Annotated in this window: 101 protein-coding genes (1 of these 101 running past the window's edge); 55 read left to right on the forward strand and 46 right to left on the reverse strand. The window is 52.1% G+C overall.

The window, feature by feature from the left end:
• Positions 1-114: 114 nt before the first annotated feature.
• Positions 115-573, forward strand: a complete 459-nt coding sequence (gene tnpA, locus OGY08_RS02635; RefSeq protein WP_057069660.1) for an IS200/IS605 family transposase — start codon at positions 115-117, stop codon at positions 571-573.
• A 153-nt stretch (positions 574-726) separates the two neighbouring features.
• Here the strand turns inward: tnpA and OGY08_RS02640 are convergent, their stop codons facing one another.
• A complete protein-coding gene (locus OGY08_RS02640) occupies positions 727-1,176 on the reverse strand; it encodes a GNAT family N-acetyltransferase (protein ID WP_079935094.1) in 450 nt (149 codons plus the stop codon).
• Between the two features lie 124 nt (positions 1,177-1,300).
• Between OGY08_RS02640 and pdxR the strand changes: the two genes are divergently transcribed.
• The gene (gene pdxR, locus OGY08_RS02645; RefSeq protein ID WP_079935095.1) at positions 1,301-2,770 is read left to right on the forward strand and encodes a MocR-like pyridoxine biosynthesis transcription factor PdxR; all 1,470 of its coding nucleotides are present in this window, start codon (positions 1,301-1,303) and stop codon (positions 2,768-2,770) included.
• A 192-nt stretch (positions 2,771-2,962) separates the two neighbouring features.
• A complete protein-coding gene (locus OGY08_RS02650) occupies positions 2,963-3,676 on the forward strand; it encodes a GNAT family N-acetyltransferase (protein WP_241176655.1) in 714 nt (237 codons plus the stop codon).
• A gap of 52 nt (positions 3,677-3,728) precedes the next feature.
• Here the strand turns inward: OGY08_RS02650 and cbdX are convergent, their stop codons facing one another.
• From cbdX to puuD, 13 genes are all read right to left on the reverse strand, one after another.
• Complete coding sequence (gene cbdX / locus OGY08_RS02655; protein ID WP_003830863.1) at positions 3,729-3,818, reverse strand: cytochrome bd-II oxidase subunit CbdX; 90 nt, start codon at positions 3,816-3,818, stop codon at positions 3,729-3,731.
• A 13-nt stretch (positions 3,819-3,831) separates the two neighbouring features.
• Positions 3,832-4,968, reverse strand: a complete 1,137-nt coding sequence (gene appB / locus OGY08_RS02660) for a cytochrome d ubiquinol oxidase subunit II (protein WP_057068765.1) — start codon at positions 4,966-4,968, stop codon at positions 3,832-3,834.
• 11 nt (positions 4,969-4,979) lie between these two features.
• A complete protein-coding gene (gene appC / locus OGY08_RS02665; protein ID WP_079935098.1) occupies positions 4,980-6,524 on the reverse strand; it encodes a cytochrome bd-II oxidase subunit 1 in 1,545 nt (514 codons plus the stop codon).
• 88 nt (positions 6,525-6,612) lie between these two features.
• Positions 6,613-7,470 carry a hydrogenase expression/formation protein gene (locus OGY08_RS02670; RefSeq protein WP_241176707.1) on the reverse strand — a complete coding sequence of 286 codons (858 nt, stop codon included), beginning with the start codon at positions 7,468-7,470 and terminating at the stop codon, positions 6,613-6,615.
• Entirely contained in the window at positions 7,470-7,871 is a 402-nt protein-coding gene (gene hyaE, locus OGY08_RS02675; RefSeq protein WP_128612362.1) for a hydrogenase-1 operon protein HyaE, read from the reverse strand. The genes OGY08_RS02670 and hyaE overlap by 1 nt, the downstream gene beginning before the upstream one ends.
• 5 nt (positions 7,872-7,876) lie before the next feature.
• Positions 7,877-8,458, reverse strand: a complete 582-nt coding sequence (gene hyaD, locus OGY08_RS02680; RefSeq protein ID WP_128612361.1) for a hydrogenase 1 maturation protease — start codon at positions 8,456-8,458, stop codon at positions 7,877-7,879.
• Complete coding sequence (hyaC, locus tag OGY08_RS02685) at positions 8,455-9,189, reverse strand: Ni/Fe-hydrogenase b-type cytochrome subunit (protein ID WP_241176656.1); 735 nt, start codon at positions 9,187-9,189, stop codon at positions 8,455-8,457. Before hyaC ends, hyaD begins: the two co-directional genes overlap by 4 nt.
• 18 nt (positions 9,190-9,207) lie before the next feature.
• Positions 9,208-11,001, reverse strand: coding sequence for a Ni/Fe-hydrogenase large subunit (gene hyaB / locus OGY08_RS02690; protein ID WP_032942453.1), 1,794 nt, complete (start codon positions 10,999-11,001; stop codon positions 9,208-9,210).
• Positions 10,998-12,125 carry a hydrogenase 1 small subunit gene (gene hyaA / locus OGY08_RS02695; protein WP_286565563.1) on the reverse strand — a complete coding sequence of 376 codons (1,128 nt, stop codon included), beginning with the start codon at positions 12,123-12,125 and terminating at the stop codon, positions 10,998-11,000. Before hyaA ends, hyaB begins: the two co-directional genes overlap by 4 nt.
• A gap of 207 nt (positions 12,126-12,332) precedes the next feature.
• Positions 12,333-13,613, reverse strand: a complete 1,281-nt coding sequence (locus OGY08_RS02700) for an NAD(P)/FAD-dependent oxidoreductase (RefSeq protein ID WP_103015317.1) — start codon at positions 13,611-13,613, stop codon at positions 12,333-12,335.
• A 2-nt stretch (positions 13,614-13,615) separates the two neighbouring features.
• A complete protein-coding gene (puuC, locus tag OGY08_RS02705; protein ID WP_267455807.1) occupies positions 13,616-15,103 on the reverse strand; it encodes an aldehyde dehydrogenase PuuC in 1,488 nt (495 codons plus the stop codon).
• 138 nt (positions 15,104-15,241) lie between these two features.
• Positions 15,242-15,799, reverse strand: coding sequence for an HTH-type transcriptional regulator PuuR (puuR, locus tag OGY08_RS02710; RefSeq protein WP_003830877.1), 558 nt, complete (start codon positions 15,797-15,799; stop codon positions 15,242-15,244).
• 25 nt (positions 15,800-15,824) lie between these two features.
• Complete coding sequence (puuD, locus tag OGY08_RS02715) at positions 15,825-16,589, reverse strand: gamma-glutamyl-gamma-aminobutyrate hydrolase (RefSeq protein WP_043015313.1); 765 nt, start codon at positions 16,587-16,589, stop codon at positions 15,825-15,827.
• Between the two features lie 212 nt (positions 16,590-16,801).
• On the opposite strand from puuD, the gene OGY08_RS02720 reads away from it, so the two are divergent.
• On the forward strand, positions 16,802-18,220 hold the full coding sequence (locus OGY08_RS02720) for a glutamine synthetase family protein (RefSeq protein WP_003830879.1): 1,419 nt from the start codon (positions 16,802-16,804) through the stop codon (positions 18,218-18,220).
• Between the two features lie 343 nt (positions 18,221-18,563).
• Positions 18,564-19,952 carry an APC family permease gene (locus OGY08_RS02725; RefSeq protein ID WP_103285712.1) on the forward strand — a complete coding sequence of 463 codons (1,389 nt, stop codon included), beginning with the start codon at positions 18,564-18,566 and terminating at the stop codon, positions 19,950-19,952.
• A 186-nt stretch (positions 19,953-20,138) separates the two neighbouring features.
• On the opposite strand, the gene OGY08_RS02730 is transcribed toward OGY08_RS02725, so the two are convergent.
• On the reverse strand, positions 20,139-22,361 hold the full coding sequence (locus OGY08_RS02730) for an EAL domain-containing protein (protein ID WP_241176658.1): 2,223 nt from the start codon (positions 22,359-22,361) through the stop codon (positions 20,139-20,141).
• 504 nt (positions 22,362-22,865) lie between these two features.
• Positions 22,866-23,978 carry an agmatine deiminase family protein gene (locus tag OGY08_RS02735; RefSeq protein WP_198801629.1) on the reverse strand — a complete coding sequence of 371 codons (1,113 nt, stop codon included), beginning with the start codon at positions 23,976-23,978 and terminating at the stop codon, positions 22,866-22,868.
• Positions 23,979-24,416: 438 nt separating this feature from the next.
• On the opposite strand from OGY08_RS02735, the gene OGY08_RS02740 reads away from it, so the two are divergent.
• Entirely contained in the window at positions 24,417-24,980 is a 564-nt protein-coding gene (locus OGY08_RS02740; protein WP_079935105.1) for a DJ-1/PfpI family protein, read from the forward strand.
• A 56-nt stretch (positions 24,981-25,036) separates the two neighbouring features.
• Here OGY08_RS02740 and OGY08_RS02745 read toward each other — a convergent pair whose 3' ends face one another.
• Positions 25,037-25,783: an SAM-dependent methyltransferase gene (locus OGY08_RS02745; RefSeq protein ID WP_241176660.1), complete on the reverse strand. Its 747-nt coding sequence runs from the start codon at positions 25,781-25,783 to the stop codon at positions 25,037-25,039.
• 10 nt (positions 25,784-25,793) lie between these two features.
• A complete protein-coding gene (locus tag OGY08_RS02750) occupies positions 25,794-26,051 on the reverse strand; it encodes a YjhX family toxin (protein ID WP_008783846.1) in 258 nt (85 codons plus the stop codon).
• Between the two features lie 1,320 nt (positions 26,052-27,371).
• Between OGY08_RS02750 and pepT the strand changes: the two genes are divergently transcribed.
• The 4 genes from pepT to OGY08_RS02770 all read left to right on the forward strand — a co-directional run bounded on the left by pepT (position 27,372) and on the right by OGY08_RS02770 (position 31,273).
• Positions 27,372-28,622, forward strand: coding sequence for a peptidase T (gene pepT, locus OGY08_RS02755; RefSeq protein WP_218659526.1), 1,251 nt, complete (start codon positions 27,372-27,374; stop codon positions 28,620-28,622).
• A 2-nt stretch (positions 28,623-28,624) separates the two neighbouring features.
• Complete coding sequence (gene dcuC, locus OGY08_RS02760) at positions 28,625-29,986, forward strand: C4-dicarboxylate transporter DcuC (protein WP_218659525.1); 1,362 nt, start codon at positions 28,625-28,627, stop codon at positions 29,984-29,986.
• Between the two features lie 322 nt (positions 29,987-30,308).
• The gene (locus tag OGY08_RS02765) at positions 30,309-30,938 is read left to right on the forward strand and encodes a DUF2913 family protein (protein WP_286565579.1); all 630 of its coding nucleotides are present in this window, start codon (positions 30,309-30,311) and stop codon (positions 30,936-30,938) included.
• A gap of 98 nt (positions 30,939-31,036) precedes the next feature.
• A complete protein-coding gene (locus tag OGY08_RS02770) occupies positions 31,037-31,273 on the forward strand; it encodes a hypothetical protein (protein WP_125363727.1) in 237 nt (78 codons plus the stop codon).
• A 101-nt stretch (positions 31,274-31,374) separates the two neighbouring features.
• Here the strand turns inward: OGY08_RS02770 and OGY08_RS02775 are convergent, their stop codons facing one another.
• Entirely contained in the window at positions 31,375-32,004 is a 630-nt protein-coding gene (locus tag OGY08_RS02775) for a LysE family translocator (protein ID WP_125363726.1), read from the reverse strand.
• Between the two features lie 109 nt (positions 32,005-32,113).
• Between OGY08_RS02775 and OGY08_RS02780 the strand changes: the two genes are divergently transcribed.
• The 3 genes from OGY08_RS02780 to foxA all read left to right on the forward strand — a co-directional run bounded on the left by OGY08_RS02780 (position 32,114) and on the right by foxA (position 36,356).
• A complete protein-coding gene (locus OGY08_RS02780; protein WP_125363725.1) occupies positions 32,114-33,019 on the forward strand; it encodes a LysR substrate-binding domain-containing protein in 906 nt (301 codons plus the stop codon).
• Positions 33,020-33,142: 123 nt separating this feature from the next.
• A complete protein-coding gene (locus OGY08_RS02785) occupies positions 33,143-34,126 on the forward strand; it encodes a helix-turn-helix transcriptional regulator (RefSeq protein WP_125363724.1) in 984 nt (327 codons plus the stop codon).
• Between the two features lie 121 nt (positions 34,127-34,247).
• The gene (gene foxA, locus OGY08_RS02790) at positions 34,248-36,356 is read left to right on the forward strand and encodes a ferrioxamine B receptor FoxA (protein WP_125363723.1); all 2,109 of its coding nucleotides are present in this window, start codon (positions 34,248-34,250) and stop codon (positions 36,354-36,356) included.
• Between the two features lie 443 nt (positions 36,357-36,799).
• Here the strand turns inward: foxA and OGY08_RS02795 are convergent, their stop codons facing one another.
• The 4 genes from OGY08_RS02795 to OGY08_RS02810 form a co-directional block, all read right to left on the reverse strand.
• Positions 36,800-37,309 carry a hypothetical protein gene (locus OGY08_RS02795; protein WP_286565585.1) on the reverse strand — a complete coding sequence of 170 codons (510 nt, stop codon included), beginning with the start codon at positions 37,307-37,309 and terminating at the stop codon, positions 36,800-36,802.
• A 182-nt stretch (positions 37,310-37,491) separates the two neighbouring features.
• A complete protein-coding gene (locus tag OGY08_RS02800) occupies positions 37,492-38,586 on the reverse strand; it encodes a 4Fe-4S binding protein (RefSeq protein WP_125363721.1) in 1,095 nt (364 codons plus the stop codon).
• Positions 38,587-38,805: 219 nt separating this feature from the next.
• A complete protein-coding gene (locus tag OGY08_RS02805; protein WP_125363720.1) occupies positions 38,806-40,194 on the reverse strand; it encodes a diguanylate cyclase in 1,389 nt (462 codons plus the stop codon).
• A 79-nt stretch (positions 40,195-40,273) separates the two neighbouring features.
• Positions 40,274-40,906 (reverse strand): LysE family transporter, encoded by a 633-nt coding sequence (locus tag OGY08_RS02810; RefSeq protein ID WP_032942473.1) that lies wholly within the window; start codon positions 40,904-40,906, stop codon positions 40,274-40,276.
• 325 nt (positions 40,907-41,231) lie between these two features.
• Here OGY08_RS02810 and yahO point away from each other — a divergent pair, with 325 nt between their 5' ends.
• The gene (gene yahO, locus OGY08_RS02815; protein WP_032942474.1) at positions 41,232-41,507 is read left to right on the forward strand and encodes a DUF1471 family periplasmic protein YahO; all 276 of its coding nucleotides are present in this window, start codon (positions 41,232-41,234) and stop codon (positions 41,505-41,507) included.
• A gap of 32 nt (positions 41,508-41,539) precedes the next feature.
• Here the strand turns inward: yahO and prpR are convergent, their stop codons facing one another.
• Complete coding sequence (gene prpR, locus OGY08_RS02820) at positions 41,540-43,150, reverse strand: propionate catabolism operon regulatory protein PrpR (protein ID WP_125363719.1); 1,611 nt, start codon at positions 43,148-43,150, stop codon at positions 41,540-41,542.
• Positions 43,151-43,403: 253 nt separating this feature from the next.
• On the opposite strand from prpR, the gene prpB reads away from it, so the two are divergent.
• The 4 genes from prpB (at position 43,404) to prpE (ending at position 48,954) form a co-directional block, all read left to right on the forward strand.
• Entirely contained in the window at positions 43,404-44,285 is an 882-nt protein-coding gene (gene prpB / locus OGY08_RS02825) for a methylisocitrate lyase (protein ID WP_003830903.1), read from the forward strand.
• An 80-nt stretch (positions 44,286-44,365) separates the two neighbouring features.
• Positions 44,366-45,535 carry a bifunctional 2-methylcitrate synthase/citrate synthase gene (gene prpC, locus OGY08_RS02830; RefSeq protein ID WP_008783864.1) on the forward strand — a complete coding sequence of 390 codons (1,170 nt, stop codon included), beginning with the start codon at positions 44,366-44,368 and terminating at the stop codon, positions 45,533-45,535.
• 40 nt (positions 45,536-45,575) lie between these two features.
• Positions 45,576-47,027, forward strand: a complete 1,452-nt coding sequence (locus tag OGY08_RS02835; protein ID WP_048214832.1) for a bifunctional 2-methylcitrate dehydratase/aconitate hydratase — start codon at positions 45,576-45,578, stop codon at positions 47,025-47,027.
• A gap of 40 nt (positions 47,028-47,067) precedes the next feature.
• Positions 47,068-48,954, forward strand: coding sequence for a propionate--CoA ligase (prpE, locus tag OGY08_RS02840; RefSeq protein ID WP_057067078.1), 1,887 nt, complete (start codon positions 47,068-47,070; stop codon positions 48,952-48,954).
• A gap of 94 nt (positions 48,955-49,048) precedes the next feature.
• Here the strand turns inward: prpE and OGY08_RS02845 are convergent, their stop codons facing one another.
• The 3 genes from OGY08_RS02845 to OGY08_RS02855 all read right to left on the reverse strand — a co-directional run bounded on the left by OGY08_RS02845 (position 49,049) and on the right by OGY08_RS02855 (position 54,641).
• On the reverse strand, positions 49,049-50,302 hold the full coding sequence (locus OGY08_RS02845; protein ID WP_125363718.1) for an MFS transporter: 1,254 nt from the start codon (positions 50,300-50,302) through the stop codon (positions 49,049-49,051).
• A 51-nt stretch (positions 50,303-50,353) separates the two neighbouring features.
• Positions 50,354-53,437, reverse strand: a complete 3,084-nt coding sequence (locus OGY08_RS02850; protein WP_125363717.1) for a beta-galactosidase — start codon at positions 53,435-53,437, stop codon at positions 50,354-50,356.
• Between the two features lie 121 nt (positions 53,438-53,558).
• Complete coding sequence (locus OGY08_RS02855; protein ID WP_020996590.1) at positions 53,559-54,641, reverse strand: LacI family DNA-binding transcriptional regulator; 1,083 nt, start codon at positions 54,639-54,641, stop codon at positions 53,559-53,561.
• Positions 54,642-54,806: 165 nt separating this feature from the next.
• Here OGY08_RS02855 and OGY08_RS02860 point away from each other — a divergent pair, with 165 nt between their 5' ends.
• On the forward strand, positions 54,807-55,415 hold the full coding sequence (locus OGY08_RS02860) for a class I SAM-dependent DNA methyltransferase (protein WP_434219351.1): 609 nt from the start codon (positions 54,807-54,809) through the stop codon (positions 55,413-55,415).
• Here the strand turns inward: OGY08_RS02860 and OGY08_RS02865 are convergent.
• Together OGY08_RS02865 and OGY08_RS02870 are read right to left on the reverse strand one after the other, a co-directional pair.
• Positions 55,412-56,362, reverse strand: coding sequence for a GlxA family transcriptional regulator (locus OGY08_RS02865; protein WP_191226354.1), 951 nt, complete (start codon positions 56,360-56,362; stop codon positions 55,412-55,414). The genes OGY08_RS02860 and OGY08_RS02865 overlap by 4 nt on opposite strands.
• Before the next feature lie 18 nt (positions 56,363-56,380).
• Entirely contained in the window at positions 56,381-57,157 is a 777-nt protein-coding gene (locus tag OGY08_RS02870) for an MBL fold metallo-hydrolase (RefSeq protein ID WP_125363715.1), read from the reverse strand.
• A 382-nt stretch (positions 57,158-57,539) separates the two neighbouring features.
• On the opposite strand from OGY08_RS02870, the gene OGY08_RS02875 reads away from it, so the two are divergent.
• From OGY08_RS02875 to OGY08_RS02885, 3 genes are all read left to right on the forward strand, one after another.
• Positions 57,540-57,785: a YmjA family protein gene (locus OGY08_RS02875; RefSeq protein WP_003021350.1), complete on the forward strand. Its 246-nt coding sequence runs from the start codon at positions 57,540-57,542 to the stop codon at positions 57,783-57,785.
• Positions 57,786-57,871: 86 nt separating this feature from the next.
• Entirely contained in the window at positions 57,872-58,348 is a 477-nt protein-coding gene (locus OGY08_RS02880; protein ID WP_003830914.1) for a cold-shock protein, read from the forward strand.
• A gap of 239 nt (positions 58,349-58,587) precedes the next feature.
• Entirely contained in the window at positions 58,588-59,145 is a 558-nt protein-coding gene (locus tag OGY08_RS02885) for a hypothetical protein (protein WP_286565600.1), read from the forward strand.
• 191 nt (positions 59,146-59,336) lie between these two features.
• Here OGY08_RS02885 and OGY08_RS02890 read toward each other — a convergent pair whose 3' ends face one another.
• Together OGY08_RS02890 and OGY08_RS02895 are read right to left on the reverse strand one after the other, a co-directional pair.
• Positions 59,337-59,639 (reverse strand): putative quinol monooxygenase, encoded by a 303-nt coding sequence (locus OGY08_RS02890; RefSeq protein WP_125362826.1) that lies wholly within the window; start codon positions 59,637-59,639, stop codon positions 59,337-59,339.
• A 135-nt stretch (positions 59,640-59,774) separates the two neighbouring features.
• On the reverse strand, positions 59,775-60,587 hold the full coding sequence (locus OGY08_RS02895) for a DNA-binding transcriptional regulator (RefSeq protein ID WP_048226474.1): 813 nt from the start codon (positions 60,585-60,587) through the stop codon (positions 59,775-59,777).
• A 191-nt stretch (positions 60,588-60,778) separates the two neighbouring features.
• Here OGY08_RS02895 and OGY08_RS02900 point away from each other — a divergent pair, with 191 nt between their 5' ends.
• The 9 genes from OGY08_RS02900 (at position 60,779) to mmuM (ending at position 70,937) form a co-directional block, all read left to right on the forward strand.
• Positions 60,779-62,443 (forward strand): bifunctional 3-(3-hydroxy-phenyl)propionate/3-hydroxycinnamic acid hydroxylase, encoded by a 1,665-nt coding sequence (locus OGY08_RS02900; RefSeq protein WP_048236001.1) that lies wholly within the window; start codon positions 60,779-60,781, stop codon positions 62,441-62,443.
• 1 nt (position 62,444) lies between these two features.
• Positions 62,445-63,389, forward strand: a complete 945-nt coding sequence (gene mhpB / locus OGY08_RS02905; RefSeq protein WP_048236000.1) for a 2,3-dihydroxyphenylpropionate/2,3-dihydroxicinnamic acid 1,2-dioxygenase — start codon at positions 62,445-62,447, stop codon at positions 63,387-63,389.
• 28 nt (positions 63,390-63,417) lie between these two features.
• Positions 63,418-64,284, forward strand: coding sequence for a 2-hydroxy-6-oxonona-2,4-dienedioate hydrolase (gene mhpC / locus OGY08_RS02910; protein WP_016149676.1), 867 nt, complete (start codon positions 63,418-63,420; stop codon positions 64,282-64,284).
• Positions 64,285-64,293: 9 nt separating this feature from the next.
• A complete protein-coding gene (gene mhpD, locus OGY08_RS02915) occupies positions 64,294-65,103 on the forward strand; it encodes a 2-keto-4-pentenoate hydratase (RefSeq protein WP_008783878.1) in 810 nt (269 codons plus the stop codon).
• Entirely contained in the window at positions 65,100-66,050 is a 951-nt protein-coding gene (gene mhpF, locus OGY08_RS02920) for an acetaldehyde dehydrogenase (RefSeq protein WP_008783879.1), read from the forward strand. Before mhpD ends, mhpF begins: the two co-directional genes overlap by 4 nt.
• Positions 66,047-67,060 carry a 4-hydroxy-2-oxovalerate aldolase gene (gene mhpE, locus OGY08_RS02925; RefSeq protein ID WP_125362827.1) on the forward strand — a complete coding sequence of 338 codons (1,014 nt, stop codon included), beginning with the start codon at positions 66,047-66,049 and terminating at the stop codon, positions 67,058-67,060. Before mhpF ends, mhpE begins: the two co-directional genes overlap by 4 nt.
• 68 nt (positions 67,061-67,128) lie before the next feature.
• Positions 67,129-68,340 (forward strand): 3-(3-hydroxy-phenyl)propionate transporter MhpT, encoded by a 1,212-nt coding sequence (gene mhpT / locus OGY08_RS02930; RefSeq protein WP_020996588.1) that lies wholly within the window; start codon positions 67,129-67,131, stop codon positions 68,338-68,340.
• Positions 68,341-68,614: 274 nt separating this feature from the next.
• On the forward strand, positions 68,615-70,018 hold the full coding sequence (gene mmuP / locus OGY08_RS02935) for an S-methylmethionine permease (protein ID WP_001373486.1): 1,404 nt from the start codon (positions 68,615-68,617) through the stop codon (positions 70,016-70,018).
• A complete protein-coding gene (gene mmuM, locus OGY08_RS02940; RefSeq protein WP_125362828.1) occupies positions 70,005-70,937 on the forward strand; it encodes a homocysteine S-methyltransferase in 933 nt (310 codons plus the stop codon). The genes mmuP and mmuM overlap by 14 nt, the downstream gene beginning before the upstream one ends.
• A gap of 263 nt (positions 70,938-71,200) precedes the next feature.
• On the opposite strand, the gene fbpC is transcribed toward mmuM, so the two are convergent.
• From fbpC to OGY08_RS02970, 6 genes are all read right to left on the reverse strand, one after another.
• On the reverse strand, positions 71,201-72,247 hold the full coding sequence (gene fbpC / locus OGY08_RS02945) for a ferric ABC transporter ATP-binding protein (protein ID WP_000192349.1): 1,047 nt from the start codon (positions 72,245-72,247) through the stop codon (positions 71,201-71,203).
• 11 nt (positions 72,248-72,258) lie between these two features.
• Positions 72,259-74,337 carry an ABC transporter permease gene (locus OGY08_RS02950; protein WP_286565608.1) on the reverse strand — a complete coding sequence of 693 codons (2,079 nt, stop codon included), beginning with the start codon at positions 74,335-74,337 and terminating at the stop codon, positions 72,259-72,261.
• Between the two features lie 68 nt (positions 74,338-74,405).
• The gene (locus OGY08_RS02955) at positions 74,406-75,437 is read right to left on the reverse strand and encodes an ABC transporter substrate-binding protein (RefSeq protein WP_125362830.1); all 1,032 of its coding nucleotides are present in this window, start codon (positions 75,435-75,437) and stop codon (positions 74,406-74,408) included.
• Positions 75,434-76,738, reverse strand: coding sequence for an MFS transporter family glucose-6-phosphate receptor UhpC (gene uhpC / locus OGY08_RS02960; RefSeq protein ID WP_125362831.1), 1,305 nt, complete (start codon positions 76,736-76,738; stop codon positions 75,434-75,436). Before uhpC ends, OGY08_RS02955 begins: the two co-directional genes overlap by 4 nt.
• A gap of 85 nt (positions 76,739-76,823) precedes the next feature.
• Positions 76,824-78,365 (reverse strand): MASE1 domain-containing sensor histidine kinase, encoded by a 1,542-nt coding sequence (locus OGY08_RS02965; RefSeq protein ID WP_125362832.1) that lies wholly within the window; start codon positions 78,363-78,365, stop codon positions 76,824-76,826.
• A complete protein-coding gene (locus OGY08_RS02970) occupies positions 78,365-78,994 on the reverse strand; it encodes a response regulator transcription factor (protein ID WP_125362833.1) in 630 nt (209 codons plus the stop codon). The genes OGY08_RS02965 and OGY08_RS02970 overlap by 1 nt, the downstream gene beginning before the upstream one ends.
• 326 nt (positions 78,995-79,320) lie before the next feature.
• Between OGY08_RS02970 and tauA the strand changes: the two genes are divergently transcribed.
• The 4 genes from tauA to tauD are packed head-to-tail and all read left to right on the forward strand — an operon-like array spanning position 79,321 to position 82,740.
• Positions 79,321-80,283, forward strand: coding sequence for a taurine ABC transporter substrate-binding protein (tauA, locus tag OGY08_RS02975; protein WP_003830936.1), 963 nt, complete (start codon positions 79,321-79,323; stop codon positions 80,281-80,283).
• A 14-nt stretch (positions 80,284-80,297) separates the two neighbouring features.
• On the forward strand, positions 80,298-81,065 hold the full coding sequence (gene tauB, locus OGY08_RS02980; protein ID WP_125362871.1) for a taurine ABC transporter ATP-binding subunit: 768 nt from the start codon (positions 80,298-80,300) through the stop codon (positions 81,063-81,065).
• Positions 81,062-81,892, forward strand: coding sequence for a taurine ABC transporter permease TauC (gene tauC, locus OGY08_RS02985; RefSeq protein WP_125362834.1), 831 nt, complete (start codon positions 81,062-81,064; stop codon positions 81,890-81,892). The genes tauB and tauC overlap by 4 nt, the downstream gene beginning before the upstream one ends.
• A complete protein-coding gene (gene tauD / locus OGY08_RS02990; RefSeq protein ID WP_125362835.1) occupies positions 81,889-82,740 on the forward strand; it encodes a taurine dioxygenase in 852 nt (283 codons plus the stop codon). Before tauC ends, tauD begins: the two co-directional genes overlap by 4 nt.
• 79 nt (positions 82,741-82,819) lie before the next feature.
• On the opposite strand, the gene hemB is transcribed toward tauD, so the two are convergent.
• Positions 82,820-83,794: a porphobilinogen synthase gene (gene hemB / locus OGY08_RS02995; protein ID WP_003830941.1), complete on the reverse strand. Its 975-nt coding sequence runs from the start codon at positions 83,792-83,794 to the stop codon at positions 82,820-82,822.
• Between the two features lie 500 nt (positions 83,795-84,294).
• Here hemB and ehaB point away from each other — a divergent pair, with 500 nt between their 5' ends.
• Both ehaB and iprA read left to right on the forward strand, forming a co-directional pair.
• A complete protein-coding gene (gene ehaB / locus OGY08_RS03000; RefSeq protein WP_125362836.1) occupies positions 84,295-87,216 on the forward strand; it encodes an autotransporter adhesin EhaB in 2,922 nt (973 codons plus the stop codon).
• A gap of 89 nt (positions 87,217-87,305) precedes the next feature.
• The gene (iprA, locus tag OGY08_RS03005) at positions 87,306-87,929 is read left to right on the forward strand and encodes a hydrogen peroxide resistance inhibitor IprA (RefSeq protein ID WP_125362837.1); all 624 of its coding nucleotides are present in this window, start codon (positions 87,306-87,308) and stop codon (positions 87,927-87,929) included.
• A gap of 1 nt (position 87,930) precedes the next feature.
• Here the strand turns inward: iprA and ampH are convergent, their stop codons facing one another.
• A complete protein-coding gene (ampH, locus tag OGY08_RS03010; protein ID WP_003830945.1) occupies positions 87,931-89,088 on the reverse strand; it encodes a D-alanyl-D-alanine-carboxypeptidase/endopeptidase AmpH in 1,158 nt (385 codons plus the stop codon).
• A 384-nt stretch (positions 89,089-89,472) separates the two neighbouring features.
• Here ampH and sbmA point away from each other — a divergent pair, with 384 nt between their 5' ends.
• Together sbmA and OGY08_RS03020 are read left to right on the forward strand one after the other, a co-directional pair.
• Positions 89,473-90,693, forward strand: a complete 1,221-nt coding sequence (gene sbmA, locus OGY08_RS03015; RefSeq protein ID WP_003021430.1) for a peptide antibiotic transporter SbmA — start codon at positions 89,473-89,475, stop codon at positions 90,691-90,693.
• Positions 90,694-90,708: 15 nt separating this feature from the next.
• A complete protein-coding gene (locus OGY08_RS03020) occupies positions 90,709-91,812 on the forward strand; it encodes a DUF1615 domain-containing protein (protein WP_048214809.1) in 1,104 nt (367 codons plus the stop codon).
• Here OGY08_RS03020 and OGY08_RS03025 read toward each other — a convergent pair.
• A complete protein-coding gene (locus tag OGY08_RS03025; RefSeq protein WP_032942507.1) occupies positions 91,797-92,120 on the reverse strand; it encodes a DUF2755 family protein in 324 nt (107 codons plus the stop codon). The genes OGY08_RS03020 and OGY08_RS03025 overlap by 16 nt on opposite strands.
• Positions 92,121-92,384: 264 nt before the next feature.
• On the opposite strand from OGY08_RS03025, the gene OGY08_RS03030 reads away from it, so the two are divergent.
• Positions 92,385-92,603, forward strand: a complete 219-nt coding sequence (locus OGY08_RS03030; protein WP_003830949.1) for a DUF2754 domain-containing protein — start codon at positions 92,385-92,387, stop codon at positions 92,601-92,603.
• A gap of 23 nt (positions 92,604-92,626) precedes the next feature.
• Here OGY08_RS03030 and ddlA read toward each other — a convergent pair whose 3' ends face one another.
• Entirely contained in the window at positions 92,627-93,721 is a 1,095-nt protein-coding gene (gene ddlA / locus OGY08_RS03035; protein WP_048216351.1) for a D-alanine--D-alanine ligase, read from the reverse strand.
• Positions 93,722-94,022: 301 nt separating this feature from the next.
• On the opposite strand from ddlA, the gene OGY08_RS03040 reads away from it, so the two are divergent.
• The 5 genes from OGY08_RS03040 to adrA all read left to right on the forward strand — a co-directional run bounded on the left by OGY08_RS03040 (position 94,023) and on the right by adrA (position 98,855).
• Positions 94,023-95,219, forward strand: coding sequence for a multidrug efflux MFS transporter (locus tag OGY08_RS03040; RefSeq protein ID WP_008783902.1), 1,197 nt, complete (start codon positions 94,023-94,025; stop codon positions 95,217-95,219).
• 248 nt (positions 95,220-95,467) lie between these two features.
• Entirely contained in the window at positions 95,468-95,710 is a 243-nt protein-coding gene (locus tag OGY08_RS03045; protein WP_079935136.1) for a sigma-S stabilization anti-adapter protein IraP, read from the forward strand.
• 104 nt (positions 95,711-95,814) lie between these two features.
• Positions 95,815-97,230 carry an alkaline phosphatase gene (gene phoA / locus OGY08_RS03050; protein WP_008783904.1) on the forward strand — a complete coding sequence of 472 codons (1,416 nt, stop codon included), beginning with the start codon at positions 95,815-95,817 and terminating at the stop codon, positions 97,228-97,230.
• Positions 97,231-97,327: 97 nt separating this feature from the next.
• Positions 97,328-97,648, forward strand: a complete 321-nt coding sequence (gene psiF, locus OGY08_RS03055; protein WP_003830956.1) for a phosphate starvation-inducible protein PsiF — start codon at positions 97,328-97,330, stop codon at positions 97,646-97,648.
• 91 nt (positions 97,649-97,739) lie between these two features.
• Entirely contained in the window at positions 97,740-98,855 is a 1,116-nt protein-coding gene (gene adrA / locus OGY08_RS03060) for a diguanylate cyclase AdrA (RefSeq protein ID WP_125362838.1), read from the forward strand.
• A 17-nt stretch (positions 98,856-98,872) separates the two neighbouring features.
• Here the strand turns inward: adrA and proC are convergent, their stop codons facing one another.
• A complete protein-coding gene (proC, locus tag OGY08_RS03065) occupies positions 98,873-99,682 on the reverse strand; it encodes a pyrroline-5-carboxylate reductase (RefSeq protein WP_008783907.1) in 810 nt (269 codons plus the stop codon).
• 273 nt (positions 99,683-99,955) lie between these two features.
• Here proC and OGY08_RS03070 point away from each other — a divergent pair, with 273 nt between their 5' ends.
• From OGY08_RS03070 to ppnP, 5 genes are all read left to right on the forward strand, one after another.
• The gene (locus OGY08_RS03070; RefSeq protein WP_008783909.1) at positions 99,956-100,411 is read left to right on the forward strand and encodes a YaiI/YqxD family protein; all 456 of its coding nucleotides are present in this window, start codon (positions 99,956-99,958) and stop codon (positions 100,409-100,411) included.
• 186 nt (positions 100,412-100,597) lie between these two features.
• The gene (aroL, locus tag OGY08_RS03075) at positions 100,598-101,143 is read left to right on the forward strand and encodes a shikimate kinase AroL (RefSeq protein WP_008783910.1); all 546 of its coding nucleotides are present in this window, start codon (positions 100,598-100,600) and stop codon (positions 101,141-101,143) included.
• A gap of 26 nt (positions 101,144-101,169) precedes the next feature.
• On the forward strand, positions 101,170-101,361 hold the full coding sequence (gene yaiA, locus OGY08_RS03080) for a protein YaiA (protein ID WP_003021472.1): 192 nt from the start codon (positions 101,170-101,172) through the stop codon (positions 101,359-101,361).
• A gap of 246 nt (positions 101,362-101,607) precedes the next feature.
• Positions 101,608-102,285, forward strand: a complete 678-nt coding sequence (locus OGY08_RS03085; RefSeq protein ID WP_003830963.1) for an AroM family protein — start codon at positions 101,608-101,610, stop codon at positions 102,283-102,285.
• A 71-nt stretch (positions 102,286-102,356) separates the two neighbouring features.
• Complete coding sequence (ppnP, locus tag OGY08_RS03090) at positions 102,357-102,641, forward strand: pyrimidine/purine nucleoside phosphorylase (protein ID WP_003021477.1); 285 nt, start codon at positions 102,357-102,359, stop codon at positions 102,639-102,641.
• A 49-nt stretch (positions 102,642-102,690) separates the two neighbouring features.
• On the opposite strand, the gene rdgC is transcribed toward ppnP, so the two are convergent.
• Positions 102,691-103,602 (reverse strand): recombination-associated protein RdgC, encoded by a 912-nt coding sequence (gene rdgC / locus OGY08_RS03095; protein WP_003021479.1) that lies wholly within the window; start codon positions 103,600-103,602, stop codon positions 102,691-102,693.
• A gap of 91 nt (positions 103,603-103,693) precedes the next feature.
• Here rdgC and mak point away from each other — a divergent pair, with 91 nt between their 5' ends.
• A complete protein-coding gene (mak, locus tag OGY08_RS03100) occupies positions 103,694-104,602 on the forward strand; it encodes a fructokinase (protein WP_286565621.1) in 909 nt (302 codons plus the stop codon).
• Positions 104,603-104,629: 27 nt separating this feature from the next.
• Here mak and araJ read toward each other — a convergent pair whose 3' ends face one another.
• A complete protein-coding gene (gene araJ, locus OGY08_RS03105; protein ID WP_286565623.1) occupies positions 104,630-105,802 on the reverse strand; it encodes an MFS transporter AraJ in 1,173 nt (390 codons plus the stop codon).
• A 549-nt stretch (positions 105,803-106,351) separates the two neighbouring features.
• Between araJ and OGY08_RS03110 the strand changes: the two genes are divergently transcribed.
• The 4 genes from OGY08_RS03110 (at position 106,352) to OGY08_RS03125 (ending at position 111,297) form a co-directional block, all read left to right on the forward strand.
• Positions 106,352-106,909, forward strand: coding sequence for a fimbrial protein (locus OGY08_RS03110; RefSeq protein WP_079934862.1), 558 nt, complete (start codon positions 106,352-106,354; stop codon positions 106,907-106,909).
• A 100-nt stretch (positions 106,910-107,009) separates the two neighbouring features.
• The gene (locus OGY08_RS03115; protein ID WP_249418831.1) at positions 107,010-107,732 is read left to right on the forward strand and encodes a fimbrial biogenesis chaperone; all 723 of its coding nucleotides are present in this window, start codon (positions 107,010-107,012) and stop codon (positions 107,730-107,732) included.
• A 26-nt stretch (positions 107,733-107,758) separates the two neighbouring features.
• Positions 107,759-110,284 (forward strand): fimbria/pilus outer membrane usher protein, encoded by a 2,526-nt coding sequence (locus tag OGY08_RS03120; RefSeq protein WP_125362839.1) that lies wholly within the window; start codon positions 107,759-107,761, stop codon positions 110,282-110,284.
• Positions 110,285-110,298: 14 nt separating this feature from the next.
• Positions 110,299-111,297 carry a fimbrial protein gene (locus OGY08_RS03125; protein ID WP_060682669.1) on the forward strand — a complete coding sequence of 333 codons (999 nt, stop codon included), beginning with the start codon at positions 110,299-110,301 and terminating at the stop codon, positions 111,295-111,297.
• An 85-nt stretch (positions 111,298-111,382) separates the two neighbouring features.
• Here OGY08_RS03125 and sbcC read toward each other — a convergent pair whose 3' ends face one another.
• Positions 111,383-114,526: an exonuclease subunit SbcC gene (gene sbcC / locus OGY08_RS03130; protein ID WP_286565628.1), complete on the reverse strand. Its 3,144-nt coding sequence runs from the start codon at positions 114,524-114,526 to the stop codon at positions 111,383-111,385.
• Positions 114,523-115,343, reverse strand: partial view of an exonuclease subunit SbcD gene (gene sbcD, locus OGY08_RS03135; RefSeq protein ID WP_032942519.1) — the 3' portion only. Its footprint extends 382 nt past the window's final position; 821 of the gene's 1,203 nt are visible here — the last part of the coding sequence; the start codon falls outside the window, past its right edge — the gene reads right to left on this strand; the stop codon is at positions 114,523-114,525. The genes sbcC and sbcD overlap by 4 nt, the downstream gene beginning before the upstream one ends.

Consider the following 115,343-nt stretch of genomic DNA (forward strand, 5'->3'; position numbering starts at 1 on the left):
GGTTCCGGAAAGCTTTCAGCTTTGGGCCAGTTATTAAAACCCCTTTTGATTTGTTAAAACACCTTGCGGTCTGGCAACTGCAAGGGTTAAACAAGAAATCAAAAGGGGGTCCCAATGGGGGACGAAAAGAGCTTAGCGCACACCCGATGGAACTGTAAATATCACATAGTTTTTGCGCCCAAATACCGAAGACAAGCATTCTACGGGGAGAAACGTAGGGCGATAGGCAGCATCTTAAGAAAGCTGTGTGAGTGGAAAAACGTGCGGATCCTGGAAGCGGAATGCTGTGCAGATCATATCCATATGCTTGTGGAAATCCCGCCCAAAATGAGCGTATCCGGTTTTATGGGTTATCTGAAAGGTAAAAGCAGTCTGATGTTGTATGAGCAGTTTGGTGATATGAAGTTTAAATACAGGAACAGGGAGTTCTGGTGTCGTGGGTATTACGTAGATACGGTGGGTAAGAACACAGCAAGGATACAGGAATACATAAAGCACCAGCTTGCAGAGGATAAAATGGGCGAGCAGTTATCGATCCCTTATCCGGGTAGCCCGTTTACGGGCCGTAAGTAACGAAGTCTGATGCAAATGTCAGATCGTATGCGCCTGTTAGGGCGCGGCTGGTAACAGAGCCTTATAGGCGCATCAGAAAAACCTCCGGCTATGCCGGAGGATATTTATTTTTTAGTACTGAATAATTAAATACTATCCTGAGTATTATTATCCTTACATACGATATTCGATCATCCCGCTCTTTTGGGCCACCCAGTCATACAGACGTTGTCCACGGAGATTGGTTTCATGCGTATGCCAGTATAATCTTGACGCGTGGTGTTTTTTGGCTTGTTGTTGGACATACTCGATAAGCTGTTTACCGATATGTTGACCACGTACCTCTTCGCTAACAAATAAATCTTCGAGATAGCAATAGTTGGATTCTGCCCATGTTGAACGGTGAAAGAGATAATGCACCAGTCCCACTATTTTCCCATCATATTTGGCAACAGCACAATAAACAGGTTCGCTCGGGGTAAGGAAACGCTCCCAAGTTAATTTTGTTACTTTATCTGAAATTTTAGTGCGATAAAATGTTTGATAGTTTATCCATAAAGGAAGCCAGCTGGCGTAGTCTTTTTGTTCTGCACATTCAATAGTAACGGTATTCATGTTAGTCATATATATCCTGATATTTTATACGAGTAATGTGTTAGTATGATGATACTAAGAACTTTATAAATTCTCGTAAAGAGACACTTTCGATATATTGATAGGATCCACTTTTAGTATAAAGGTTAATACAATGAAGAAAAACAATGCGCCTTTATTTCAAGGATTTGTTTTAGGAAAAGGCGCGGTTAAGGAGCAGGTTTACCACATCCTCCGCGATCACATCCTCGAAGGGCGATTGCCGCCAGGAACAAAAATGCCGTCAACCAGGGCATTGTCCGAGATGATGTCAATTTCACGAAACTCAGCGATCGCCGGTTATGACAGGCTATTAGATGAAGGGTATATCCAGACCCGTAAAGGGTCTGGAACATATGTCTCACATAATATTCCGGATCGGAGTATCAGCAATAGCTATCCAAAGATAGCGTCGGGGGACGTTGTCTCGCCTGATGAACAGGTTCACAGCCGAAATAATCCTGTTCGCGATTTGTGGTCAAATGAGTATGAAGGGCGCGGCATGAACCGCCTATTTGCGGTTGGTGTCGGGTGTACGGATCTCTTCCCGCATGCGTTATGGGGAAAGCTACTGCAACGTGTCTGGAGACAATCCCGGCATCAACTGGGCGCTCACACTCATCCTTGCGGGTACCTTCCTTTGAGAAAAGCGGTTTGCCGCTACATTAAAACAACGCGTGGAGTGAACTGTAACGAAGATCAGATAATCATCGTAAATGGTATTCAACAGGCATTGAACATTACCGCACGAGCGTTGCTGTCGGCAGGAAGTGACGTTTGGCTGGACGACCCGGGTTACAAAGGCGCCCGCGGAGCCTTCATGTCAGTTGGCGCGATGGTGAGGCCCGTACCGGTAGATAGCGAGGGAATGAACGTCCGCTATGGTATTGATCATTTTCCTGACGCTAAGTTGGCCTATGTCGTCCCGTCGGATCAATATCCATTAAGTGGAACGTTAAGTTTATCCCGGCGTTTTGAGTTGCTGGAATGGGCGAAGTTGAATCAGGCATGGATATTTGAAGATGACTATAATAGCGAGTTCCGTTATGCCGACCGTTCTTTACAAGCTCTGCAAGGATTAGATCAGAATCAACGCGTAATCTACGCCGGAACATTTTCTAAAATGATGTACCCGGAATTCCGTTTAGGTTTTTTAGTTGTCCCGCCGGGTTTACAAGAACAAATTATGGTGACGAAATATTTTTCCGATCTTGGCACCAGTTATCTTGAACAGGCTGTGATGGCGAATTTTATTGAGGATGGTCACTATGCCAGTCATGTGCGCCGAATTCGTAAGGCATGCTATGAAAGAAGAACTGCGCTGGTCAATGCTATTCAAGAATACCTGGCTGATAAAATGATTGTGCAGCCTTCTGACTCTGGCGTCCATATTGTGTGCTGGCTACAAAACGGATTAACCGGAAATGAAGTTGAGGAGCAAGCCAGATTACTAGGGATGGGAATACTATCACTAAGTCGTTATTACCAGAGCGATGTCTCACGACAGGGGATTTTGATTGGTTTTGCAAATCATCCGGTAGAGGCAATTGTTGATGGGATTCGCCGTTTGGCTCAGGTTATTTAAATTATAATTTATTCCGCTCTTAGCATTAATGCAGTAAATACGTTTCTTTCGCTACGGGTAAAAATATAGCGCCTGTTTTTTGTACACTAAAATAGTGTGGATCCGTTAAAAACACGCATTGTGGTTCTTTTGGGCCGCTCAGTTTGATCATACCCTGCGCTGGTTTAGTTCTGTTTTGTAAGAGGTACAGATATGCCGGGCGTCTTTAATCAATTCCAACAACCCGTAGGTATGACTTTGTCTGACTGGAAAGGCGCACCCTTTCCACAGGCTCAGCAAATTACAGGTCGCTATTGTAAGCTTGAACGCATTAACACCGAACGCCATGCAAAAGAGTTGTATGAAGCGTACTGCGAAGCAAGCGATTGTCGTGACTGGACATATCTGGCGGTCGGACCTTTTGAAACTTTTGATGCCTTCCTGGTTTATTTAAAAAACATGGAAGAACAGACAGATCCGATGCATTTTGCCGTGATCGATTTAACCAGTATGAAACCTGTTGGTACGTTTGCTCTTATGCGGATTGATCCCGCAAATGGCGTGATCGAGGTTGGCCATGTTTCCTACTCCGTACACATGAAACGCACGCGAATTTCAACGGAAGTCATATCATTGCTTTTAAAGTACGTTTTTGAGGATCTGGGCTATCGCCGTTTTGAATGGAAATGTGATGCCTTCAATGAGCCTTCCCGTAGGGCGGCAGAGCGCTTTGGCTTCAGTTTTGAAGGTATATTTCGGCAGGCTATCGTTACCCGTGGACGAAATCGTGATACCGCATGGTACTCAATCATCGACGGCGAGTACCCGATACTCCGTCCTGCCTACGATCTGTGGCTCGATGAGGGTAATTTCGATCACCAGGGACGGCAGATTCGGCGCCTTGGCGAGCTGATGGAAAGGGGATAAAAAAGCTCCCCGAATAAACCGGAGAGCCAGAAAGCGTAGCGCACGCGCAGTATTATTTCTGCCGCGACTCCAGCCAGACCAGTGCCAGCGTGGAGAGTGCGCACATCAGCAGAATGCCGACAAACCAAAACAGATACCACATCGTACGGTCCTCCCTAGTAAAGTTCGTGATTGTGGCGGCGGATCGTTTCTACATTGATTCGTCCCAGCATTTTGTAATAACTCCACACGGTATAAAGCAGAACGATCGGTAGAAAAATCAGCACAATAACCAGCATGATACTGAGCGTCATCTGGCTGGAGGTACTGTCCCACACCGTCAGGCTAGAGAGCGGATACGCGCTTGAAGGCATCACAAACGGAAACAGGGTGATTCCGGCGGTGAAGATCACGCAGGCCTGGGTCAGTGAAGCGCACAAAAATCCCCATACGGCCCGACGTTGCCCGCAGGCATAGATCGCGAGCATCGGGAACATCATGCCAAGCAGCGGAATAATTAACAGCAGTGGTGACTGATAAAAGTGCGCCATCCACGCGCCCGGTGAGGTCGTTACCATTTTTAACAGCGGGTTGGAAGGACCATTCGGATCCTGGCTAAGCAACACATAGCCGTCGATCCCCGTCCATAGCCAGTAACCGGCTAACAGAAAGCAGAGCACGACCAGCATTGCGCTACGACGGGTAGCAGAGAGCGCGCGTTGGTGAAGAATGCCGTCGGTCTTCAACTGGAGCCACACGCCCCCTTGCAGAATAACCAGCATCAGGCTTAATGCGCCGCACAGCAGCGCAAAGGGGGAGAGTAACTGCCAGAAAGTGCCAAGGTATTGCACATGAAGCTGTGGTGTGAAGATAAAAGGTACGCCCAAGAACAGGTTGCCGAACGCGACGCCGAAGATAACAGGAGGGACCAGGCTCCCGATAACCAACCCGGTGTCCCACATAGCACGCCAGCGTGCATTGGCTATTTTGCCGCGATAATCAAAGGCCAACGGGCGAAAGAAAAGGGCACACAGCACCAGGATCATTGCCACATAAAACCCCGAAAATGCGGCGGCATAGACCCGCGGCCAGGCCGCGAATAATGCACCACCCGCCAGAATGAGCCACACCTGGTTACCTTCCCAGTGCGCCCCGACGCTATTGATTAACACCCGTCGCTCATCATCGTTTCGCGCGATCAGCGGTAACAGGCAGCCGACCCCCATATCAAACCCGTCAGTGACCATAAAGGCCACCAGAATGATGCCAATCAGCAGCCACCAAATGAGCCGCAACGTTTCATAATCCAACATGATTGTCTCCTTTATCCCTGTTGTTGCGCTGGTTGCTGGTTATGCATTGCATCTGGACCAAGGCGCGCGTATTTCTGCATCAGGTAGACCTCAGCAATTAAAAACAGGGTGTAAAGCGTGAGAATTAGCCCCATCGAGAAGGCCAGTTGGCCTGCGCTCAGCGCGGAGTGGGCGTACCATGTCGGCAAAATATCCTGAATCGCCCACGGCTGGCGGCCAAACTCCGTCATAAACCAGCCAGCTTCGATGGCAATCCACGGGAGCGGCAGGCTCCATAGTGTCATGCGCAGTACCCAGCGATGCTGGTCGATACGCCAGCGTAAGGTCTGTATCAACGCAATCGCCATCACCAATAGCAGCAGCGAACCGCATGCAATCATGATGCGAAAGCTCCAGAACACGGGGGCCACTTGCGGAATGGTGCCGCGTTGCGCGGCCTGATATTGCGCTGGCGTAACGTGGTTCATGTCAGGCGCGTAGTTCGCCAGCAGGATGCCGTAACCCAGATCTTTCTCCACAGCGTGAAAAGCGTTCAGTACCTGAGGCGTGCGGTTACCTTTGGCAATTTCCTGCATCAGTAACCACGCCTCACGGCCCCGCTGCAGGCGTGGGAGCGCGTCCGCCATCAGGTTTTTCAGCCCCGGAACCGGCGTATCTAAAGAGTGGGTCGCCAGAATACCCAGCAGGGCCGGTATTTTCACGGCAAAGGCGTTACGCTCTTGCTCCTGCTGCGGCCAGGCGATGACATGAAAGGGCGCGGGGGCCGGTTCGGTTTGCCATTCGCCCTCCATTGCCGCCAGTTTTACTGGCTGGAGCTGGGCGACCTCAAAGGCTGAGCTATCACCCAGTTGTAGCGTGCCGAGGATAGCCAGCGTGCCAAAGACGGAACCCACCGCGAAGGAGCGCCGGGCGAACTCGCGATTGCGACCACGCAGCAAATACCAGGCGCTGATGGACATCACAAACATGGCGCCGGTGACATAACCAGACATCACGGTATGCACAAATTTCACCTGGCTGACGGGGTTAAAGACCAGCTCGCTAAAGCTGGTCATCTCCATGCGCAGGGTATCAATATTAAAGTGAGCGCCAGTTGGATATTGCATCCAGCCGTTGGCGTTGAGGATCCACAGGGCCGAAATGTTAGAGCCAAACGCAACCAGCCAGGTCACCAGTAAATGCTGATACTTGTTTAAGCGCTGCCAGCCAAAGAAGAACAGCCCCACGAAGGTGGATTCAAGAAAGAAGGCCATCAAGGCTTCCATCGCCAGCGGGGCACCGAAAATATCACCCACATAGTTGGAATAGAGCGACCAGTTAGTACCGAACTGAAACTCCATGGTCAGGCCGGTTGCCACGCCGAGCGCAAAGTTAATACCGAATAGCTTTCCCCAGAAACGCGTCATGTCGCGGTAGACTGTTTTGCCGGTCACCACGAACAGGGTTTCCATGATGGCTAGCAAAAAAATCAGCCCCAGCGTCAGGGGAACAAACAGAAAATGGTACAGCGCGGTCAGCGCAAACTGCCAGCGCGATAGGTCAATGACGTCCCACATGCGAACTCCATCAGGCATTAGAGAGTGAATAGGTAAGGAAGAAAACGTCAGACCCGCAGTAGAAAAGTACGCGGGTCTAAAGAGGGGATCAGGCAGGCGGGCCGGATGCCAGCCAGCCGCAGACTTCATCCAGCCGCTCGAGCGAGTCGAGCAGATCTTCCGGTGCGGCCAACACCAGTTCCGGCAACGGACAGATCTCATAACTCTCAAGCAGAAGCCCTTTCAGGGTATCCAGACAGCGAACATGCCAGACATGGCGCAGCGCCGTGGCGTCGATTTGGCTCTCGCCGTAGCCGATGGTGCGGATTTGAATGTGCCCTTCGCCGCACAGGCGGGCGAGGAACAGGCGATCCGCGTCGCTAATCGGCAGTTGGGTGAGGTTAATGCTATGGGGTTGCGCTGCCGGATCGCGCACGTGCGCCAGCAGTTCCTGGGCCAGCGTCAGGCCATTCATCAACCCATCTATAGGCGGAGGCAGCAGGCTATCGTCCGGCAGCGTATTGATTGTTGCCGCCTGCCACAGTGCCCGTGGTGCGCTGCCTACTTCCAGATGTTCCTGCCATTGCCCCTTGTCATCCTGACAACGCACCCGCCAGATACCGCAGAAAATCGACTCCTGAATCTCGCTCGCCCTGCCGTCAGCATGCTGAATGCGTACGGAAACTTCGCCTTCGCCGAGTAGCGTATTCAGAAAGGTGAGATCGTCTGCATTGAGCGAGGATAAATCCCATCCCAGCACATCCTGTTTGGCGGGAATTCTCTGGGTGAGCTGGTGGCGCACATCGGCTAACAATGCCATCACCGCCGGGCTGTGCGGACAGTTTTCCAGTGTTGCCATGCTGGGGTCGCTGTTGACCTGGCAGGTGAGGGGCAAGGGATTCATGCTGAAGCTGTCATCACCCGGCTGCGTTCCTGGCCCCAGCAGATGAAAAAAGGAATCGCTCATCATGCAGACTCCGGCGGTATGCGTTGTTCAACGAGGGGACGCATCAGGTTGAGCAGGTCGGCCCACGGGTGGATACCGCTGAGAATGCCGCGCAGCTCACCCTGGGTAAACACCAGGGTAGCCGGAAAACGGAACACGCCAAAGCGATCGCCGATCGCCTCGCTGTGTTCAAGATCCGCCATGGCGATGTGCCAGTCAAACTGGGGAAACTCGCGGAGCAACTCGGCAATCATGACCGGGTTATCGCTGACTTCCGGTGTACGGCGAGGATCGCTACTGAGCAGGACCACGCCATTACGCACGCGGGTTATCCAGTCATCCAGTTCAGATGCGCTCAGCGGTTGCCAGCCCTTAGCCAGCATTCGCTGCCATAGCGCAGAAAACGGTTGGTCATTCAACATGTTAATTATCTCTCCAGCGTTACGCGATACTGGCGAATACGCACGCCTTCATAGTTTTCCATCGACAGGCAGTCATAGTTCAGGCAACGCGTTTCATCGCTTGTCTGTGGCGCAATGCCCCACGCGGCCAGTTGCGTAAGCGCGGCCTGTTCTGCCGCCGGGAGCTGAGCGCGCGCGATGTCGGTCAGGCTGCCGCCATAGTCGTCCAGCTGTACCGGCTGTAGTCCCACCAGAGCGATGTGCGCGGGGAGATGGCCGCGAATATCCGCCAGAGCCAGCACTTCAGAGAAGCTGTTCTGATGCAGACTCATTTTTTTAGCGCTGAGGTAACTCGGGACTTTGTCTCCGGCGTAAGTTTGCAGGGTTCCCGGCTCAAGCCCGTAGTCGATGGCGTCAAGCAGCAGCAAATGGCTGGCCTGCTCAACGTAGCCCAGCAGATTCAGTCCCTGCGTGCCGCCGTCAACAATCTCTACCGATTCAGGCCAGTGATAATGAGCGTACAGGCGCTCAGCGAGGCGAATACCAAACCCTTCATCTGCCCACAGCAGGTTGCCTAAGCCCATCACGATGACGTTAGGTTCGCTCATGACGCCTCCTTATCGTGCTGACCCTTGGGAAACTTATGGCTACGAAAGCCGTTAATCATGGTTGAGATGACGGTCTCGTCAGACATGATGTCCTCACGAATCGCCATATACACATGGCCTACGATGAAGGCGGCGATGAACCACATCCCTAACCGATGCCAGCTGTGGATATCGAGAGAGTTCCCGCCGGTCCAGTAGAAAAACTCTGTCACATAGCGGAAAGGGGTAAAAATGGCGTACTGGCTATGTTCGCTGTATAAGGCAAAACCGGTGAGGATCATAAAAACGGAAAGCAGGAAATAACCGCACATCGCCGCCTGCGCGATGGGGTTATGACCGATATCATCTCCCGGTTTTTTTTCCAGAAACAGATACCAACGCACCACAGAATACGCACCCTGCCACCAGCTGCGCCGCCAGACCGGCACGATAAACAGTTCGCGTGAATAACAGTTACCGACGAAGGCCCAGTAAATGCGCATCAGCAGTATCACCGTGAACACCATGGCGGCGGCGAAATGCACCAGCCGAATGTCGCCCATATAGAACAGATAAGTGGCCTCACCGCTGACCGACGGCAGCGGTCGGCCAATGAAGTATCCGGTCACCATCAACACCAACATGCAGCCCACCGTCAGCCAGTGCCACAAGCGTACTGGCGCTTCAAACACATAGTGGCTGGTGGTGGTATCACGCGCCTCCCCGACGCGTGGGGATGTTTTTCCAGTCATCGTTCCGTTCCTTAACGCTTAGCGAACCTGGACGGCGATAAGTTCGCTGCCGTCGTCGCCGAGTACGTGGGTTGAACATGCCAGGCAGGGGTCGAAGCTGTGCAAGGTGCGCAGGATCTCCAACGGTTGATCCGGTATCGCCATTTGGGTGCCCATCAGCGCCGCCTCGTAAGCGCCAATTTGTCCCTTTGGATCGCGCGGGCTGGCATTCCAGGTGGTCGGCACCACGCATTGATACAGGTCGATCTTCTGGTCGCGAATCGATGCCCAGTGGCCTAATGCTCCGCGCGGCGCTTCGGTAAAACCGATCCCGCGACAGTGCTGCGGCCAACTTTCAGGCTCCCACTTTTCGGTATTTGCGGTAGCCAGATTGCCGTTTTTCAGGTTGGTCATCAGCTTGTCGAAGAAATATTGCAGCTTGCTCACGGCCCACTGCGCTTCGTGCGCGCGACACAGAATACGTCCCAGCGTTGATTGCATACCCGACAGCGGCAGCTTGAGGGCGGACATCATGCGATCCACGGATTCAATCGTGGCGGCATCCCCTTTGTGATAGGCAATCAGCGTACGCGCCAACGGCCCAACTTCCATAGCGTGTCCCCGCCAGCGCGGGGCTTTAATCCACGAATAGCGTTCCTGTTCGTTGAGCTGCTTGATATCGGTATCGCTGCCTTTGACATCGCCCGGGTTGTACCAGGGTTCAGTAATCCCTTCGAACGGGTGGCGACCTAATTGATCGTCCGGATAACGATACCAGGCATGATCGACAAACTCCTGAATTTGCTGCTGATCGTCCAGGTCCACCGGCATGACGTTGTTAAAATCACCATTAATCACCGCGCCGCCAGGCATCAACAGGCTCTTCGCACTGAAGTCATTGGCGATATCCGGGAACGCGCCGTAGCTTAAGACGCACTTATCAGAAAGCCCGGTGCCAATCTGGCTCCAGGGTTTATTGAACTGGCCGATAGCCAGTGCGTCAGGCACCATGACGTTGTTGATGAAATCAGCGGTACGGGTGATGATTGACTGCACCAGGTTCAGGCGTTCCATATCGACTGCGCCTACCGCGCCGCTCTGATCGATATTGATAGCGCACGGCATCCCGCCGACAATCCAGTTCGGATGCGGATTTTTACCGCCAAACACCGTATGGATTTTGATGATCTCGCGCTGAAAATCGAGCGCTTCCAGATAGTGGGCAAAGCCCATCAGGTTGGCCTCTGGCGACAGTTTGTACTGCGGATGTCCCCAATAACCGTTGCGAAAAATCCCCAACTGACCGCCTTCGACAAATTTCTTCAGGCGATTTTGAACGTCAAAGAAGTAGCCAGGAGAAGACATCGGCCAGGCTGAAAGGCTTTGTGCCAACTGCGATGTGGCGCGCGGATCTGCTTTCAGGGCGTTCAGCACGTCAATCCAGTCCATTCCGGCTAACTGGTAAAAGTGCACCAGATGGTCGTGGCACCACAGCGTCGCCAGCATAATATTGCGAATGATGTTGGCGTTGTCGGGCACCTTTATGCCAATAGCGTCCTCAATGGCATAGACCGAGGCGAGCGCATGTACGCCGGTGCACACTCCGCAAATTCGTTCGACAAATGCCCAGGCATCGCGCGGGTCGCGCCCCTGTAGAATGATCTCCAGCCCGCGGAACATGGTGCCGCAGGAAACCGCGTTGGTGATGATGTTTTGCTCATTAATGTTCACTTCACAACGCATATGGCCTTCAATGCGCGTGATGGGGTCGACAACCAGGCGGCGACCGGCATTATTGACCGTATATCCCTGGGTTTGATACGAATTGCTCATGCCTGTTTATCCTTATTGTCTGGCGACTGTTGTCCGGCGTCGGCTAGTTGCTGTTTGTGGCGGTTGTGTTGATTGACGGCGCTGGCGACTGCGTGAACACCGACACCGGCCGCCACGACGCCTAGCGCGGTGAGGCCCACGGTATCGGCGGTTGAATGCGTCCCCATTTGTGGAATATCAACCACGCGGCTGTAGAACGAACCGCGATCCCAGAAGCCGTTTTCCGAACATCCCAGACAACCGTGGCCGGACTGGATGGGGAAAGAAACGCCACCATTCCAGCGGGTGGTGGAACAGGCGTTATAGGTGGTTGGCCCTTTGCAGCCCATTTTGTACAGGCAATAGCCTTTGCGGGCGGCGTCATCGTCCCAACTCTCAACGAACTCCCCGGCGTCAAAGTGGGCGCGGCGGTAGCATTTATCGTGAATACGCTGACCATAGAACATCAGCGGACGCCCCAAACGATCGAGTTCAGGCAAACGATCAAATGTCCCCATGTAGGTAATGATGGCGCTCATGACATCCGGAATCGGCGGGCAGCCGGGCACTTTCACGATCGGCTTATCGGTGATCACCTTATCGATTGGTGTCGCCTGGGTGGGGTTAGGCCGGGCAGCCTGTACGCAGCCCCAGGAGGCGCAGGTTCCCCAGGCGATAATCGCGCTGGCACCTGCGGCGGCTCGTTTTAGTTTTTCAATAAACGGTCGCCCGCTACTGATGCAAAACATCCCTTGCTCGCCCAGCGGAGGGTTGCCCTCGACTGCCAGAATATATCGGCCGTGGTAGCGGCTCAGAATGTCTTCAAATACCTCTTCGGCCTGGGTTCCGGCGGCGGCCATCAGTGTGTCGTCGTAATCGAGGGAAATCAGAGAGAGGATGACGTCTTTGGCGAGTGGGTGCGAGGAGCGAATAAACGATTCGGTACAGCAGGTGCATTCCAGCCCGTGGATCCAGACGACCGGGATCCGGGGTTTGTTCTCCAACGCCCAGGCTATTCGGGGCGTCATTCCAGCCCCTAATCCCAGCGATGTTGCGGCGAGGCTACAGTATTTAAGAAAACTGCGTCGGCTCACTCCCTTCCGGCGCATCGCCTGATAAAAGGTCTCCTCATTATTCGTATTCATAACACGCGTTTCTTCCCCCGTTGAGTCTGGCGCATGCCGCCAGCGATATCTAAAAAAGCGTATCCGATCGGAAGGGAGAAACAATGCAAAGAGTGTGGTTATGTCCTATTGCGATATTTTCGTACCTGTTACCTGTTTTTCGCTTTCCAGGAATAAAAAAACGCACAGGGGGAATCGCCCTGTGCGTCGGGTTTATCGCGGAAGAACTTAAACCCCAAGGCGATCGCGTAAGCTGTAATATGCCGCCCCCATGGCGGTAAACGGAATGCGCAGGCTGCGGCCTCCCGGGAACGGGTAGTGCGGCAGGTTGGCGAACGCGTCAAAGCGCTCGGCATCCCCGCGCAGCAGTTCGGAAATCAGGCGTCCTGCCAGGTGAGTACAGGTCACGCCGTGGCCGCTGTAGCCCTGCATATAGTAAATGTTGGTATCAAGACGGCCGAACTGCGGCATACGAGACAGCGTTAACAGGAAATTACCGGTCCAGCGGTAATCAATTTTTACCCCCTGCAATTGCGGGAAGGTCTTCAGCAGTTTCGGCATCACCAGACGCTCAATATCGTCCGGATCGCGAGCGCCGTAGACCACACCACCGCCGTACAGCAGGCGGTTATCCCCGGTCAGACGGTAGTAATCGAGCAGGTAGTTACAATCTTCCACACAGTAGTTTTTCGGGATCAGCGAGCGCGCCATCTCCGCCGACAGCGGTTCGGTGGTTAATACCTGCGTGCCACACGGCATGCTGCTTTTTGCCAGCGCAGGTTCCAGTTTGTCACCAAGATAGGCGTTGCCCGCGACGATCACAAAGCGGGCCGTCACCTGGCCTTTTTCAGTGCTGACCACCGCCGGGCTGGTGTGCTGAATACGGGTGACTGGCGACTGCTCAAAGACGCGTCCGCCGTTCAGACGAATGGCGTTAGCTTCGCCAATCGCCAGGTTCAGCGGGTGAATATGACCACCGCTGTGGTCGAGCAGCGCGCCGACATAACGATCGCTGCTGACTTCGCGACGAATTTCACTGCTGTCTAACAGTTCAAGCTGCGTGTTGCCGTAGCGTTCCCAGTTCGACTTCTGCTCTTCCAGCGTTTCCATCTGTTTGTGGTTCAGCGCGACAAACAGCCCGCCGGGACGATAGTCGCATTCGATCTGATAACGCTTGATGCGTTCGCGGATGATATTGCCGCCTTCAAACATCATTCCACCGAGCATTTTAGCGGCGTCCGGGCCATAGGTACGTTCGATGACGTCGATATCGCGACTGTAGGAGTTCACCAACTGACCACCGTTACGTCCGCTGGCCCCGAAACCAATACGCGCGGATTCCAGTAGCACCACGTCGTAACCCATTTCCGCTAAATGCAGGGCGGAGGATAGTCCGGTATAACCACCGCCCACGACGCAAACATCACAGCTAACCGATTCGCTAAGGGTCGGAAACGGTTCGTACTGATTGGCGCTTGCGGCGTAATAACTGCTGGTATGTTCAGTCATGATTAAGACTCCAGGGAGATCCAGATGGTTTTCAGTTCGCTAAATTTTTCCAGCGCATGCAGGGATTTATCGCGTCCGTTACCGCTTTGCTTATAACCGCCGAACGGCACGGTCATATCACCGTCGTTGTAGTTATTCACGAAGACCGAACCGGCCTTCAGGCGACGACTCATGCGATGGGCGCGCGACAAATCGCGGGTCCAGACCGCGGCACCCAGGCCGTAGTCGCTGTCGTTGGCCAGCGCCAGGGCTTCGGCTTCGCTGCTAAAACGGGTGATGACCAGTACCGGGCCGAAGATTTCATCACGGCTAACGTGGGCCTGCGGTGCGGTATCGACAAAAATAGTCGGGCCGATAGCGGCCGGATGTACGTGGCTGCGGCCATCCAGCGCCAGCGTGCCTTGCGCTTCACCGTCGCGAATAAAACCGTGCACGGTGTCGGCATGCGCATTGTCGATAAGCGTGCCCATCGTGGTGTCAGGATCCAGCGGGTTGCCGGGCTGCCAGTTTTTCGCCTGCTCTTTCAGCAGGGCGATGAACTCGTCGGCAATGCTCTCTTCCAGTAGCAGACGCGTCCCGGCGATACAAACCTGGCCCTGGTTATAGAAGATACCTGCCGCTGCATTAGCGGCGGCTTTCGGCAGATCCGGGCAGTCGGCAAACACGATATTGGCGCTTTTACCTCCGGCCTCCAGCCAGACGCGTTTCATGTTGCTGTCGCCAGCATCTTTGAGCAGTTGCTTGCCGGTACGGGTCGAGCCGGTAAAGGTGATCACGTCAACATCCGGATGTTGTGACAACGCCTGACCCGCTTCGTGACCATACCCGCTAACAACGCTGAGAACGCCATCGGGCAAACCTGCTTTTTTAGCCAGCGCAGCCAGGCGAATGGCGGTCAGCGGTGATTTTTCGGAAGGCTTGAGGATCACGCTGTTACCCGCAGCCAGTGCCGGGCCGAGTTTCCAGCAGGCCAGAAGCAGAGGAAAGTTCCACGGTACAATGGCCGCAATCACGCCTACCGGTTCGCGCACAATCAGTGCCAGATCGTTCACCGAGGTGGTGGCAACTTCGCCATAGACTTTATCTATAGCTTCGGCATACCAGCGGATGGCGCGTGCCGCGCCGGGAATATCATCACGCAGGCTATGGCGAATCGGTTTACCGGTATCGAGCGTTTCCAGTAGCGCCAGCTCCTCGTGATGCTGCTCCATTAAATCGGCGAGTTTGTGCAGTACCGCTTTGCGCTCTGCGGGTGATGCTTGCGACCAGTCTCCGCGTTCAAAGACGGTACGGGCTGCGGTGACCGCGCGATCCACATCCGCTTTTTTACCGCGGGCGACTTTAGCCAGAGGACGTTGTCCTGCCGGATCCAGCGTAATAAAGGTTTCGTTATCAGCGGCGGCACAATATTCGCCGTTAATAAATAAACGGGTCTCTGGTGAATAATGGCTAGCTTTCTCACGCCAATATTTAAGATTCTGAAAGTTCATAGCTACTCCTTTTATATCAATAAGATAAAGTTCGTTGCTGATCTTTTTCAGGCAAAATCAGGCTGCACGATGCCCCAGGGATGTACCCTGTTAATGCGCGTTATTTAAGAAGGCCTGAGAAACTCAGGCCGCTACTTATTAGAAAGTGGTGGGAGTGTGGGCACTGATGATGCGGCAGATCCCTGCCGAGGTGTTGCTGAAGCTGTGTGGTATGCCGGTGTTAATGGCATAGCTTTGCCCTGCAACAAGAGGATACGTTTGACCGTTGATGGTCAGTATCACTTCACCTTCCAGTATTGTGCCAATCTCTTCACCCTGATGTTTAATTCTCTCCCCGGTTGTCGTGCCTGGCTGATAGGTTTCAAACATCATTGCCAGCGTACGATTCGGATTTCCGTTGTGTACCAGCTTCATGGATACTCCCTGACTCCCGATCTCAATCAAATCATCCTGATTGATAACCACCTGCGGTTCGTCAGGCTTTTCCGGTTCCGCGAAGAACTCGGAGAGCGACAGCCCATATACTTTCAATAGCTTTTGCAGCGTACTGATGGCAGGACTGACTTTATCCTGCTCTATGGTGCTGATGGCGCTATGCGTTAACCCAGACAGTTCGGCGGCACGACGCTGCGAAAGACCCAATTGCTGGCGGATCTCTGACAAACGTTTACCCGGCGCCAGGCCGTCATCGCTCATAATTGCATTTCCTTAACTGTAGTGGTCAGAGTCGCTGTTTTTCAGCGAGGTGGTTCTGACAAGCGGTGATAAAACCTTCAAGTAACAAACGCGACAGGGCGTATTCGCTACTGTTCCATTCCGGGTGCCACTGCACGCCGAGCGCGAAAGGATGGTCATGGACGCTGGCAGCTTCCACTAATCCATCCTGCGAGCGTGCTTCCACGCGCAGCTGCGGGCCAAGGGTTTTTGCGCCCTGACCATGCAAGGAGTTAACCCAAAACGTGCTGCAACCTGGTATTAACTGAGATAGCAATCCTCCCTGTTGAACCTGGACTTCATGAGATGGTGCATATTGCTGCTCCACCGGGAGTTCCGCATCTTCACGATGTTCCAGGAACTGTGAGTGATCGCACAGGCGACGATACAGAGTCCCGCCAGTGGCGACAACTAATTCCTGCAAGCCCCGGCAGATGGCGAAAATGGGAATGCGCCTTTCGAGCCCGGCGGTAATTAGCGCCATGCTCAGAAGATCACGCCCGGGATCGGCGTCAGACTCATCGCCATTTTCACCATAGAGGTGCGGCTGCACATTGCTTGGGCTTCCTGGCAGGAAGATACCGTCCAGTTTCGGTAACAGCGCGTTCAACAATTCGGGTTCCGCAAGCGCATGGGGAAGCGCTATCGGTAATCCACCGGCATTTAATACCGCATTCAGGTACTTTTCTTGCAGAGTCTGGGTCTGGTGACCCTTAAGCCTGTTCCTACACATCACTACACCAATAACTGGCTTGTCAAATATATTGCCCATGATCGACCTCACGTTTTGGAATAAATTATTGCCAAACGGTTCCTTGTTGTGCCATTCCGTTCATTATTTTCTCAATCTAGCAGCGGAATAACCTTCTAGCAAACTTAATTTAACATTTGACAAACAATTTGTTTGCATCCAGAGTCGAAGGGTGGACATTATATTTAACAGTCAAGTCACAGAACAGCTTACCAGGCCAACGGCGGTGAATCATGGAAACCAATATCGTAGAAGTTGAGAATTTTGTTCAGCATTCTGAAGAGAGACGAAGTAGCGCGTTTGCGCGCGAAGTTAAGCAATATCTGGAACGCTATCCTAATACGCAGTATGTGGATGTGTTGTTAACCGACCTTAATGGCTGTTTTCGCGGTAAACGCCTTCCCGTTGCGGGATTGCATAAGTTAGAGAAAGGCTGCTATTTCCCGGCATCCGTTTTCGCGATGGATATTCTGGGCAATGTGGTCGAAGAGGCGGGATTAGGCCAGGAGCTTGGCGAACCGGATCGGACCTGTGTACCCGTGGCAGGTACGTTAACCCCTTCGGCTGCCGATCCGGAATTTATTGCGCAGATGATGCTGACGATGCTGGATGAAGATGGCGCTCCCTTTGACGTTGAGCCGCGGAACGTACTAAACCGACTCTGGCAGAAACTTCGCCAGCGCGGTCTGTTCCCCGTCGTAGCGGTAGAGCTGGAGTTCTATTTACTCGATCGTAAGCGCGATCCCGAAGGTTATCTGCAGCCGCCATGCGCGCCGGGAACGGACGATCGAAATACCCAAAGTCAGGTTTATTCGGTTGATAACCTGAACCACTTTGCTGATGTGCTGAACGATATCGATGAACTGGCCCGTTTGCAGCTGATCCCGGCCGACGGCGCGGTGGCTGAAGCCTCCCCAGGGCAGTTTGAAATCAACCTCTACCATACCGACAACGTGCTCGACGCCTGCGATGACGCGCTGGCGCTGAAACGTCTGGTACGGCTGGTGGCGGAGAAACATAAGATGCATGCCACGTTTATGGCAAAGCCTTATGAGGAGCATGCCGGTAGCGGGATGCATATCCACATCAGCGTCATGAATAACAAAGGTGAGAACGTGCTGGCTGATGCGAATGGCGATGATTCCGCGTTATTAAAGCGTGCGCTTGCCGGGATGATTGATCTGATGCCCGCATCAATGGCGCTGCTGGCGCCGAATGTGAACTCCTATCGCCGCTTCCAGCCGGGGATGTATGTTCCGACCCAGGCATCCTGGGGGCACAACAATCGTACAGTGGCGCTGCGTATTCCCTGCGGCGACCGTGATAACCATCGGGTTGAATATCGCGTAGCGGGGGCTGATGCCAACCCGTATCTGGTGATGTCGACCATTCTGGCGGGGATCCTTCACGGTCTGGATAACGAACTGCCGTTACAAGAAGAAGTTGAGGGTAACGGTCTGGAGCAGGAAGGGCTGCCGTTCCCGATTCGCCAGAGCGATGCGCTGTGGGAGTTTATGCAAAATGACAGTCTGCGTGAACTATTGGGTGAGCGGTTTAGCCATGTGTATCACGCCTGCAAAAACGATGAGCTTATCCAGTTTGAACGTCTGATTACCGACACTGAAATTGAGTGGATGCTGAAAAACGCCTGACCGTTGTACAGGTCATTGAAAAAGAAGTCGCATCATGCGGGCTGAGCGGAGCCAGCCCGTAAAAATTGCAGGAATACCTGCCATTTCCCGGATGTCGCGTAATGGAGCGCGGGCGACAACGGGTCTTCAGATAACCGACAGAGTTTGTGACGAGGAAATGTGATGATGCCAATGTTTAAAAACCCGCCCCGCGTGAGTATTCATGGCTCCCGCAGTAAATACGGACCGCATCTGTGCCGTACCCCATTGACGCCTTTTTTATGCCATTCCTCCCCGACACGACCCAGGTCTGCTGTACCCACGTTTCGAACGCAGATCTGGACTCGTAGCGGGGAGGAAAACTATGTCGACTAACTCTTCTGTTGATCATTCTGCCCAGCCGAGCAAAGCACAGCTGCGTAAATCCCTGAAACTGTGGCAGGTGGTGGTGATGGGGCTTGCCTATCTCACGCCGATGACGGTGTTTGACACCTTTGGCATTGTTTCGGGTATCAGCAATGGCCATGTTCCGGCCTCCTACCTGCTGGCCCTGGCGGGAGTACTGTTTACCGCCATCAGTTATGGAAAGCTGGTGCGCCAGTTTCCACAGGCCGGTTCGGCCTATACCTATGCGCAAAAAGCGATCAACCCGCATGTCGGGTTTATGGTCGGCTGGTCGTCACTGCTTGACTACCTTTTCCTGCCGATGATTAACGTACTATTGGCGAAAATTTACCTTTCCGCGCTGTTCCCGGGGGTTGCGCCATGGATTTGGGTGGTGATGTTCGTCGCGATCCTCACCGCGGCCAATCTGAAAAGCGTTAATCTGGTAGCCAACTTCAATGCGCTGTTTGTACTGGTGCAGGTGGCGATCATCGTGGTGTTCATTTTCCTCGTGGTGCAGGGGCTGCACAAAGGGGAAGGGGTTGGGACCGTCTGGTCGCTGCAACCGTTTATCAGCCAGAATGCGCATTTGATCCCGATTATCACCGGGGCGACCATTGTCTGCTTCTCGTTTCTCGGCTTTGACGCGGTGACGACCCTATCTGAAGAGACACCGGATGCTGCGCGCACCATTCCAAAAGCTATTTTTCTTACCGCGCTGTACGGTGGGCTGATCTTCATTGCTGCCTCGTTCTTTATGCAACTGTTCTTCCCGGACATTAGCCGATTCAAAGACCCGGATGCGGCGCTACCGGAGATTGCGCTGTACGTCGGCGGCAAGCTGTTCCAGTCTATTTTCCTGTGTACCACCTTTGTGAATACGCTGGCTTCAGGTCTGGCGTCGCATGCCAGCGTTTCGCGTCTGCTGTACGTGATGGGCCGCGATAACGTCTTCCCGGAGAAGTACTTTGGTTATGTCCATCCCAAATGGCGTACTCCCGCGTTGAACGTCATCATGGTCGGGATTGTGGCGCTGTCGGCCCTGTTTTTTGACCTGGTGACTGCCACGGCGTTGATTAACTTTGGTGCGCTGGTGGCCTTTACGTTCGTTAATCTCTCCGTGTTTAACCACTTCTGGCGTCGTGAAGGACGCAAGCATACCTGGCAGGAGAAGCTGCACTATCTGGTATTGCCAATGGTCGGTGCCGCCACGGTGGCCGTACTGTGGGTGAATCTTGAGGTGACATCGCTGACGCTAGGTCTGGTATGGGCCGGCGTTGGGCTGGTGTATCTTGCCTGGCTGACCGGACGTTTTCGCAAACCGCCGCCGCAGTTTGACGCCGCGAAATCTGAGCGCGCCTGGGAGTGATGGAAGCTGAATAGGCCGTAGCATTCGGCTGAGTTGAGGTAAAAATGAAACACGGTATGTCGCGGCAAACGGTCGCGGCATACCTGCTTTAATTAAAGTCCCGCTTGTTTTAGGGAATAAAAAAACCGGCACGGGAGCCGGTAAGTAAATCAATGTAGGAATATAATTATTATTATAATTACTGAATTATAATTCAGCCAACTCAATAGGAACGGGTTTCCCTATATGGTATCCCTGTAACCAACCAATACCCATCGTAATTAGCATCTTTTCAATTTCCTCATTTTCAACAAACTCAGCGACTACTTCCATGTTTTTGAGTTTTGCTACTTCGCAGAAGGATCTGACGGCGCATCGACTAAATTCATCGGTCAATATATTACGGATGAAGGAACCATCAATTTTCAGAATGTCTGCATCTAATGTTCGTAGTCGTGAATAGCTTGATGCTCCTGTGCCAAAATCATCAATAGCAATTTTAGAACCAGCTTTACGTAGTGCTCTCAGAACATCAGTGACATTAGCGTTGTCAATAATATCTGATTCAATGACTTCAAATATTATACGTTCAGGTGCTATTGAGTATTTTCTAAACAATGTAAAAACATTATCAAGAAAATCAATTTTATTAAGCGAGTCAGGCGTCAGATTAATGGAGAAGTGACTGTTAGGGTCAGATTTCTGCCGTGACTGTATAAAACGAAATGTTTGCTCTATAACAGTGATATCCAGCGCAGGAAGTAATCCTGCCTCGCGAGCAACCGGTAGAATGGTGTCTGGAAAGATTAACTTACCATCAACCATTTTTATCCGAATAAGTATCTCGTGATAACGTGTCAGTCCCGTGGTTGAAACGATCGGCTGAACAACCAGCATCGTTGATACGATGGGTTGAGCCATAAGCTCAAACGACTTTCTGTCAATTGCCTTTTGCAACATATGACGAATGACAGCCTGGCTGACAATTTTATCACCTGGCACTTGCGGGCTGAGTAACAACGGTTGCCCCTGCATTAACGAGATGTAGCTTTGGGTATTAAGATGCTTAATTGCTTGTGATAAATTTTTAATCAGGTTTTTCTCGGTGGTATATGCCACACCACAAGATAGCCCTAATTGGTAGTCCTTCCAGATAAAACGAAAAGAGTTTAGGTCCTTGTAGAGATCAGGAATGTCAGGGACAGCATTAAGGCGAAGAATTATTCCATGACCTGGTGCGTAATAAATGTCACCTGTACCCTTAATCAATTTACGTACATATGCGCTTAGCGCTTTTACAAATTCAAAACGGAATTCTATTCCGTGAGTTTGCTCCAGCGTATTCAACTCTGTACAACGGATGTAACACAAGCACTCTGTTGCGTGTTTACGGATGTCCATTTGCAGGGCCTGAAAGTTAGGCAGTCCGGTGTTAGGCTCTGATCTAAAAAGTTGTTTGAGGCGGCGGAGATATTTTCGGTTATGAACCACAAGTACACCGGTAACAACAATCGTAATAGAAAAGACAAACACTATCGTGGAGGAAATCACGAGACTATGTAAATAATTATTATAGTTAGCAGGTGGAATATAACTGTTTATATAATATCCCAACAGGATAAGCATTGTTACCCATACAGGGGATATCAAAGCATGGCCAATACAGATCACTCCCCATAGCATTACTGGAAGTAACCACAGTAATGAATAGTCTGTAAATATAAGAATATCCTCTCTGATGACGATCAAAGCGGACATAATGCAGAGTAACAGCACCAGCCATAATATTTGATACAGAATAGGAGGGCCGGATTTTATCAGCGCCTTTACTTGTCTAATGTATAGAATGCACCATGCAGGATTTTGAACGCTTCTAAGCAACAGATAACAAAAAGGGATGCCAGTCAGGCAAGAGTTCATCAGCCACTGTAAGTTAATTAATGTTTGTAGTGTAAAAAGGTTTGCGATCGGTGCAGAGGCTGTGTTCGACTGGAACCAGTGATCAATCGAGATGAATAGTAAGGCGTTGCAACACACGAGCCAGACAATACGCTGGGTTGTAAGCTGGCTACGACCAAAGCTAACCGCGCCTCGTTTGCCTGTCGAGAAAAAGTAGAGTGTCTGGCTAATGAGAGCAGCCAGTAGCTGAGCCGTTAGTGTGAATACCGAAGATAAAGAGTAAGAGTAAAGCGCATACAAGAAAAAGGTAGCCAAAATTGGCAGTGCCTTTTGCCGGTATAAAACCAGCAGTGCAGAAATGAGAGGTAAAGTGAGATCGTAAAAATGCAGTGTTATACCCGCAACATCCTCTTGCTTACTGAGATGACCAGCGACCAGCTGTAATGCAAAAAACGCGATGCCGACACAAAAATAGTCTCTAAATGTATTAATGAAATTTATATTTTCCGCTTTTCTTAGCAATATCATCATTCGCAATTCTCAGTGAGTTATCACCGTTCTCGATTTAAGTCATCTACTTAAAACAGGTTAGACTAGAGGTTCGAAATGTGTATTTTTGGATGTTTTCGCTAATTGAAAACCATTCTAAAATATGTTATGTGAATTTTTTAAAAGTAACCCTCGATAATTTCACTGTGTTTCACAACGCAGGGGAGAACAATCTTTGTGGCTGTACTGATAATAAAAGTTCTGTCATTAGTCATTATTTAAGACAGAATATACGATCGATAATAACGATCAATATAAATCTTTTGATAGATTTTATCGATAGGTTTAGCAGATCATAAATACCATGAAAGATCGATGAAAGCTATTAAAGTGTTATCTTTTAATGGTATTTATTTCATAAATGTTAATTAAGTGCTTTGTTTATTAAAATTTAACCTACGGAGGCATCTTTCTAAGGGAATCATTCTGTTATTGTCAGGAAAGTGAGTTTCCCCACCTTCCCACAACACACTCAATTGTTAATCATTAACGAGGCTGCTGCTGTGTCGCGCAGTGAATACCGCCGCCACCGGCAGCGATACCGTCGATATTCAACTGAATAATTTCACGATCGGCAAACAGCTCCTGCAAAATAGCATGGGTATTACGATCGGTGCGCTTATCGCCAAATTGCGGTGCAATGACGGCATCATTACACAGATAAAAATTGATATACCCCGCGGCGAAATCATCGCTCGCATAAGTCTGGCGGATGGTAGAAGGTCCTTCCAGCGTGACTACCTCCAACCGTCGGCCTTTGGCATCCGTGGCGGCCCGTAATATGTCCAGATGACGTCGGGTGATCGCGTAATCAAAGGATGACGGATCCTGCTCAAGACCCGCCACCACCGTACCCGGATGCGTGAATCGGGCGTAAAAATCTGTATGGCCGTCGGTAATATCCTTGCCGGCAATACCTGGCAACCAGATGATTTTCTCCAGACCTAGCAGTCGCTTTAGTTCTTCTTCGCATTCGGCTTTGCTGACGCCAGGATTACGGTTGGAGTTAAGCACGCAGCTCTCGGTGATGATTGCTGTTCCTTCACCATCTACCTCAATACCGCCACCTTCCAGAGTCAGCACTGAGCGGATAAACTCAGCATGAACGTAATCAGTAACAAATTCAGCCACATCGGCATCTCGTTCGTGCTCTTGCTTATTGCCCCAGCCGTTGAAATTAAATCCCACTCCGCCGAGCGCGCCGCTGGCGCTTTTCACAAACACCGGCCCGGTGTCGCGGATCCACAGATCGTCTATTGGGTGAACCAGAAGATTGACTGACGGCCCGCACAGACGCGCGGCGAGCTCGCTGTCTTCTTCGCGTACTAACATATTCACGGGTTCAAATGCGGCGATGGTTTTGGCAACTAACGCCAGGTTTTCCTGCACCACCGGTAGCAGATGAGGCTCCCAGATCTCCGCACTGGCACCAAACGCCATCCAGGTTGCCGCATGCGGTGCGCCTTCATCAGGCATTTGCCAGCGGCGGTTCTCTGTCGCGCGGGCAAATTGGCTAAAGCTGAAGCCCGTCATACCGGCGAGTAGCATACTCGTTGAAGTCACCAGGCCTTGTCTGACGAATGAACGTCTTGTCATCATAGGATTAACCTTTGCGTATTTTTACCTGATATCAGGTGAATGAAATAATAATAGATAATAAATATTATGCGTATATTAAATAATAAATAATAAATAATAAATAATAAATAATAAATAATAAATAATAAATAAAGCAATCGCGGGTAAATTTCACGCGAAATATAGCACAGGAGATATGCGTTGCAATCTCTTAGTTTTATATAATGAGTGAAACTGGCTACTATTAAAATTTCTCAACTATATATTTATATATAATTTATATTTATCAGCATGAAAATATGTCACGCCGTTGGCTCTGAGCCCTCGTCTGGCGGGCCTTGCCGTGGATTGTGATCTGGCCGATTGTTCTGTTGTATTTATTAATGCCATGAACCGTGTGGACTATAGTAAAGATGGCCGTTATTTCTCATCATTAATAACCGTGAGTGGGGGATGTGAATGAAGAAGATACTGATGCTGGTCGGAGATTATGTCGAAGATTATGAAACGATGGTGCCTTTTCAGGCTTTGCAAATGCTTGGGCATCGTGTGGAGGCCGTCTGTCCGGATAAAAGTCAGGGTGACTACGTTCAAACCGCCATTCACGATTTTGATGGGGCACAGACATACAGTGAAAAGCCGGGGCATCGTTTTACGTTAAATGCGAATTTTGCCGAGGCGCGGGCCGCCGATTACGACGCACTGTTGATCCCCGGCGGGCGTGCTCCGGAATATCTTCGACTGAATCCAGATGTCATTAAGCTGGTGCAAGATTTCAACACTGCCGGTAAGCCTATCGCCGCAGTTTGTCATGGGCCCCAACTGTTAGCGGCGGCGGGGGTGTTAGAAAACCGGACCTGTAGCGCTTATCCGGCCTGTGCGCCCGAGGTTCGTCTGAGCGGTGGGCATTATGCCGATATTGGTATCGATCAGGCCCACGTTGATGGCAATCTGGTGACGGCACCAGCATGGCCCGCGCATCCGCAATGGTTAGCTAAATTTGTTGAAGTATTAATGAAGTAAGCGATGATGCGATGAAAAAGTCGGTATAACCTGCCAGGCTATACCGACTGCATTTATTACCTCTGCATGAGTGCGAACACGCCCCACCCGATATATTCCCGGGTGAATGCAACGTGGCGGACTGGTGAACTTCTCAGGTGCTCTCTGACTTCGGCGGCAAACTCATCGTCCGGATTTGCCTCCAGCCACCGGCGCATCGTCAACCATTTTGCCGCCTCGTATCTGTCCCAACCTTCCTGGTCAGCCAGTACCATTTCCACCACGTCATAACCGAGCAGGTCGAAAGACGAAACGAGTTCTGGCAGAGAAAGAAAATCGGCTACTGAAGCCGCGCCGCAAGCCATAGCGATCTCCTCCGTTGCGGGCATCTGACGCCAGTACGGTTCGCCGATGAGCAGGATCCCGCCTGGTTTGAGACTTTGTTCCAGCTGTTTGATCGTTCCGGCAACGCCGCCGGCAATCCAGGTTGCACCAACGCAGGCGGCAATATCGAATTTTTCTTCGGCGATATAACCTGTTGCATCGGCATGAATAAAACGCACGTGCTCAGTGACGCCCAATTCACTTGCCCGCAGGGTGGCTTGCTCACTGAATAACTGGCTCATATCGATACCAACGCCGGAAATTCCATGATCGCATGCCCAGGTGCACAACATCTCGCCCGAGCCGCTGCCGAGATCCAGGATGCGGGTTCCTGGGGGCATCCGTAAAACCTGACCTAACGTCGCATATTTTTGCGCGGTGAACGGATTATGAATGCGATGTGCGCTTTCGCTGATCGTAAAAATCTTCGGGATATCCATCTCTCTCTCCTTAGCGATTATCCAGTTGGGCGCGAACGTTGTTCAGCCCGGTGGTATTGATGCGGTAGGGCTGACCATTAACGGATTTGATCAGCTTTTTCGTTCTGAGTTTTTTGAATACGTCGAGCGTGCAGTCGCAGAGCAGTAACCCTTCGCGGCTATAGCATTCGACGGAAATGACGCGACCAGATGCATCGCGGACGTGAGCAATACGGCCACCTTTGGCGAGAACGTGTAAGGTACGTTGTTCCTGACGGGATAAATTCATACTGGAAAACCTGTTTAATCATCATGTGCAAAACGTGCAAACACACAGCGGTGTCCGCATTCGATTTCGGCGCATTGATAACCAGTCCGGCCTGAAAAGGTCGGTAAGCTGATTATCTGATGATTACATTCTCCAGCATCAAAGCCTCGGGTTGAGTTGATAGGTATTTACCTGCTGAATCATACCAGCCTGGGCGAGTAGGGGAATCGTTCTGTCGGGAAAATGTGATCTATGACGAAAAATTGCGTTTAGCTTATTTTATAATTTTTTAACTCTCGTTAGCTGAGCAGTGTATGGATATATTAAATTTATTGAATATTCAGACATCGTCAGTAGCGGTATTGGCCGTAATGATGCGTTGTTAGCCCCACTTGCGTCATACTATAGATTAGTGATATTTAATTTTTCCCTATCCTAATTTTGTTTTATTTGATAAACATGTCTTTATTATAAAAAGGATTTTTAATGGTGTTTTCTTTTAATTCTTTTTAGGAATTTTCTTAACGTCGTGAAGTGTGTATACTCAATCCAGCAAGAAGCTCTTCTGTTATCATCAAAACTATAAAAATGTCCTTAACACCCGTATTACCTCTGCCCTGAATCTCTTCTCAGGGGAGAGGTTTTTTTTGTCTGTGTATAATTTTTATAATCGTCATAAATAGATAATTTAATATTATTGTTCTTGTTGTCTTGCATTAGTGATGACGACAGGTTTTGTGCTGTGAACCATATGGTAATGTTGAAATAGTATCGCTATGAATCTATTTCATGATGAATAGTGTAATTTCATCTTTATTTATAGGGGTATTATATAGTTTTTCTTATAACTGTCTGTTTTTAAGCGTTATGTTAATTCTCGCTTTTGAAGTAATTGTGATTTTGTTCACGGATTTTAGTGCGTTAAGTGGCTATTTGTAGAGAGGTGCAAACGGTTGCATGTTGCTGTTACAGCATTTGTTCATTAAAAAAATATAGCGATGGTATGTCTTGTGTCGGTATCGGGGGCAAGAATCTAAATGATTTTTATTATCCCTTAGACATACGAATGCCGTTTATGACTTCTGTTAGCTTAACACCATGGAAAATGTAGTAAAAACAGACAGGGAATATGATTTTATCAATCAAAAGGAGTTTTTAATCACTGGTATAATTACTGGCCATTTTTATCTTCCTTTATATAAATCGTTGTCGTAACACCCATAAAATCAGCGTTCTGGGATGAGCGCTGATTTTATTTTGTTCTCAGATTATTCAACCCACGCTGTATGCAGGTCTTCTCTTGCAGTACCTCGTAAATGATACATTAAAGGATCTCCTGGAATGGATATTGTTGAACGCTTTATTAACTACACGAAAATCAATACCACGACCTCAAGGGAAAATGGTGCTAATGGGATAATGCCTTCTTCACCTGGTCAAATGGAACTGGCAAAACTACTTGCAGTAGAACTTGAAGCATTAGGAATGGAAAACATTGAGGTCAGGGATACTGCTATTGTGACCGCGACCTTACCTGGAAATACCGATGACACGATCCCTGTCGTTTCCTTTTTTGGTCATCTGGATACCAGCGCAGAACAGACCGCGGACACAAATGCGCAACGTCTTCACTACAGCGGTGGGGATTTGTGTCTGAACCAGGAGCTGAATATTTATCTGCGTGAAAGTGAATTTCCGGAACTGAAAAATTATGTCGGCGATGACCTGCTGGTGACGGATGGTACCAGTCTGCTAGGGGCTGATGATAAAGCGGCCATCGCCGCGATTATGAATGCCCTGGAGTACCTGGTCGCGCATCCGGAGATTAAGCATGGGCCGGTGAAAGTCGGTTTTGTTCCTGATGAAGAGCAGGGATTACGGGGAGCAAAAGCGTTTGATGTTGCGGCGTTTGGCGCTGATTTTGGCTATACCCTGGACTGCTGCGGCATTGGAGAGTTTGTCTATGAGAACTGGAACGCGGGTGATGCGGAAATCATCTTTACCGGCCAGTCCGCGCACCCTATGTCGGCCAAAGGTAAGCTGAAGAACTCTCTGCTGATGGCGCATAAGTTTATTGCGATGCTGCCCGGTGGAGAGGCGCCTGAGTATACGGAAGGACGCGAAGGGTATTACTGGGTAAAACAGCTTCAGGGTAACAGCGCCCGTACGGTACTTAAGCTGGATATCCGGGATTTTACCGAAGAAGGGTATAAGGCGCGTATGGCATATATCCGCCAGCTTGCCGTCAGCACCTGCGCGCTGTGGGGAGAAAACAGCGTGGTCTGTCATTTAACCGATCGCTATGCCAATGTGTTCAATAGCTTGCAGGGCGATGCACACTACCCGATTGATATTGCGTTTCGCGCGTATCAGAAGTGTGGCATTACCCCGCAACCTGTCGCCATGCGTGGTGGGTATGATGGCGCAGTGCTATCGCAGAAAGGACTGCCTTGCCCGAATATTTTTACCGGTGCTCATAACTTTCATTCAATTTATGAATATCTACCGGTGCGTTCACTGCGAGCCGCCAGCGATGTGGTGGTAGCGGTCATTGAAGAAACCTTTGCTGAGTTCGCGCAGAGGAGAGCTTAGTCATGATTCAGGTGTTAATTGCCCTACTGGTTATCGTGGTGGTCGCGCGTCTGATACTGAAAGGTTATCGCGCTGAACCGGTGCTGTTCATTGCGGGCCTGGTGTTGATGATTTGTACGGCGTTAACCGGATGGGGTTCTGTATTACCGAAGGGCGTTGCCAGTACGGGGATTTCATTTCTCGATCCTTTCGAGGTGATGCGCGATCTCTTTAGTACGCGTGCTGCCGATCTCGGCCTGATGATTATGGCGCTCATGGGATTTGCGCATTACATGGATCATATCGGGGCAAATGAAGCTGTTGTGCGGGTCGTGACGAAACCTTTGCGCGCGCTGCGTTCGCCCTATGTGCTTCTATTTTTCTCCTATCTGCTCGCCAGCCTCCTGCAGTTGGCCATCCCATCCGCTACCGGGCTTGCCGTGTTGCTGATGGGGACGATGTTCCCCATTATGCTGGGGTTAGGACTTTCTGCGGCTTCGGCTGCTGGGGTTATTGCCACCTCGCTTGGTGTGGCGTATACCCCGACGGCCATCGATGCTATCAGGGGATCTAAAGCGGTCAATATGGATGTGGTGGAATACGTTGTTTACCACCAGGGACCCGCAGCGCTGGCAACCGTGCTGGTCGTGGGCGTCTGCCATTTCTTCTGGCAGCAGCATTGCGACCGTAAAGCGGGAACGCTACCACGAGAAATCGGTAGCGCTGAGGTGACTGACTCAGGAAAAGCCCCGGCTTTTTATGCGCTGCTCCCGATGCTTCCGATATTGATGGCGGTGGGATCATCGGAAATGTTCGTCAGTGGTATTAACCTGAATATTATCACCATTGTGCTCATTTCGATGGCTGTCTGCATGTTGATTGAGTGGCTGCGGGTGCGTGATTTAAAGTCAGTATGCGAAGGATTCAGCCATTTCCTTAAAGGCATGGGCACCGCCTTTACCGGGGTGGTTGGGCTACTGGTTGCGGCAGGTGTTTTTGCTCACGGAATTAAAGTCATTGGTGCCATTGATCAATTAATCCTGATGGCGGAGCACGTGGGATTACCTCCATTTGCTATGGCGGTGGTGTTTGCGCTGGTGACGCTGGCGGCAGCAATTATTATGGGATCGGGTAATGCGCCATTCCTTGCTTTCGTTGAGCTGATCCCGCAAATCGCGGCAAGTATGGGCGCTAACGCTGTTGCCATGATCCTGCCGATGCAGCAGGCATCACATATGGGGCGGGCAATTTCACCGGTTTCCGGCGTGGTGATTGCCGTTTCCAGTGGGGCGAAAATATCGCCATTTGATGTGGTTAAACGTACCGCCGTACCGTTGATTGTGGGCTTTGTAACGCATACCCTGATCATCGGTATTTTCTATTAACTTCGTCTGTAATAAGCAAACTTCCGGGTTGCTGAATGCCCGGTAGTTTGCTTTTTCTGTTTACAGGTCTCATCACAAAAGGTGATATTGATTACTGGTGATTATTATTAACCTTTATCTTTATCGCATTATTCTTATTAGTCATTGTTGAGCCACCCCAGATTAATGATTAATAAGTATGATGTATTATATTTGCACGTTTATTACATAGGGATAAGTTAATCTGGATCATATTTTGGCGATTTTAGTTGTAGTAATTTTTTAATAGAGTAATACAAGAATGACGTGGAATAACAATGATGATTTATTTGGGCAGGTTTAAGTGGTAAGGGATTCTGGAAGAGTTAGTACGTTACGACATCATTATCAGGATGATCTGGAAGCCTTTACCTGGAGTGCGTTAGTCGCAATTGGTATCGCAATAAAGGATCATAAAATCTACTCTAAAATGTCAGAGCATCTATTCATTATGCATTGGCTGGCTATTGCCAAAAAAAGAAAAATCTTTTCGAAGAGCATTGTCAGTGAGCTTCAGTGGTTAATTGATGAGGGGAAGAAAAAAAGCCTCAATGCACAACTTAAATTTAAAATAGAATATTTGTACGCCACATCGAGTGGTGATGTGACAATGCAAAACGACTATTTTAAATTTACTCACACGATTGAAGTGTTGAGAAATAATGGATGGGAGAACTTTCTGCTCACTCCGGAGAAGTGGCAAGGCCTTCATGAGAGTATTAAGGTCAGAAAAGGTGACTTTATTTTTATGGATGACACCCGGCTTCAGGAGTGCTTTGGCGTGCAGGGGGAGATAGTCAAACCTTTCTGTATTCGAGTCTACGGCGATATTGAGTTTGCAAAGTTAACGCTCATCAAACATAACCTGCCGGTTGAATTTGTGAAACATATTTCGAATGAGTTTTATTACTTCAATTTTCTTTCTGTTAAGTAATGCTTAACTGATATGGGGGACAAATTTCTGTTTGTTCAAAGAGTGTATTGATCTACCTGTGAAGTTATCGGATATATACCACGCGCAAAGGACAGCGAATGTTTACTCGAAAGTTAGTGATTACAACCGAATGGATAAGGTTGTCGGATACGCCAGACAATGTATCCATTTCTTTTCGGGGCGTTCTTGAGATCGGTGAAAGCACGGTTGTGCCAGATGGCAACACGCCTCTACTTCGCTTAGAAAATGAAATGGCACCTGTCGCCGTTGATGCATTGTCATGGGTGAGGGTGCCAGTTGAACGCCAGGAAAATATTATCGTCTATATTTTCTGAATCCTGGTTTATAAATCCATTAATAATATTAATGTCGATTTGTTCTTATTTTATTCCTCCCGGTGCAAGATGAGATGTCTGGCTGAACAATTCGTCGGGGATCACATCGCGGGTGAGAGCATTTGTAGCGCGTGTACATTATAAATAATGCCAAACACCGCCACCGCGAGCAGAAACAGGGAGGAGATAAAAACGCTGCGTCTGGCAAACCGCTCTGGCATCCAGCGTTTGAAAACCATGATGTAAAAAGACAACACCGTAACATCAAAAATAACCCACACCAGCGTTAGCGTCAGAATGCTGGTGGTGAAATCTTGCGTAATGGCAATGAACTGGGGAAAAAATGCTACGAAAAACAAAATGTCCTTTGGGTTAGCGACCCCTGTCAGAAATCCATGGATAAGCCCGCTGTTATCGCGTTTTGGCGCACACAGTCTGGGTTTTGAGTCCCTGGCCCGCAGGCCGTTAATCGCCATCACACCGATATACAACGATCCCACAAGACCCAGTACGCCAAGCCATATCGCAGAGATTGAAACCACGCCAGCTAGCATCAGTGCAGCCAGAGCAATCAATACTAAAGAAGCGCCGTTAGTGCCAATCAGCGTGATAAAGGCCCGGCGATAGCCGTGCTGCGACGCGGTGGTGGTAATCAACGCCACGACAGGACCCGGAGTTAACAGCAGGGTTACTACGCTGAGGCTATAGGTAGCCAGTAAAGTGAAATTCATACCTGATTATCCTGATGATATTTTCCATCAGTATTCCGCCTGCGTGGCGCATTGAAAAACGAATAAAACTGCGCTCTACTGTGAGTAAAACTCAACATAGAAGCTGAGAATGACGCTACCTCCGTTGTATGCCCTGAGGGCTTTTGAAGCCGCAGCCCGTCTGGGATCGTTCAGTAAAGCCGCTATTCAACTTAACGTGACGCCGGGCGCGGTAAGCCGTCATATTCGCACGCTGGAGGCATGGTTTGGTTGTGAGCTATTTGTCCGCAGCGGCCCGCGTATCGAGATAACGCCTTCTGGCCAAGGGCTGGCGCAGCAGTTGACGGCTGGGTTTCAGAGTCTGGAACACGCGTGTCATGCCTTTCGCAGCAGCAGTCATGAGCTACGGCTGAAAGCGCCGTCTACGTTGACGATGCGCTGGCTTCTGGACGTGCTGCGTCATTTCCGTGAAGCGCATCCGACCCCGGTTGTCGAAATTTCCAGCGTCTGGATGGATACCGATTCGGTATCCTTCGGTCGTGAACCGTATGACTGTGCGATCCTGTTAGGGAATGGCCATTTTGGTGACGATACCGACAGCCGGTTGCTGTTTCAGGAGTGGCTTATCCCGGTGTGCTCAACCGCACTGCTGGTGCAGGCGCAGCGCGATCTTTCTGCCTGTGAACTGATTCATCCCTCAGCGGATCGCCGTGACTGGCGTCGGTGGCTGCAACGCACCGGAAAGTTTCCGGCGTTGAATCTTGCGCGAGGCAAAGTGTTCGACACCCTGGAGCAGGGCAGTCTTGCCGCGATGAGCGGTCATGGCGTGTCCGTTGCCGACCTGCTGTTAAGCCTGGCGGCCATTCAGGCAGGGATGTTGGCGTTACCGTTTAAAGATGCGGTAGCGACTGGCGAGGGCTATTACCTTGTCTGGCCAAAGACTTCAACACGGCTCAGAAATATTGAGCTGCTGTATCGCTGGTTAAAAAAGGCTGCGCCGTGTGTCTCCTCGGCAGATCTAAACTGGCTGGATTAAGCTGTTTATTCTGCTAATCATCATATTGATAATGGTTCTCATTATTATTGTCGTATTGCGCAGGTAATGGTAATGTTGCTTCAGTTATAAACCGTTAATCCCATTTCCTGTGCAGAAGACAGCATGAACAATACCACCGCCCTGAATGCCTCCGGACGCGTCGCTCGCACTTTCTCCGTCAGCGAGTTTATGGATTTTGGTGAGCGCTACGGGATCGATTACCGCTTTCCCCAGTTGGCACAAAGGCCGGATTTACCGTCTGGCAGCCCTGTTCTGCAAGGTGAAATTGAGGAGATGACTCTCCCATGTGGGATGTGCGTGACGCACTCCGACGTACAGGTATTGCAACCCTACGAAACCACCTCTCGTCACGACAGCCCTCTGTATATGCTGGTGGTACTGGAAGGCTGCGTGATCCTGACGCTTAACGGACAGGAGCATGTGGTGCGCTCCGGCATGGCGTTTAGCTCACGCCTGAGTGAGCACCAGACGATGCGTGCCCGTCATCATGCTGATTGTAAACTGCGGACATTATCGCTCGGTTTGTATCCCGACGGCGCGTGTCGCACGGGGTTGCTCGAATCGTTGATGCGTGAGTGGGAAAGATGCCAGACGCCGACGCTTATCTGGCAGGTGCCGGGGTTTTTACTCAGCGGACTACTGTACGCGCAGCAGAGTACGATTAGCCATATTTCTCGTCAGCTGATGCTGGAAGGGCTGATATTACAACTGTTTGGTCATGGCCTCAGCGTGTGTCAGGTCGAGAGCGGTAAACGTCTTGCGGCGAGCGGTGAGCAGCAGCGGCTGGAGGTCGTTCGCCGACTGCTGGAGCAGAGTCCCGAAAATGACTACACCCTTAATGAACTGGCCCAACGCGCAGCGATGAGTCCCAGCGGCCTGCGCAGTAAGTTTCGCGCAGCCTATGGCTGTTCGGTATTCGACTACCTGCGCGATTGCCGTCTGGAACGTGCGCGCGGCTATCTACTGGAAGGATATAGCGTACAGCAGGCGGCCTGGATGTCGGGTTATCAGCACGCCACTAACTTTTCTACTGCTTTTCGTCGCCGTTACGGCTTTTCGCCCGGCGATTTGCTCAAACTTTGCTAATCCATATTTGCGTTTTACGCACGTGATTTCCTGACAATTTGGCACTGCGCATAGGCAACCTGGCATCCGGCATAGCTATCTCCGTCAGCAAAAAGGTAATAATTCTCACTTACAATTAGACATGCCTTTGGAGATATTCATGTTCGCGAAGACTCGCTTGGCGCTGCTGGTGGGATGGGTTACCGGCAGCGTGGCTTTTCCTCTGCTGGCGCAGGAAACAACAAAAAACGATACGGTGGTTGTCACCTCGCAGATGCAGAGCGGGGCCACGAAGCTTGCCACGCCGGATATTGAAACACCGCAGTCGGTATCGATCGTAACCCGTGAACAGTTTGAAGAGCAGGGCGCAACCAGCGTGCGCCAGGCCGTCAGCTATACGCCGGGGGTGTACAGCAATCAGATTGGCGCTTCCAACCGCTTTGACTACATCGTGCTGCGTGGCTTTTCTGACGGTAGCCTGGATAACGTCTATCTCGATGGTCTGAAGATGATGGGCGACACCAACTCACACAGCTCGCTGGTGGTCGATCCGTGGTTCCTCGAAGATATCGAAGTCGTACGTGGCCCGGCTTCCGTACTGTATGGCCGTTCCTCCCCGGGTGGCATTGTGGCGCTGACCTCACGTAAGCCGTCGTTTGATGCGGGCGGTGAGGTGAAGCTGTTTGCCGGCAACAATAACCAGCGCGGCGCGGCGTTTGACGTCACCGGGGCACTGGATGATAACGATCGCGTGGCGGCGCGACTGAGCGGGATGACGCGTTACGCGGACTCGCAGTTTGGTCCATTGAAGGAAGAGCGTTACGCGCTGATGCCCAGCCTGACCTGGCGTATCACCGACCAGACGCGTCTGGATCTGATGGCCTATCTGCACCGTGACCCGGAAGGCGGTAGCCACTCCGGTCTGCCGTATGACGGCACCGTGGTTCCGCATTACGGGCAAAAGATCTCCAACACCTTTTACGAAGGCGAGGATGATTACGACAAATACGATCGCCGTGAAAACATGGTGGGCTACAGCATTGAGCATATGTTTGATAGCGGTTGGTCGGTGCGGCAAAAGCTGCGCTATCTGCATACCGACGTTGAGCTGAATCAGGTGTATGCGGCGGGCTGGCTGAATGAAACCGAGCTTAATCGCGGTTACTCCGGCTCCGATGAAAAAATGTCGGCGATTACGCTGGATAACCAGCTCGACGGCAGCTTTGATACCTGGCAGGTAAACCACCGTCTGCTGGTGGGGATCGACTATCAGGATCGCAGCAACAATACTACCGGTTACTACGGCGCTTTCCCGCCGATTGACGCTTTTAACCCGGTGTACGGCGCGAAGCCTGATTACATCGACATGTATGCGCGTGAGAAACACAAGTTGCGCCAGACGGGTTACTATTTGCAGGATCAGATGTCATGGGATCGCTGGCGTATTACGCTCGGTGGTCGCTACGATCAGGTCAGCGTTTCTAACATTGATAAGATCAAGGATACTCGCAGCGATCTGGATAAAAACAACTTCAGCACCCGCGCCGCGCTGCTCTATTTATTCGATAACGGCTTTGCGCCGTACGTGAGTTATTCCACTGCCTTTACGCCAACCAGCTTTGCCGATGAGAACGGCAATCTGCTGGATCCGATGAAAGGCAAGCAGTGGGAAGCGGGGCTGAAATATGAGCCGGAAGGACTTAACAGTCAGTTCAGCGCGTCGATGTTCCGTATCAATCAGACGAATATTGCCACCAAAGAAGAGCCGACCGATCCGTACCGCTCGATTGGGGAAATTGAATCTGAAGGGGTGGAGCTGGAGGCAATTAGCCAACTGACAGATAGCTTCCGTTTGCAGGCGGCGTATACCTATACCGACATTCGCTATAAGAAAAGCAGCCCGGAAGAACAGGGCAAGCGCGCAGTGTACGCCCCGCGTAACCAGGCCAGTACCTGGCTGAGCTACGATGTGAAAAGCGGTCCGCTGGACGGCCTGACGTTGGGTTCAGGCGTGCGCTACGTTAACGGTATTACCAGCGATCGCCTGAATACTCACACCCTGCCGTCCTACACACTGGTGGATATGGTGATTGGTTACGACTTAACGAATATCGGCATTAAAGGGTTGAGCGCGCAGTTGAACGTTAACAACCTGACCGACAAGCGCTACGTTGCAGCCTGTAACTCGCTCTCATACTGCTACTTCGGCGCCGAGCGCAGCATTGTCGGCAGTGTGTCCTGGAAATTCTGATGTTTTAGCCGGATGCGGCGCTGGCGCCTTATCCGGCCTACGGCAGCGTGTAAATCGTAGGTCTGATAAGCACAGCGCATCAGGCATAGTGGATTGCGGTTATTGTGTAAACCGTTCTGCAGACAAATCTGCGTGCTGGCGCCTTATCCGGCCTACGGCAGCGTGCAAATCGTAGGCCTGATAAGCGCAGCGCATCAGGCATTGTGATTGCGGTTATTTTGTAAAACCGTTCTGCAGACAAATCTGCGCGCTGGCGCCTTATCCGGCCTACAGCAGCGTGCAAATCGTAGGCCGGATAAGCGCAGCGCATCAGGCATTGTGATTGCGGCTATTGTGTAAAACCGTTCTGCAGACAAATCTGCGCGCTGGCGCCTTATCCGGCCTACGGCAGCGTGCAAATCGTAGGCCTGATAAGCGCAGCGCATCAGGCATTGTGATTGAGGTTATTTTGTAAAACCGTTTTGCATACAAATCTGCGCGCTGGTTCTCAGCGTAAAGGCGACTTTGTCTGGGTACTGGCTGTAATAGTTATGCTCTTCTTCCAGCCCTTTTGCCTGCGCCAGACGTACCGTTTCCAGCGAGCAGGTACGGTAGATCAGGTCTTTATTCATATTGGTCTGCTTCTCGCGCTGTTTATCTGCGGACAGCGCCAGCCAGCTTTCGGACAGTGAGTAATCGTAGACCACCCGATTTCCTTTCGCCTGCACGTTCTCAATGGTAATAAATTCGTCGATTTTCAGTCTTGGCTGCCCGCGCATTTTTTTCTTATCTTCTGCGGCGGCATATTGGGCCAGCGCATGAATATCCATACTGGATATTTTCTGTTTATAAGCATCTACATAAGCGGTAGGTTGCTGATAATGCTGAGCGTAAGCGTTTCTTAATTCCCCGTCATTCATCGTACAACCTGCCAGAAACAGAGGTAATAGCAGTGCCAGTTTTATTTTAGTCATGATGTTATCCCGTTCATTATTTTGATCCCAGTCGCCCATAACAAAATAGAAAAATTATTACAGATGATATTTAAGGTTGTATAAACGAGAGCGCGATGGCACAAGTTCAATTGTCTTAAAATGGCAGGACAGGCGGGAAACCCTGCCAGAATTGGCAGGGTTTTGAACATACTGATAAAAAATTAATGGCCGATCATCTTTGCCTTCGGGATCAGCTGGAAATACATATGATCGGGCACTGGCGTATCCCAGACATTGGCATAAACGGCATAACCAATGGTGGCAAACAGAATGCCAAGCACCAGTAGCGTCATGGCAACACCTGATAGCGTCCTCTGTCGCCATAACGGTTTACCGTTGTCTTGCGCCCCTGGTGGTGTTTGCAGTGAGAAGCTCAGCGTTGAGGCCACCGGGCAGGATTCAACGCAGGTCATGCAGCCAGTGCATTCCACGGTACGCACCTGAATCAGTCTGTCGACCGGGATATGCGACGGGCAGTTTTTCGCGCATTTTCCGCAGTCGATGCAACTGTCTGCGTTACGGCGGATTTTAAACGGCGAGAGCAGCGAGAACAGACCGAGCAGCGCACCATAAGGGCACAGATAGCGGCACCAGGCATTGCGAATAAACAGGCTCAGGACACTGATAACGACAACAAAGATGAGCGTAGCGGAGCCAATATGGCGAAAGAAATCGAGCATCTTCACGTCGATAATCATGCCATAGGCCGACATTAGAAAATACTGAATCCCCTGTGCAGGCATCGACAGGGCGATATACAAAAAGAAACTCAGCAGCAAATACTTCAGACTGAGCAGCGGGATATCCAGCCAGCGCGGCAGCGTGAAGTTGCGACCAAATACTTTTTTCCCCAGATTGCCGAGCAGTTCGGACAGCGTGCCCACCGGGCATAACCACGAACAGAAGGCTTTTTTTAACAACAGACTAATCAGGATAAACGCAACTAACAGCAGCATGGAGGCGGCATGGATAGGCGGAAGAAAACCAGTCTCCAACGTATAGCGGATATTCATCAAACCCGCGATTGGTAGCCATCCCTCAATACCACCTGGCCTTGGAATATAGACGCTGGTGCCGGCGGTTTCGAAATAGCGGACCCAGTAATAGAACGTTACGCCAATATAAATATTAATAACCAGCAGGAGAAACTGGGTGGCTTTTCGCCAGCTGCTGGCGTTGCGCCAGTCATTCCACGGCAGTTTGCCTCCGATCGTGCCTGGACGGCGCTGCCAGCGCGTTCTTTTCTTCCCGTTCATGGTTTTATACTATCCCTCATATTTCCCCTTCTGCATTCAGAAGGCGTCATCACCGGGATATGCTAGCGCTATTCAGATTTGGTGTATTTGATTTGCATCTTATTACGTGGCTGTTATTTTCATCATGCCAATAGGCCTGAATAAAAATAACAGCTCGATATTTATCGCAAGTCAGATAAATACCCTGAACGGGGTATTTATTTCTCTGCAGGGCAATGGTTATTCCTGATAAACCTCAACGCGGTCGCGACCATTACTTTTTGCCTGATAAAGTGCGCGATCGGCTTTATCAACCAGCTGTTTGTAGTCGGGATGATAATCATATTCGGCAATACCGATACTGACGGTAATAGAAAACGTTTCTGTCGCAGAGGCTGCCATGCGCATCCCGGCAATTTTCATACGCAGCGTTTCGAGGATAATACTGGCCTGCGACTTGTCTGACTCGACGAGCAGGATCATAAATTCTTCACCACCGTAGCGGAACACGTAATCGCTGCTACGGATATGATCATAAATGACCGCTGCGACATTTTTGAGCGTCAGATCGCCGGTATTATGCCCGAAGTTATCGTTAATTTGCTTGAAGTAGTCGATATCCAGCATCGCCAGGCTAAAAGGCTTACGCGCATGTAACGCTAACGAAATCTCACGCCGCATGATGGTCGGAATAAAGCGGCGATTAAGCAACTGGGTCAGCGAATCTTTACCATTTTCCTGCTTAACCAGCGCCTCAAACATTGAAGCGAGCAGGAAATGGATTTTTGCCGACAGCTGGCGAACATCCTGTAATAAGCTCATTCGCTCGGGTTCTGTCGGCTGATGCTGAGGTGACAGGGTGGTCGTCAGACGGGTGTCGATCTCTGCTATCAGCGACTCCATTTCTTTCAACAGATTGCTATTGCCAAGAATATGTTTTCCCTTATGTGAGAACCACATACCAAAATCAGAGTTCGCCAGAAACACCATTTCACCGAAAGGCATTCCGATGGCAATGTTATAGATAAACTGGTTTTCCCAGTCGGTAAACGAACGGATTTGCCGCTCACGCTCGACGTTAACGTCATCGTAAATGGTCTGCAGGCGATACTGCTCCTGAGTATGCAGCGAGTTTTGATGGCTTGGGGAATAGGAGACGGTCATGGCCTCCAGTGCGGTATCCATTGCCAGACTGCTGAAACAGATAGCATTGCTCAGCAGGGAAGACGAGTCGTCAGCTTTGGTTTTCAATACCCGATACAGCTCATCCTTGAGCTTACGCGCGCCGCGGTTTACCAGATCGATGGGTAGGCCGATACGGGCATGCACCACGCCAATTTTGCGTTGTTTGGCCAGCAGCTGCGGTAGATCTTCGTGCGCGCTGCCGAGCACGCTGCGTAACCAGTCAAACATACTGCCGCTGAGGCGGGTACTGACCTGTTCTGTATTAAGGAACAATGCGCTCTGGGCATGGGAGAGCATATAGTCATAAAAAACGGTCACTAAATGGCGGATCTCTTCATCGCTTAACGATGTGAGGAGCATGTGAACTTCAGGCGATGTTTGTCGTATCAGCGCCTGCCATTCTGTAAGGAGTAATGTGTCGTTTACCGGTTCAACCTGTTCCATCTCACTGCCACTCAACCTGCGATTAAAAATTCAGGCGGTATTACGGACAATTACCTCACAATGGTCAAGTTAAACTCTCTTATCGATGGCTAATACCTTCATAAATAAGTCTTAGCGCGAAAACACCTATTATTGCGCCAATCACCCGGCTGGCAACGCGTTGGATGCGACCATACGCCCGTCGCACGGCAGGCAAAGAAAATGCCTGGCTGAGAAAAATACGCCAGATAACGGAAGACAATATTATGCCTGCCCAGGCCATCAGTCTGGCCCACGTAGGCGTGTCTGCGCTTAAGGTGACCGAGAAGATACTAATAAAAAACAGCACGGTTTGCGGGTTTGATAAATCCGTTAGTAATCCACGGCGGAAAAACACATACCAGGGAGCGGAAAGCGGTTGCTGTAGAGTGGGCATTTGCGGCGTGGCCTGATGGCGGATGCTGTTCCAGGCAAACCACAGCAGATAGGCGCCGCCGACAATCTTAATCAATGAAAATATCTCTTCACACTGGGTGATTAGCGTTGCCATACCAAAAAGCCCAAGGCCGGAGTAAAACGCATCACCCAAGGCAACACCCAGACCGGTCATCACACCTGCGCGTCGTCCGGATGCCAGGCTAGTTTGTACTACCACAAACAGGTTTGCGCCGGGGTTAAAAAAGGTTAAAACAAAGAGGCTGATGGTAAGAACGACGGCGTGCAGAGGTTCCATAGACAACATTTCCATTAGTAAGCGCTTAAGTGACAGCTAACACTATAATTTTAGTGTGTTCATCATTCTGCGTATTCACTCACACTGCGCAGTGAAACGCGCTGAGATTTGCAAATGACTTCATAGATTATTTTGTGCAAACCTGGCGCGTCAGATAACGCGACGGCACAGGTTTTCTGTTATCAACGATTCGCAAAATCTCTTTATATTTCCGCCTGCTCTGGATCTTTTTGCCAGGCTGAACTACTTATTAATCATCCTTGACTCGCATGTCGAATGTTCAGGGGTCGATGATGGCATATATAACAAAATCTGGAGCTTTTATATGAAAACTGGAATTAAAGTACTTATTGGTGCGTTAGCTTTTGTTGTGACCAACGCGTACGCCGCGGAATTTATGACGAAGGTTGAGTTTGAAAAGGTTGAGTCTCAGTATACAAAAATCGGTGATATTTCAACGAGTAATGAAGTCTCTACTTCGGATGCTAAAGAAGACCTTCTGAAGAAAGCTGAAGAGAAAGGCGCTGACGTGGTGGTATTAACCTCCGGCCAAACGGATAACAAAATCCATGGCACAGCGAATATTTACAAGAAAAAATAACGTGCAGCTGTAAAAAATACGACACCCGTCGGTCATTGTACCGGCGGGGTTTCTTTTAATCTGCGCCAGAACGTGGTTCTGCTAATTCCGAGATAGCGTGCAGCCGCGGTTTTATCACCATTGAATTGTGCCAACACCTGTTGTGGCGTCAGCAATGACGATGCTTGCGGTGAGTCTGCAACAATGGCCAGTTCCGGTAACAGCTGTTGTAAAAAATCCACATTCAGCTCTGGCTGCGGCTCGACGCTTAAAAACAGTGCCAGACGTTCCATCATATTACGCAGTTCGCGGATATTCCCCGGCCAGCCATAATTCAGCAACGTCGGCTGACTTAACCCCAGCCCCTTGCGAACAGGCTCAGAAAACGGCACGTCCAGTTCCGCCAGCGACTGTTTTAAAAAGCCTTCCGCCAGTGGCAGGATATCGGGCAACCGCTCGCGCAGCGGCGGCAGCTTGAGGCGTAAAATGCTCAGGCGATAAAACAGATCGGTACGAAATTCCCCCAGTTTCATCTCCTGCTCCAGATTACAGTGCGTGGCGCTAATCACCCGGACATCGACCGGAATCGGCTGATGTCCTCCGACCCGGGTAACCTCTTTTTCTTCCAGCACACGCAGCAGTCGGGTTTGTAACGGCAGCGGCATCTCGCCTATCTCGTCAAGAAACAGGGTTCCGCCGTGAGCGATTTCAAACAGGCCCGCGCGCCCCCCTCGGCGAGAGCCGGTAAAGGCGCCATCCTCATAGCCGAACAGCTCCGCTTCCAGCAATGACTCGGTGATTGCCCCGCAGTTGACGGCAACAAACGGCGGTGAGGGTTTACCGCGCCGATTCTCCTGACGGGTGAAAAACTCACGGTGAATGGCCTGTGCGGCCAGCTCTTTACCCGTTCCTGTTTCGCCCTGAATGAGGACCGGCGCACGCGAACGGGCGTACAGCATAATGGTGTGCCGTACCTGTTCCATCTGCGCAGAGTGACCGCGCATATCTCCGAGCGCGTAGCGAGTGCGCAACGTATCGCCAGAGGCGTACTGACCGTTTCTGCGTAATGTCAAGCGGGTCATATCCAACGCATCGACAAAGGCCTGGCGCACGGTGGCCGCCGAATAGATAAAGATGCCGGTCATGCCTGCTTCTTCTGCCAGATCGGTAATCAACCCCGCACCAACTACCGCTTGTGTACCGCCAGCCTTCAGCTCGTTGATTTGCCCACGAGCATCTTCCTCGGTGATATAGCTGCGCTGTTCAAGCTGCAAATTGAAGGTTTTTTGAAACGCGAGAAGCGCCGGGAGGGGTTCCTGATAGGTAATGACGCCAATCGACGAGGTGAGTTTTCCCGCTTTTGCCAGCGCCTGTAGCACGTCGAATCCGCTGGGTTTAATCAGGATCACCGGAATCGATAAACGGCTTTTCAGATATGCGCCGTTGGAGCCTGCCGCAATGATGGCATCGCAACGCTCGGTGGCCAGCTTCTTACGGATATAGGCCACCGCTTTTTCGAAACCAAGCTGAATGGGGGTGATGGTCGCCAGATGGTCGAACTCCAGACTGATGTCGCGAAACAGTTCAAACAGGCGGGTGACCGAGACTGTCCAGATAACCGGTTTATCGTCGTTCACTCGCGGCGGTAGATGCGTATCTGCCATAACTAACCCCAAAAATTAAGGAACCGAGTAGTAGGGTTTAGTTGTGTTTCATAAATGTTGCAATGAAACGTGAAGGAACGTTTCATGAAACGATAGCTGACACGCTTTTGTGCAACAAAAATAGAAACATTGGATTTAACCTGTTGTTTTAAAATATAAAAAATTAAATCGAAGAGAAAATAAGCTCCCTGGCATACCCCTTGCTTTAGAAATATCAACGAACGATAACAAGTTGATAACAAGAGGACGGGATATGTCTCTACACTCCCCAGGGCTGGCGTTTCGCGCTGCGCTCACTAAAGAAAACCCATTACAAATCGTTGGCACCATCAACGCCAACCACGCTCTGCTGGCTCAACGTGCCGGGTATCAAGCGATTTATCTCTCCGGCGGCGGTGTCGCTGCGGGGTCGCTGGGTCTGCCGGATCTCGGCATTTCTACCCTTGATGATGTGCTGACTGATATTCGTCGCATTACGGATGTTTGCCCGCTGCCATTGCTGGTGGATGCGGATATTGGTTTTGGATCGTCTGCATTCAACGTGGCGCGTACCGTCAAGTCGATTTCCAAAGCGGGTGCTGCTGCGCTGCATATTGAAGATCAGATCGGCGCCAAGCGCTGCGGTCATCGCCCGAACAAGGCGATCGTCTCGAAAGAAGAGATGGTCGACAGGATCCGCGCAGCCGTTGATGCGCGCACCGATCCCAACTTTGTGATTATGGCGCGGACCGATGCGCTGGCGGTGGAAGGGCTAGAGGCTGCCATCGATCGTGCCCAGGCGTATGTCGAAGCGGGCGCTGACATGCTGTTCCCGGAAGCCATTACCGAACTTGCGATGTACCGCCAGTTTGCCGATGCGGTACAGGTACCAATTCTCGCCAACATTACTGAGTTTGGCGCCACACCGCTGTTTACCACCGATGAACTGCGCAGCGCGAACGTTGCGATGGCGCTATACCCGCTGTCAGCTTTCCGCGCCATGAACCGCGCGGCGGAGAAGGTTTACAACGTGCTGCGTCAGGAAGGTACGCAAAAGAACGTTATCGACATTATGCAGACGCGCAACGAGCTGTATGAAAGCATCAATTACTACCAGTTCGAAGAGAAACTCGACGCGTTGTACACAAAAAAGTAACCGTCGTAGGCCGGATAAGGCGTAGCCGCCATCCGGCAATAAATTAGTACCCTACTTATTACAATAATGACGAGGACAACATGAGCGACACAACGATCCTGCAAAATAGTACCCATGTCATTAAACCCAAAAAATCGGTTGCGCTGTCAGGCGTCGCTGCCGGAAATACTGCCTTATGTACCGTGGGTAAAAGCGGTAACGATCTGCACTATCGTGGCTACGATATTCTTGACCTGGCGCAACAGTGTGAATTTGAAGAAGTTGCGCATCTGCTGATTCACGGGAAATTACCCACCCGCGATGAGCTCACCGCCTATAAAAGCAAACTGAAAGCGCTGCGCGGATTGCCCGCTAACGTGCGTACCGTACTGGAAGCGCTGCCTGCCGCCTCGCATCCGATGGACGTGATGCGCACTGGTGTTTCCGCGCTGGGTTGTACGCTGCCGGAAAAAGAAGGACATACCGTCTCCGGCGCACGCGATATTGCCGACAAACTGCTGGCTTCGCTCAGTTCTATCCTCCTGTACTGGTATCACTACAGCCATAACGGCGAGCGCATTCAGCCGGAAACCGACGATGATTCTATTGGCGGTCACTTCTTGCATTTGCTGCATGGTGAGAAGCCATCACAAAGCTGGGAAAAGGCGATGCACATTTCGCTAGTGCTGTACGCCGAGCACGAGTTTAACGCTTCTACCTTCACGGGGCGTGTGATTGCGGGAACTGGCTCTGATATGTACTCCGCGATTATCGGTGCGATTGGCGCACTGCGTGGGCCGAAACACGGCGGAGCGAATGAAGTATCGCTGGAGATCCAGCAACGCTATGAAACGCCGGATGAAGCCGAAGCAGATATCCGTAAACGCGTTGAAAATAAAGAAGTGGTGATTGGCTTTGGTCACCCGGTTTACACCATCGCCGACCCGCGCCACCAGGTGATCAAGAGCGTGGCGAAACAGCTTTCTCAGGAAGGCGGTTCGCTGAAAATGTACAACATCGCCGACCGCCTGGAAGAGGTGATGTGGGAAACGAAAAAGATGTTCCCCAACCTCGACTGGTTCTCGGCAGTCTCTTACAACATGATGGGCGTCCCCACTGAAATGTTCACACCACTGTTCGTTATCGCCCGCGTCACTGGCTGGGCGGCGCACATCATCGAACAGCGTCAGGACAACAAAATTATCCGTCCTTCCGCCAACTATACCGGCCCGGAAGATCGCGTATTTGTCTCGATTGAAAAACGTTGCTAATGCAAAACCTCTAAAGATAAAAAAACAGGAAATGTACCCTATGTCTGCACATATTTCGAACGTCCGCCCTGAATTTGACCGTGAAATCGTTGATATCGTTGATTATGTCATGAACTACGAGATCACCTCGAAGGTGGCGTATGACACCGCGCATTATTGCCTGCTTGATACCCTTGGCTGTGGCCTGGAAGCGCTGGAATATCCGGCCTGTAAAAAACTGCTGGGGCCGGTTGTACCGGGTACCGTCGTCCCGAACGGTGTGCGCGTACCTGGTACCCAGTTCCAGCTCGATCCGGTGCAGGCGGCGTTTAACATCGGTGCGATGATCCGCTGGCTGGACTTTAACGACACGTGGCTGGCCGCAGAATGGGGTCATCCTTCCGATAACCTCGGCGGTATTCTGGCGACGGCTGACTGGCTGTCGCGCAATGCGGTGGCGGTGGGTAAAGCGCCGTTAACCATGAAAAAAGTGTTAACCGGAATGATTAAAGCCCATGAAATTCAGGGCTGTATCGCGCTGGAAAACTCCTTCAACCGCGTCGGTCTGGATCACGTCCTGCTGGTAAAAGTCGCCTCCACGGCGGTGGTTGCCGAGATGCTTGGCCTGAACCGGGATGAAATTCTCAACGCCGTCTCGCTGGCGTGGGTCGACGGTCAGTCGCTGCGTACCTATCGTCATGCGCCGAATACCGGCACGCGTAAATCCTGGGCGGCTGGCGATGCCACCTCACGTGCTGTACGTCTGGCGCTGATGGCGAAAACCGGTGAAATGGGATATCCATCTGCACTGACGGCGAAAACCTGGGGCTTCTATGATGTCTCTTTCAAAGGCGAATCTTTCCGCTTCCAGCGCCCGTACGGTTCGTACGTGATGGAAAACGTGTTGTTTAAAATTTCCTTCCCGGCAGAGTTCCACTCGCAGACCGCGGTAGAAGCGGCGATGACGCTGTACGAGCAGTTACAGGCTGCAGGTAAGACCGCTGCCGATATCGAAAAAGTGACCATTCGTACGCACGAAGCCTGTATCCGCATCATCGATAAAAAAGGCCCGTTGAATAACCCGGCGGATCGTGACCACTGCATCCAGTACATGGTGGCTATCCCGCTGCTGTTCGGACGCTTAACGGCGGCAGATTACGAAGACGGCGTGGCGCAGGATAAACGCATTGATGCACTGCGTGAAAAGATTAACTGCTTCGAAGATCCGGCCTTTACTGCCGATTACCACGACCCTGAAAAACGCGCCATCGCGAATGCCATCACGCTTGAATTCACCGACGGCTCACGCTTTGAAGAAGTGGTAGTGGAATACCCAATTGGCCACGCGCGCCGTCGTAACGACGGTATGCCGAAGCTGGTCGAGAAGTTCAAAATTAACCTGGCGCGTCAGTTCCCGACCCGTCAGCAGCAGCGCATCCTGGATGTCTCCCTGGACAGAGCCCGCCTGGAGCAGATGCCGGTCAATGAGTATATGGACCTTTATGTAATCTAAACCTGCGTGCGGCAAGGCGTAAGTTCAACAGGAGAGCATTATGTCTTATAGCGAGTTTTATCAACGTTCTATTACGCAGCCGGAGTCGTTCTGGGCCGAGCAGGCCCAGCGTATTGACTGGCAGCAGCCGTATACGCAGGTGCTGGACCACAGTAATCCGCCGTTTGCCCGCTGGTTTTGCGGTGGTACGACCAATCTGTGCCACAACGCCATTGACCGCTGGCTGGAGAAACAGCCTGACGCGCTGGCGCTGATTGCTGTGTCATCAGAAACCGAAGAAGAACGCACGTTTACCTTTCGTCAGCTGTATGACGAAGTGAACGTCGCGGCGGCGATGTTGTTGTCGCTGGGCGTACAGCGTGGCGATCGGGTACTGGTTTATATGCCGATGATCGCCGAGGCGCACATTACGCTGCTGGCCTGCGCGCGCATTGGGGCGATCCATTCGGTGGTGTTCGGTGGTTTCGCCTCGCACAGCGTAGCGGCGCGTATCGACGACGCCCGACCGGTGGTTATCGTGTCGGCGGATGCCGGGGCGCGCGGCGGTAAAGTCCTGCCGTATAAAAAGCTGCTCGATGATGCGATCGATCAGGCGCAGCATCAGCCGCGTCATGTGGTATTAGTCGATCGCGGTCTGGCGAAAATGGCGCGGGTAGAGGGGCGAGACCTCGACTTTGCCACGCTGCGCCAGCAGCATCTCGGCGCGCGGGTACCGGTTGCCTGGCTGGAGTCGAACGAAACGTCCTGCATTCTCTACACCTCCGGGACAACTGGTAAACCGAAAGGCGTCCAGCGCGACGTTGGCGGCTACGCGGTCGCGCTGGCGACCTCGATGGACACCATTTTCGGCGGTAAAGCGGGCGGTGTGTTCTTCTGCGCGTCGGATATCGGCTGGGTAGTTGGGCATTCGTATATCGTGTATGCCCCGCTGCTGGCGGGGATGGCGACAGTGGTTTACGAAGGGTTGCCAACGTATCCAGACTGTGGCGTATGGTGGAAAATTGTTGAGAAGTATCAGGTCAGCCGGATGTTCTCCGCCCCAACCGCCATCCGCGTGCTGAAGAAATTCCCGACCGCGCAAATCCGCAATCACGATCTCTCCTCGCTGGAGGTGCTGTATCTGGCGGGTGAGCCGCTGGATGAACCGACCGCCAGTTGGGTAACGGAAACGCTGGGCGTCCCGGTTATCGACAACTACTGGCAGACTGAATCCGGTTGGCCGATTATGGCGATCGCTCGCGGGCTGGACGACCGCCCGTCGCGGCTGGGTAGCCCAGGCGTGCCGATGTACGGATATAACGTGCAGTTGCTCAATGAGGTGACCGGTGAGCCCTGCGAAGCGAATGAAAAGGGCATGCTGGTGATTGAAGGGCCGCTGCCGCCGGGCTGTATCCAGACTATCTGGGGTGATGACGCGCGGTTTGTGAATACCTACTGGTCGCTGTTTTCTCGTCAGGTGTACGCCACCTTTGACTGGGGTATTCGCGATGCGGACGGCTATTACTTCATCCTTGGTCGTACGGATGATGTCATCAACGTGGCCGGGCATCGGTTGGGGACGCGTGAGATAGAGGAGAGTATTTCCAGCTATCCGAACGTTGCCGAAGTGGCTGTGGTCGGCGTGAAGGATGCGCTGAAGGGGCAGGTCGCGGTCGCGTTTGTCATTCCGAAACAGAGCGACAGCCTTGAAGATCGCGACATCGCACATTCGGAAGAGAAGGCGATTATGGCGCTGGTGGACAGTCAGATTGGTAATTTTGGCCGCCCGGCGCATGTCTGGTTTGTATCGCAGTTGCCGAAAACGCGCTCTGGCAAAATGCTCAGACGGACGATCCAGGCGATCTGTGAAGGCCGCGATCCTGGCGATCTAACGACCATTGACGATCCCGCGTCGTTGCAGCAAATTCGTCAGGCGATCGAAGAGTAACATCGTGTGATGCCCGGTGGCGCAATGCTTACCGGGCCTTTTAGTATCGTAGGCCGGATAAACCACGTGAGTGGTGCATCCGGCAAAGAGGCTTTTACAGCGCGACGCTTTCGCGACGACGCCGCAGGGAAAACGGCCCCGGACCGCTAAGGGTAAATACGGAAATCAGCGTAAAGCTCAGCGCAATAATCCCCAGCACCAGATAAGCTCCCTGGAAACCAATACTCTCATACATTTTCCCGGCCAGAACTGACATGAAAATCATGGCTAACTGTTTGAAGAAACAGAAACACACCAGATAAATCGTGGCCGAGAAACGTACTTCGAACTGGCTGGTGATGTATTTGAAGCAGCCGACGATCAGGAACGGTATCTCAAACATATGCAGCGTTTTGAGAATAACGACCTCCAGTGCAGTGGTGGCGAATGAGGAGCCAATAATCCTTACCGACATGATCATACCGGCCAGCAGCAGGGCGTTCTTTCCGCCAATTCGGTTCACAATCAGCGGTGCAAAGAACATGATCGAGGCATTGAGTAATTCTCCCATCGTCGTGACGTAGCCAAACACGCGGGTGCCCTGTTCGCCGGTGGCAAAGAATGAGGTAAAGAAGTTGGCGAACTGCTGGTCAAACACATCGTAAGTACAGGAAACGCCGACCACATACAGGGAGAGGAACCAAAGTTTCGGTTGTTTAAATAACTCCAGCGCCAGCTTCAGGCTGAATGCCGAGTTATTGGCGCCTACCGCATCCGCGACTTTTGCAGAAGAGGGGGCATCTGTTTTTGAAAATAATAGCAGTATTGCCAGAATGACCGCACAGCCAGAGCCTAACCAGAAGACGAATTGGTTATTGATGGTGAACATAATTCCGGCAATCGAGGCGCACAGCGCCCAGCCCACGCAGCCAAACATGCGCGCGCGACCAAATTCAAAGTTGCTTCTGCGGCTGGCTTTTTCAATGTAGGCTTCAATCGCTGGGGCACCGGCATTGTAAATAAAGCCAAGGTAAATCCCGCCGACAATTGAACCCAGTAAAATATTAACCTGCAATAATGGGCCAAATACGTAAATAAAGAACGGGGCAAACATTATCAGCATGCCGGTAATTACCCACAGCAGATGTTTACGCAGGCCAAGCTTATCGGACAGTAGCCCGAAAATTGGCTGAAATAACAAAGAAAACAGTGAGATACAGGCGAAGATGATGCCGGTATCGCCTTTGCTGATATGGTTTACATCGTGTAACCAGATAGGGAAGAAGGGGAAATACGCACCCATAATAAAAAAGTAAAAGAAGAAGAAAAAGCCAAACATCCAAAAGTTAGTGTTTTTTAAATAATACATAACAGACTTCCTATAAATGCGGGCAGGTATCAACCTGCCCTGCTTATATTATTATTTTTGGCCCCAGACGAACTGGAAGTGGTAGCGTCCGGCGCTCAGCTGGAATTCCGGCGACACGGAAGGACTCCACGAATCATCGCCGCCGACGCCCATATGGAAGCCATCAATATTGAGCCAGGTGCCCGCCTCAGGTTGCAGCAGATGGCGGTGGCTGGTTTCCATCAGTTGCTGCTGGCTAAAGCGGCTGATGTTGAACAGGAAGTCTCCGCGCCACTGGTGCGCACCGTAGTACAGTTCGCGCGTACCGCAGCGCAGACCGTTTTCGCTCGGGAAAACATACGGGGTGTACATCTCATCAAGCGACAGATCCCAGCGATCGAAACAGGCGGCGCCCAGACGGTCCGGGTAGTTCTCATGCGGGCCGAGACCTAACCAGTTCACTCGCTCCGCAACCTGCGCCAGCTGGCATCTCAGGCCGATGCGGGCCGGATGTGGCGTACTGCTGGCAACGTCGACATCCACCGTTACCTGCATTTCACCATTGCCGTCAATACGGTAGCTTTTTCGGCTGACGAACAGCGTTTCGCCCTGATACTGCCACGCATGTTCGGTGGTGATCAGTACCGCATTGCTCAGCGTATCGGCAGCACAGTGCAGTAACGTTGCTTCAGCCTGATAGTGACCGGCGGCCTTCCAGCGTTCAACCCAGGCGTTAGGGTCGATGCGGGTTGACTCGCTCACGCCGATGTCGTTGTCCAGCGGCGCGCGGGTGAACTGGTCAGTAAGCGGGCTTACCAACTGGGCTTCATCGCTAATCCAGTATTGTGTTAGCAGGCCGGAATGACGATCGAATTGCCAGCGTGTGTTGTTGGCCACCACGGTAAAATTGCTCTCACTAACATCCAGCTGTGGTGCGCTGCTGCCGCGTGATAGACGTACCAGGCTGAGCTTCTCTTCCAGCTTCCACTGTTGCCAGGCGCTGATATGCCCGGCTTCTGACCATGCGGTCGCCTGAGGCTGCTCTACGCGCACCGTCAGCCACAGTTCGCCTGCGGTGTCCGGCATCGGAACGTTCGGCAGGGTAATCACCTGGCGGCCCTGTGGGGCGATATCCAGAACGATTTCTCCGGCGGCCAGCGGGTTGCCGTCCAGGGCAATCGACCAGTGCAGAACTTCGTTATCGCTGCGGCGGAACAGATATTCGCTGGTCACTTCAATCTGGCGTTCAGCGCCCGGCTGTAACGTGAACTGGAAAAACTGCTGTTCATGTTTGGCCTCATATAACGCCGGATGCGGAGTGCGATCGGCGAACACCAGCCCGTTCATGCAAAACTGACGATCGTTAGGCGTGTCGCCAAAATCGCCACCGTAGGCTGACCATGCTTTGCCGTTCTCATCATATTTGGTCAGCGACTGATCCACCCAGTCCCAGACAAATCCGCCCTGCAGGCGCGGATACTGACGGAACGCTTGCCAGTATTTGGCGAAGCCGCCAAAGCTGTTGCCCATAGCGTGGGCGTATTCACAAAGGATCAGCGGACGCTGTTCGCCGGGCATCGACAGCCACTTTTTAATCGACCATTTGGGTACTGCGGGGAAGGGCTGATCCTGATCGACGCGGGCGTACATCGGGCAAATAATGTCGGTGGCGGCAGTATCAGCTCCACCGCCCTCGTACTGCACCGGACGTGACGGGTCTTCTGATTTTATCCAGCGGTAGAGCGCGTCGTGATTGATGCCATGGCCGGATTCATTGCCCAGTGACCAGATAATAATGCTCGGGTGGTTGCGATCGCGCTGCACCATGCGCGTGACGCGCTGGCTCATGGCAGGCAACCATGCGGGATCGTCGGTGAGGCGATTCATCGGCACCATGCCGTGGGTTTCAATGTTGGCTTCGTCGACTACATACAGGCCGTAACGATCGCACAGGGTGTACCACAGCGGATGGTTCGGGTAATGGGAACAGCGCACGGCGTTGAAGTTATTCTGCTTCATCAGGATGATGTCCTGCACCATCGTCGCCTCATCCATCACCTGGCCGTTGACCGGATGGTGCTCATGGCGGTTGGTACCGCGAATCAACAGCGGCTTGCCGTTTAACAGCAACAGGCCGTTTTCGATACAAACCTGACGAAAACCAACGTCACAGGCTTCCGCTTCAATCAGTACTCCGCCTGCGGTGTGTAACTGCACAACGGCGCGGTACAGATTGGGTGTTTCGGCACTCCACAGAGCCGGTTTTTCGACGTTCAGACGCAGAGTTACCCGGTCATGATAAGCGCCGCGTTCATCAATGATCTCACTGCCGAGCGGCGAGGTCGTTTCGCGGGTGAGCGTTTCACCTTCCCACAATTGCAGGGTGACGCGTAAATCTTCGCTCTCGTTGCCACCCACTCTGACTTCCGCTTCCAGCGTGGCGCGGCTGAAGTCGTCATTAAAACGGGTATTAATGCGCAGGTCGCGGATTTGCGTAGTGGGCTTATGCAGCAGGGAGACATCGCGAAAAATACCGCTCATGCGCCACATGTCCTGGTCTTCCAGATAGCTGCCGTCGCTCCAGCGCAGCACCATCACAGCCAGACGGTTTTCGCCGCGCAGCAGATAATCGCTAAGATCAAACTCAGACGGCAGACGGCTATCCTGACCGTAGCCGACCCAGCGACCGTTGCACCACAGATGAAACGCGGAGTTCACGCCGTCAAAAATAATGCGCGTCTGACCTTCCTCTAACCACGCGTCTTCGATATTAAATGTGAGCGAGTAACATCCTGTCGGGTTCTGTGCCGGAACGTACGGAGGATTCACCGGGATTGGGTAGGTGACGTTGGTATAAATTGGCGCATCATAACCGTCCATCTGCCAGTTAGAGGGGACGTTGACGGTGTCTGTCTGTGGCAGATCGCTTGTCAGCCAGCTTTCTGGCACAGCCTCCGGCGCGGCAAACCAGGCAAATTGCCACTGGCCATTCAGCGCGCGTAACTGACTCGAACGCTGATTGGTACGTGCATCATCCGCTGAGCGCCAGCTACAGAATGGCGGATGTGCTTCCAGCCGGTTGAGCTGCGTGACGCCGGGATTTTCCCAGTCGCGGCGGGCCAGAACAGCGGAGAGTGAATCTGTGTTCAGGTTCATAACGGTATCCTGTTTGAATTTGTTACTCGCTCACAATTTCAATCAAAATACGAACAAGCGCTCCTTGCTGTAAAGGATGGGGCGTTCAATAAGTGAACTGACTCACACAATTGTTATGCGTTCACAATTTGGGTGTGAGCTGAGAAACTTGCCGCGCCAGCTGGATCAGTGAATCAGCCAGCGCCTGGGGAGTGGTGGTTTGCGTATCGGGAGGCAGAACCGTTTTGCGCTTGACCAGGGTGACGGGAAGCAGTTGGTTACCCACGCTGGAGCCGCCACGGGGGAGTTGCAATAGCCTGTCGACGCTGGTTTCACCCAGCAACGGAAAATCCTGCCTGATGGTGGTCAGCGGTGGGATGTAACAGGCGCTGTCTTCGGTGTCATCGTAGCCAATTACCGATATATCCACTGCAACCCGCAGACCGAACTCGCTGATTGCCCGCATCGCGCCCAGCGCCATTTGATCGTTAGCGACCAGCATGGCGGTAGGGAGGTTACCGTTATTCAGCATGTGCATCGTTTGCTGAAAACCAGACATCGCGCTCCAGTCGCCTTCCAGCTCCACAACGGGTTGTAGCTGGTAATGTGCCAGATACTTGTGCCAGCCCGCATGCCGAAGCCTTGCCGAAACGGAAGTGTGCGGCCCGCTCAGCAGGGCGATCCGTTGATGTCCGTGCTGCACCAGATGTTCAACGCCAAGGCGCGCGCCGTCGTCATGAGAGAAAATCACGCTGTTAATTGGCGTCAGGTCAGAGACATCGAGAAACAGCACCGGCACCGTACCGCAGGCAGCGGCCACGGCAATGGCATCTTCTTCATCCAGCGGATAGTTGATGATAAGCCCGGTTACGCGTTGAGAAAGCAGATTGTGGACCGCGGCTTTACAGGACTCAACGCCGCTGCGCTCGACCATGGCGATCACCACGCTGGCACCGGACTGGTCGGCGCGGGATTTTATGGCAGCAACGATTTGTGAGGGGGCATGCAGGGCAAGGTTTGCCGTCACAACGCCAATCAGTGGCGTCTGTTTGCCAGCCAGCTGCTGTGCAACGCGGTTAGGAATGTAATTGAGTTCCGCCATCGCGGCCTCAACTTTCTGTCGGGTTTTTGCGGAAACGTGGCTGGCCTGGTTCACGACGCGAGAGACGGTCTGGTAAGAGACACCTGCATGGTCTGCCACATCGTATAGCGTTACCGGTTTCACGTTTATCACCCCTGTCATGACGTTATCTGTGCGCTATGATGCCACAGCGGGACGGGTTTGGGGGATTTGCGCATGGGTTCTGCGAGGCGCATTCCAGGGTTTGAGGATAGCGTGCTGAAGGATTTATCGCCGTTATACCTAACAGAAGAAAAAAGCGAGGACATTGTGAGCGATTCTGCGGCAAAAAATATTCTGTCCATCTACCGACGCCATGCGGATGCTTTTGCCAGCCAGCGCTCGCGCACCTTGTTCGAGAAAAGCTGGCTCGATAAATTTATTTCCGTGATGGGCGGGCAGGGCAGCATTGTGGATATTGGCTGCGGCAACGGTCAGCCGATCGCCGGTTATTTTATCCAGCAAGGTTTTCAGCTTACCGGCGTTGATGGTTCCCCGGCGATGCTGGCGCGGGCCCGAAACACTTTTCCCGCACAGCGCTGGCTGGAACAGGATATGCGCGAGTTGGCACTCAATGAGACTTTCGATGGACTGATCGCCTGGGACAGCTTTTTCCATTTAACTCAGCAGGACCAGCAAAAGATGTTCCCGATTTTTGACCGCCTCAGCCATCCCGGCAGCGCGCTGATGTTTACCAGCGGTACGGACAACGGCATCGCGATGGGGCAATTTGAAGGTGAGCCGCTGTTTCACGCCAGCCTCGCGCCGGATGAATACCGCACACTGCTGTCAGCACACGGTTTTGCGGTGGTCGAGATGGTGATGGAAGATCCGCACTGCGCCGGGCACACCATCTGGCTGGCGCAAAAAAGAGGCTAATCACCGCGAAAGGTTTTACGCCATTCAGCCGGGCTAACGCCAAAGTGGGATTTAAAATGCTGGCGCCAGGTGACGGGCGACTGAAAACCAACCTGTTCTGCGATGCGTTCAACGGGTAACTGGCTGGACTCCAGCAACGTCTGGCTACGGCGCAGGCGCTCGGCAATCAACCATTCGGCCACGCTTGACCCTGTGGCCTTCATAAAATGACGGGTGAGGGTGCGACGGCTCATCATCACCCGTTGCGCCAGCTCGTCAAGATTATGTGATTCATGGAGATGCTGGCGCAAATAGTCGAGCAGGACATTGATGCGCTGATCTTTGGTATTTTTCGCCACCGGTTGCTCGATAAACTGTGCCTGGCCGCCCTCGCGATGTGGCGGCACAATCATCCGTCTGGCAATCTGATTCGCCACCGTGCTGCCAAAACGCTGGCGAATGACGTACAGGCAGCAATCCAGCGCAGCGGCGGTGCCTGCCGAGGTAATAATACCGTCGTCATCCACGTACAGCGCGTTGATATCCAGATGAGCTGCCGGAAAGCGGGCCTGAAAATCCTGCTCGAACTCCCAGTGCGTAGCCGCCCGTTTGCCATCCAGCAGACCGGCGTAGCCGAGGACAAACGCACCCAGGCATAACCCAACAATCTGCGCGCCGTTTTGTCGCGCACGATTGAGCGCATCAAGCAGGCTTTGTGGTGGCCGATGTGCCGTGGTACCCCACCAGGGGATCACCACAATGTCGGCGGCCTCCACCGCTTCATAGCCGTAGGCTGCGTTAATGGAGAAGCCATCCTGCGAGGAAACGATGCCCGGCTGTTCTGCACACAGTTGCACCTCAAAACGCTTTTTCGTCGCCACTTTGTCACTGAAAATAATGCATGGCACCGAGAAGTGAAACGGGCTGAAATATTCCACGGCAACAATGGCGACGTTAAGCGGTTGCATACGAGTCCTCTGTGGAGTTTAAAACGTCAGGGTTTCGCCATCTTCCGGCACGTTAACGAATTGCGCAATCTGGTTGTCGCAGGCGTACTCTTTCAAGGCCGCGCGGGTCAGCAGACAGTGGTTAATCGCCTCCATGTGGGTCGCCACAATTTGTGCTTCGGGCAGCGTGAAGTGGGTTTTTAGCACATCTTCCGCGCCCATGATAATTGGGCCAAACCCGATAACGTGAGCAAAGCCTGCGTTCAGAATGACCACGCCTGGCTGGAAAGTCCGCATGTTGGTTTCCACCTCGTCGCGCCAGATGGTGTCCCCGACCAGATACAGCGTTTTTTCCGCCGGATGCTGGAAGATAACTCCGCAGGCATCACCCAGACGCTCAGCCATTTGCGGGATGGCGTAAGCGCGATCCGAACCGTGCTGGCCGCCGGTTTTACGCAGGGTGATATCACCAAGCGCAGTGTTTTGCGTCAGTACGGTCAGTTGCGTGAAACCTTGTTCCCGCAGTACCTGCGCATCGCGATCGTTTTGCACATAAATCGATTTGTCTTTCGGTACGACACGAGCCGCGGCTTCATCCCAGTGGTCTTCATGCAGATGGGTCACGATCAGCGCATCAACGTTGAGCAGGGTGTCGATATCGACAGGCAGATCAACGGTCGGGTTGCGGATCTCGGCGCGTGCCGTACCGGCAAAGCCCGGATAAGTACCTTTTGCCGCCAGCATAGGGTCGATCAGAAAGGTTTTGCCACCAAAAGTGATGTGCTGCGTAGCGTTACGGATTTGCGTGATGTTCATGGTGTTTGCTCCACGTGTTGGGTCAGTGGTGTCATCGTAGAGTGTTGTCCAGAAGATGAATGTGGGCAAATGGGCGACTAGCGATGGGATTGGGCCAACTGCGGATTACAGATGTCGATAATGTAATTAGAATTAAAGTAATTTAATATTTCCTTGGTGGCTCGTTATTTAATAAGTAGCTATTATATCGAACTGAATAAGAATGCTGTTATTTAAATACGGAAAGGTTTATTAAATGCGAAGTTGTGCCGGAAAACATTATTGATATATGTAATGCATAGTGACCAATAAAACAGATCGCGAACCATGAAATAAGAATGCTATCATTCACACCAGACGCGGCAGGCAACTGCTGGCACACGCATTTACCCCGGAGCAACTGATGAACAACGACATTCCGCTAAAATATTATGATATCGCCGACGAGTACGCGACCGAGGCCGCAAAGCCGGTGAGCGACACAGAACGTGACGCGCTGGCGCACTACTTCCAGCAGCTGATCACCCGTTTGATGAACAACGAAGAGATCAGCGAAGAAGCGCAGCAGGAGATGGCTACCGTGGCAGGTGTCGACGCTCAGCGTATCGATGATATTGCGGAGTTCCTCAATCGTTGGGGTAACGAGTAGCCAAAGACATGGCCTGTGTTTTACACTGCGCGCAAATTGAGTAGGTATACTCTACAAGTAATAGGTTTAATCAGGCGGAAACAGCAATGAACGGAACAATCACAACGTGGTTTAAAGATAAAGGCTTTGGATTTATCAAAGATGAAAACGGCGACAACCGCTATTTTCATGTGATTAAGGTTGCTAATCCTGAGCTGATCAAGAAAGACGCGGCGGTGACTTTTGAGCCCACCACCAACAACAAAGGCTTGTCTGCCTACGCGGTAAAAGTCATACCAGACAGCAAGTACATCTATATTGCAGGCGAGCGTCTGAAGCTCACCTCGATCAAGTCATTCCTGGTCTACAGCGAAGAAGTCCCTGTAGAGACCCGTATCGACAAAGAAAATGCTGTGCTGTCTGTCGGCGTGCTGATGAACAGCATCCGACCGAAATCAGACGTAAAGCCTGGTGAAATGCGCACGCTGAAAAAGCTGGCCATCACTACCTTCCAGGGCACGACGCTGATCTTCTCGGAAGATGAAATCGACATCGACGCGACGGTGAAACTGCTTAAAGTCTGAAACCCTTCGGACTGAATAAAAACCGGAACGCTGCTCTTTTCAGGAGCGGGTTTCGGTTTTTTTTTGATATGTGTAATTTACGTGATTCAGGTATGTAGTGATAAAATTAGTAGGTAGCAATCCGTTTCTGAATAGGTATATATTATCCGTATTAAATAAATATGATCGCCAACTATTTGCAGATTAGTAGCACGGTTAACTAATAGTGATTCACCGATATAACTAATGGGGTAATATAAGTGATTTTTAAAAAAATATGGAAAGCTATATCTTCTGAATATATACCATCGGCCATTTGCTTTTTTCTCCTTGCAAAAATGGATTATGAAATAATATCTATCTGGCCACAGAATGAATCGGTTGATGACAGAATTAAACTTTCTTTACTATTCATTCATTTGGTGATGATTTTAGTGATGTTTACTCCGCTAATTAATCGGTTTTTGTCACGAGTAGACAATGAGAAAATTGAAAGGTTTATAGCTCTTCCGCAGAAAGATAAAAACATCACATACATCGATTATTATGATTTTCTGAGCGGGCTTGCTTTATCAGCATTTTACTTATCTATCCTTATTTTTACAATGAAGAGTATTTACGAAGAAGCAGGATGGATAATTTCTGGTATTTATATATTTACAATGTTTGTGTCTTCTATTTCTATTGCTGCATTGTCATTGCTTAGATTTATCTGGTTATTTACAAAGTTTAATAATTATATATATTGGTTTATTGTTTTACTTGCGAGCAGTATGTGTATGGCAGTTATTGGTGCCGCGATGAAAATGGCCTCGTAAAAATGCGCTTAATATCTGGAACAGTGATGATTCCGTTTTGTAATCCGTGGGATGCATTGTTGCAAAGCTTAAAGCCTCTTTTGAAGAGGCTTTAAGCCCTCAGCGACCAGGGAAGTAAAAGACTGTCTTTCCTGGTGTTGAGCATTCTGCCAAAAACATAATTAACAGTATTCCAACTACTTTCTTCATTATCACGAGACTGCCGGATTTACCACGTCATCCATCAGTATGTAACGTGCTTCCTGGCGCGTGTATTGATCGATTAATGGTACAAGTCGCTGGAAATGCTTGCTGGCACAATGTTCATCGAGAGCCGCGTGGTTTGGCCATTCTTCGATAAAAATAAAATGCCCCGGATCTTTTTCATCAATATAGAGGTCGTAAGCAATGCAGTGCGGTTCTTTCTTCGTTGCCGCTATTAGCTCACGATACAACGGGAGAACAGTTTCAATATACTCAGGTTTGATGAAATCCTCAGCAATGACCTTTAACATGCAGCCTCCTGGCAGAAAACGAATGCACACTATGTAATGAAGATATTTTTTGGACAAGAGGTCACAGAGTTTTATCGGCCGGATAGTGAGTTATGCCAGCTATCAATCAGATGATCCGCATAACTGTGATCCATCTCACCTCCCGGCAACCAAAATCTCCTGCGATTCGACGCCGTCCTCTATCTGTTTCGCCACCTTTTGTAAGGCCGGAAGATGCTTTTCCGCGGCCTGTTCGATGGTCATGGCGCTGGCCATATACACCAAATTCAGGCAGCCGATCACCCGCTGTTCGCTGCGGATGGGGACGGCGATAGAAGCGATTTTCTCCTCCTGATCCCAACCGCGAAAGTTCTGCCCAAAACCGTCTTTTCGCGCGCGGGTCAAAATGGCATTGAGCTTCAGCGGCTCGCGCGCAAGCTGGAACTCTTCTCCCGATCGGGAGGCAAGCATTTCAATCAGTTCCTGCCGTTCATTCTCCGGGCAAAATGCCAGCCAGGTCAGGCCGGATGCGGTTTTCAGCAGTGGCAAACGACGCCCTACCATCGCCCGGTGAAACGACAGACGGCTGAAACGGTGGGTGGTTTCACGTACCACCATCGCGTCCACATCCAGCGTGGAAACGTCGGTCGGCCAGATGACCTCGCGCAGCAAATCTCCCAGCAGCGGGGCGGCGAGTGCAGAAATCCACTGCTCGTCACGAAACCCCTCGCTGAGCTGGCGGACTTTAATGGTTAAGCGAAAGCTGTCATCGGACAGGCTGCGCCGGACGTAACCCTCATCCTGCAGGGTTTCCAGCAGCCGTCTGACCGTGGTGCGATGCAGGCCGCTTAACTCAGCAAGCAAGCCAACACTGGCCCCACCATCGAGCCGGTTTAACATATTTAATAACATTAATCCGCGCGTTAATCCGCGTACGGTTTTGTACTCAGTGCTCTCGTCATTTTTCATATTCATTGACAAATCTACAGGTAAAACAACGTTGTGCACTTAGTGCACATCCTGGCATGTTTTGATTGTAGCGCAAAAACTCGCTTCTATACTGACCGCACAACAAAAAATTATTCACATATTTTTAACAAAACAAATTGCGCCTCACCAGGGTCCGCAATTGCGTTTTGTCCGAGTCGTGAGGTTCTGAAATGACAACAAAAAACCCGGATATCCAACCCGCTGTGCAGCATACCGCGCAGGTGGCGATTGCCGGTGCTGGTCCGGTAGGGCTGATGATGGCCAACTATCTTGGGCAGATGGGCATTGAGGTGTTGGTAGTGGAGAAGCTCGACACGCTGATCGACTATCCTCGCGCCATCGGCATTGACGATGAAGCGCTGCGCACTATGCAGTCTGTGGGGCTGGTCGAGAACGTTTTGCCGCACACCACACCGTGGCACGCAATGCGCTTTCTCACCCCGAAAGGCCGCTGTTTTGCTGATATCCAGCCGATGACCGACGAATTTGGCTGGTCGCGCCGCAATGCTTTTATTCAGCCGCAGGTGGACGCGGTGATGTTGGAAGGGTTGTCGCGTTTTCCCAACGTGCGCTGCCTGTTCTCCCGCGAGCTGGAGGCCTTCAGCCAACAAAACGGCGAAGTGACGCTAAATCTGAAAGCGCCAGACGGTCAACGTGAAACGGTGAAGGCTCAGTGGCTGGTGGCCTGCGACGGCGGCGGCAGCAACGTCAGACGTTCTCTGAACGTGCCGTTTGAAGGTAAAACCGCGCCGAATCAGTGGATTGTGGTGGATATCGCCAACGATCCGCTCAGCACGCCGCATGTGTATTTGTGCTGCGATCCGGTGCGCCCGTATGTCTCTGCCGCGCTGCCGCACGCGGTGCGCCGTTTTGAGTTTATGGTTATGCCGGGGGAAACCGAAGCGCAGCTTAGCGAGCCGCAGAATATGCGCCAGTTACTGAGCAAAGTGCTGCCGAACCCGGACAACGTCGAGCTGATCCGCCAGCGCGTGTATACCCATAATGCTCGTCTGGCCGAACGTTTTCGTATTGACCGCGTGCTGCTGGCGGGCGATGCGGCGCACATTATGCCGGTCTGGCAGGGTCAGGGATACAACAGCGGCATGCGCGATGCTTTCAACCTGGCATGGAAACTGGCGCTGGTGATTAACGGTAAAGCCGACGATGCGCTGTTGGATACCTACCAGCAGGAACGCCGCGACCACGCCAAAGCGATGATCGACCTCTCCGTGACCGCTGGCAACGTACTTGCGCCGCCCAAACGCTGGCACGGCGCGGTACGCGATGGGGTTTCCTGGCTGTTGAACTATATTCCGCCGGTCAAACGTTACTTCCTTGAAATGCGGTTTAAGCCGATGCCGCAGTACCACGCCGGGGCGCTGGTGCGTGAAGGCGACGCGAAAACTTCACCGGTCGGCAAGATGTTTATCCAGCCGAAGGTGACGCTGGAATCGGGCGAAGTGACGTTGCTCGACAACGTCATCGGACCGAATTTCGCGGTGATTGGCTGGGGCTGTAACCCACTATGGGGCATGAGCGAGGCGCAGATCCAACAGTGGCAGGCGCTGGGGACGCGTTTTATCCAGGTCGTGCCGGATACGCAGATACATACCGATCAGGATAACCACGACGGCGTTACCCGCATAGGCGATACGCAAAACCGCCTGCGCGCGTGGTTTGCCCAGCACAACGCCGCGCTGGTAGTCATGCGCCCGGACCGCTTCGTGGCCGCCATCGCCATTCCGCAAACCCTGGGCAGCACCCTGAATAAACTGGCGTCGGTGATGACGCTCACTCACGCTACTGCCGACATTCCTGTTGAAAAGGTTGCCTGATATGCACGCTTATCTTCACTGTCTTTCCCACTCGCCGCTGGTGGGCTATGTCGACCCGGCACAGGCTGTGCTCGACGAGGTTAACGGCGTGATCGCCAGCGCTCGGGCACGTATTGCGGCGTTCGAACCTGAACTGGTCGTGCTGTTTGCCCCCGATCACTACAACGGATTTTTCTACGACGTGATGCCGCCGTTCTGTTTAGGCGTTGGAGCTACGGCGATCGGCGATTTTGGTAGCGCGGCGGGGGAATTACCGGTGCCGACAGATCTGGCTGAAGCCTGCGCCCACGCGGTAATGAAAAGCGGTATCGATCTCGCCGTGTCCTACAACATGCAGGTCGATCATGGCTTCGCGCAGCCGCTGGAGTTTTTGCTCGGCGGCCTGGATAAGGTGCCGGTGCTGCCAGTGTTTATTAACGGCGTCGCCACGCCGCTGCCGGGCTTTCAGCGTACCCGCATGCTCGGTGAAGCGATTGGCCGTTTCGCCAGCTCGCTGAATAAGCGCGTGCTGTTTTTAGGCTCCGGCGGGCTATCGCACCAGCCGCCGGTACCGGAGCTGGCGAAGGCCGATGCCCATATGCGTGACCGCCTGCTCGGCAGCGGCAAACAGTTACCTGAAAACGAGCGCGAGCTACGCCAGCAGCGGGTGATCAGCGCCGCCGAGAAGTTTGTGGTCGATCAAAACACGCTACACCCGCTTAACCCTGTCTGGGATAACCGTTTTATGACCCTGCTTGAGCAGGGGCGTTTGCAGGAGTTGGATGCGGTCAGTAACGAAGAGCTGTCCGCGATGGCGGGCAAATCAACGCACGAAGTTAAAACCTGGGTTGCCGCCTTTGCCGCCATTTCTGCCTTTGGCAACTGGCGCAGCGAAGGCCGTTATTACCGCCCGATCCCGGAGTGGATCGCCGGATTCGGCTCCCTGAGCGCCACTACGCAGAACTAAAACAGAACTGAATATGCAGGAGAACATCATGACTTACCAACCGCAAACCGAAGCCGCTACCAGTCGTTTTCTGGAGGTGCAGGAAGCAGGCGAAACCCTACGCGTGCATTTCAATGACTGTGGGCAGGGCGAAGAGACCGTCGTGCTGCTGCACGGATCCGGTCCTGGCGCGACGGGCTGGGCAAACTTCAGCCGCAATATCGATCCGCTGGTACAGGCCGGATACCGGGTGATCCTGTTGGATTGTCCTGGCTGGGGCAAAAGCGATGGGATCGTTAACCGCGGTTCGCGATCCGATCTCAACGCCCGCATCCTGAAAAGCGTGGTCGATCAGTTGGATATTCAAACAGTCCACCTGCTGGGTAACTCGATGGGCGGTCACAGTGCTGTGGCGTTTACCCTGAGCTGGCCGGAGCGCGTGGGCAAACTGGTGCTAATGGGTGGCGGAACGGGCGGCATGAGCCTGTTTACCCCGATGCCGACCGAAGGTATCAAGCGCCTGAATCAGCTGTATCGCGAGCCGACCATCGAGAATCTGAAGCTGATGATGGAGATCTTTGTCTTCGACACCAGCGACCTGACCGAGGCGTTGTTTGAGGCGCGCCTGAATAACATGCTGTCGCGTCGCGATCACCTGGAAAACTTTGTCCAGAGCCTGGAGGCCAACCCGAAACAGTTCCCGGATTTCAGCCCGCGTCTGGGTGAAATCAAAGCTCAGACTCTGATTGTCTGGGGACGCAATGACCGCTTTGTACCGATGGATGCCGGTCTGCGCCTGCTCTCCGGAATTGCCGGTTCTGAGCTGCATATCTACCGCGACTGCGGGCACTGGGCGCAGTGGGAACATGCGGATGCCTTTAACCAACTGGTGCTGAACTTCCTCGCACGCCCTTAAGGAACGGACATGACGAATCGTAATCTTGAGCAGCTAGCCGCCGATTTACGTCAGGCTGAAGAAAAAGGGGAAGCCATCGCCCCACTGCGTGAATTGATTGGTGTGGATAACGCCGAAGCGGCCTACGCCATTCAGCGCATCAACGTGCAGTACGACGTGGCGCGCGGGCGTCGCGTGGTCGGGCGCAAAGTGGGGCTGACGCACCCGAAAGTGCAGCAACAGCTGGGTGTCGATCAACCGGACTTCGGTACGCTGTTTGCTGATATGTGTTATGGCGATAACGAAACCATCCCGTTTTCCCGTGTGCTGCAACCGCGTATTGAAGCCGAAATTGCGCTGGTGCTGAACCGCGATCTGCCCAATACCGACACCACTTTTGACGAGCTTTACAACGCCATAGAGTGGGTACTTCCCGCGCTGGAAGTGGTCGGCAGCCGTATCCGCGACTGGTCGATCAAATTTGTTGATACCGTGGCGGATAACGCCTCCTGTGGCGTGTATGTGGTCGGCGGTCCGGCACAGCGTCCGGCAGGATTAGATCTGAAAAACTGCGCGATGAAAATGACGCGCAACAACGAAGAGGTCTCCAGCGGGCGCGGCAGCGAATGCCTGGGACATCCGATCAACGCCGCCGTCTGGCTAGCGCGCAAAATGGCCAGCCTCGGCGAGCCGCTGCGTGCGGGAGACATTATTCTCACCGGAGCGTTAGGCCCGATGGTGGCGGTGAATGCGGGCGATCGTTTCGAAGCCTATATCGACGGTATTGGTTCAGTCGCCGCCACCTTTTCAGCGGCGGTTACAAAAGGAAGTCAGTCATGAGTAAGCGTAAAGTCGCTATTATCGGCTCCGGCAACATCGGTACCGATTTGATGATAAAAATTTTGCGTCACGGCGTGCATCTGGAAATGGCGGTGATGGTCGGTATCGATCCAGAATCTGATGGCCTGGCGCGTGCCCGACGCATGGGCGTTGCCACCACCCATGAAGGGGTGAAAGGGCTTATCGACATGCCGGAATTCGCTGATATCGACATTGTGTTTGACGCCACCAGCGCAGGCGCGCATGTGAAGAACGACGCCGCGCTACGTGCCGTTAAACCAGGCATCCGCCTGATCGACCTGACGCCCGCGGCAATCGGTCCTTACTGCGTGCCGGTGGTGAATCTGGCAGCCAACGTTGATCAGCAGAACGTCAATATGGTGACCTGCGGCGGACAGGCGACCATCCCAATGGTGGCGGCAGTTTCTCGCGTGGCAAAAGTCCATTACGCCGAGATTATCGCCTCGATCGCCAGTAAATCGGCGGGGCCAGGTACCCGTGCCAATATCGACGAGTTTACCGAAACTACCTCGAAGGCGATTGAAGTGGTCGGCGGCGCGGCAAAAGGCAAAGCCATTATTGTCCTTAACCCGGCCGAACCGCCGCTGATGATGCGTGACACGGTGTATGTGCTGAGCGAAGCGGCCTCTGAGGTTGAAGTTGAAGCTTCGATTAATGAGATGGCGGCGGCGGTGCAGGCCTACGTGCCGGGCTATCGCCTGAAACAGCGTGTCCAGTTTGAAGTCATCCCGGAAGATAAACCGGTGAATCTGCCGGGTATCGGCCAGTTCTCTGGGCTAAAAACTGCGGTGTATCTGGAAGTGGAAGGCGCGGCGCACTATTTACCAGCCTACGCGGGCAACCTCGACATTATGACCTCCAGCGCGCTGGCGACCGCTGAGAAGATGGCGCAGTCCCTCGCTCGTCAGGCAGGAGAAGCAGCATGAACGGTAAAAAACTCTATATCTCTGACGTGACCCTGCGCGACGGTATGCACGCTATTCGTCATCAATATTCGCTGGAGAATGTGCGCCAGATAGCCAAAGCGCTGGACGACGCACGGGTTGATTCTATTGAAGTGTCCCACGGCGACGGTTTACAAGGTTCCAGCTTTAACTACGGCTTTGGTGCGCACAGCGACCTGGAGTGGATTGAAGCGGCGGCGGACGTGGTGAAGCATGCCAAAATTGCCACGCTGTTGCTGCCGGGTATCGGCACTATTCATGACCTGAAAAATGCATATCAGGCCGGCGCACGGGTAGTGCGCGTGGCGACCCACTGCACTGAAGCGGATGTGTCGGCCCAGCATATTCAGTATGCGCGTGAGCTTGGCATGGATACCGTCGGCTTTCTGATGATGAGCCATATGACCACACCGGAGAACCTGGCACAGCAGGCGAAGCTGATGGAAAACTACGGCGCGACCTGTATTTATGTGGTCGATTCCGGCGGCGCAATGAACATGAGCGATATTCGCGCCCGCTTCCGCGCACTGAAAGCGGTGCTGAAGCCGGAAACAGAAACCGGAATGCATGCGCATCACAACCTGAGTCTTGGGGTGGCGAACTCCATTGCCGCAGTAGAAGAGGGGTGTGACCGTGTCGACGCCAGCCTGGCAGGGATGGGCGCAGGCGCGGGCAACGCACCATTGGAGGTATTTATCGCCGCTGCGGATAAGCTTGGTTGGCAGCACGGAACCGATCTCTATGCACTGATGGACGCCGCCGACGATTTAGTGCGTCCACTACAAGACCGCCCGGTGCGGGTGGATCGTGAAACGCTGGCGCTGGGCTATGCCGGGGTGTACTCCAGCTTCCTGCGTCATTGCGAAGTGGCGGCAGCACGTTATGACCTGAGCGCAGTAGATATTCTGGTGGAACTGGGCAAACGTCGGATGGTGGGCGGCCAGGAAGATATGATCGTCGACGTAGCGCTGGACCTGCGCAACCGCAAATAAAAATGATTACGCGGCTGGCAACGTATCAGCCGCGATTCACCTGCATCGTGACCTCAGAGGGACATCTTATGACGACCCGTACCCCCGCATCTTACCGCCTGACGTTGACCGTTGGGCTTTGCTTTTTAGTTGCCCTGATGGAAGGGCTGGATTTACAGGCCGCCGGTATCGCTGCCGTCGGTATCGCCCACGCGTTTGCGCTGGATAAAATGCAGATGGGTTGGATCTTCAGTGCGGGCATTCTCGGACTGCTGCCCGGCGCGCTGGTGGGCGGCATGCTGGCTGACCGCTATGGGCGCAAGCGCATTCTCATTGCCTCTGTGGCGCTGTTCGGCCTGTTCTCGCTGGCGACGGCGATTTCCTGGGATTTCTCATCACTGGTTTTTGCCCGTCTGATGACCGGTGTCGGGCTGGGCGCGGCGTTGCCGAATCTGATCGCGCTGACCTCCGAGGCGGCGGGCCCGCGTTTTCGCGGTACGGCGGTGAGCCTGATGTACTGCGGTGTGCCGATTGGCGCGGCGCTGGCGGCAGCGCTCGGGTTTAGCGGCCTGGCCTCCGCCTGGCAAACGGTGTTCTGGGTAGGCGGGGTGATCCCGCTGCTGCTGGTGCCGCTGTTGATGCGCTGGCTGCCGGAATCTCAGGTTTATACCCAACAAACGCAGGTGGCCGCCGCACCGCTGCGTGCCCTGTTTGCGCCAGCGACGGCGAGTGCCACGCTGCTGCTGTGGTTGTGCTATTTCTTCACCCTGCTGGTGGTGTATATGCTGATCAACTGGCTGCCGATGCTGCTGGTGGAGCAGGGCTTTCGGCCATCGCAGGCGGCAGGCGTAATGTTTGCTCTGCAAATTGGCGCGGCCAGCGGCACGTTAATTCTCGGGGCGTTAATGGATAAACTGCGCCCGGTGGTGATGTCGCTGCTGATCTACACCGGGATGTTGGCTTCACTGCTGGCGCTGGGTACGGTGTCGTCATTGAGCGGCATGCTAATGGCGGGATTTGTGGCGGGGATGTTCGCCACCGGCGGGCAAAGCGTGTTGTATGCGCTGGCGCCGCTGTTTTACAGCACGCAGATCCGCGCCACAGGTGTGGGCACCGCCGTCGCAGTCGGGCGTCTGGGAGCGATGAGCGGCCCGCTGCTGGCAGGGAAAATGTTAGCGCTCGGTACCGGAACGGTAGGGGTGATGGCGGCTTCTGCGCCGGGCATTTTGCTGGCAGGCCTGGCGGTATTTATTCTGATGAGCCGCAAATCGCAGATGCCGATCCCGGCCAGCGGTGCTTAAGCATTCATCCGGTTGTGTGAGTGGGGAGATTTGGTTCCTACTTCCGGGTGAACGCCGTCAGTCAACTGTGTTGCCAAAGTTTAGATAAAACATGGCAACGGAGGCGTTATGAGCTGGCGGCCCTTTTTGTATCTGATTATTAATCCCCACCCGTTATTAAGCGCCCGACGCGGTCATCTGCGTCTGGTGCAGGGTTGACTTTGCATTCTGTTAACAAACGCGGTATAACAAACCTTCTTTGGATGTTTAGATGTCCATACGTTTAGAAGGTTATATGCAAACAACACAACAAAATGCGCCACTGAAGCGCACAATGAAAACGCGTCACCTGATTATGCTTTCCTTGGGCGGCGTGATTGGCACAGGATTATTCTTCAATACCGGGTACATCATCTCCACCACTGGAGCGGCGGGAACGCTGCTGGCCTATCTGATTGGCGCGCTGGTGGTCTGGCTGGTTATGCAGTGTCTGGGCGAGCTGTCGGTCGCGATGCCGGAGACCGGGGCGTTTCACGTTTATGCCGCGCGCTATCTTGGTCCGGCTACCGGGTATACCGTGGCCTGGCTCTACTGGCTGACCTGGACTGTGGCGCTGGGTTCGAGCTTTACCGCCGCCGGATTCTGTATGCAGTACTGGTTTCCACAGGTGCCGGTATGGGTCTGGTGCGTGGTGTTCTGCGCGATTATTTTTGGTCTGAATGTTATCTCCACGCGCTTTTTTGCCGAAGGGGAGTTCTGGTTCTCCCTGGTCAAGGTGGTCACTATCATCGCCTTTATCATCCTCGGTGGGGCGGCGATTTTCGGCTTTATTCCGATGCAGGATGGCTCGCCCGCGCCGGGGCTGAGTAATATCACGGCGGAAGGCTGGTTCCCGCACGGTGGCTTACCGATTCTGATGACTATGGTTGCAGTGAACTTTGCTTTTTCGGGTACCGAGCTTATCGGCATTGCCGCCGGTGAAACGGAAAACCCGCGCAAAGTTATCCCGGTAGCGATTCGTACTACCATCGCGCGACTGATTATTTTCTTTATCGGCACCGTGTTTGTATTGGCGGCGCTGATCCCGATGCAGCAGGCGGGCGTGGAGAAAAGCCCGTTTGTGCTGGTGTTTGAGAAAGTAGGGATCCCGTACGCCGCTGATATTTTTAACTTCGTGATCCTGACGGCTATTCTTTCTGCAGCGAACTCCGGGTTATATGCCTCCGGGCGCATGCTGTGGTCGCTGTCGAATGAACGTACGCTACCGGCCTGTTTTGCGCGAGTAACGAAAAACGGCGTTCCACTGACGGCGCTGTCGGTCAGTATGCTCGGTGGTGTGCTGGCGCTGTTTTCCAGCGTGGTGGCCCCGGACACGGTATTTGTTGCGCTGTCGGCAATCTCCGGGTTTGCGGTGGTGGCGGTGTGGCTGAGTATCTGCGCCTCGCATTTTGTTTTTCGTCGCCGTCATCTGCAACAAGGTAAGGCATTGAGTGAATTACATTATCGCGCGCCGTGGTATCCGCTGGTGCCGGTATTAGGTTTTGTGCTGTGCCTGGTGGCCTGTGTGGGGCTGGCATTCGATCCAGCGCAGAGAATTGCGTTGTGGTGCGGGTTACCGTTTGTTGCGTTGTGCTATGGTGCTTATTTCCTTACTCAACCCCGAAACGCAAAACAGGAGCCAGAACATGTCGCAGAATAATCCGTTACGCGCTCTCCTTGATAAACAGGATATCCTGCTGCTGGATGGCGCGATGGCGACGGAGCTGGAAGCGCGAGGGTGTAACTTAGCCGACAGCCTGTGGTCAGCCAAAGTGCTGGTAGAAAACCCGGAGCTTATCCGTGAAGTGCATCTTGATTACTACCGGGCGGGGGCGCAATGCGCGATCACTGCCAGCTATCAGGCGACGCCGGCGGGCTTCGCCGCGCGAGGTCTGGATGAAGCGCAGTCGAAAGCGCTGATTGGCAAAAGCGTGGAGCTGGCGCGTAAAGCCCGTGAAGCGTATCTGGCAGAGAACCCGCAGGCGGGAGCACTACTGGTGGCGGGATCCGTCGGGCCTTACGGCGCGTATCTGGCGGATGGCTCTGAATACCGTGGCGATTATCATTGTAGCGTTGAGGCATTTCAGGCGTTTCATCGCCCGCGCGTGGAAGCCTTGTTGGATGCCGGGGCCGATCTGCTGGCCTGCGAAACCCTGCCGAATTTCGCCGAGATTGAGGCGTTGGCTGAGCTGTTGACCGCATATCCGCGTGCGCGGGCGTGGTTCTCATTTACCCTGCGCGACAGCGAGCACCTGAGCGACGGTACGCCGCTGCGTGACGTGGTTGCGTTGCTAGCGGGTTATCCGCAGGTGGTGGCGCTAGGCATTAACTGCATTGCGCTGGAAAACACCACCGCTGCGTTGCAGCATTTACACGGTTTAACGGTGCTGCCGCTGGTGGTGTATCCGAACTCGGGCGAGCAGTACGATGCGGTGAGCAAAACCTGGCATCATCACGGTGATCATTGCGCGCAGCTGGCGGATTATCTGCCGCAGTGGCAGGCCGCTGGCGCACGGTTAATTGGCGGGTGCTGTCGCACCACGCCTGCGGATATTGCCGCGCTAAAAGCGCGAAGCTGAGGGTTTTATCGGGTCTACATCGTTCATTGTAGGCCTGATAAGCGCAGCGCATCAGGCATTGCCGGATGGCGGCGCAAGCGCCTTATCCGGCCTACATCGTTCATTGTAGGCTTGATAAGCGCAGCGCATCAGGCATTGCCGGATGGCGGCGCAAGCGCCTTATCCGGCCTACATCGTTCATTGTAGGCCTGATAAGCGCAGCGCATCAGGCATTGCCGGATGGCGGCACAAGCGCCTTATCCGGCCTACAAAGCCACAAAACGTTATGCCGCATCCGCCAGAACAAACATGCCGTACGGATGGATTTCGAGATAATACTGCTCGCCGACGTCCGGTTGCAGACGCGTAGCGTTGACCTGCAATAAAATCTCCTGCCCGTGCCATTCCACCGTCACTTCATACTGCGGCCCCATATAGGCGACATGGCGGATCACGCAGCGCTGGCTCTCTTCGCCGCGATCGCTGAGCGTGATCGCTTCCGGGCGCACACCGACCATCCCTTCACCCTGTGTACCAAAGTGCAGCGGGCGCGGCAGATGATAGCCGTAGATATCAACGTATCCGTCGCTGAAGGTTGCCGGGAACAGGTTGGCATCGCCCATAAAGCTCGCCATAAAGCGGGAGGCGGGCTGGCGGTAAAGATCCTGCGGTGAGCCGATCTGCATGATGTGTCCCTTGTTCATCACCAGCACGGTATCAGAAACCGCAAAGGCTTCGCTCTGATCGTGGGTGACGTACAGCGAGGTGATATCAAACTGCTTTTGCAGCTCGCGGATCTTGTCGCGCATGCTGCGACGCAGGTTGGCGTCGAGGTTACTCAACGGCTCATCAAACAGCAGCACTTTCGGCTTGAGGATCAGCGCGCGGGCCAGCGCCACGCGCTGCTGCTGCCCGCCGGAGATCTGATCGACAAAGCGGTCTTCGAATCCTTCCAGATCCACCATCGCCAACGCCTCTTTGACGCGGGCTTTCAGCTCTGCGCGCGGTACGCCGAGCATTTTCAGGCCATAACCGACATTCTCTCCCAGCGACATATGCGGGAACAGGGCATAGGACTGAAACACCATACAGATATCGCGCTGCTGAATAGAGCGATGGGTGACGTCTTCGCCATCAATGAAAATTTGCCCTTCGCTCGGTTTTTCCAGCCCGGCAACCAGGCGCAAAATAGTGGTTTTGCCGCAGCCGGACGGGCCGAGCAGCGTCACCATTTGCCCCTGCGGGATGGTGAGGTTGATATTGTCGATTACCGTATTACTGCCAAATCGTTTAGTGACGTTGCGCAGTTCAACGAAATTTTTCTGAGTCATAGTGCGCTCCATTACGCCTGGTTTTTGTCTTTTGAACGGGAGGTACGTGATTCACCGATCAGCCAGTCAAAGATGAAAATAATCGCCAGCATCACCACGATCAGAATGGAACCGTAGGCAATCGCTACACCGTATTCGCCATCTTCCACGCGGTTGAGGATGTAAGCCGTCGCTACGCGGGTATCCGGCGTGACGAGGAACACAATGGCGCTGACGGTGGTAATGGCGCGCACAAAGCTGTAAATCAGCGCCGAGAGGATCGCCGGGCGCAGCAGCGGCAGCAGGATGTGCGTAATGGTACGCAGGGAACCGGCGCGCAGGCTGAGTGAGGCTTCATCGAGCGATTTATCGATTTGGCCCAAGCCCGCGATGCCCGCGCGAATGCCGACCGGGACGTTACGCATTACCATCGAGATAATGACAATCGCCGCCGTACCAGTGAGGTACACCGGGGCGCTGTTAAAGGCCAGAATGTACGATACGCCCGCGACGGTACCCGGAACGGCAAAGCACAGCATGGTGGTGAACTCGATGGTCTTCTTGCCTTTAAACTGCTGGCGCACCACGATCCATGCGATCAGCAGGCCGAAGATCGCGGTGATCGGCGCGGCAATCCCGGCGTAGAGCAGGGTGTCGAGCAGTGAAGGCCACGCGCCGTCGCTCATCCCCTGACCGAACAGTTTGGTAAAGTTCGCCAGCGTCAGGGTGTAGTCCACGCCCCAGTTGACGGTGAAACTGCCGTAGAAAATGCTGCCGTAGAGCAGGGCGTTAAAGGCAATCCACACTGCCAGCAGCGCGACCACACTCCATACCAGCGTTACCGGCAACGGCTGTACGTCGCCCCGGTAGGATTTGCCGGAAACGGTGACGTATGAGCGTTTACCAATCCACATATACTGCACGCAGAACACCAGCAGCGAAAACAGCAGCAGGAAGGCACCCAGCGTACTGGCGGCCTGGTAGTCAAGCTGCGAACCGGTGATGTAGAAGTAGATTTGCGTTGCCAGCACGTCGAAGTTACCGCCGAGCACCAGCGGGTTACTAAAGTCAGCCAGCGACTGCACGACCACAATCAAAAAGGCGTTAGCCAGTGCGGGTTTCAGCAGCGGGACAAACACGCCGTTAAAGGTCTGCCAGCGGCTGGCACGCAGGGTGTATGACGCTTCTTCCAGCGACGGATGAATGGTTTTGATTGCTCCGTCGAGGATCATAAACGCCATCGGCGTAAAGGCCAGAACCTGCGCCAGCCAGATGCCGGTAAAGCCATACAGCCAGTTGGTGTTGGTTAAACCAAACCATTCGACCATAAACTCGGTGATGTAACCGGAGCGTCCCATCATCAGCGTGACGCCTAAACCGACGACAAACGGCGGAGTGACGATCGGCAAAATCGAGAAGATACGTCCGATTATGGCGCTACGTCTGGCGATACGGGTGGTGTAGATAGCCAGTACCAGACCAAAGAAGGTACAGCCGACGCCGACGGCAATCGACAGCATAATTGAGTTGAGGATCACCTGAATAATATGTGCCTGCGACAGCACATTCATAAACGCCAACGGGGCAAATTCCCCGGCGTCGTTGGTGAACATCGGAATGAAAATGGCGATACTCGGCCAGACGATAAAAATACCGATCAGCGCGACAATCGCGGTAAGCGAGCCGATGACGAAACGGTCACCGCCCAGCCATTCGAGGCGGGTGAGCGCCAGGGTCATGATTGCGCCAAGCGCCACAAACAGCACGATGGTGGCATAGCCTAAGCCGCGCCCCTCAAGGGTGGCGCTGGCGACAATAAAGGCCATACAGAAAAATGCCCAACCCGCGTCAAGATAATGGCGGCTGCGCTGTTCGCGCCTGGCTTCATGGAATGGGCGCACCAGCAGCAGGCTTGGCAGCAGATACCACAGCCAACTGATATTGAACTGCGACCAGCCGTAGGCGGCGAGTATTTCTTCCCGCGTTGACTCCAGCAGACCGTAGTCCAGGCTCCAGCTAGGCAGCAGGGCAAACGCCAGCCAGCCGAGCAAAACCCAAAGAAATATCGCATCCCGTTTTTTCACGGGATGGAGTGCAAGTGTGTGTGACATAGCGTTTCCGGTAATGTAGGCCGGGTAAGGCGTTTACGCCGTACCCGGCAAATGAACGCAACGTGGGCTTATTTACCCATCTTAACTTCGCTAACCCACTTATTGATCAACGCCTTACGTACGTCAGTCGAGCCGTACTTATCCATGTCGTAATTGATAAGCTTCAGGTCGTCGAGCTTCAGCGAGTTAGAGGAGGTCTCGGCGGTGGTGTTGGTCAGGATCTGATAGGATTTGCCTTTCTTCCACGCCAGCTCTTGCGCGTCTTTCGACAGCACCCAGTCAACGAACAGTTTGGCGTTGTCGATGTTGCGCGCACCTTTCAGGATGCTGACGCCGCCGATTTCATAACCGGTGCCTTCGCATGGAGAAATCAGCTCCAGCGGTGCGCCCTGTTCTTTTTCCAGCGAATAGTCGTGCAGGAAGCCAATGCCGATAGCCGTTTCGCCGCGGGCGGCGTTACGCGCCGGGGCAATGCCGGATTTGGTGTATTGAGAGACGTTGGCGTTTAGCTGTTTCAGGTAATCAAAGGCCTGATCTTCACCCCACAGTTGAGCAAAGGTCGCCAGCGCGGTGTAGGCGGTACCGGAGCTTTGCGGGTCAGCAATCTGGATTTCGCCCTTGTATTCCGGTTTGGTCAGATCCTTCCAGCATTTTGGCACCGGCAGGTTTTTCTCTTTCAGGCGCTGGGTATTAACGCCAAAGCCCAGAATACCGACGTAAACCGCCGAAGAGAGATTACCTTTGACCTTCGCGGGATCGCGGAATTTCTCCATGATCTGTTCGAGGTTTGGTGATTTATACGGCTGCAGCAGACCCATTTCACCGGCCTGGGATTGCGGATCCAGCGTACCGCCGTACCACACATCCGCCTGCGGGTTTTTCTTCTCTGCATCCACTTTCGCCAGCGTACTGCCAGAGCCGTTGCGAATGAATGAGGTTTTCACATCATATTTTTCACCGAAGGCTTTGGTTTCGGTTTCGCACATCTCGTTGGTGGCGCTGCAATACACCACCAGACGGCCCTGCGCCTGGGCTGCGTTGCTGAAGGCTGCCAGCGTCAGAGCGGAAGCGATCAGGGTAGAGGTAAGCGTCAGTTTCATTGTTTTATCCTTTGACTGAGAGAAGGGGTAATGCCCGCAATGAGCAACGGCATCAGCAATAAACCCATAAAGACAGCGGCAACCGAGAGCAAACTGAACATTCCCGACCAGCCGTAATGTTCTATGACCAACGACAGCGGCCAACCCGCCAGCGCGGCCCCCAGATAGGCGAACAGCCCGAGAAAACCGGTAATTGAACCTGCCGCCGCTTTGTGTCCGCATTCAACGGCTGCGAGGCCAATTAGCATTTGTGGGCCAAACACAAAAAAGCCCACGGTAAAGAAACACACTGCCAGTAGCGCGTAGTGGTGCACTGGTGCCAGCCACAGTGCGGCGACGGAAACCATCAGCCCCAGCGTGAACAGCAAAATCATCGGCGCACGCTGACCGCTGAACAGCAGATCCGATCCCCATCCGGCAAACAGCGCCCCCAGCAAGCCGCCAACTTCAAACAGCATCACCGTGGCATTGGCGCTGAGCAGATTCACGCCGTGGCTTTCCGTCAGCCAGATGTTGCCCCAGTCGTTGAGCGCAATGCGGATCAAGTAGACCAATACATACGACACGCCGAGCAGCCAGATCATCGGGTTTTTCAGCATGGTGGTGCGCAACATTTGCCACAGCCCCATCGGCGGGCTTTGCTGTTCCTGACGCAGCTCCAGCGGGTCATGCCGCCATTCCCCAACCGTGGGTAGTCCTTCTTCCTGGGGCGTGCCTTTCAATTGCAGGGTGAGCCAGATTCCCAGTGCCATACTGATTATCCCCGGTGCCAGCATGGCCGCCTGCCAGCCCCACCAGTGGGCGGCAAAAGCGCTAATCAGCGGGATAATGGCGCCACCGATGTTGATCGACATATTCCAGCAGCCCCACCAGAAGCCACGTTCGTTGCGCGAGTACCAGTGGGTCAGCAGTCGGGCACAGGGCGGCCAGCCCCAGCCCTGAAAAAATCCGTTCAGCGTCCAGACCACCAGCAGCAGCGTCAGCGATTCACCAAAGGCGAACAGCACGTTTAAAACGCCGGTGGCAAACAGACCAATACCCATAAACGCGCGCTGTCCGTGGCTGTCGTGCCACAGCCCGGCGGTGAATTTCGACAGACCATAGGTCAGATAAAACAGTGACCCAAGCAGGCCGATATCGCCTTTATCCAGACCCAGATCCGTTTGCAGCGCCGGGAGGACGTAGTTAACGCTTTTGCGCGTCAGATAAAACGCGGCGTAACCAATTACCATACACATCAGCAGCCGGGGGCGTAGCGCCCGGTATTGTTGGTCTGTTTCGCTGGCTGAGCGTGCGTGCATGGCAGTCTCCGTTTGTGCTGACTATAGGAAAGTGAAAGCAAAAGGGGATGAGAGAAAGTCCGCAGTGACTAAGACTTTTTCCTGGTTAGCGGCTGGTTTGTTGCAAATTTGTGGGCAGGTTAACAATTACCCGCGTGCCGTGGTTTGATTCAAGCGTCAGTTCACCGCCAAGGGCGCTCACCCGCTCACGCATCCCCTGGATACCGAAACCGGGAATTTTTTCTGGCAGAATACCAACGCCGTTGTCAGCGACGTCCAGAAACAAGCAATGTTCCCGCTGGCGCAGCGTAATCGACACATCGCTGGCATCGGCATGTTTACAGACGTTATTGAGTAACTCCTGCAACAGGCGATACAGCGTGAAGCGCACCGTTTCGTTTTCTGGCGTATTCTCTAGCTGATAATCAAAGCGGCAGCGAATACCCCGTTCAGCAAAAGCAAATTCATTCACCAGATGATGTAGTGCATCTTTAAAAGACAGTTCATCGAGCGCGGGGGGGCGCAGCTGGCGCAGCAACTGACGGGTGGAGTGGTGAATACGCCGGGCCAGGTCGTTGATTTGATTCGCAGCCTCAAGCGTTTGCTCACGACCCGGTGCACGTTTGACCAGTTGCGACTGAATTTGAATGGCGGTGATGTTCTGACCAATTTCATCGTGCAGTTCCCGCGCCAGGCTTTTGCGCGTGTTTTCTTCGGTGCGGATCAGCTGTTCGGTCAGCGCGCGACGCGCCGCCAGTTCGGTTTCCAGACGCTGGCGATAATGGTGCAGGTTTTGCGCCAGATGCTGCTGGCGGCTGATGGCGATCCCCAGGCCTATGCCGAGTAGCGCCTGGGTGGCGAGGAAAATCTCCAGCTCCAGTAAGTTACTGAACCCGACGCCGATTTGCCGGGCGATGGTGATCATCATACTGCCGAGCAATCCTGACAACACGCCGCCCTGCCAGCCAAATTTCCACGCCATCACCACGTTTGGTAAGAACACCACGATCAGCAACAGGCGCTCGATCTCCGGCGACAGCACCATTTGGGTGCCGATGCCAATAATAAAAAACAGGCTACACCAGATGATAAGCGAAGTGCGCAGCGGGGGATTGGTGGTATCCAGCCCGAGCAGATGATAGCGGTGCTGTTGGCGCAGAAATTCATAGATCAGATAGACAAACGGCGTCAGCAACACGCCCCCGGTAAACGACGCCAGGCCAATCAGCGTTGCCGGGCTCTGGATAAACGGTGAAAGCAGGGCAGTATTGAGCAATGAGGTGAGCGTTACGGCGGCCAGCAGCAGCGTTAAGCGTTGCCAGTAAAGGGGAAAGCGGTGCCAGTATGACTGGCCGATGCTCGCCGGAATCAGGCTAATTAACGGCGCAGCCAGCAGGATATAGCCATTCAGTAATTGCTCGCTGTGCAGCCAGAACAACATCAACACCGGCGGTAGTATCAGCGCGGGCCAGTAACGGCGAGAAAGCAGAATTAACAGCGCGAGATAGACGCCGTGTGGCAGAAATAGCGCCGCCTGCTGGCCGTTGTGGGTCAGGTAAAACCCCAGCGTCCACAGCATCAGCCAGCCCGATCCCCAGGCCAGCAGAATAAACAGAGAAATAACCCAATGCCGAAGGTTACGCGACATTAATGCCCCGTCAATAGCTGGTGGTCGAGGGCAAAATGCACCAGATCGATGGTGCTGTGGCATTGCAGTTTGCCCAGCACGTTCGCTCGATGAACGTGCACCGTCTTGTGGCTGAGGTCGAGCTTGAAGGCGATCTCTTTTACGCTGTCGCCTTTGACCAACAGATCAAACACTTCACGCTCGCGCGGGGTCAGAACTTCCAGAACCCGCGCGGGCTGCTCGCCGCCGCGTAGCGCACGCAGCGCATCGGCACACAGGTAATGTCCGCCCAAGCCCACCGAGCGTACCGCCTGCACCAGTTCTTCCGGGCCGCAGCGTTTGGTCAGGTAACCACTGGCGCCAGCGTCCAGCGCGCTTTGCACAAACGTGGGCGAGTCATAAATGCTGAGAATAATGGCGCGAAAACCGGGCTTCTGCGCCCGCAGTCGTTTTAACAGGCTCAGGCCATTTTCATCCGGCATGGCGATATCCATTACCGCGACGCTGACATCATCATGCAGAAGTGCAGGCCAGGCTTCCGCCGCGCTGCTGTACTGACCGGTAACGTTCAGATCGTCTTCGAGACTGAGTAATTGCGCAAAGCCGGAACGCACCACCACATGGTCATCCACCAGCACAACATGAATCATGATATTGCTCTCTTGCTGACAATGGCCTCTATGATGCCTGCCAGCGCCGCGCTGGCAATCATCGTGGCGCGGATATGTAACGAATGTAACAAAATCGCAATAATTTACAGCGAGTGTAGGCCTGATAAGCGCAGCGCATCAGGCATTGATTGCGGATGGCGGCGCAAGCGCCTTATTCGGCCTACGTTCTGTAATGAGCGAAATAGCTAACTATTGCCGCTTTTTTTCTAAAAACGCTTTGTTCTTAGCCAGAATTTTTAATTCCTTTATCAAAATGTGCCGCAACGAAATACTGCCTCCATAACAAGACAGGGGAGCAGACAATCATGGCTATTTCATCGCGTAACGCACTTCTTGCCGCACTGGCATTCATCGCATTTCAGGCGCAGGCGGTGAACGTCACCGTTGCTTATCAGACCTCCGCCGAACCTGCCAAAGTGGCGCAGGCGGACAACACGTTTGCCAAAGAGAGCGGGGCGACCGTTGACTGGCGCAAATTCGACAGCGGGGCGAGCATCGTTCGTGCGCTGGCATCCGGTGATGTGCAGATCGGTAATCTTGGCTCCAGCCCGCTGGCGGTCGCTGCCAGTCAGCAGGTGCCTATTGAGGTTTTCCTGCTGGCATCAAAGCTCGGCAATTCTGAGGCGCTGGTGGTGAAGAAAAACATCAGTAAACCGGAAGATTTGATTGGCAAACGCATTGCCGTGCCGTTTATTTCCACCACCCATTACAGCCTGCTGGCGGCGTTGAAACATTGGGGGATTAAACCCGGCCAGGTGGAGATTGTGAACCTGCAACCACCAGCGATCATTGCCGCATGGCAGCGCGGAGATATTGATGGTGCGTATGTCTGGGCACCTGCGGTCAACGCGTTGGAAAAAGACGGTAAGGTGTTAACCGACTCCTCGCAGGTTGGCGAGTGGGGGGCACCGACGCTGGACGTGTGGGTGGTGCGCAAAGATTTTGCCGAGAAGCATCCTGAGGTGGTGAAAGCCTTTGCCAAAAGCGCTATCGATGCCCAGCAGCCTTATATCGCTAATCCTGATGAATGGCTGAAGCAGCCGGAGAATATCAGCAAACTGTCGCGTTTGAGCGGCGTACCGGAGGCGGATGTACCGGGGCTGGTGAAAGGTAACACTTACCTGACACCGCAACAGCAAACCGCTGAGCTAACCGGCCCGGTGAACAAAGCGATTATCGACACCGCGCAGTTCCTTAAAGAGCAGGGCAAAGTCCCCGCTGTCGCGACAGATTACAGCCAGTACGTGACCGATCGCTTCGTGCAATAAATAAGGAGGCGATGATGCTGCAAATCTCTCATCTTGCTGCCAGCTACGGTGGAAAACCGGCGCTGGAGGATATCAACCTGACGCTCGATAGCGGTGAACTGCTGGTGGTACTCGGGCCTTCCGGTTGTGGGAAAACCACGTTGTTAAATCTGATTGCCGGGTTTGTGCCGTATCAGCATGGCAGCATCACGCTGGCGGGTCACAGGGTTGATGGTCCGGGGGCAGATCGCGGGGTCGTGTTCCAGAACGAAGGTCTGCTGCCCTGGCGTAACGTGCAGGACAACGTGGCTTTTGGTCTGCAACTGGCGGGCGTGGACAAGCCGCAGCGCCAGCGTATTGCTCTGGAGATGTTGCAGAAAGTCGGGCTGGAGGGCGCGGGAAAACGCTTTATCTGGCAACTTTCCGGTGGGCAACGTCAGCGCGTCGGCATTGCGCGGGCGCTGGCGGCCAATCCGCAGCTGTTGCTGCTGGATGAACCCTTTGGTGCGCTCGACGCCTTTACCCGCGAGCAGATGCAAACCCTGCTGCTGAAGCTGTGGCATGAGACCGGCAAACAGGTGCTGCTGATTACCCACGATATTGAAGAAGCAGTGTTTATGGCGACAGAGCTGGTATTGCTGTCCCCAGGCCCTGGCCGGGTACTGGAGCGTCTGCCGCTCAATTTCGCCCGTCGCTTTGTGGCCGGAGAGTCGAGCCGCAGCATTAAGTCCGATCCGCAGTTTATCGCCATGCGCGAGTACGTGTTAGGTCGTGTCTTTGAACAACGGGAGGCATTCTCATGAGCGTGGTGATTAATGATAAACCCCGTCGCCAGCGGGTGCTGAACTGGCGCTGGCCGTTCTCGCGGCAGATTACCTTAAGCCTTGGTACGTTGGCCGTCATTCTGGCGGTGTGGTGGACGGTGGCGGCGCTGCAGTTAATCAGTCCGCTGTTTTTACCGCCGCCGGGACAGGTTTTACAAAAGCTGATCGTCATTGCCGGGCCGCAAGGGTTTATGGATGCCACGCTGTGGCAGCATCTGGCGGCGAGTCTGACGCGTATTGTTATCGAGCTGCTGGCGGCAGTGCTGCTGGGCGTTCCGGTTGGGATCGCGATGGGGCTGAGTCCGACAATGCGCGGCATTCTCGATCCGATCATTGAACTGTATCGTCCGGTTCCTCCCCTGGCCTATTTACCGCTGATGGTCATTTGGTTTGGCATCGGTGAAACCTCCAAGATCCTGCTGATCTATCTGGCGATTTTCGCCCCTGTGGCGATGTCGGCGTTGGCGGGGGTGAAAAGTGCGCAGCAGGTGAGAGTGCGCGCCGCGCAGTCGCTGGGGGCCAGCCGTGCGCAGGTGCTGTGGTTTGTTATTTTGCCGGGGGCATTACCGGAGATCCTCACCGGGTTACGCATCGGGCTTGGCGTGGGTTGGTCGACGCTGGTGGCAGCTGAACTGATCGCTGCCACGCGAGGGTTAGGATTTATGGTGCAGTCAGCCGGTGAGTTTCTGGCAACGGATGTGGTGCTGGCAGGGATCGCGGTCATTGCCGTTATCGCATTTATTTTAGAGCTGGGTCTGCGCGCGCTTCAGCGTCGCCTGACGCCCTGGCATGGAGAAGTACAATGAGTGAACGTCTGAGCATTACCCCGCTGGGGCCGTACATTGGCGCACAAATCACTGGTGCGGATTTGACGCGTCCGCTGAGCGATAATCAGTTTGAACAGCTTTATCATGCGGTACTGCGCCACCAGGTGGTGTTTCTGCGGCAGCAGGTGATTACGCCACAACAGCAGCGGGCACTGGCGCTGCGTTTCGGCGATCTGCATATTCACCCTGTCTATCCACATGCCGAAGGGGTAGAGGAAATTATCGTGCTGGATACCCATAACGATAATCCGCCGGATAACGACAACTGGCACACTGATGTCACCTTTATCGACACGCCGCCTGCCGGGGCGATCCTGGCAGCAAAAGAGCTGCCATCGGTCGGGGGAGACACTCTATGGACCAGCGGAATTGCCGCTTATGACGCATTGTCTGAGCCGTTTCGTCAGCTGTTGAGTGGCCTGCGGGCAGAGCATGATTTCCGTAAATCGTTCCAGGAGTATAAATACCGCAAGACACCAGAAGAGCATCAGCGCTGGCTGGAGGCGGTGGCGAAACATCCACCGTTGCTACATCCGGTGGTGCGGACCCATCCGGTAAGCGGTAAACAGGCACTGTTTGTGAATGAGGGATTTACTACACGAATTGTCGATGTGACGGAAAAAGAGAGCGAAGCGTTACTAAGCTTTTTATTCGCCCATATCACCAAACCGGAGTTTCAGGTGCGCTGGCGCTGGCAGCCCAACGATGTGGCGATTTGGGATAATCGCGTCACGCAACATTATGCCAATGCGGATTATCTGCCGCAGCGGCGTATTATGCACCGGGCGACGATCCTCGGGGATCGGCCTTTTTATCGGGCAGGGTGATTGTTGGTGGGGTTTTACTTATCGGGCCTGGAACTGTCGGCCCGATAAGGTGAAGTCGCCATTCGGCAACAAAAAGTGGTTAGCGCAGGATTTTTTTCTCAGCCAGATCCAGTGCGAAGTAGCTGAAGATCAGATCCGCGCCAGCGCGTTTGATCGAGCCTAAGCTTTCCAGAACCACTTTCTCTTCATCTATTGCACCTGCCATCGCCGCGAATTTGATCATCGCGTATTCACCGCTGACCTGATAAGCGCCAATCGGCAGCTCGGTGCGCTCGCGGATATCACGCAGAATATCGAGATACGCGCCAGCCGGTTTCACCATCAGGCAGTCTGCGCCCTGGGCTTCATCCAGCAGCGATTCGCGAATCGCTTCACGGCGATTCATCGGGTTCATTTGATATGTTTTACGATCGCCTTTCAGCGCCGTGCCCGCGGCTTCACGGAACGGGCCGTAGAAAGAAGAGGCAAACTTGGTGGAGTAGGACATGATCGCAGTATCGGTGAAGCCCGCGGCGTCCAGCGCCTGGCGAATCGCCTGTACCTGGCCGTCCATTGCGGCGGAAGGGGCGATGAAATCTGCGCCCGCTGCTGCGGCAACGACTGCCTGCTTGCCGAGGTTAGCAAGGGTTAAGTCGTTATCAACGCCGTGTTCGCATAATACGCCGCAGTGACCGTGGGAGGTGTATTCACAGAAACAGGTGTCGGACATGACGATCATTTCCGGTACGGTCTGCTTACAGATACGCGACATGCGCGCCACCAGACCGTCTTCTTTCCAGGCATCGCTGCCGGTCTCATCGGTGTGATGAGAAATCCCGAAGGTCATGACCGAGCGGATGCCTGCATTAGCAATACGTTCGATTTCGCGCGCCAGGTGTTTCTCTGGTATGCGCATCACGCCGGGCATGGCGTCGATAGCTTTGTAATCGTCGAGTTCTTCTTCAACAAAGATCGGCAACACCAGGTCATTTAAGCTGAGTGTTGTCTCTTCAAACATAGCGCGCAGCGCAGGGGATTTGCGCAGGCGACGAGGGCGTTGGATTAGGTCTGTCATGGTATGCCTGATGTTTGTGGAATCGAAGGCCGTAGTATACCCGAACCTGAGGGCGAGAGGTTTACGAAAGTTGGCGTTATGCCGAGGTTATGGTGATGTTACCAATGCTTGGTATTATGTGTTATCTCTATTTTTGCAATTATGACTATTTTAAATAGTGATTAGTTTTATGGTGAATTTAGTTTAATTTAATTTTTAATTAAGTGGCGGGATTTAACGGTATTTATTTGCTGACGTTTGATTTTTAAGTTAATCATAAGTTCAATATATTGTTTTGCCAATGGTTTTACATGTAACTGTCTAAAATAAAAATGATTTTTACGTTTGTTTTCTGTTTCGAATAATTTGCATATCTATTGTCCGTAATCGGACTTAAGCCAAAGAATAATTGAACCTTTCCTTTGTGAAACCGCATAATCTTCCCTGCGAAACATAAAATGTTTTCTTTGCATTGATAATTGATGGATCAACTATATTACGTCCCTGAGGAGGGATGACAAATGCACACTTGGAAAAAGAAACTTGTAGTATCACAATTAGCATTAGCCTGCACTTTGGCAATCACTTCTCAGGCGAATGCTTCAACTGATATCTCTGGGACCACCTACACAACGTTTGCTCATTATAATGACGCATCCTATGCGGATGGCGTCTATTATGATGGATATGTTGGTTGGAACAATTACGACACCGATAGTATTTATAACGGTGATATTTATCCGGTAATCAATAACGCCACTGTCAACGGCGTTATTTCTACTTATTATCTGGATGATGGACTGTCAACTAACAGCAATAACAATAGCCTGACGATTAAAAACAGCACCATTCACGGTATGGTGACATCCGAATGTATGACCACGGATTGTACTAACCGTACGGGTACTGACTATTACTACGATCGCCTGGCGATGAACGTCATCAATTCAACTATCGATGACAACTACGAACATTATACCTACAACGGTACGTATAATGACGCAGCTGACACACACGTTGTCGACGTTTATAACCTGGGTACAGCTATCACGCTGGATCAAGAAGTTGATCTGTCTATCTCCGCCAACTCTCATGTCGCTGGCATAACCCTGACTCAGGGTTACGAGTGGGCAGATATTGACGATAATACCGTCAGCACTGGCGTAAACAGCAGTGAAGTATTTAACAACACTATCGCTGTCAGCGATTCTACTCTGACCTCTGGTTCATGGACTGACGAAGGCACCACCGGTTGGTTTGGTAACACCAGCAATGCAAGCGACTACAGCGGCTCTTATACTCCAGACGATATTGCGTTAGCGGTTATTGCTAATCCAAATGCGGATAACGCGATGCAGACCACCGCAACGTTTAACAATTCCACGCTGATGGGTGACGTGCTGTTCTCCAGCAACTTCGATGAGAATTTCTTCCCGAACGGTGCTGACACTTATCGCGATACCGATGCTGACCTGGATACCAATGGTTGGGACGGTACTGACCGTCTGGATCTGACTCTGAACAACGGCAGTAAGTGGGTCGGCGCGGCAATGTCCGTGCACCAGGTTGACACCGATGGTGACGGAGTTTATGACAGCTACGATGCGGGTACTGAAGCCACCGCTACGCTGATCGACATCACCGCTAACAGCCTGTGGCCGGATTCAACCTACGGTATTGATAGCGACACAACTTCTTATGACGAAAATGGTCATGTAGTGGGCAACGCTGTCTACCAGAGCGGCCTGTTCAACGTCACGCTGAACGGTGCTTCACAGTGGGATACCACCAAAACTTCCCTGATTGATACCCTGAGCATCAACAGCGGTTCTGTCGTCAACGTGGGTGATTCTGAGCTGGTTGCTGACTCCATCTCTCTGACTGGTGCTTCTGCACTGAACATCAACGAAGATGGTCATGTTGCAACTGATACGCTGTCTATCGACAACAGTACTGTCACAATCGCCGATGATGTTTCTGCTGGCTGGAATGTGCTTGAAGCTGCGCTGTATGCAAACACCATTAACGTCACTAACAACGGCGTTCTGGATGTGGGTAACAGTACCGGTAATGCACTGCAGGTTGATACCCTGAACCTGACTAGCTACACCGACGCTTATAACCATGTTAACGCGGGTGTTTTCGACATCAACAGCACTGACTATGTGCTGAATGCTGATCTGACCAACGATCGCACTAACGATAAATCTCAGTCTAACTACGGTTATGGTGTGATCGCGATGAACTCTGATGGTCATCTGACTATCAACGGTAACGGCGATTCCGACACCTCAGGCGATCAGTCTGAAGTTGATAACTATGGTGACCATGTAGCGGCCGCAACCGGTAACTATAAAGTCCGTATCGACAACGCGACTGGCGCAGGTTCTGTTGCGGATTACAAAGGTAACGAGCTGGTCTACGTTAACGACGCGAACAGCACTGCGACCTTCTCTGCAGCCAACAAAGCTGACCTGGGTGCTTACACCTATCAGGCACAGCAGCAGGGTAACACCGTTGTTCTGCAGCAGATGGAACTGACAGACTACGCGAACATGGCGCTGAGCATTCCGTCTGCTAACACCAATATCTGGAACCTGGAACAAGATACCGTTGGTACTCGTCTGACTAACGCGCGTCATGGTCTGGTTGATAACGGTGGTGCATGGGTTAGCTACTTCGGTGGTAGCTTCGATGCAGATAATGGCACCATTAACTACGATCAGGATGTTAACGGCATCATGGTCGGTGTTGATTCCAAAATTGATGGTAACAACGCTAAGTGGATTGTCGGTGCTGCTGCAGGCTTCGCGAAAGGTGATATGAGCGACCGTACCGGTCAGGTGGATCAGGATAGCCAGACTGCCTACATCTACTCTTCTGCTCACTTTGCCAACAACATCTTTGTTGACGGTAACTTAAGCTACTCTCACTTCAACAACGATTTGACTGCTAACATGAGCAACGGTGAGTATGTTGATGGCAGCACCTCTTCTGATGCCTGGGGCTTTGGCTTGAAACTGGGTTATGACCTGAAGCTGGGTGACGCAGGTTACGTAACGCCATACGGCAGCGTATCCGGTCTGTTCCAGTCTGGTGATGACTATAAGCTGAGCAACGACATGAAAGTTGACGGTCAGTCTTATGACAGCATGCGCTATGAACTCGGTGTAGATGCAGGTTATACCTTCGCCTACAGCGACGACCAGGCGCTGACCCCGTACTTCAAACTGGCCTACGTTTACGACGACTCTAACAACGATTCTGACGTAAACGGCGACTCTATCGACAACGGTGTAGAAGGTTCTGCGGTACGTGTTGGACTGGGTACTCAGTTCAGCTTTACCAAAAACTTCAGCGCATACACCGATGCTAACTACCTCGGTGGTGGCGATGTTGATCAAGACTGGTCTGCAAATGTTGGTGTTAAATATACCTGGTAAGACATCTCTTGTTGTTAAAGAAAAGATAATCTAACTCAGAAAAATGCCCGTCACGGATTTGACGGGCATTTATTGCAAGGAATGCCCAAATGTTGTCTGCAAATAAACCGCTTGTGGAATTTGGTAAGCTTGATAAATGTTTGTCAAAATATGGCAAACACTTTGAGTGTGATAACGATAAAGAAATAATTTATTCCAGTGATATAAACAGTGACGATACCTTTATCATTTTAAATGGTGTAATTTCTCTGAGGCGAGGGGAGAATGTGCTGGTCGGTATTGCGCAGGCACCGTTTATTATGGGGCTTTCAGATGGTGTGATAAAAACAGATATACAATACAGATTAATCACGGAAAGCGATTGTTCGGGATACCATCTACCTGCCTCGCAAACAATTAATATAATTGAAGAGTGCCAGCTTTGGCGTGAAGCTTTTTGTTGGTTGGCATGGCAAAACTCCATGCTTGAATTACGCGATCTGCAGTTGATCGGCAATAACTCCTACGATCAGATTCGCGCGACATTGATCTCTATGACGAAATGGGATGAAGCCCTTCGTTCACGCATTGGCGTTATGAACTATATTCACCAACGCACACGAATTTCACGCTCGGTTGTCGCTGAGGTTCTCGCAGCATTGCGTAAAGGCGGTTACATTGAAATGAATAAAGGCAAACTGGTGTGCATTAACCGTTTGCCTTTTGAGTATTGAATCAGGATGCAGGAATGACCTGTGGCTTGTACCCGCTCAACTCTGCAACCAGTTCGTTGATACCGTCGCTCATATTGGTAAAACGGGTCAGCGGAGAGCGCGTCACTACGACAAATGCCCCAACGTTTTGCTGTGGGATCATCGCCATATAGGTAATGAAGCCACCGCCGCCACCGGTTTTTTGAATAATTCCCGGTCTGCCATTCTTCGGCGCCATGTAGACCCAGCCCAAACCAAGCGCATCGGCTCTGCCTGGAACGTCCATTCCCACCACTTTAGTTAACTGCGTACGCTGGTAAATCAGCGTCTGCATCCGGTCGGCCTGCTGGCTACGATGATAAAAGTCAGAAGAAAGATACTGCTGCATCCAGCGCATCATATCGCCAGGCGTTGAATAGACGCCGCCGCTGCCCATCGCTGCCAGCGTATTGTTACAAGGACTGGCACCTTTTTCCGCGACCATCAGGCGTCGGCACTGATCGGGAGATGGCGTAAAGGTGGTGTCTTTCATCCCCAGCGGACGGGTGATTTTTTCTTCAAACAGCTGCGGATAAGGCTTACCTGACGCGGTACCCAGCGCATCGGCCAGCAGATCAAACGCCAGGTTGGAATAAGAAGCCTGCGATCCTGGTGCGGCTTTAAGCGTAGCCGTTGAGAGATAGCTCCAGCGCTGCTCGCGGGTTGGCCAGACAAACACCGGGCGCTTGGCCGCGCCGCCTGGCTGTTCGCGCGGCAGTGCGCTGGTATGCGTCGCCAGATTCACCAGCGTAATTGGTGTTCCTTGATAAGTGGGTACGCGTGCGCCAGGAGGTGCATATTTACTCAATGGATCGTTGAGTTTGACCGTGCCCTGATCGAGTAATTTCACCAGCATTTCGCTGGTCATTAATTTGGTAATTGAGGCAATGCGGATTACGGAATCCAGTTGCGGGTGAACATTATTGCCGGGGCGTGTTTCACCAAAACTGCGAAATACACGCTGATTACCATCAATCACCACGAGCGCCATCCCCGTAGCACCACTGCCGTAAAATATATGGTCGGCATAACGATCAACGATATCAGAGGCGAAGACCGGATCGGTTATAGGCTGTGCCGCCTGGACAGATGTCAATGACGCCGCACACAGCGCGGCAGAAAAAAGCAGACTACGTTTCAACGGTGGTGTCCATGAGTTAGAGAAAGTGAAAAAGGATGTCGTGCGTATGCGTATTTATACTACTCATCGGCGTATTGCAAAGCGCTTATCAACCAATGATAGTGGGAAAAACGTAACGATGAGTAAACACAGGAGTTTCCTGGATTGCGGATGTTCGCTTTTGTGATCTCACGCTGTGATAATCTGCACATACTGGAACGTTGTCGAGTGTGAAAACCACAGAAACAATTCTTCATAACCGAGGTGCGAACTAAGTGCCTCGGTTTTGGTCACAATTGTCGGTTTCAGCTTGTGTTTTTGGGCGTAAGCCGTCTGGCCTCCGCACTCCACGGTGGCAAATGCACAGCAGTCGTCATAACGATAAGAAGTTAGCAGGAGAGCACTATGTTTAAGTCTTTTTTCCCAAAGCCGGGGCCGTTCTTTATTTCGGCATTTATTTGGGCACTCGTCGCCGTTGTATTCTGGCAAGCAGGTGGAGGAGCCTGGGTTGCACATATTACCGGCGCGTCGGGAGACGTACCTATTAGCGCAGCGCGTTTCTGGTCGTTGGATTACCTGATTTTTTATGCGTACTACATTCTTTGTGTCGGGGTGTTTGCGCTGTTCTGGTTTCTCTACAGCCCACACCGCTGGCAGTACTGGTCTATTCTGGGCACATCGCTGATTATTTTTGTGACCTGGTTTCTGGTTGAAGTCGGCGTCGCCGTCAACGCCTGGTATGCGCCATTTTATGACCTGATTCAAACTGCGCTCAGCGCACCACACAAGGTGAAGATTGAGCAGTTCTATCATGAAGTGGGCATTTTTCTCGGTATTGCGCTGATAGCCGTAGTCATTGGCGTGATGAACAACTTCTTCGTCAGCCACTATGTGTTCCGCTGGCGTACCGCGATGAACGAACACTATATGGCGCACTGGCAGCATTTGCGTCACATCGAAGGTGCAGCACAGCGTGTACAGGAAGATACCATGCGTTTTGCTTCTACGCTGGAAGATATGGGCGTCAGCTTTATCAACGCGATTATGACGCTGATTGCCTTCCTGCCTGTACTGGTAACGCTCTCAGCCCATGTTCCTGACCTGCCGATTGTTGGACATGTGCCTTATGGCCTGGTGATTGCCGCGATTGTCTGGTCGCTGATGGGAACCGGTTTACTGGCCGTGGTCGGGATAAAGCTTCCCGGGCTGGAGTTTAAAAACCAGCGCGTGGAAGCGGCCTATCGTAAAGAATTGGTCTATGGCGAAGATGATGGCAACCGTGCGACGCCACCGACGGTGCGTGAACTGTTCCATGCGGTACGGCAAAACTACTTCCGTCTCTATTTTCACTATATGTACTTCAATATTGCCCGTATTCTTTACCTGCAGGTTGATAACGTTTTCGGCTTGTTCCTGCTGTTTCCGTCGATTGTTGCCGGTACGATTACGCTCGGCCTGATGACGCAAATCACTAACGTGTTTGGCCAGGTGCGCGGCTCGTTCCAGTATCTGATTAACTCCTGGACAACGTTAGTAGAACTGATGTCTATTTATAAGCGTCTGCGCAGCTTTGAACGAGAGCTTGATGGTCAGGATATTCAGGAAGTTACCCATACGCTGAGTTAATAATAAGGAGATGTTATGTCGACGGTTTCCCGTCTTTACCCCTTGTCTGGTCTGGCAGCACTGGTGCTGGTGGGATGTAGTAGCCAACCTGCGCAGCCGCTAAAAAAGGGGGAGAAAGCCGTCGATGTGGCGAGCGTGGTGCGCCAGAAAATGCCCGCCAGCGTGAAAGACCGGGACGCGTGGGCGCAGGATTTGGCAAAGACCTTTGAAAGCCAGAAGCTGGCACCGACGGTTGAAAACATCTGTTCGGTGCTGGCGGTAGCGCAGCAGGAGTCAAACTTCCAGGCCGATCCGGCTGTTCCTGGTTTAAGCAAAATCGCCTGGAAAGAGATTGACCGTCGCGCAGAACGCATGCATATCCCGCTGTTTGTCGTGCATACCGCGCTAAAGATTAACTCGCCAACGGGGAAAAGCTACAGCGAGCGTCTGGATACGGTGAAGACGGAAAAACAGCTTAGCGCCATCTTTGATGATTTCATCAACATGGTGCCGATGGGGCAGACATTGTTCGGATCGCTTAATCCGGTACATACCGGTGGTCCAATGCAGGTCAGTATCGCGTTTGCTGAGCAGCACACCAGCGGGTATCCGTGGAAAATGGCGGGGACGGTACGTCAGGAAGTGTTTAGCCGCCGTGGTGGGTTATGGTTCGGTACGTATCATCTGCTCAACTACCCGGCGAATTACAGTGCGCCAATCTTCCGCTTCGCCGATTTTAATGCCGGATGGTATGCGAGCCGCAATGCAGCTTTCCAGAATGCGGTCAGTAAAGCCAGTGGAGTGAAGCTGGCGATGGACGGGGATCTGATTCTCTATGGCAGCAGTGAGCCGGGCAAAACGGAGCTGGCGGTACGTAAACTGGCCGGGAAGCTAGGGATGAGCGAGAGTGAGATCCGCCGTCAACTGCAAAAAGGTGACAGCCTGGCCTTTGAAAAAACCGCATTGTACGAAAAGGTTTATAAGCTGGCGGAAGCGAAGACCGGGAAAACGTTACCCCGTGAAATGCTGCCGGGCATTCAACTGGAAAGCCCGAAGATCACGCGTAATCTGACTACTGCGTGGTTTGCTAAACGGGTGGACGATCGTCGGGCGAAGTGTATGAATCAGTCATCTTTATGATGACGGTGACGCCAGCGCATGACCGCCGCTATGACGCCAAGAATCAGGCTTCCGGCCAGGAAGGGGATCAGTCCAAAGAGGGTACCGACGCCTAAACCGATTTCAACCCGCGGGCGTCCTGTCTCCTGCATTTGCAGCTGCATCAGTTCTTCATAGATGCCGGGCGCGTGGGCCAACAGATTTAAAATCTGTGCACCCGCCCAGAAGCAAAACAGCACAAATACGGCATACGCAATGTTGCCGGGCAGGGAGGAGGGATCCCGATGCTTGCCCTTAAACAGGGATTTTGAGAGCGTAAAATCAGCCATAAAGACCTCCGGAAATAACCTGCTTTTTTTGACGTAATGCCTGGAGCTGAGAGTGAGTCTGACAGGTGATCGGCAATGTCAATATCAGAATGATGGTAATTTCAGGTAGAGATTATTCCTGGATTTCGGTTTTTTGTTGGCGGTCACAATTATGTAACCTTAAGTTAAACTGAGTTACATTTAAGAAATTCCGCACAGGCCACAGACGCCCTCGGGGAAATGTGCGAGGATGCCTTACTGTGTTGTATTTCCACCGGAGCTGTTATGAACCTGCCTGTAAAAATCCGCCGAGACTGGCACTACTATGCTTTCGCTATTGGGCTTATCTTTATTCTGAATGGCGTGGTGGGGTTATTAGGTTTTGAAGCGCAGGGATGGCAAACTTATGCGGTGGGGCTGGTGACCTGGGTGATTAGCTTTTGGCTGGCCGGATTAATCATCCGTCGCCGCGTTGAAGATGATGAAGCAAAGGATGCCCAATAGCTCTATCAGGCATCCTGACGGGTTTACATACTGGTTTTCAGCGCGCTATCCGCAGCATGGCGTTCCAGCGCCAGTTCGATCAGGCGAGTGATCAAATCGGTATAGCCTAAACCGCTCGCCTGCCACAGCTTCGGATACATACTGATGTTGGTAAAGCCAGGCAGCGTGTTGATCTCATTGATCACAACGTCGTTTTCAGCAGTTAAGAAGACGTCAACGCGCGCCATGCCGGCACAGCCCAGAGTCTGGTAGGCCTGAATGGCGATTTCGCGGATCTTATCGTTAATCTCTGGCGCAATTGCTGCCGGAACGACAACTTTGGCACCGTTATCGTCAATGTATTTAGTGTCGTAAGCGTAAAAATCGCTGTTCAGCACGATCTCACCACAGGTACTGGCCTGCGGATGATCGTTGCCCAGTACCGCACATTCGATCTCGCGGCCTTTGATCCCTTGCTCCACAACGACTTTATGATCGAATTCAAATGCCAGCGCGACGGCCTGATCGTATTGGACTTCGCTGGTTACTTTACTGACGCCAACGGACGATCCCTGGTTGGCCGGTTTTACAAACAGCGGCAGACCCAGGCGGGATTCCACTTCGGCAAAGCTGATGCTGTTGCGATTCGCGCGAGTGAGCGTAATAAATGGCGCGATGTTTAACCCGGCATCACGCAGCAGACGTTTGGTCACGTCTTTATCCATACAGGCAGCAGAACCCAGCACATCAGAACCGACAAACGGCAGGTTCGCCACGCGCAGCATGCCCTGCAGAGAGCCATCTTCACCCAAAGTACCGTGCACGATTGGGAAAATAACATCGACCGTCGGCAGCGGTTGACCGTTTTGTGCATCGATCAACTGGTGCTCTTGTTTACCCGGTACCTGCGCCAGGCTGGTCTCAGAAGGTCGCAACGCAATATGCGCCGGATCGTCTGAATTGAGCAGATAGTTACTGGCATCGCTGACGTGCCATTGCCCTTGTTTATCAATACCTAACAGCACAACGTCAAAGCGAGTCTTGTCGATGGCATCGACAATATTTTTTGCCGATTGCAATGACACTTCATGTTCCGCTGATTTACCACCAAATACGATTCCTACCCGCAACTTTGCCATCTTAAAAACCCATTCCATGAATGCAAAGCACATACATTACCACGACAAAACGCAGGTTTCCTCGGCTTCTGGCAGATTGTTTTGTCGAATGACAGGGGATTAGAAGGGGACATACACGCAGATCGCGCGGGAAGCACAATCCCCTGTTTATAACATGGGTTTGATGTGAGCTGTATCACAAATATGATGAGCGGGAAGATAAAATCCTAAACTGTGATTTATCGCACCTGTGGATCCTTATTCAGCTAAGTAATTTGTTAAGCTGCTCGCAGTTTTCAGCTACTTATCGTTATGAGTCCTTATGGAATCCTGGAGAGTTAACCTTATTTCCGTTTGGTTCGGGTGCTTTTTTACCGGACTGGCGATTAGCCAAATCTTGCCTTTTTTACCACTCTATATCTCCCAACTGGGCGTGACCTCGCATGAAGCGCTATCAATGTGGTCCGGATTAACGTTCAGCGTCACCTTCCTGATTTCAGCCATTGTTTCTCCGATGTGGGGCAGTCTGGCCGACCGCAAAGGACGCAAGCTGATGCTGCTGCGGGCCTCACTGGGGATGGCCATTGCGATTTTGCTACAGGCATTTGCCACTAACGTCTGGCAGCTTTTTCTGCTGCGCGGGGTGATGGGGTTAACCTCCGGCTATATTCCTAATGCGATGGCGCTGGTTGCGTCCCAGGTTCCACGCGAGCGCAGCGGCTGGGCGCTGAGTACGCTCTCTACGGCGCAAATTAGCGGCGTCATTGGCGGACCGCTGATGGGAGGCTTTATCGCCGATCATGTTGGCTTACGGGCGGTATTCTGTATTACCGCCGCCTTGCTGGTGGTGAGTTTTCTGGTCACACTGTTCTTGATCAAAGAGGGCGTTCGCCCGACGATTAAAAAAAGCGAACGTCTGAGTGGGAAGGCCGTGTTTGCCTCGCTTTCGCATCCGGCGTTGGTGATCAGCCTGTTTTTTACCACCATGGTGATTCAACTGTGTAACGGCTCAATTGGGCCTATTCTGGCGCTATTTATTAAATCAATGGTCCCGGACAGTTCGAATATTGCTTTTCTCAGTGGGCTGATTGCCTCAGTACCGGGCATTTCTGCTCTGATTTCCGCGCCTCGACTTGGTAAATTAGGCGACCGTATTGGTACTGAGCGGATTTTAATGGCGACGTTAATCTTCGCGGTGGTGCTGTTTTTCGCCATGTCGTGGGTCACCACGCCGTTGCAGTTGGGAATTTTACGTTTTCTGCTCGGCTTTGCTGATGGTGCGATGTTGCCGGCGGTGCAGACGCTGCTGGTGAAATACTCCAGCGACCAGATAACCGGACGCATCTTTGGCTATAACCAGTCATTTATGTACCTTGGCAACGTCGCCGGGCCATTGATGGGTGCAACGGTATCGGCTATGGCGGGATTTCGTTGGGTGTTCATTGCTACAGCAAGCATTGTGCTTATCAATATCTGGCAACTGGCTATCGCGTTGCGACGTCGGCGCGAGGTTCGTTGAGTTCCTGATTAACAACGCTGCCTGTCAGCGTTGTTAACTCATAAGTGTGTATTATATATTTGTGTGATTATTACTTTTCTTACCTTTTTATATTGAATCATTCTGCATCCAGACGCATTTACCCTTATTTTGTGTTGTGATTGTTTTCTCAAATCTTTTTATTCCTTATAAAAATACAACTTTCATCCTCTAGGCAGTCGTGAGCCTTAATGATAACGTGGCCCATATTTTGTTAAGGGAATAGGCAAATGAAAAACCTCGTCACTGAGTTGTTACTTAAGCTCGCGCAAAAAGAAGAAGAATCGCAAGATCTGGCGGCACAGGTCGAAACGTTAGAGCGGGTAATCATCGAAATGCTGCGCAATATGGCGTGGAACGATCGGCAAATATTTATTCGTCAAATTGAGGGGGCGCTGGCTGGCGGAAACCGCATGCCCGCGTTTCTGACGAACATACATAATGCTGGCGAGTGCGTACCAAAAGCGTTGTGATCCATCTGTGGTGGGGTAACCACAAATTATCATAAAAGTGTCACATCAAATACTTATAGTCGCTTTGTTTTAATTTTACCGTATTTATACATGGAGAATATAAAGTGAAACAAAGCGCTCTGGCTATTGCCCTGTTACCTTTGCTGTTTACCCCGGTTATTAATGCAGAAACATCTACTGTAGCGGTTATGGATAATCGTGCTGCTCAGGGAGATATCACCACGCCGGGTGGCGCTCGCCGATTGTCTGCCGATCAAACGGCAGCTCTGCGCGAATCCCTGAACGATAAACCGGCCAAAAATATAATTTTACTGATTGGCGATGGGATGGGCGACTCCGAAATAACGGCAGCGCGAAATTATGCTGAAGGCGCGGGCGGCTTTTTTAAAGGTATTGATGCTTTACCGTTGACCGGACAATACACACATTATGCGTTGGATAAGAAAACGGGCAAGCCCGATTATGTGACAGATTCAGCAGCATCTGCGACAGCATGGACAACCGGCGTGAAGACCTATAACGGGGCGCTGGGTGTGGATATTCATGAAAAAGATCACACCACGATTCTGGAAATGGCCAAAGCGGCAGGTCTGGCGACAGGCAACGTTTCCACGGCTGAATTGCAGGATGCCACGCCGGCCGCACTGGTTGCCCATGTCACTTCGCGTAAATGCTATGGTCCGAGCGTGACGGCTGAAAAATGCCCGACGAACGCGCTGGAAAAAGGCGGTAAAGGGTCAATTACCGAACAATTATTGAATGCTCGTGCGGATGTTACGTTAGGCGGCGGAGCAAAGACTTTTACTGAAACCGCTACGGCAGGTGAGTGGCAGGGTAAAACGCTGCGAGAACAAGCCCAGGCCCGTGGTTACCAGATGGTGAGTGATGCCGCGACGCTGGCGGCTGTTAGCGAAGCGAATCAGGATAAACCGCTGTTGGGTCTGTTCTCAGACGGTAATATGCCAGTGCGTTGGGAAGGGCCGAAAGCGTCTTATCACGGCAACCTGGATAAGCCGGTAGTGACCTGTACGCCAAATCCAAAACGTAACGACAGCGTGCCAACGCTGGCGCAGATGACGGATAAAGCGATTGAGCTGTTAAGCAAAAATGAGAAAGGTTTCTTCCTGCAAGTAGAAGGCGCGTCGATCGATAAACAAGATCACGCCGCTAACCCGTGTGGACAAATTGGTGAAACGGTCGATCTGGATGAAGCGGTGCAGCGTGCACTTGCCTTTGCGAAGAAAGATGGCAACACCCTGGTTGTGGTAACCGCTGACCACGCGCATGCCAGCCAGATTGTCGCACCGGATACTAAAGCACCCGGTTTAACGCAGGCGCTGAACACTAAAGATGGCGCGGTGATGGTCATTAGCTATGGCAACTCTGAAGAAGAGTCCCAGGAGCACACCGGCAGCCAACTGCGTATTGCAGCCTATGGCCCTCATGCGGCGAATGTGGTTGGCCTGACCGATCAAACCGATCTGTTTTACACCATGAAAGCGGCGTTAGGACTGAAATAAGCTGACACCCGACGGCAATACTTTTGCCGTCGGGTGGTTTTTTTATCGTTAGCAGCCAAACTTACCTGTGTGTCGTCGTTCAGAAAAGGATGGTGCTATGAAAATTACATTATTAATGACGTTACTTTTTGGTCTGATTTTTTTAACTACCGTCGGTGCTGCCGAGAAGACGTTAACCCCGCAACAACAGCGTATGACCACCTGCAATCAGCAGGCCACGGCGCAGACCTTAAAAGGGGATGCGCGTAAGACCTATATGAGTGATTGCCTGAAAAACAGTAAATCTGCACCTGAGGAAAAGAGCCTGACGCCGCAGCAACAGAAAATGCGTGAATGCAACGTCAAGGCAACGGAACAGTCTCTGAAAGGCGATGATCGTAATAAGTTTATGAGCGCTTGCCTGAAAAAATCTGCTTAGCACTTCCGGGTGAGCAGGTAAAATCGCTCACCCGAAATATCATACTTCCGCCACCAGACCCCTTCCTATAATTTGGGAAATTTGTTTCAGAATATTCCCAAATACGATGAATGATGAAAACTTTTATCAAAAGAAGGTCGTCCCGAATGAAGCATTTATATTGCTTCATCAAAATGACCACCAACGTTCCGGTCTGCGATTTGCCCGACGAATCAGGCTGCCGCGAGCGGTGGGACTGGGGGGAATGTTTTTCCCTATCGCGTCGGTATTAGTTTCTCAGCCAATAACCGGAGGCTGGTGGCTTTTGCTGGTGGGATGGGCGTTTGTCTGGCCGCATCTGGCATGGCAATTGGCCAGTAAAGCTATCGATCCACTGCATAGCGAATATACCAACTTAAAAGCCGATGCCATCCTCGCCGGGATATGGATGGGGATTATGGGGATAAACTTGCTGCCATCCACGGCGCTGTTGATGATTATCTGTATCAACCTGATGGGCGCAGGGGGTATGCGTGTCTTCATCGCAGGCGCCGTGTTGATGGTGGTTTCCTGCCTGGTGACGTTACAGTTAACGGATATTCCCGTGGCTTTTAGCAGTACGCAACTGAGTGTGCTGCTGTCGCTGCCGGTGTTAGTGGTTTATCCGTTGCTGTTTGCCTGGGTGAGTTACCAGACGCTCATCAGGCTGGCAGAACATAAACGTCGCTTACAGATTATGAGTACGCGAGATGGGATGACCGGGGTTTATAACCGACGTCATTGGGAACTGTTGCTGCGGAATGAATTTGATAATTGCCGCCGCCATCAGCGTGATGCCACGCTCCTTATCATCGATATCGACCATTTTAAGAGTATCAATGATACCTGGGGCCATGACGTCGGGGATCAGGCCATTGTTGCACTGACCCGCCAGTTACAGATGACCTTACGCGGTAGCGATGTGATTGGTCGCTTTGGCGGTGATGAGTTTGCGGTAATCATGTGTGGCACGTCAGCGAGCAGCGCGATTGCAGCGATGTCTCGTGTTCACGAACGGCTTACCCAACTGCGTTTATCCTGCGCGCCGCAGGTTGACCTGCGCATTAGCGTGGGCGTTGCGCCGCTGACGTCTGAAACTGAACACTATCGAGAATGGTTAAAATCAGCAGATATGGCTCTCTACAAAGCAAAGAATTCCGGACGTAACCGCACTGAAGCGGCGGCCTGACGTCCGGCGGTGTTAACTCAGGAGCGGCTGAGTTTTTCCGACTGCTCCATGCACTTAATCATCGCTTCAATCACCGATGAACGGAAACCGCGTTCTTCCAGGACGCGTACCGCCTCAATGGTGGTTCCACCTGGCGAGCACACCATATCCTTCAATTCGCCAGGATGTTTACCCGTTTCCAGAACCATTTTCGCCGAACCCATTACCGCTTGTGCTGCAAATTTATAAGCCTGCGCGCGGGGCATCCCCCCCTGAACGGCGGCATCAGCCATCGCTTCGATAAACATAAATACATAGGCCGGTGCTGAACCGCTGACGCCAACGACCGGATGAATCATTGCCTCCGCAATGACTTCTGCTTCACCAAAGCAGCGGAAGATATTCAGCACGTCGGCTGTTTCTTCTGGCGTGACTAAGGCGTTCGGCGTGACGGAGGTCATTCCGGCGTTCACCAGCGACGGCGTGTTTGGCATCGCGCGAATGATTTTACGGTCATGACCCAGCGCGCGGGCCAGCTGATCGAGAGTGACGCCTGCGGCAATCGAGACGACCAGGGAATCTTTGTTCAGGCTGGAGGTAATTTCACTCAGCACCTTAATCATGATGCCTGGTTTTACGGCCCCAAAAACAATATCAGCGATTTGCGCGACTTCTTGTGCAGACTGCGCCGCATTAATGCCGTACTGGTCGTGTAGCGCGGCGACCTTATCGGGGGAAGGGGTGTAGACCCAGATTTGTCCGGGGAGAACCTGGCCGCTGGCGATCATGCCGCCAAGAATGGCTTTGCCCATATTACCGCAGCCGATAAAACCAATTTTCTTGTCCATCTTGTCACTCCCTATGGATGATATTCATTGTTTTATACCCGTCATACTTCAAGTTGCATGTGCGTTGGCTGCGTTCGCTCACCCGAATCACTTACCAGAGTAAGCTCATCGGGACTCACTCTCTTGCCGCCTGCCTGCAACCCGAATTATTTAGGGTAAATCTGGGAAAGCTAAGCTTAGCGCGGAATGAATATGTTCAGAAGGAGAAACAGCACTTTGCCTGAAAGTAAAAGCACGCGACAATGTGCGACAGCACACCAGTGGGGAGAAGTTATGACAATATGGGTGGATGCCGATGCGTGTCCGAATGTGATTAAAGACATTTTGTACCGCGCCTCTGAGCGCATGCAAATGCCGCTTGTTTTGGTGGCCAACCAAAGCCTGCGCGTCCCGCCTTCGCGTTTCATCAGCACATTACGTGTGCCTGCGGGCTTTGACGTGGCTGATAACGAGATTGTGCGTCAGTGCAGCGCCGGTGATTTAGTGATAACGGCAGATATTCCGCTGGCGGCTGAAGTGATTGAAAAAGGTGCGGCGGCGCTTAACCCGCGCGGCGAACGCTATACCGAAGCCACGATCCGCGAGCGTCTGATGATGCGTGATTTTATGGATACACTGCGAGCCAGCGGTATCCAGACCGGGGGGCCGGACAGCCTTTCGCCCCGCGACAGACAGCATTTTGCGGCTGAACTGGATAAGTGGTGGCTGGAAGTTCAGCGTAGAAAATAGGGTGTGTAATTTATTATTTACACTTTATTCATTGTGAATTCTTGTTATAGTAGGGGTTAACTCATCTCGCCATTCTTTCTGTAATTTTTTCTTTACAGTTTTGGCGATGTACTAGTTTGATGATATGATTATATTTTTAACCGCATCAGATCCCGCTTGTTGGCGGCTCTCTGGGGAAATTCTGTGATGACGCAACCTCTTTTTCTTGTTGGCCCCCGGGGGTGTGGTAAGACGACAACCGGTATGGCGCTGGCAAAGGCTATTGATTTCCAGTTCGTTGATACCGATCGCTGGTTGCAATCGCACGTGCAAATGACCGTGGCGGAAATCGTCGAAAGAGAAGGATGGGAAGGGTTTCGTGCCCAGGAAACGACCGCTCTGCAGGCTGTCACCGCTCCTGCCACGGTTGTTGCGACCGGCGGCGGTATCATTCTTACCGAATTTAATCGTCATTACATGCGCAGCCACGGCGTGGTTATCTATCTAAGCGCACCGGTATCGGTACTGGTTGATCGTCTGGAGGCCACGCCTGAAGAAGGATTACGACCGACTCTAACCGGCAAACCGTTGACCGAAGAGGTTCAGGAAGTGCTCGCCCAGCGTGATGTTCTGTATCGTGAGGCTGCGCACTATATCGTTGATGCCACCAATCCGCCTTCGCAGGTAGTGGAAGACATTCTTGGGATACTGGCGCAGGCAGCGCCACGGTTGCAGGGCGGTGTCTATACTTAATGTTCATCCAGTGAAAAGGAAGAACTATGCCGACACAACCACCTTACCCACGTCAAGCGACCATTGTTACGGTTGAAAAAGGGACGCCAGGCCAGACGGTAACCTGGTATCAACTTCGTGCTGATCACCCTAAACCGAATTCGTTGATCAGTGAGCATCCTTCAGCTCAGGAAGCGATGGATGCTAAAAAACGCTACGAAGACCCCGATAAAACCTGATATGAAGACCGCTCTGGCACGAGTCTTAAAAGTGCCAGTCCGGGCGTGCATCACATTATTTTAAATTTCGCCGTATACAGTAAAAATTGAAAATTAAACAATAACAATCCAGTACTGGAATGATCTGGAATCTTTACACAATACACCGCCGATCTACTGCTACGCTTTTGAGCATTTGTAGCACAGGTCAGCGCCCGGCACTTATCCGGGATTTCACAGCAAAGTAAGAAGACGGTGGAGCAACAAATGAGTACGTCGTTGGCTATCCTCACGATTGGCGTTGTGCCGATGTGTGAGATGTTACCGCTCCTGACGGAATATATTGATGAACAGCACATTACTCACCACAGTCTGCTGGGGCAGATGCAGCGAGAAGATGTGATGGCTGAGTACGGAGCTTCACCCGGTGACGAGCTGTTATTAACGCTGCTTAGCGACCACCAACTTGCTCATGTCTCACGTCAAAAAGTGGAACGCTCGCTGCAAAGCATTGTGGAGGTTCTCGATAATCAGGGATTTGATGTGATCCTGCTGATGAGTACCGCCTCAATCACCCGTCTGACCGCCCGCAATAGTATCTTGTTGGAACCCATACGCATTATTCCCCCGTTAGTGGCTTCAATTGTCGAAGGGCATCAGGTTGGGGTCATTGTACCTGTTGCTGAATTGCTCAAAGCCCAGACACAAAAGTGGCAGGTGTTACAAACTCCGCCAGTGTACGCCGTGGCGAATCCAGTAGAAGGTTCTGAACAACAGCTGATTGATGCCGGGAAATATCTCCTTGAGCAGGGTGCTGATGTTCTTATGCTGGACTGCCTGGGGTTTCATCAACGTCATCGTGATTTACTGCAAAAGTCGCTGGATGTCCCGGTTCTGCTGTCCAATGTGTTGATTGCCCGACTGGCTTCGGAATTGCTGGCGTAATTTTGCGTGACAGGTGGAACGTCAGCCCCCTATATTGGTTCCTAACTTAATCACGAGATAGGGCCAGTTGTATGCTTCAAAGTAATGAATACTTTTCCGGCAAAGTAAAATCGATCGGTTTTACCAGCAGCAGTACTGGCCGCGCCAGTGTAGGCGTGATGGCTGAAGGTGAATATACCTTTGGTACTGCGGCGCCTGAAGAGATGACGGTAGTTAGTGGCGCACTGAACGTGCTGCTGCCAGGGGAAACCGAGTGGAAAGTGTATGCCGCAGGAGACGTGTTTAACGTACCGGGCAACAGCGAGTTTCATCTGCAGGTAGCAGAGCCAACATCCTATCTTTGCCGTTACCTGTAAGCGTAAAATGACGAATGGCGATATTGAGTCGCCATTCGCTAAACACGGCTTAACGTTGCGCTTCGCCGCCTAATCCTTCCACCAGACTTTTAATCAGCGCCGCCAGTTCACCTGTCATCAGGATGAAATCGGCATCAAAACGCTGAGCATAATCTTCGCGGTCGATATCTTCATTTTGATCGCGCAGCTCGTCGCTGAACTTCAGACGCTTAATGGAGCCGTCGTCACACATAACGAACTGAATGCGCTGCTGCCAGTCGAGGGCCAGCTTAGTGACCAGTTTGCCCGCTTCGATATGCACGGCGATTTCGTCGCAGACCAGATCCTGTTTTTTCGCGCGGATCACACCGCCGTCTTCAAGGATCGCTTTCAGTTCAGCTTCATCCAGCAGTTGGAAGCCCTGCGCCGTGGTGCCGGAGCGAACCCATTCAGTCAGCGTCAGCTCAATAGGGTTTTCCATCGTCAGCGGAACGACCGGCAGTGAACCGAGACTCTTACGCAGCAGCGCCAGCGTATCTTCGGCTTTTTTCGCGCTCGCACAATCAACCATGATCAGATCGTTGACGGTATCGATCCACATCATTGTCTGGCTGAAGCGGCTAAAGGCGCGCGGCAGCAATGAGTGCAGAACTTCATCTTTCAGCGAGTCTTTTTCGGTCTTCTTAAGTTTGCGACCTTGCTCAGCTTCCAGTTTGAATATTTTGGCTTCCAGCGCCTGTTTGATAACCGGCGACGGCAGAATTTTTTCTTCTTTGCGGGCGCAGATAATAATTTGGCCATTGGCGGTATGCGTTAATGCATCGCTGTGCGATCCCATCGGCGGAACCCAGCCCATTTTTGCCATATCCTGGCTACCGCAAGGGGTGAACGTCATTGATGCCAGCTGTTTTTCCATCTCTTCGGCTCGCAAAGAAACATCGCGGCTAAGACGGTAAACCATTAAATTTTTGAACCACAGCATGATAATTTCCACGGCCTTGTCGTTAAATCCAGCGGGCATGATAGCGAATTGTCGCTATGCTTGCATTGTTAATCGGGAAGAGGAGCAAACAGTGCGTATAGGTATCGATTTGGGCGGTACGAAAACGGAAGTTATTGCGCTTGGCGATGCGGGCGAGCAGCTTTTTCGCCATCGCCTGCCCACGCCGCGTGATGATTATCGGCAAACGATAGAAACCATCGCCACGCTGGTGGAGATGGCGGAAAACGCCACCGGGCAGACGGGAACCGTGGGAATGGGCATTCCAGGTTCAATCTCGCCCTACACCGGGGTGGTAAAGAATGCCAACTCGACCTGGCTTAACGGACAACCTTTTGACAAAGACCTGAGTTCGCGTCTGAATCGTGAAGTGCGGTTGGCAAATGATGCCAACTGTCTGGCGGTTTCAGAAGCGGTGGATGGTGCGGCGGCCGGGGCGCAAACCGTGTTTGCGGTGATTATCGGCACTGGATGTGGCGCAGGCGTGGCACTGAATGGTCGGGCGCACACGGGTGGCAACGGTACCGCGGGCGAGTGGGGGCATAATCCGCTGCCATGGATGGACGAAGATGAGCTGTGTTTCCGACAGGAAGTCCCCTGTTATTGCGGTAAACAAGGCTGCATTGAAACCTTCATTTCCGGGACCGGCTTTGCCACCGACTACCAGCGTCTGAGCGGTAAGCAGCTCAAAGGCAATGAAATTATCAGCCTTGTTACTGCGCAGGATGCTCCTGCGGAGCAGGCGTTGAGCCGCTATGAGCGTCGTCTGGCGAAATCATTGGCACATGTGGTGAATATTCTCGATCCGGACGTCATTGTGCTGGGGGGCGGAATGAGCAATGTCGACCGACTGTATCAAAACGTTCCGACGTTGATTAAGCAGTTTGTCTTTGGCGGCGAATGCGAAACGCCTCTACGCAAGGCGCTACACGGGGATTCCAGTGGCGTACGCGGTGCGGCCTGGCTGTGGCCGCAGGAGTAAGGTTCGCGTAGCCGGGTAGCGCAGATGCTATCCGGCAGCGTGTGTCATCTGGGGTACTGCGCGCTTCAGGCGACCGTACAGCAGCAGTGACGACATCGCAGAAAACGACAGCAGTGCCGCCGGCAGCGTCACGTAGTTGTAGGCAAAGCCCAGCATCAGCATCATGCCACCGCAGTAAGCGCCAATCGCGCTGCCGAGGTTAAAGGCAATTTGCCCGCCAGCCGCACCCAGCAGCTCCCCTCCTTTAGCATTTTGCAGCAATAAAATTTGCAGCGGTGCCGACAGGGCAAACAGGCCCGCGCAGCAAATAAAGGCGAAGGTCAGTGACGCGGCTTTGATCCCGCCAAAGGCAAAGAGTAACAGCAGAGCCAGCACAATCACGAAGTCGGTTATCACCGCAATGCGCAGCGGCGTATAGCGACCAGACAGCCGACCGCTCAGCAGATTTCCCAACACCATTCCTAATCCTACCAGCATCATGATGAAGGTCATCAGCGCTTCGGAAAAGCCGGAGATGAACATCATGTATGGTTTGACGTAGCTAAACCAGGCGAAAACCCCGGCGTTACCAAACATGGTGGCGGAGAAAATGAGCCACGGGGCGGGGCTTTTCAAAAAGTGAAATTGTTCGCGCAGGTTTCCTTTTGCTTCATCGCTGATGTTGGGCACCCAAAAAGCGACCGAGACCATCACGGCGATATTAAAGACGGCAATCAGCAGGAACGTATAGCGCCAGCTAAATTCCTGACTCAGCCAGGTGCCGACGGGAATGCCAACCAGATTGGCAACGGTCATACCCGAAATCATGCCCGCGACGGCGGCGGTGACTTTTCCCGGGCGGGCGAGCTTCGACAGGATAATTGCGCCAACGCCAAAAAAGGCGCCGTGCGGGAAGCCTGAAACTAGCCTGCCCACCGCCAGCATAAAATACGAGGAGGAGAGGGTGAAAATGGCGTTGCCAATCACACACAGCGTGACCAGAAACAGCAGAATATGCTTGAGCGAAAAGCGGCTGGAAAAGAGTGCAATAATGGGCGCGCCAAGCACCACGCCAAAGGCGTAAAACGAAATCATATGGCCAGCGGCAGGAATGGAGATTCCCACGTCCCGCGCCAATTCGGTGAGTACACCCATGATGCCAAACTCGGCCATGCCCAGCCCAAACGTCCCCAGGGCTAAAGAGAAAATGACTTTTTTCATACCACCTGTCATACACAGCAACAACAGCTAAGTAGGGCTAATGCTATCATATTTGTGAAGTCTGAACGAACGATTGCAATTATTCTTGAAAGCAATTATTTGCATGTTAGATGCCGATAACATACGGACTCGGAATTGTAGTCTTTTCAATATATAAAATACACTAAAATAATGTTTTATTGATGGGCGGTTTCTGGTTGGGAATGGGTTGTTGTATTCATAACGAATATGAATCGATAGTGATTTATTTTTTATATATAAAACGCATAGCTATAAATTATTTAAATATTGTTTTTCTTTGTGTGATTAATTTATTTTAACTTACTGTTTTATAATGGTATTGTTTTTTGTCTTTGTGCTATTGATGAAATAAAAATCATATTATATTATATATGCCGACCACAATATCCATTGGGTTAGAACGCATAAGATTCTATCTTTCGGACCTCTTCTGAGGACTGTTTGGGATTTTTATATGCAAAAGTCTTTGGCGGGAATTTCAGAGACAGCATTCGAAAGATAATAAAATATATTATAGGGAAATTTTACATGAAAAAGAAAGTACTCCTTTCTGCCTCTTTGTTGCTTGTTGCGGCTATCAATGTTGCGCATGCGGCAGACTTAACTGATGACCAGGGCACCGTCACTTTTACCGGTACTATTATTAACCCACCTTGCCAGGTTGATACAGACAGCGAAGATGTTCAGGTACCCTTTACCCCGCTGGGGACGAACGCCTTTGCTGGTATTGGCGAAGAAGCGTCTCAGGTTCAGCCATTTGCAATTAAATTGACTAAGTGCCCGGCAAATACTGTGGTAAACCTGACCTTTGCAGGTGATACCGCAACGGAAAATACGCAGCTGAAAGCGCTTACTGGCGGCGTTGATACCGGTGTTGGTATTGTGGTTTATGGCGCTGATGCCAGCAATGATAAAGTCGTTTTTAACGACGAAGCGAACTCTGCTTTTGCTCAAACGACCGGGGCAAGCGAAGAAAATGACCTGACGTTTAACTTCACATCAAAAGTTGTGGCAACCGTTGATCCGGCGAGTATCAAAGGCGGCGAGTTTGCCGCAACCACAACCTATACCATTTACTATCCATAAGGGACGTAGAGTGGGTGTGACGTAAGTTCAGACAGGATATGCCATAGGATAATCAGGGTATGTCCTGTAATTCTTTTCGAGATTTAGCCATAAGGGATGAATGATGAATCTCAACATTTCTGGTTTGCTGTTTTCAGCAATATTCATTCTTTTTCAAAACACTGCTTCGGCGGGGGTGCAAATTAGTAATACGCGTATTATTTATCCTGGAGATGTGGATGAAGTTCAGGCAACAGTAAAAAATACGGGTAATGGAAATCAGCTTGTTCAGGCATGGGTTGATAACTTCGATAAGAATGATAAAAGTAAGCCTCCTCTTATTATTACTCCTCCGTTATTTAAACTTATTGGCGGACAGACAAATATCCTGCATTTTATCTCAGTCGATAAAAATGGCATCCTGACAAAAGATCGTGAACAAATTTTTTGGGCTAATATCAAGTCTATCGAAGCGACGCCTAAAGTGTTAGTACAACAAAGTAAGCTACAATTGGCTACCCGCAGTCGTATTAAGCTGATATGGCGACCAAAGGGATTAAATAAAAGCGACGCGCAAGAAGCATACAAAAGCCTGATATTTTCGGTTTCAGGTAGACGTTTGGCTGTGGATAACCCGACGGCATACTATATTTCTTTGCATAATATGACCGTTGACGGCAAAGAGGTAAAGCCGCCGAAAGATACGCTTTCTGCTGTGTCTATGATGATTTCACCCTATTCAAAAATGATCTATTCCCTACCGGGTGGGAACGCTAAGTCTGTTCGGTGGAGCGCAATTGACGACTACGGTAATGCCACTTCCGAACAGGAAAAGTCACTTTAAATTCGGCGGATAAGGATATCCACAATATGCGGCCTATCAATAATTATCATGAAATTCTCTCATTGAAATTATCAGCTATTGCCGCCGCATTGATGTTGTGTAGTCCGTTTTGTATCGCTGAATCACAAGTTGCTGATGATGAGTTTAATATTGATGCGCTACGTTTTGATTCCCCAATAGACAGCGCAGAGGCGATCCGTACTTTTTTAGACGATAATGCGCTTGCACCAGGCGTCTACCTCAGTTCTGTTTATTTTAATAATCATTTTGTTGAAAAAAAGAATGTGACGTATGTGCTTAATGAAGCCCATACCGCACTCATTCCCGTGTTAAAAAAATCAGAACTGGCCGCCTATGGCGTCAATGTCAGCAAAATGCCATTGATGAAAACGATGTCTGATGACGCCACGGTTGATGATATCGGACGTTACATTGAAGAGGCTTCCTGGACTTTCTCCACTCAGCAACAACGGCTGGATATTCGTGTTCCGCAAGTTGCTGTTAATCAGGAAGTGCAGGGGTATATCGACCCTGATAATTGGGATGATGGGATACCTGCTGCCCTGTTGGGTTATTACTATAGCGGCTCTAAAACACACTACAGCTCTCAGGGCTCGTCGACACAAAATTACCTGAGTTTAAACAGTGGACTGAATGTAGGGCCGTGGCGCATACGAAACAATGGAAATTACCAAAGCGGAGATGGTTGGGAAAACATTTCGACGTATATTCAGCGGGATATAAAGCGCCTGCGTAGCCAACTTACGCTCGGCGATAGCTCTACTGCGGGAGATATTTTTGACAGCCTTCCGATTCGTGGTATTCGTCTGCAAACAGATACCGCTATGCTGCCCTATAGCCAACAAGGGTTTGCGCCGGTGATCCGGGGAATTGCGAAAAGCGATGCTAAGGTGACCATTAAGCAAAATGGCTACACTCTCTATCAAACCTATGTCAGCGCAGGGGCGTTTGAAATTACGGATGTACCGCAGGTATCTTCCGGCAGTGATTTTGATATAACAATCACGGAGGCCGATGGGAGTGAGCGTAGCTTCGTTCAGACGTCGTCTTCTTTACCTATCATGCAGCGACAGGGGGCATTGCAATATAGCGTTGCCGCCGGGCATTACCAAAATAATGATACATCAGAGGATCCTAATCTGGTCGAAGCGCAACTTATCTATGGGTTGCCTTATGGTTTTACCGTGTATAGCGGCGTGTTGGGCAGTGATTTTTATCGTTCCGCGGCATTAGGTTTTGGTATTGATCTTCATGATTTTGGCGCGTTATCGTTTGATGCCACAACGGCCAGAAGCGAAGTGGCTGATAACGTCTGGCAGGGGATGTCTTATCGTGCCCAGTATGCGAAGAATATTGATACGACCAACACCAATCTTACGCTTGCGAGTTATCGATACTCTACCCGTAATTTTTATACGTTTACGGAAACGTTAAATAACCGAACTAACGATATTGATGACGACAGTTTTTATGCTTATCGCAATACCAATAACCGTCGTAGCCGCTTTCAGGTAAATATCAGCCAGAGCCTGAATGAGCTAGGTTCTTTCTATCTCTCCGGTTATCAGCAAGATTACTGGGGGCTGGCGGGTTATGAGCGCACGGTTTCTGTCGGTTATAACCAGAACTGGGAACGGATCCGATTTATGCTCAACTATTCGTTGACGCAAACGCCAACCTCACATCGTGATGAGCAGGTTTCATTTACTGTCAGTATTCCCTTAGATAAATGGTTACCCAGTGCCTGGGCGAATTATACTTATACAGATAACCGTCATCGTAGTCAGCAACATCTGATTGGGATCAGTGGTACTGCATTGCAGGATGATAACCTCAATTATAATCTCCAGCAGTCCTGGGGGAATAATGGAATGGGGGAGAATGGAAGTATGAATGCCACCTGGCAAGGCTCATTTGGCTCTGTTTCTGGTGGGTACAATTATGACAACAACAGCAGGCAAGTGAATTATAAGTTACAAGGTGGGATTATCGGCCATGCTGGCGGGTTTACTTTAGCACAGTCGCTACCTGAAACGGTGACCTTAGTGGATGCCGACGATGGGCCTGATATTAAAGTAGAAAACAGTACCGGCGTATATACTGATTCCTATGGCTACGCTGTTATTCCATATGCCTCACCCTATCGAACGAATAACATTATATTGAATACGGCAAGTAACCCGCAGGTTGATATTGAGGAGCCCGTCAAACAGGTGATTCCTTCGCGTGGTGCGGTCACACTGGCAACATTTTCTGCACGCACCGGTATACGTGTTTTGTTAACGCTACAACATAATGGAAATAACGTTCCTTTCGGCGCGCTTGCGGCATTGGCAGGGGAAAACGAAAAAAATTATGCCAGTATCGTGGGTGATAATGGACAGGTTTATTTAACCGGTGTATCGGCAGGCGATCGCGTTATGGTGAAGTGGGGTGAGAAAGCAACACAGCAGTGTACCGCGCAGATTGCTATTCCTGCCGATGAACTTACCAACAAAACCGTTGCTATATTAGCGGCAGAGTGTAAATAAAGGTGAAAGTGATAATGATATCCTTCATTAGGTATGTGATTGTATTTTTTGTACTAAACTGGTCAGTGGTAAGTTATGCTTCATGTTATTATAAAAATGATACGACAGCTGCAACCTATACGGTCACCGTTCCGACTATTAACGCTCAGCGCGATGTCCCTGCAGGAACTGTCCTATGGGATAGCGGTTATCTTAGTGCTCCAAATCAATCGGATATATTTTGTAATGGGGTGCACCCAATCTATCGTGGATATGATGACTCATCATTGACGCTGGTAAATGGTGTTGAAGAATATGTTTATCAGACGAATAACCCAGGCATTGGGATTAAAATTTGGTGGTTGTCTGTTGATAGTGGCAAAAGCTACTCACCAAGTGATGCCCGTATTTTTTATTCTCCGGCAAAGGCCGAGGGTAATAAAACATGTAAGGGGTGTGAATACACAAATGTATCGGCAATGTTTGAGGTGCGATTAATCTCAACCGGGCAACCTATTACAGATACTCCCTTGCAATTATCACGATTTAGTGCTTCCCGAATATATGAATCCGCCGCCCAACTTCATATTAACTTTACCGATGCAGATGTGGTAGTTAACAGTGCCAGTTGTGTACTTAATAGTAAGAATATTTCTGTTAATTTGGGGCGTTACTTTAAAACTGTCAGCCTGAATAACCCGGGTGATACTGGTGATGCGGTTGATTTTAAAATTGATTTGACGTGCGATCAGGATACCAATGTCAATGTATTATTTTCTGGTACAACGGCAGCAGGCGATAGCACTATTCTGACATTAAATGATCTTGATTCTCCGACGTCTGCGCAAGGTGTCGGTGTACAAATTTTATATAACGATCGGTTAGTGAATTTTGGCGAGCTCCTGTCCACGATAAAAAATGGTGCAGAAGGGAGCGTCGCTCTGCCGTTTAAAGCTCACGTCATACGTTTAAATGAGAACTTGCGGGCCGGCGAAATCAACGCCACGGCGACCTTTGATATGATTTACCGCTAGCGGTTATTTTTTAAGCGTAAGAATAATATGCAGGGAATGATATTGCCGATCTTGTCGGCAATATCAATACGTCGAAAAATCAGCGTCATTCCACTCTGAAAGTGTTGTCGAGTTTGCTGTAGCCCAGCCCGTTGATTTTTTTCACTTTGATTTGCACCGGAATGCGTTCTTTCATTGCTTCGACGTGGCTGATCACGCCAATGGTTTTACCGGTAGCGTTGAGTGCATCCAGTGCGTCCAGCGCGGTATCCAGCGTTTCGCTGTCCAGCGTGCCGAAGCCTTCGTCGAGGAACAGGGAGTCAATTCGTGTTTTGTGGCTGACCAGATCGGACAATGCCAGCGCCAGCGCCAGACTCACCAGGAAGCTCTCGCCGCCGGAGAGCGTACGCGTGTCACGCACCGCATCGGCTTGCCAGGTATCGACCACTTCCAGCTCCAGCGCTTCGCTGGCTTTGCGCTGCAACAAATAGCGACCGTGCAGACGGGTTAACTGGTTGTTGGCAAGCCAGACCAGGTTATCCAGCGTCAGCCCCTGGGCAAATTTGCGGAACTTATCTCCCTCTTTCGAGCCGATCAGCGCATTCAGATAGCCCCAGTCTTCGACCTGCTGCGCGACTTTTTCAATCTCCTGCATCAGCGCCTGCTGCTGCTGGCGGTTTTCAGTATCCTGCCTGAGCTGCTGGCGAATTTCTCCCTGACGAGTGGTGTTATCCCGCAGCAGTTGGGTGAGCTGCGCCAGCGTGTCGCGAAGATGTTGTGCCGTGAGCGTGAGATCCACCCCGGTTGGTTGCTGCTGTTGATGAGTCACCAGCGCCTGCTGGGCCTGATTAAGCAGCGTTTGTGCCTGTTGTTGCTGGTTTTCCAGCGATTGTTTCAACAGCTCAAGACGGTTGAAGGTCTCTTCATCCAGCAGGGCGGCAATAAAGGCGTCACGGTTGTCAAAGATGCTGGCCTGTAATGCGGCATCAAACTGCGCCTGAATGTCTGCAGCGCGCTGAACGTCCTGTGCTTCCTGCTGCTGCAAGGTTTGCCACTGTCCCTGTAAAGAGAGGCAATCGTCGTGCACCTGCCGCCAGTTTTCCAGCGACAGATCCTCAATGATTTCAGAAAGCGCCTCAGATTCAGGCAGCGTTTCCAGCAGCGGCGCAAGTTGGGCAATCCGGGCCTGTATCTCGGTCAGTTCATTCTGGCGCTGTTGCCACATTTGCGCTTCGTTCGCCCGTTCGCTTAACCATGAGGAGACTTCATCCTCGGGCGGAAGGGCCAGACCATGACGATCCAGCTCTGAGGTTAACGTCGCCTGGCGCTGGTCAATATGCTGTTGGAGTTGAGTAATCTGTTCGGTATGCGCGGCGATTTGCGCCTGCAGGGTATGACGCAAGCTTAACTGGTGAAGCTGTTGTTCGTACTCTTCCTGAGCGGTCAGCCACGGGGCAATGTCATCCTGTGGTTGTAACGATACGTTGAGACTGGCGGTGACGGTCAGCCACTCTTGAGTAAGTGCTTGCTCCTCCTGAGAAAGCCTCTGTGCTTCGTGTTCATCGCGCTGAAGTTGCTGCGTTATCGCCTCAAGCTGCCCGCGCAGGGTTGAGCCCTCATCGGCCAGCGTTTTGACCTCTTTTTCCAGCGCTTCACGTCGTGCCTGATTTACGCTCAGCTCAAGCGTCTGGTAACGCTCGATAGCCGGATGTGTAGTAGAGCCACAAAGCGGACAAGGTTTGCCGGATTCCAGTAATGCCCGATGGCTTTCCAGATCTTTGATGCGGGCTTCCTGTTCGCAAATGAGTCTCACATCGGTAAGCTGCTGGTTTTTATCTTTATAGCGCTGGCGTTTCTCGGCGAGTACCGCGTTGCGCTGGGTCAGCTCTTGCTGACGTTGTACAAGCGTAGTGCGTAACTGTGCCAGCTGCTTTTGCTTCGGGGCGATTTGCCCGAGCAGATTACTGAGCCGCTGGCGTAGCGGACGAAGCTGCACATGTTGCGCCAGCGCTTCTGTCACTTCCTGCGGCGAAAGGGTCAGCGCAGGAAGCGCCAGTGCATCGAGCTTACGTGTGTCATTCTCCCGCAGCTGCTGCCACTGGCGTAGCTGGGTGCTGGCGTCGGACTGTTGCGCCAGCAGCGCTTTCCAGCCAGCCAGTTCGCTACTCCATAAGCGGAAGCGGTCATGCTCGTTCAGCCAGTGGGTTAACGTCTGTTGTTCGGCCAGCATAGCGGCTGACTGCGTGTGCGCCTGCTGACGGATGCGCCCGCGCAGCGCTAAGCTGCTTTGTAAGCGAGTATTCACTTCCTGAATCTTCTGGCGCGTACGCTCGATAGTAGCCGTTTGTTCCTGGATTCGCTCCCAGTGAGGGCGCAATGCTCTGGCCGGCTGCGCCAGGCTCAGCGCTGCCAGCTGCGGCTGCGCGTCTTCTTGCGCCTGAAGTGCTGCCTGTAATGCCTGCTGGTGGCGGTTTATGTCCGTCTGAAGCTCATTTTGCCGAATAAGCCAGTTGAGGTGCTGTTGCTGGATTTGTTGGCTGGTAAGGTATTGTTTTTCTTCGTCAGTAAGTACCTGCAAACTTTCCGTCAGGGACTGCACCTGCTCTGGTGCTAACAGCGCCACGCCGCTGGCCTGGGCCTGCAGTTTTTCCAGCTCCGTACGCGCCGACTTGTGCTTTTCAAACACCATGGCGGAGATTTGGCCGTAGATCTCAGTACCAGTTAACTCTTCCAGAAGCTCGGCGCGCTCTTTCGGTTTGGCATTAAGAAAGGCGGCAAACTGGCCCTGAGACAGCAGCATCGAACGGGTAAAACGCCCGTAATCCAGCCCGGTAAGCTCGGCTGTCATCTCCAGCTTGTCTTTGACTTTATCGGCGAGGATTTTACCGTCAGCGCAGCGGGCTAGCTCTACGCGCGGGACCTGCAGGTTGCCCTCGGGCTGATTGCGCGCCCGGTTCTGGCTCCAGAATGCGCGGTAGGCTTCGCCGCGCACCTCAAACTCAACTTCGGCCAGACACTCCGCGGTATCGCGAGTCATCAGGTCGTTTTGCGACTGTGACACGGTATTCAGGCGCGGTGTTTCGTGGTACAGGGCGAGGCAAATCGCGTCCAGCAGGGTGGTTTTCCCCGCGCCCGTTGGCCCGGTAATGGCGAACAACCCGTTGCTGGCAAAAGGTTCTGCTGTGAAATCGACTTTCCATTCTCCCTTCAGGGAGTTGAGGTTCTTCAGGCGCAGGCTGAGAATTTTCATGCTTCACTCTCCCCGGCAAGCGTGTGTAAGGTTGCGCTAAACAGCTGATTCAACCGCTCACGCTGAGGCTCCTCGAGCTCTTCCAGCGCCAGGCGGCGGTCAAAAACTTCCGTTACGCTTAGCTCGCTTAACGTTTCGCGTCGTTCATTGGCCATAATACGTTCACGTTGTTCCCGACTGCGGCGCACCAATAACACCTCGACCGGTAAATCTTCGGTTAAGGCCTGGATCTTACGTTGCATGTCATGCAGATAGTCGTCGGTGGTGATTTCAATATCCAGCCATATCGGCGGCTCTTGTGGCACGTTACGCCACTGTTCAAGCTGGGCGGTAATGGCGGCTAAATCGCCTTTCAGTACCGCAAGCGGCTGGGTGACCGGTACGGTGAGATTTTCAACGGCGCTGAGTCTCCCCGCTTCGAAACTCACCAGATGTACACATTTGCTTTTGCCGCACTCGTCAAAACTGAGGGCAATCGGTGAACCGCAGTAGCGAATATGGTCCGTCCCGCCGATAACCTGCGCCCGGTGAATATGCCCCAGTGCGATGTAGTCCGCAGGTGGAAAGTTTTGCGCCGGGAAGGCGTCCAGCGTACCGATATAAATGTCACGTACGGCGTCACTTTTACTGGCGCCAACGGTGGTCAAATGCCCGGTCGCAATGATGGGCAGGTTTCGCTCGCCACGCAGCGTGCAGGCGTCCTGATACTGCTGCTGGTAATAGTCGGTGATTGCCCCCAGCAGATGCTGCTGTTTTTCTTGTCCGGTTAGCCCGGCCTGGCTGGTAATGATGTCACGTGGTCGTAAGAAAGGAACCG

It is taken from the genome of Citrobacter sp. Cpo069 (assembly GCF_030332785.1).
GTDB lineage: Bacteria > Pseudomonadota > Gammaproteobacteria > Enterobacterales > Enterobacteriaceae > Citrobacter > Citrobacter portucalensis.

Excerpts from the sequence above, each read along its gene's own strand:
- OGY08_RS02810 (WP_032942473.1), bottom strand. The coding sequence starts at position 40,906 with ATGGAACCTCTGCACGCCGTCGTTCTTACCATCAGCCTCTTTGTTTTA.
- OGY08_RS02900 (WP_048236001.1), top strand. The coding sequence starts at position 60,779 with ATGACAACAAAAAACCCGGATATCCAACCCGCTGTGCAGCATACCGCG.
- OGY08_RS02650 (WP_241176655.1), top strand. The coding sequence starts at position 2,963 with ATGCCGGGCGTCTTTAATCAATTCCAACAACCCGTAGGTATGACTTTG.
- puuR (WP_003830877.1), bottom strand. The coding sequence starts at position 15,799 with ATGAGCGATGACGGCCTGGCGCCGGGTAAACGTTTGTCAGAGATCCGC.
- OGY08_RS02955 (WP_125362830.1), bottom strand. The coding sequence starts at position 75,437 with ATGAAACTGACGCTTACCTCTACCCTGATCGCTTCCGCTCTGACGCTG.
- tauB (WP_125362871.1), top strand. The coding sequence starts at position 80,298 with ATGCTGCAAATCTCTCATCTTGCTGCCAGCTACGGTGGAAAACCGGCG.
- OGY08_RS03025 (WP_032942507.1), bottom strand. The coding sequence starts at position 92,120 with ATGGCTGATTTTACGCTCTCAAAATCCCTGTTTAAGGGCAAGCATCGG.
- OGY08_RS03030 (WP_003830949.1), top strand. The coding sequence starts at position 92,385 with ATGAACCTGCCTGTAAAAATCCGCCGAGACTGGCACTACTATGCTTTC.
- dcuC (WP_218659525.1), top strand. The coding sequence starts at position 28,625 with ATGATTCAGGTGTTAATTGCCCTACTGGTTATCGTGGTGGTCGCGCGT.
- OGY08_RS02735 (WP_198801629.1), bottom strand. The coding sequence starts at position 23,978 with ATGATGACAAGACGTTCATTCGTCAGACAAGGCCTGGTGACTTCAACG.
- OGY08_RS02725 (WP_103285712.1), top strand. The coding sequence starts at position 18,564 with ATGTCGACTAACTCTTCTGTTGATCATTCTGCCCAGCCGAGCAAAGCA.
- OGY08_RS02950 (WP_286565608.1), bottom strand. The coding sequence starts at position 74,337 with ATGTCACACACACTTGCACTCCATCCCGTGAAAAAACGGGATGCGATA.
- prpE (WP_057067078.1), top strand. The coding sequence starts at position 47,068 with ATGTCTTATAGCGAGTTTTATCAACGTTCTATTACGCAGCCGGAGTCG.
- puuC (WP_267455807.1), bottom strand. The coding sequence starts at position 15,103 with ATGAACTTTCAGAATCTTAAATATTGGCGTGAGAAAGCTAGCCATTAT.
- yaiA (WP_003021472.1), top strand. The coding sequence starts at position 101,170 with ATGCCGACACAACCACCTTACCCACGTCAAGCGACCATTGTTACGGTT.
- sbmA (WP_003021430.1), top strand. The coding sequence starts at position 89,473 with ATGTTTAAGTCTTTTTTCCCAAAGCCGGGGCCGTTCTTTATTTCGGCA.
- OGY08_RS02805 (WP_125363720.1), bottom strand. The coding sequence starts at position 40,194 with ATGGAACAGGTTGAACCGGTAAACGACACATTACTCCTTACAGAATGG.
- OGY08_RS02870 (WP_125363715.1), bottom strand. The coding sequence starts at position 57,157 with ATGAACATCACGCAAATCCGTAACGCTACGCAGCACATCACTTTTGGT.
- pdxR (WP_079935095.1), top strand. The coding sequence starts at position 1,301 with ATGAAGAAAAACAATGCGCCTTTATTTCAAGGATTTGTTTTAGGAAAA.
- OGY08_RS02965 (WP_125362832.1), bottom strand. The coding sequence starts at position 78,365 with ATGTCGCGTAACCTTCGGCATTGGGTTATTTCTCTGTTTATTCTGCTG.
- mhpD (WP_008783878.1), top strand. The coding sequence starts at position 64,294 with ATGACGAATCGTAATCTTGAGCAGCTAGCCGCCGATTTACGTCAGGCT.
- OGY08_RS03020 (WP_048214809.1), top strand. The coding sequence starts at position 90,709 with ATGTCGACGGTTTCCCGTCTTTACCCCTTGTCTGGTCTGGCAGCACTG.
- puuD (WP_043015313.1), bottom strand. The coding sequence starts at position 16,589 with ATGGGCAATATATTTGACAAGCCAGTTATTGGTGTAGTGATGTGTAGG.
- OGY08_RS03040 (WP_008783902.1), top strand. The coding sequence starts at position 94,023 with ATGGAATCCTGGAGAGTTAACCTTATTTCCGTTTGGTTCGGGTGCTTT.
- OGY08_RS02730 (WP_241176658.1), bottom strand. The coding sequence starts at position 22,361 with ATGATGATATTGCTAAGAAAAGCGGAAAATATAAATTTCATTAATACA.
- OGY08_RS02640 (WP_079935094.1), bottom strand. The coding sequence starts at position 1,176 with ATGACTAACATGAATACCGTTACTATTGAATGTGCAGAACAAAAAGAC.
- OGY08_RS03120 (WP_125362839.1), top strand. The coding sequence starts at position 107,759 with ATGCGGCCTATCAATAATTATCATGAAATTCTCTCATTGAAATTATCA.
- OGY08_RS02875 (WP_003021350.1), top strand. The coding sequence starts at position 57,540 with ATGAACAACGACATTCCGCTAAAATATTATGATATCGCCGACGAGTAC.
- mhpT (WP_020996588.1), top strand. The coding sequence starts at position 67,129 with ATGACGACCCGTACCCCCGCATCTTACCGCCTGACGTTGACCGTTGGG.
- OGY08_RS02780 (WP_125363725.1), top strand. The coding sequence starts at position 32,114 with ATGACGCTACCTCCGTTGTATGCCCTGAGGGCTTTTGAAGCCGCAGCC.
- iprA (WP_125362837.1), top strand. The coding sequence starts at position 87,306 with ATGTTGTCTGCAAATAAACCGCTTGTGGAATTTGGTAAGCTTGATAAA.
- hyaA (WP_286565563.1), bottom strand. The coding sequence starts at position 12,125 with ATGAATACGAATAATGAGGAGACCTTTTATCAGGCGATGCGCCGGAAG.
- ddlA (WP_048216351.1), bottom strand. The coding sequence starts at position 93,721 with ATGGCAAAGTTGCGGGTAGGAATCGTATTTGGTGGTAAATCAGCGGAA.
- OGY08_RS02850 (WP_125363717.1), bottom strand. The coding sequence starts at position 53,437 with ATGAACCTGAACACAGATTCACTCTCCGCTGTTCTGGCCCGCCGCGAC.
- tauC (WP_125362834.1), top strand. The coding sequence starts at position 81,062 with ATGAGCGTGGTGATTAATGATAAACCCCGTCGCCAGCGGGTGCTGAAC.
- yahO (WP_032942474.1), top strand. The coding sequence starts at position 41,232 with ATGAAAACTGGAATTAAAGTACTTATTGGTGCGTTAGCTTTTGTTGTG.
- sbcC (WP_286565628.1), bottom strand. The coding sequence starts at position 114,526 with ATGAAAATTCTCAGCCTGCGCCTGAAGAACCTCAACTCCCTGAAGGGA.
- OGY08_RS03045 (WP_079935136.1), top strand. The coding sequence starts at position 95,468 with ATGAAAAACCTCGTCACTGAGTTGTTACTTAAGCTCGCGCAAAAAGAA.
- araJ (WP_286565623.1), bottom strand. The coding sequence starts at position 105,802 with ATGAAAAAAGTCATTTTCTCTTTAGCCCTGGGGACGTTTGGGCTGGGC.
- OGY08_RS02895 (WP_048226474.1), bottom strand. The coding sequence starts at position 60,587 with ATGAAAAATGACGAGAGCACTGAGTACAAAACCGTACGCGGATTAACG.
- foxA (WP_125363723.1), top strand. The coding sequence starts at position 34,248 with ATGCCTTTGGAGATATTCATGTTCGCGAAGACTCGCTTGGCGCTGCTG.
- OGY08_RS03115 (WP_249418831.1), top strand. The coding sequence starts at position 107,010 with ATGATGAATCTCAACATTTCTGGTTTGCTGTTTTCAGCAATATTCATT.
- OGY08_RS02795 (WP_286565585.1), bottom strand. The coding sequence starts at position 37,309 with ATGACTAAAATAAAACTGGCACTGCTATTACCTCTGTTTCTGGCAGGT.
- OGY08_RS02670 (WP_241176707.1), bottom strand. The coding sequence starts at position 7,470 with ATGAGCGATTCCTTTTTTCATCTGCTGGGGCCAGGAACGCAGCCGGGT.
- uhpC (WP_125362831.1), bottom strand. The coding sequence starts at position 76,738 with ATGCACGCACGCTCAGCCAGCGAAACAGACCAACAATACCGGGCGCTA.
- hemB (WP_003830941.1), bottom strand. The coding sequence starts at position 83,794 with ATGACAGACCTAATCCAACGCCCTCGTCGCCTGCGCAAATCCCCTGCG.
- OGY08_RS02785 (WP_125363724.1), top strand. The coding sequence starts at position 33,143 with ATGAACAATACCACCGCCCTGAATGCCTCCGGACGCGTCGCTCGCACT.
- mhpC (WP_016149676.1), top strand. The coding sequence starts at position 63,418 with ATGACTTACCAACCGCAAACCGAAGCCGCTACCAGTCGTTTTCTGGAG.
- hyaD (WP_128612361.1), bottom strand. The coding sequence starts at position 8,458 with ATGAGCGAACCTAACGTCATCGTGATGGGCTTAGGCAACCTGCTGTGG.
- OGY08_RS03070 (WP_008783909.1), top strand. The coding sequence starts at position 99,956 with ATGACAATATGGGTGGATGCCGATGCGTGTCCGAATGTGATTAAAGAC.
- mmuM (WP_125362828.1), top strand. The coding sequence starts at position 70,005 with ATGTCGCAGAATAATCCGTTACGCGCTCTCCTTGATAAACAGGATATC.
- ppnP (WP_003021477.1), top strand. The coding sequence starts at position 102,357 with ATGCTTCAAAGTAATGAATACTTTTCCGGCAAAGTAAAATCGATCGGT.
- appC (WP_079935098.1), bottom strand. The coding sequence starts at position 6,524 with ATGTGGGACGTCATTGACCTATCGCGCTGGCAGTTTGCGCTGACCGCG.
- mhpE (WP_125362827.1), top strand. The coding sequence starts at position 66,047 with ATGAACGGTAAAAAACTCTATATCTCTGACGTGACCCTGCGCGACGGT.
- OGY08_RS02750 (WP_008783846.1), bottom strand. The coding sequence starts at position 26,051 with ATGAATTTATCCCGTCAGGAACAACGTACCTTACACGTTCTCGCCAAA.
- OGY08_RS03125 (WP_060682669.1), top strand. The coding sequence starts at position 110,299 with ATGATATCCTTCATTAGGTATGTGATTGTATTTTTTGTACTAAACTGG.
- aroL (WP_008783910.1), top strand. The coding sequence starts at position 100,598 with ATGACGCAACCTCTTTTTCTTGTTGGCCCCCGGGGGTGTGGTAAGACG.
- prpR (WP_125363719.1), bottom strand. The coding sequence starts at position 43,150 with ATGGCAGATACGCATCTACCGCCGCGAGTGAACGACGATAAACCGGTT.
- hyaB (WP_032942453.1), bottom strand. The coding sequence starts at position 11,001 with ATGAGCAATTCGTATCAAACCCAGGGATATACGGTCAATAATGCCGGT.
- rdgC (WP_003021479.1), bottom strand. The coding sequence starts at position 103,602 with ATGCTGTGGTTCAAAAATTTAATGGTTTACCGTCTTAGCCGCGATGTT.
- psiF (WP_003830956.1), top strand. The coding sequence starts at position 97,328 with ATGAAAATTACATTATTAATGACGTTACTTTTTGGTCTGATTTTTTTA.
- OGY08_RS02700 (WP_103015317.1), bottom strand. The coding sequence starts at position 13,613 with ATGACTGAACATACCAGCAGTTATTACGCCGCAAGCGCCAATCAGTAC.
- mhpF (WP_008783879.1), top strand. The coding sequence starts at position 65,100 with ATGAGTAAGCGTAAAGTCGCTATTATCGGCTCCGGCAACATCGGTACC.
- prpC (WP_008783864.1), top strand. The coding sequence starts at position 44,366 with ATGAGCGACACAACGATCCTGCAAAATAGTACCCATGTCATTAAACCC.
- cbdX (WP_003830863.1), bottom strand. The coding sequence starts at position 3,818 with ATGTGGTATCTGTTTTGGTTTGTCGGCATTCTGCTGATGTGCGCACTC.
- OGY08_RS02775 (WP_125363726.1), bottom strand. The coding sequence starts at position 32,004 with ATGAATTTCACTTTACTGGCTACCTATAGCCTCAGCGTAGTAACCCTG.
- hyaE (WP_128612362.1), bottom strand. The coding sequence starts at position 7,871 with ATGTTGAATGACCAACCGTTTTCTGCGCTATGGCAGCGAATGCTGGCT.
- OGY08_RS02745 (WP_241176660.1), bottom strand. The coding sequence starts at position 25,783 with ATGGATATCCCGAAGATTTTTACGATCAGCGAAAGCGCACATCGCATT.
- OGY08_RS02835 (WP_048214832.1), top strand. The coding sequence starts at position 45,576 with ATGTCTGCACATATTTCGAACGTCCGCCCTGAATTTGACCGTGAAATC.
- prpB (WP_003830903.1), top strand. The coding sequence starts at position 43,404 with ATGTCTCTACACTCCCCAGGGCTGGCGTTTCGCGCTGCGCTCACTAAA.
- OGY08_RS02740 (WP_079935105.1), top strand. The coding sequence starts at position 24,417 with ATGAAGAAGATACTGATGCTGGTCGGAGATTATGTCGAAGATTATGAA.
- OGY08_RS02890 (WP_125362826.1), bottom strand. The coding sequence starts at position 59,639 with ATGTTAAAGGTCATTGCTGAGGATTTCATCAAACCTGAGTATATTGAA.
- mhpB (WP_048236000.1), top strand. The coding sequence starts at position 62,445 with ATGCACGCTTATCTTCACTGTCTTTCCCACTCGCCGCTGGTGGGCTAT.
- tauD (WP_125362835.1), top strand. The coding sequence starts at position 81,889 with ATGAGTGAACGTCTGAGCATTACCCCGCTGGGGCCGTACATTGGCGCA.
- pepT (WP_218659526.1), top strand. The coding sequence starts at position 27,372 with ATGGATATTGTTGAACGCTTTATTAACTACACGAAAATCAATACCACG.
- OGY08_RS02865 (WP_191226354.1), bottom strand. The coding sequence starts at position 56,362 with ATGCAACCGCTTAACGTCGCCATTGTTGCCGTGGAATATTTCAGCCCG.
- tauA (WP_003830936.1), top strand. The coding sequence starts at position 79,321 with ATGGCTATTTCATCGCGTAACGCACTTCTTGCCGCACTGGCATTCATC.
- mmuP (WP_001373486.1), top strand. The coding sequence starts at position 68,615 with ATGCAAACAACACAACAAAATGCGCCACTGAAGCGCACAATGAAAACG.
- tnpA (WP_057069660.1), top strand. The coding sequence starts at position 115 with ATGGGGGACGAAAAGAGCTTAGCGCACACCCGATGGAACTGTAAATAT.
- OGY08_RS02720 (WP_003830879.1), top strand. The coding sequence starts at position 16,802 with ATGGAAACCAATATCGTAGAAGTTGAGAATTTTGTTCAGCATTCTGAA.
- fbpC (WP_000192349.1), bottom strand. The coding sequence starts at position 72,247 with ATGACTCAGAAAAATTTCGTTGAACTGCGCAACGTCACTAAACGATTT.
- OGY08_RS03110 (WP_079934862.1), top strand. The coding sequence starts at position 106,352 with ATGAAAAAGAAAGTACTCCTTTCTGCCTCTTTGTTGCTTGTTGCGGCT.
- OGY08_RS02845 (WP_125363718.1), bottom strand. The coding sequence starts at position 50,302 with ATGTATTATTTAAAAAACACTAACTTTTGGATGTTTGGCTTTTTCTTC.
- ehaB (WP_125362836.1), top strand. The coding sequence starts at position 84,295 with ATGCACACTTGGAAAAAGAAACTTGTAGTATCACAATTAGCATTAGCC.
- proC (WP_008783907.1), bottom strand. The coding sequence starts at position 99,682 with ATGGACAAGAAAATTGGTTTTATCGGCTGCGGTAATATGGGCAAAGCC.
- OGY08_RS02970 (WP_125362833.1), bottom strand. The coding sequence starts at position 78,994 with ATGATTCATGTTGTGCTGGTGGATGACCATGTGGTGGTGCGTTCCGGC.
- hyaC (WP_241176656.1), bottom strand. The coding sequence starts at position 9,189 with ATGACTGGAAAAACATCCCCACGCGTCGGGGAGGCGCGTGATACCACC.
- OGY08_RS02770 (WP_125363727.1), top strand. The coding sequence starts at position 31,037 with ATGTTTACTCGAAAGTTAGTGATTACAACCGAATGGATAAGGTTGTCG.
- OGY08_RS03085 (WP_003830963.1), top strand. The coding sequence starts at position 101,608 with ATGAGTACGTCGTTGGCTATCCTCACGATTGGCGTTGTGCCGATGTGT.
- OGY08_RS02800 (WP_125363721.1), bottom strand. The coding sequence starts at position 38,586 with ATGAACGGGAAGAAAAGAACGCGCTGGCAGCGCCGTCCAGGCACGATC.
- appB (WP_057068765.1), bottom strand. The coding sequence starts at position 4,968 with ATGTTGGATTATGAAACGTTGCGGCTCATTTGGTGGCTGCTGATTGGC.
- OGY08_RS02880 (WP_003830914.1), top strand. The coding sequence starts at position 57,872 with ATGAACGGAACAATCACAACGTGGTTTAAAGATAAAGGCTTTGGATTT.